A 96,395-nucleotide genomic window follows, 5' to 3' on the forward strand; every position below is an offset into this window, starting at 1 on the left:
TACCATCAGACAGGTAGACGACAATATCTTTTTTCAGCAGCTTCATGAGCTGCCCTGCCATAGCGGTGATTACCGCATTCTCATCCTGCTCTTTTTGCAGAAGCTGGTTGGTTTCAAAAAGAATCTTTGTACGGTAAGCTGTATGGGCAGATTGTTTCGCATTTTCTTTCAGCCGGGTAGCGAGAGATCCGGAAAGCAGTGTTACTATAAACATAATGGTAAAGGTAATAATATAGTTCGGATCGTCAAAATGGAATGTCAGTCTCGGAGTGGTAAAAAAGAAATTGAAAACCAGCACACTGACAACCGAGGTCAGAATCCCGCACAGTCGGTTGGTTGTGATTACAGCGGTCACAAGTACGCCTAATATATAAACTGCGATAATATTACTCTCCGTGAACCCAAGAGCGTCAAAGCCACAGCCAATTAGTGTAGCTACCAGCAATACAGCTATACTCTTCAGAACATCACGCAGGGGCATCGCATCTACCTGCGCCTTACTCTTTTTTTCCTGATAACTGGTTCCTGTGCTGGCATCCGGTATCACATGAATATCCAGATTAGGTACGCTGGAAATCAGGCGTTCCGTCAAGGTGGGCTTGCTGAAAATATTCTTTCGTGCAATGGTACTTCGTCCAATTACGATTTTTGAGATGCCGGAAAGACGGGCAAATTCCGCAATCTGATAAGGCACATCATCGCCATAACTTGTCTCAATCGCAGCGCCAAGTTGCTGGGCCAGACGCTTATTATCCTGCAAACGCTTTTTATCATCGTCACTCATCGCCGCTGTATTTGACGTTTCCACATAAAGAGCGGTAAATGTTCCCCGAAAGGCTCTTGCCATCCTTGCAGCAGTCCGAATAATTTTTGCGTTGGATGGCGACGAGGAAAGACATGCCAGAATGCGCTCGTCTGTATGGTAATCGCCTCGGCTCTGTACTCTGGCGCTTTCCGTCAGCAAGTTCACCCGGTCAGCGCACCGACGGAGGGCGATTTCCCGCAATGCGGTGAGATTTTCCAGCGTGAAAAAATTAACTGTTGCCCGCTGCGCCTGATCTTCCCGGTACACATTTCCACTTGCCAGTCGTTCCAGCAACTCCGCAGGCTCAATATCCACCAGTTCTACCTGATCTGCTTGATCAAAGGTGGAATCCGGAATGCGCTCCCGCACAAGAATTCCGGTGATAGAGGCTACTGTATCGTTGAGACTCTCAATATGTTGGACATTTACAGTCGTATAGACATCAATTCCAGTATTTAGCAGTTCCTGAACATCCTGATACCGCTTCGTGTGCCGACTGCTTTCGGCGTTGGTATGGGCCAACTCATCCACCAGTATGAGCTGGGGATTTCGCTTGAGCGCAGCATCAATATCAAATTCACGAAGGGTCATTCCTTCGTAAGCAACTTGTTTCACAGGAAGCTGCTCCAAGCCGTCCAGAAGTGCCATCGTCTGGGGTCGGGCATGGGGTTCTATGTATCCAGCAACCACATCGATGCCACGCTCCTTAGCCTGATGAGCCGCCTGAAGCATGGCATAGGTCTTTCCGACACCTGCGGCATAACCGAAAAAGATTTTGAGCTTTCCGCTTTTCTTAGTGGATGCATCGTTACGGATCGCACGAAGAAGCTGATCCGGATCTTGTCTTGGCAGTTCCATTCTAACCCTCCTATCTGTCACTCAAGTAAAAGCGATTTCCTTTTTCAATATTATAACACACAACGTCAAAACCTACATCTGCGACTGATCCACGGCAAATTTGTTCAGGCATCCAATGAAAAAATCGACGACAGATAATTTTTTGGAATCCCTCCATAGTGCTATTTGTGTGATTTGATTCTGGGTAATCGGCTCAAAATTGTTTTCCAGAAAAACATCCAGTTTATTCATCAGAAAATCCCCAAAAATAAATATGGCTGATGTACTTACAAGTAAAATAACATCCTGCATGGATTCACCCCCAATTCCTTTGATTTTTCTTAAAATCAAGTATGAAAGCACTTTTGCAAATTTCTGTTACTTCCCAACGCCAACATGGTATCTCCTGCTTTCAGCACTGTGTCTGAAGTAATAGATAACTCCAGCTTGCCGCTTTTCTTGATTCCCATAATGTTAATATTGAATTTTTTACGAATATCAAGCTCTCCAATCGAACGATCCGCCCAATCTTTGGGAATGGGAATCTCAAACATGGCATGATTTTCATCCAGTTCTATGTAATCGAGAATGTGATCCGCACTGTAACGGATTGCTGTCCACTTTGCGAGCTGTTTTTCCGGGTAGACTACTTCATTTGCACCGTTACGCAGCAAAAATTTTTCCTGAACATCAGTTGCAGCTCTGGAAACTACAAACCTCGCTCCTAATTCACTGAGCAGAGAAGTTGTTTCCAATGAGCTTTGAAAGTTGTTGCCGATGGCCACAATGCATACATCATAGTTGCGAACACCGAGAGATTCCAAGAAATCGGCATTCGTACTGTCTCCAATCTGTGCATTGGTAACAAGGGGCAGAACAGCCTCTACACGTTCCTCCGAAGTATCTACCGCCATCACTTGATGGCCCAAATGATTTAAGTGCAGGGCAATATGTTTTCCAAATCGCCCCAGACCAATTAGAAGAATTGATTTCATAATGTCTCCTTTATCCTACTGTTATTTTTTCCTTTGGTAGTTTTGAAACTTTCTTTTGTGCACTGGACAAGGCCGCAAAAATTAATGTAAGGCCACCGACTCGTCCAAAAAACATCAGCAGAATCAAAACACTCCGTGAGAGCAGATTCAGTTCCGGCGTAATTCCCAGGGACAGGCCGACTGTGCCAACAGCTGAGGCAGTTTCAAAAAGGCAGGTAAGCATGGGAAGTCCTTCGGAAACGCTGATGATAAGGCCACCGGTACAACATAGCGTGATATACATAAGCGAAATTGTCGCTGCATTTTTTACGACATCATCATCAATGCGACGTCCAAAGAGGTTGGCATTTTCTCTGCGCCGAAAGGTAGAAATCGCAGTAGTAAGCAAAACAGCAATGGTTGTTGTTTTCAAACCGCCTGCGGTAGACCCGGGACTACCGCCGATCAGCATCAGCGCAATGGTGATAAATTGTCCCGCCTCACTCAAATCAGTTAAATCCACCGTATTAAAACCCGCCGTTCGTGGTGTCACAGCTTGAAAAAGAGAAGATAAAAGCCGTTCCTTTCGGGTAAGATCAGCAAACTCAAAAAAATAAAAGTACATTGCCGGAACGATCAATAAAACCGCTGTGGTACAAAGAATCACCTTACTCTGCATCCGATATTTGTGCAAATGCAATCGATTTGTCCGAATATCATCCCAAGTCAGAAAGCCAATGCCTCCAAACACAATTAAGAACATAATAGTAAAGTTTATGACTGGATTTGCTGCATAGCTGGTCAGGGAGGAAAAGGGAGTGCGCACACCCAATAGATCAAAGCCTGCGTTACAAAAAGCGGACACGGAATGAAACAGTGCCATCCAAAGTCCCTTTTCCCCGAAATCACGGCAAAACACCGGCGCCATCACGGCTGCACACAGCAGTTCCATCACCAGTGTCACCCTGACGATAAAGCCAGTCAAGCGAACGATTCCCCCTACCTTTGGCGCTGAAATCGCCTCCTGCATGGTACAGCGCTGCATCAAAGAAATCTTCCGACCGGAAATCATTGCAAAAGATGCGGCTATGGTAATAACCCCCATGCCTCCAATCTGAATCAGCAGTAAAATGACAAACTGGCCGAAGGCCGACCAGTATGTTGCCGTATCATGTATAATGAGTCCAGTTACACAAACTGCTGAGGTAGAAGTAAACAATGCATCCGAGAAAGGCGTTGCCAGTCCGCTTCGGCTGGAAAACGGCAACATTAAAAGGAAGGTGCCGAAAAGGATCACACCGGAAAACCCGAGGATGATAATTTGAAACGAAGTCAACTTCCTTTTTAACAACACTACTCCCATAACTGCAATCCTCCTTTATACCCCTTTATGTGCCCTTAATTATAAATCAAAGGGAGTAAAGAAGGTAAAAGAGAATGCGTATCTGTATTAAGACCGTCTAAAGATGCAGGACTTATTCTTTTTTATCACGAGCTTGTGCCAGAAATTCAATCAGCCGTTTCCTTATCAGAATCCCGCATAGAGCATTCCGGCCATCAACGATGGGGACAAAATTCTGATTCAGCATTGAAGTTACAACCTGCTCGGAATCTGCATCTATTTGTAACGCAGGGCAAAAATCTCTGCGAACAATGCTGCCAAGTCGGTATCCCTCCTGTACTTTCAAGTCTGTACCTCCATTTCTATCGAATCACCATGCCACTTTTATAATGCAAAATCATTCTAAATACTGCTACCAAATTTGGTAATATATCTGTCCGCAAATTTGTTTAGGGCAGTTTTGCGAATGGCATTAACCCCCTTTCAATGACCACTTTTATTGAAACCGATATTTTCCTTTTCCATGTCCGGTTACGGATACGATCACCTTGCTATCAACCAACAGTTTTATCAGCTCGGATGCTCTTGTTGATTTTAACCCGGTAATATCTTCTACAATCGTTCTGCCGAAATATTCTTCTTTTCCACATTTTGAAAACAGTTCAAAAGTGTGATTTATTGTTTTTTCTGAAATCATATCCGAAAAAGCAAGTAATTTATTTCGAATGTTCGCTTTTTGACTTTCAATGTCCGCTTCCGTATTCCCAATGTCCGCTTTTGCACTTTCAAAATCCGTTTCTTTAAACCTTCCACTAATGTGCATCGAACGATTATGAAGTTCATTCTTTTCATCCAACAGTAAATTTCTTAAAAACAATTCCAAATACTCAGTTGTCTCATGAACACCATTTTTCAAATCGTTATAATTGGCCCTAACAAGTGCATTTCTAAAATACCAAGCATTTTCCGCAAAAATATCATTGGTTACGTCAAATCCCAGCGTTCTAAGATACTTAATAAAAAATACTGCTGTAGTTCGTGTGTTTCCCTCGCCGAATACATGTATCTGCCATAATCTTGATACAAAGAGTGCCAAGTGATGAATAATTTCTTCCATGCTCAAGTTTTTATAACTAAATTTCTTTTCCTCTGCAAAATCATAGTCCAGAGTTGCTCGAAGTTCTGATGCACTTCCATAAAGAACCGTTGCTCCATTCAGCACCCATTCCTTTTTTGTAATATTATAATCTCTCAGTTTTCCGGCATGTCCATAAATCCCAGCAAACAACTTTTTATGAATAGAGATATACTCATTCGGAGTAAAACTAAATGCTTTCTCCGATAAGATTTTTGCTATTCTAACAGCAACTTTGTCGGCCTCTTCCGTACGGTCTTCTGTATCTGCTTTTGGATTTTCTTCATAATACGTATTGAGAAGTTCCTGCGCTTCATCAATCGAAATATCACCTTCAATATTCTTTATTGCAGTATCAATCAAATACTTGGAAGGCTTTAATCCATCCACTGCCTGAAGCCCTATAGCTGTGTGCCAGGCATAACCCTTGTCTCTTTTGCCTGGTTCTGTTTGTTTTATATACTCTTTAAAAGGATCTTTATTCATCAAATTTCCTCCATTCATTTTTACCAATACCAGTTCTTTCTGATACTGTCTTGCAAAGATTTTTCCTTTTCTTCTGCACTTTTTTCATGCTGACGTTTTCCCAGATATTCATCCTCAGTCGCTATAGACGGATCATACCAATCTGCCTTCTTCTCAGCCCATTCAATCCATTCTGGAGTAATATCTTCACTTCCACTATCAATCATAGCTTGAATATATTCTCTTATTTCCTTTGCAATTCTATAGTCTTCAGCTTTGTTTACAAGCTCTTTAACAAGATGAATTTCTTGTTCTTTTCTTTGTCTATTTTCTTCTCTGCGTCTCGCTTCTTCAACTCTCTTACGTTCTGCCTCTTCACGTGCTTCTCGTACAATTCTATTCTCTTCTGCTTTCTCATACAGGGTAACCAAAATATCACCCAGTCTATCTTCTAATTTTTCAGAATCGTTATCTCTAATGTAGCTTCGCTCCCCAAACACAATACGAAGTTTACCATTATATACCTTGTCATATTTTCTAATTTGCGGTTTTGAAGCCCATCTATGATTTTTGATATCATCATTATACTTTACGAGCTCCTGTGCCTCTTGCTTAGTCATTTCATGCTTTACTTGGTCTTGACTCTCAACCATACGAAATCTAACAATATCATCTCTAATTCTCACAGACAAATCACTATTAATACTTCCACCTAAAGATTCAATTGATTTGAATACGGTATCTAATATAGCAATTGCACGTGACATACACTCATCAGACATTTCCTTAAAGAATGCAGGTTCGTTTTCTGGTTTATTATGTCTTGGATTATAGTATGGTCTACTCTGTGCTTCTTTCAGTTTTGACTTATAATCTGCAATATCCTTCTTGTATTGGACTAACATTTTATGCAATCGTGTACTTTGACTTATCTGCAGATTGCACGCATATTCTAATACTTTATTTCTTTCCGTCGCATCCAAATAATCAAGAATTCCATCTGGCCACTTAGGTATATTCTCCATTTTTTTCTGCGGTAAATCTTCCTCGACTGCTACGTCCAATTCTTCTGTTACGTCAGTATGCACTTTCTCTACTACTTCTGCCTTAGCTTTCCGAATACGCTTAACAACCGCGTCTTTCGTTATTAATGAAATTTCTGTATCTTCCAATCCAGAAAATTCTACAATCTCATTCGATACATCTTTTCCCATATTCTTCTTAGTCCAATAACCAGAAGAAGGAAAAGGTATATTTTCTACTTTACAAGTTGCTATCAGTTTACCATAATTCAAGTTATATTTTCTGGCTACCCCTGCAACTGAAACAGCCCATATTTCATCATAGAGCTGCTTACGAGTCAATTTAACTATTCCTTTTTCATTCTCCATCCTGGCAGCTCCTTTCCTACATATTTTTTTTCAACATCTTTGTATTTTCCAAGCGAAAACGCATATTCATAAAGCTCTAATTCTGCTGATCCTTGTTTTCGCTTAATAGAAAAACCAAATCTTTTTTCATTTCTTCAAACTGTTCTATTATAGTATTTAGACTCTTTTCTATATTTTGAACTTGTACTTCTGATGTTTTCCCATACTTATATGCAATCAATCTCTCACCAATTATGTGATAGGACCAACTCTCAGAATATCTTCTATCTCTTTCTTCATTGTGAATTGCAAAACCGATCGGTAAAAGATCATTTCTCATGCCGATACTAACCGCCATAGGGGATATGCCTAGGTAATCTGCCGCTATCTTACATGTTATTTTACTCATATTTCTAATATCTTCATCTGTGTATTTAGGCATAATTTACCTCCATTTCTAAAATATATTTACACGACTCCAGAACGTCTTCCGGTATCATTCTATTTTTTCAGTTCTCCATTTAATGACATTAATTGCGTGCTCAATATAGTTTTCATATTCGTCTTTGTCCATATTAATCAAATTTTTTACAGACATGTTATTGTATATTCCAGCAATTATTGCATCATCTCCACACATATATGAATTTGAGTATTTGTTATAAAATGCCAATGCGTGATCCCTGATTTTCTCATTATTAAAATAAATATCCGGACAATCGTAGCAACAAAATTGTCCTCTGTGAACATTTGCCCCCGGCCAAACTGGTATTACATTTCCAACAGTTTCATAAACATCAATAAATTGTTGCAATCTCTGATAATTATTGAGTTCTCTACACTTATCAACACAACTCAAAATAAAATCTTCACTATATGCCAATTCTCTTGGGGAATTTCTATTTTGTGGCCTAATGGTATGTCCGCATACCTCAACCAACTCTGGATACTTTGCTTTAATTCCTAACAAATACATACTTTTAAACGAGTATAGGACATCTGTATAACACCATTCTATTTTCTGACCTCCTACACCTACGATTATTTCGCCCCAAAGTTTCTTTGTCTTTTCCTCATTCAGTTTTTCAACACTCACTTTTCTGGTAAGCATTTCTTGAACACGCATATTATTCTTAATACATGAAATCAATGCAACGTCCGCCGGCAACCATTTGACACTATCCAATTTATCTATCGTAAGCCATTTTGCATCCTCAGCCTCTTTTAACACAATTTGGCCGCATATAATTTCTGCCCAAAAGCAGTCCATCGAAAGGTGAAATGCGGGATAATCATATTCAATAGTATCAATCAATTCACCAACGTTAATGTCTACTTCCAATTCTTCTTTTATTTCTCTCACAAGAGCCTGCTGAGGTGTTTCACCTTTTTCAATCTTTCCTCCTGGAAATTCCCACTGGTCCTTGAACTCTCCATATCCTCTTGCTGTAGCCAAAATCTGTTTCTTATCTTTGCTAGAATCACAGATAACTGCAGCTACTACTTTTATCGTCTTCATATTGCATCAAATAAATTCCAGCATTTTCTTTTCCATGCAGAATTCATATCCCATCCTTTTTAATCCAACTTTATCAAATTCAACAGCAATAGATGTTCCTTCAATAGCAGTAATCGTTCCTACACCAAATGCCTTATGCTTTACATGCTTTCCAACAATATCTACTGGAATAACTACAGGTGGCTTTGGTTCAGGCTTTGGAAGCACTGGTGGAACATACGTTGATTTACTTCCACTCTTTTTCTTCGCTGCAATCATTTTCATGTATTGCGCATCAACATCCTTACCACGATTCTTAAAATCTTCCATATCTTTAAATACAAACATAGCTGGCTTATTAACATCATTATCCGGCACCGGACGAATAGGAAACATCCATACTTTACGAGGAACTCCATCCTCACCCGGCTGTGATTCTGTATAAGGTTTATCAACCAATTCTATTCTTCCACAGTATATATACTCTCCGGCATCCATTACTTCAAAAAGATAAACATCAACACCATTATGTCCACATGCTGCAAGCGTTGCATTCTGGGCCCAATTAATGTCCTGATCTCCGTTCTTACCCATGCCTGTGTAGTGAAGAACTCCTCCAATCCACTTATCATGATAAATTCCTTTTGTATAATCGGACACTATCACTAAAGTGTTAGTAGTTCTTGAACGACGCATACCACCCATATTTCCACATTTAAAAGTATCAACAACTTCTGCATTTTTTAGTATTTGACCTATATTTAATCCCGGGTTAAATGCCACAATAACACCTCCTGCTTTCCACTATTTCTTCTTTCCAAATGAATGATACTGTATTGTTATCTTGACATCGTGCTCCAAAATAGTACCCTTTTTCATGGAATCCCTTCCCGCTACAACTACCTGTTGAACAGCCCTATTCTTTTTTATCCATCCTATTTTCAAGTCATCAAGCGGCAACGTATATACTTCTGTAAAACCAACATTTAGCAACTCATGCGCCAGTTCATCAAAATCTCTCTTTATCATCTGACGCGAAGAATATGGAAATATAAGTTCTTTTTTCATATGACCATTCCTGGTATCGGATATATCAATGGAGGAATGATACTTGGTGAAATCGGTGATATACATCGTTTCTCCAGCCCCAACAAGCTGCTTGCATATGCTGGCTTGGATCCGTCTGTCTATCAGTCTGGAAACTTTCAGGCTAAGAAGACCAGAATGTCCAAACGTAGATCCAAAGTCCTAAGATATGCACTTATTAATGCAGCTCACAATGTTGTTAAAAATAATGCCACCTTCAAGGCTTACTACGAAGCCAAGATGGCTGAAGGCCGGACTCACTATAATGCCCTCGGGCACTGTGCCGGCAAGTTCGTCAGAATCATTTGGAAAATGATGACTGACAACGTGGAATTTAACCTCGATTAAGAGGTCTGGATACCTACATCATAGATTTGTTTAAAAAAGACCACCAGGGAGCCTTTATTCTATATTTTTACTCGTATGTATATATTGGTTTACTCCTTTGCCCATTTCACGTTGCCAACATCCTCATATAAATTAATAATAGAATTAAAGATAATATAGGAAATGGCTGCCCCAAAAGCCTTATATTTTCTATGTTTGAGGTATTGCCATGCACTATTGCCGAGATATTATTTAGGCAACGATGGCAATACTCACTTCACAATATATTCTCTTAAATACTTAAACGGAAACGGAACAACCGTTAACATTCCATATCTTACAAACTCCACGCCCATAAGCGGAAGTAGCTCTTTGAAAATCAACTTACTCCCCTCTACTGCCTGTATTTCACGTACCACGCTAGCTCTCTCAATAGTATACTTCATACCATTGCCAATCTCTCCAACTGAAAATCGTGCCAACATTTCATCCTGCTCGATATAATTAATATCTATATTTCCGGATAGATATTCATTTCTCTCCTCTTCACCACGCAGGTAGGCATATAGCATAATTCCTGTATTTTCAAACACATAACGTACTACCTCTTTCTTTGTTGTAATTCCTTTGAATAATCCCATTACATTGGCTTTCGTGTATTCTGCATTCACGTCGATATGCGGGATAACTATATCCAATTCTGCCTGTACTTTTATTTTATCTGTTGTATCCATTACTAGCCGAAGCCAAGTTACTACATCTTTTCCTGGAAATCTACCTTCACTAGCTACATTCTTAAGCACATCACCCATCGCAGTATAATCAGGCATAGAATACATATTGGTATCCTTTATAAGATTAATATTACCCTCTGCATCTTTTACTAAACCTATAACACCTCTATAATCATTTTTATTCTCTTCATTCAAACCGAAATAATCCATGTATTTATCATACTCTGTCATGGTAAAAAGATTTCGTTTCAATGCTTCAATTTTAAATGAACCGTCCGGATGAATGGTCATGAAGTAATATGTACCGTCTACAACTACACCAAATAACCAGTCTGCTTTATATCCGTATTGACTCCAATCCACCAATGTAATTTTACCAGTAGCAATGTCCTTCTTAATTACAAGCTCTTTCAGAATATTATAAACTGCCGCTGATGATTGGTGTTTAAAATTCTCTACTGTAATATGCTGAACAACATAATCCTCCATGCTTTCTTGATGCGGGTCCACTTCCGAATCTGAATAGAAGGATTTATCATGTATATATCGTACGTTAAGCTTCTTCTTTGATAATCTTTTACCAACGCTGCATTTTGCCTCTGGAATAATTTTATTAATACCATCCGCTACATCCTGCAAATAATCTTCAGAAGTTTCAGAGTGTACAGCATCCAATATATTAATTCCAGAATTCAAAACTTCCTTTTTAACAATATCCTTATATAACTCCAATGACGCACGCTTATATTCCAAAACTTCGTCAATACTATATTGTTTAAATTTAACGCGAATATACTTACCAAATTCATCATGTAAGGCATTCAAAATATCATATAAAACACCCATCTTGGTACATGAAAACGTTTCATAATCCGTAAAGTTAAGGAATGTAATGCTACCCCTTTCACCATCTACGGGTTTTATAATAAAGTTTTCTCTACGGTCTATATTTTCATTAGATACTCGTTTTAAGGTATTATTGTTATAACTGAACTCATATTGCGGATAATCCTGTAGCTTTCTTTTTTCAAATTTCATTTGCTTCTTAAGTGCCAGTGATGTCATCCTATGTGCTACCAAATTTACACACATATCATCTCCGACTTTAACCTCAAGGCACTGCATACCCAAAATAAAATTCTCCTTATCCTTATTCAGCCATGAAGGTCGAAAACATAATAATTTCCCAGACAGATTATTAAAGGATATCATTTCATCAACCGGACTCGTTAACGCATTCAAAAATAATTGTGTCAACAAATACTCCGGTATATTGCTACTTGTCATAGATTTTATAGACAAGCTATCTCCATCCTCTTTTGCATTCAACAAACGTACAAACTCAGCTCTGGAAATAGCGTTTTTAGGAAGCATAGCCCAAAAACTCTTTCCACTTTCAAATTGCAGAGCTGATATCTTTATATCATCAATATCCAGAAAAGTAGCTCCACCTTTTATATATTTATCCGATGTTGTAACATAATAAAAATCATAATCTTTGTCAATGTTGGAATATTCAAACGAAGCCAGGAGTTCATTCGAATAAAGTTTCTTTATACTCATTGCAAATATCCCTCCCGATTTATTTTAGCTATAATTTCAGTTCCTATTTCTTTTCTATCCAACCGATATAAATATGGTATCTCAATAATTCTACCACTATCACTAGACGTAATTTGCATATTGTGATCAAGCATAATATTGATTATTACCGCTCTCTTTCCTCCACACTTATCTAGCTTTTCCAGGACGTTTTTCTTTTCTTCTTCCGCAGATATTAGCATGGTTTCTTTCCATAACTTGAAATCAACATACACGCCATTACCTAGGGTATAATCAAACAATTCAAAAAAATCCGGCGGCATTTCTTGCAACGTTACTCCTGCATATTGTTCTAAAATATATTTACCAACAACTTCGCCTAAGGCACCTTTATAAATATTATTAAACATAGGTGGCGTCAATACAAACTCATTAGGAACAAAGCTCGTTGCATATCCATGCTTTTCAAACAATGCTTTCACTCCTGGGATTTGCATAATCTCTTTCAAATGCACCTCATCCTCTGACATCTTTTGTGGAAGACTACCGTCAAACTTGATATTTATATTTTTATTATAATCTCCTTCTTGCTCATAAGAATAAGCTGTAATTTCTCCTGGCGCACACATATATACAAGCTGATATTGTGAATTATGCTCAACATTTTTTCTACTCAATGTCGGCCTCATAAGACAAAGTTCACGTAATGCTTTCCAATAGTCTATGCTATCATCCGTCCAATTACGTTTAAGCTCATTTATAATCTGCATTGCTTTTAATGATAATGTTCCGGCACGATTTTCCATTACGGCAATATCCAGATTTTCATTTGCCTGACAATTAAAATATTTTTTTCCCACCTTAACTAATTCCGCAAATTCAGGATTCAACATTCGTTGTTCCACAATAGATAAATCATAGTCACTTAAAATGGTGTTATCTACATAAATATATATATCCGGATTCTTAAGACCAGTTCTACATATTCTTCCTACTGCCTGTATTAATGTACGAATCGCAAAATTATTTACTGATTCTGTTTTATATGGTTCTCCCTTTTTTCCTGAAAATGTATATCCACCGCTAAAGCATATGAAAGCATCTTTGATTACTGCAATACCGTCCTTACGAGAAACTTCTCCTCTCTCCATCAAAAATTCCATTTGATATACAAAACGGATTAAATCCTCAGCTTCAATTCCCTTCTTGCTATCCACATTCACCAGAAGATTCGTCGGCTTCTCAAGATATATGCAGTCAAAATCCTTTTCCATATCTCCTCTATCATAATCATTAACTGCCACGATAGTAGCATTCCCCGGTGCTTTATATTGCAAATTTTGTCCCGCACCAACTGTGTTATAGGAAGATATTACAAAGAGTTTTTCTCCCTTTGACAATCTCTGTATAAACTCCGCACGCTTAGCATCATAATCTTCACTATTTATACTATATAAAAGGTCTTTACCTTTTAATCCCTTAATACCATAAAGCTTAATAATAGCGTCTGCAAATTCCTCTAATAATTTAATATCAAAAAGCCCCTTATTCTCCTGTGGCAATTTATTATTAAGACACAAGAAGGATTTAACCGAATCATTTAAGATAAATGCCTTCATTACCTTTACAACACGAATAAAGTTATTCTTTGCATATTCAACGCGCTCAAATGATATTGATAATTTTTCCGCATACTTCTTTATAAGTGCTTCGTTTCCGTTAAATATCTCTGCTAATTCAGCTGTATCATCCGTACTATAACAAACCGGTTCCACATGAATATTCACTTTATCATAATTGGCTACAAACGTCCGGAAAGACTCCTGCAATCTACACTTATCTACTTCTGGCATCACATAAAATTTGTCCTGCAACATCCTTTGAAGATATTCCAAATCATAATTACCAATAACCGTATCAAGTGTTGCTGTAGCTGAAATGCCTATAATCTGGGCCTTTTCAGATAAGTGAAGCAAAATACGCTCTGGTGAATTCTGAAAATCAAATAACTGAATCTCCGAACGCATACTATGATTAGGATCATCTATAAAATCATAATAGCGAAATCCTCTATCATAGACAGAGCGGTCAAAATACTTTAACGACATTTTTCCATTGCTGTCTTTTTTATCTTTCTTCGACTTTACCTGGCCTCCCATTACGATAGGCTTCAAATACCTTATCTGTTCTCTTGATAAATGAAACTCTGCCAACACTGACTCAATTGCATTTTCAAACGTATAATCATCGTCACCCGGCCTTTTATCCTCATCCTTATGCTGCTTATAATTAAACGAAAGATTTCTAGCTCCGTTCTGAAAATAAGTCAAGCAGCCTTTAACACTGGCAAGCAAACTTAATACGCCACCATCTTTCTCTGTTGGTCTTCTTTTTGTAAAACGCAACCAGTTCTGTTTTGCCTTCATATCGGTATCTATATCAATAAAAGCATTTTCTCCCTCAAATACCGAATGAAACTGTAAGTCGTTGAAAATAAAATTACGACTTCTATCGTCCTTACCATCTTCTTCTGTTTTGAAGCTATATCGCATCGCAAAACGGTCATATGTTTCATCAAACACACCACCAAATCTTTCTATAATTTCCATAGGATTTTTCGCGTTTTTGTGTTCATCAAGATATGTTTGTTGTAACTTCGATGCAGTAGTAAGCTCTGCCGGAAAATCTCTAGTCTTCAAAGATGCATATACACGATGAAACAGACCTAAATAATCAATATGATTTTCTAAGCCTCTTGTTATAATCTGATTAAGTAACCTGTCTCTTGTTGCATCAAACTCATCTATAAAAATAATTGCATTTTTTGTAATATCATTATTGTAAAAGCTATATGTTGGCTCAATAATCGTAGTATTCCCCAAGAAAAACTTGTCCATAGACATAAAAAATATCCGTTTTTCTCTCGTATATACTGCTGGATACAATTCTCCTATCCAATGATAATCAGGATTATTAGCAATATTCTTTAGCTTTTCCTTGGGTGTCCTGAACTGCTTCAGCTCGCTTTCTATCACCTTACGAAAAGCACCTTCCTGTTGCTTGCGAATAGCATCTTCTGCACTCTTGCACAAAACATTAATAATTTCTCTACTGGTTCCTTTTAATTCACGCTTTTTATCTCTGTATTCGTTTAATAATTTTACCGAACCATGTAAATCCTTAAATTCTTGTTTCATAGTGATTGCTGCTGGAATTTTTCTAGCACGATATAACTCGTCCAATTTTTCTATAACCATATCCGCATTAGCTTCTATTCGCAAACAATATTTATCATAATCATCTGCTTTACCGCGCTTTGCAAAATGTTCACGTAACTCTTTATCCGGCAAATTTTTCTTAAGGGTTGTAACAAAGAAAATCTTCTTATCCTTGAATTCCGGCGAATCATAATTGTCGACCATAAAATCAAGTACACTATATGTTTTTCCAAAGCCGGTCGGCATATCTAGCAAGAACAGTCCGGTATCCGTTGACTTGCAAAAATTAACAATCGCCTGTTTCATAGTATCCTCCAAGTTTATATTATGTATTTCTTTTGCAATAATTGCATTCTCCCTTTACACTCGATGCCTTATCAATTATCTTTTATCATTATATTTTTGTGAAATAATTCATTTAATGCTTTTTTAATTTTTATATCTTCAAGACCATAGTATTTTAGCTGCATCGCATATAATACAATTTCAAGAAAAATCAAATCTAACAGCGATAGGCCTACAAAGTCTTTATCTAAATTTCCATGTGCATAATTATTCCTCTGCTGCGACAGTCTCTCACCCATTTCTGAATAGTTTAAGTCTTCACCATTCAAGCTATATAGATATTTTCCAAACATATCTATTATTTCTATAAGGTTCTTTCCAACAAACGTAATCTTTCCACTCAATGGGCTGGAACCAATATTTTTTTGCATATATTTATATATGCTCTTCAGTTCCCCTTTACTGCTATCAATCAATTCCTGTAATACCTGCTTTGCCTGTTCTTCTGCTATAATTTTAGCCTCTTTCTTTTTTACTCCTTCTGGAAAAATACGCCGAAACTCCCATTCAAAAGCAGCTGTAATCATAACAAACCTTGATGCATCAATATGCTTTCCTGCCTTAAATGTATCTGGCAAATGTCTCGTATAAATCGTATCTGAAGCAATATCCGATAATATCTTACCTTCATATCCCTCAATATATTGTTGCTTAATATAGCGTCCATCCTTTATTGGTTTCGCTTCGCATTGCGAGAGGCTATCTAAAACATACATTTTAGCACATGTATGATACTTTCCATTATCCATCAATGCACTAAGCTCAACTGCATCAAATACAATATTTCTTCTATAACATAAATACTGAACAAACAATTTTGCTATGTTATATAATCGAAAAATAAATGCATAATTATCAGTAGTTTCAAATTCAAATACCATTGTAGAAGTCAATTTCAACGGAGTATCTTGCACTCCCATACTCACTCGCCTTCCAACGCCGAAATGAACAGCAACTTCATTATCGTCTACGATAAAACTCCTTTTTTCCGTTGTCGTTTTCTCATATTCAGCCGTTTGTATCGATATTATTCCTTTTTTCGATTGTTCTTCATCATATAATAATGTAAATGCATTTCCTACAGAATGAATAGCATTAATCTCAGGTCCAGCAAAGGCAATCCTATTAATTAAATATTTTTCAGTACTGAATAATATTACTGCCACTACTTCAATAATCAATACCGAATTGTAGCTACCAATAGACGATCCCTGCCTTGTTATAAATATTACTTTTTGAGCCGTTTCATTTATAGTCCCTTCAAGATAAGGACTATCCATAGTTAATGGATCGCCCATTGTGAAAACACCAGGAGATAATTCCTTCATTTTCCAATTCCTTATTTCTCTCTTCTTATCTGTGGGAGGAATCAATCTTAATTCTTGCTTATCATAAACAAAATCAAAATATATATCTTTATAATTCAATTTGCCAGAATATACATTTAAATCTTCCAAATTACCACCTCTTTACAAATGCTGATTCAATACCAACTTCTGTTTCAAACCATTCTTGTATATGTATAACAATCTACGCCTATCAAATACCGGATTTGTGTCATGTATTATGCTATGATGATTTGGACACACAATAAGTTGATTACTTGCATCGTTATTTAAGCTGGATACAAAATAATCGATATGATGTGCCTCCACAATATGTGAGCCAAACTCCTCACCAATCAATTGACCACAGATTTGGCATCTGTAACCATATAAAAGCTTTAAATTGTCTCCTATCTTCTTGTTAAGCTTCCTGATCTTTACAATCCTTTCTGTTTCAAGAATTGTAGAAGTTGAATCCTCTACATCATAGTTAAATTCTGCTTCCATTACTCGTTCCTTCTGACCTGAAACAGCCTGCCGCAGAGAAATAATATCATCTGCAACAATGGTCTCTAAAATATAAGAATCATCATATTCTGTTGTATAAATAGCTAGATACTCCTTGCACTCTTCAGGTAACCTTATCATTGTTCTGTCGCCTGGTTCACGCATTTCACGCGTGGTCTTTATAAACTGATAGCTCTTTGAGAAGCATACCTGCAATGCCTTTGCAAGTTCACCATTCTTGGAATATCGTATCTGCAGTGTATCCTTTTTCCTTTTAAATTTAGGATCAAAATTCACATTAGTTATCTTCGCCTTAAAAGATTTTCCATTTAGATATAGTGTGATATCTTTTGACTCACCTCTTTTCAAGAAGCGTCCCATAATCTGTCCAAATACAACCTGATTATCAAAAGGTAAGGTGAGCCCTTCTTGCAATAAAGACCAGTCTACCTCTTTTTTATAGACGTAATTTTCAGTTGTCATCATGGCTCACCTCCTCGCTAAAATCATAATAACGTAAGTATATTTTCTATTTTTTCAACAATTCTTTCCTGCTCTTCAAGTGGTGGTATCGGAAAGTACCAATTCTTCATAACATCAAATGGTGGTATATTTTTGATCGCACTGCCATTACTCTCATTTTGTGCAGATTTTTTTAGATTTGCATCAAAATAGTACTGAAAAAACTTCCTATTTACGCCTTCAGCTAGTGTAACCCTCATTAGTGCTTGATTTATTATTCCTTGTTCAATATCATCTGGCATAATGTATGTTTCTCCAATTGTTCCTGCACAACTTACAATAATATCTCCTGGTAAGACTTCAAATCCACTCATGCTATCATCAAAATACTCACGTGTTATGTAATAAGTTCCTAATGTATTATCTTTGTTAATAGCATGTTGTTGTTCATATACCTTAACAGTGTTTTTTCCTTTAGAAACAAACATCGACTTAGTTAATGCACTTCCAAACGGCCCTTTTTTAAACAATCCAATATTTCCAAACCTAATCCATTTCCAATGACTTGGAATCTCATACGGAAAGTCACCATCAATAGCTTTAATCTTTTTATCTACTCTTCCCTTTCTGTTTTTCAATATTGTATTTTTCTGAATCTCAATTTGCTCCAACAACTCCTCCGCAGTTCCATCCTCCGGAAGCTGTTCTGTAAGTTTTCCTTGAATTCCTGCATCAATAATCTTTGATTTCAAGACCTCAAGGTCTGATGAATACTGAGTTTGCAATGCATCAATTCGATCAAGAAGTTTGAATAATTCTTTTATTTTTTTTACTATTCTATTTTGTTCAGAGATAGGCGGTATAGGGAACGCAATATTTATTAAATTTGTCTTACTAATTCTAAATCTTGTAACACCATGACCAAGTGACTGTACCTTATTTCTAAAATCGTTTGAAGATAACGCATACATAACATACTCAATGTTGTAATGTTCAATATTAGGTGCAACCCAACACACATCAACTGCAGTCATCAGAATACCTTTAACATCAGGTATTATGCATGAATACATGTCCTTCACAACGAGTCGATTTATCAGCAAATATCCAGGGTATATCTGCCTACTATTCAATTCTAAAAAATGTTCTTCGGTTAAATACTTATATCCTTTTTCAATATATTTGCAGTCACCAATATTACCTAATTGTATTAACTTAACTGGTCCAAAATCAACCATATCTTCCTTTAATACCCAATTTCCATCGTTCAACTCATTATCAAAAGTTAAATCGGATAGTGTCCCCCATCTCCATGAATTTGGAATGCTAAAAGACATGTTTTCTTCTGAAATATCTGCAAATGTTTTTTTCCCTTTTTTTCTCAGAAGATCATATATATCTTCTGTATCTCCTTCATCAGATTTTTGAGAAACCAATTTCCCTTGAACTGCCAAGTTTATTATTTCTTTTCGTAAAGCACCTGTATCTATCAAATCTCAATCCCTCCCAACAAGTTCTTGAGCATAGAAACAGCTTCTGCTATTCCATCCGACTCTGCCTGCATATCATCAAGGATTTCAGCAACCGTTCTTTCATCCTTTTCCTCTAAATCAAGCCACTTAAAATCAAGATTATCTGCACTCTTAACTTCATCCTTTGTAAAGCATCTCCATCTACCATTAGGATTTGTATCTTTATCGTAGGTTGCCACTCTATCTTGAATTGCACCAGTCTTATAACAATCAACAAAGTCCTGAAGATGCGCTCTAGTCATAGGTTTTGTTGCCATTGTATGCTTGATTCCAGTTCTATAATCGTATACCCAGATATCCTTTGTCGGTTCACCCTTTTCAAAGAAAAGAACATTAGTCTTTACGCCATTTGCATAGAAAATACCTGTAGGAAGTCTAAGAATAGTATGTAGATTAAAGTCCTTCAAAAGTTTTTCTCTAACCTGCGCAGTTGCACCAGTGTCCGTAAGTACACTATCAGGAAGGACAACTCCTACACGCCCACCAGTCTTAACAATTGACATGATATGCTGTAAGAAATTCACCTGATTATCCGATGTTTTTACAAACTCTGGTCTATTAGCTGCAACCTCCACACTTCCCTGCGGTCTAGTTCCGAAGGGAGGATTCGCCAGAATTACCTGGTACATCTTATCTGATGTATCAATAAGAGAATCCTGATATGCAATAGGGCTCTTGTTTACACCGATATCATGTAAGTAAAGATTCATTGATGCAAGTGTTACTACAAGCGCTGTATTATCAGCACCAAATAAAGCATGATTCTTAAGGAACTTTTGCTTCTCAATATCCTTACTCTGTCCCTTCATATGCTCATACGCTGCAAGTAAGAAACCACCTGTTCCACACGCAGGATCTGCTACTGTTTCATCAATCTTAGGATCTACTACTTCAACGATTGCCTGTATAAGTGCTCTTGGTGTAAAGTACTGACCTGCTCCACTCTTCTTATCCTGACCATTCTTTTCAAGAATGCCTTCATAGATAGTTCCCTTAACGTCTCCTTCCATCATGTACCATTGCTCAGAAGATACCATTTCAATAACCTTTGCAAGCATAACAGGCTTATCAATTTTATTAGTTGCTCTTGTAAAGATTGTGCCAATGATACCTTCACTCTCAGAAAGTTCCTTTAAGATTTCCTCATATTTCTCTACAAGGTCTGTTCCACTAAGCCCTTCTAAATCTTCCCACTTATACCCTTCTGGAATAGAACTACCAAGTCCTAATTCTTCTTTTTCACTATCCATCTTAAGAAATAGGATATATGTAAGCTGTGTGATATAGTCAGTAAAACCAACACCTGCTGCCGCAAGTACATTTGCTATATCCCACACTTTTTTAAGTAACGCCGCTTCACTTTTTTGATTCGCCATAATGCTATGCCACCTTTAATATAAATTTTGATAATGTTTGAATTTCACTTGCAAGTGTTTTACCACCGAAGCTTTTTACTGCCTTCTTCCAAAGTTCAGTATCTGTTTCATTTAATTCCATAACTGTAATTGCGCCATCATTAATAATATATTCTGTAATCTGCTGCATAATATCCTTCTGTTCTTCTGAAAGTATTCGCTGATTTTGACCACAATACAAACTAAATCTACTCGCATATCCATTGATTAAGCTTGTAAGTTTCTGGCTCTTCTTATAAGCATATCTAACGATTTGAATCAGATTCGTTAATGCATTTACATTTGCCTTTCCATCTAGCGCTTCAACATCTCCCTGTTCATCAAGAAGTTTATAATTTTTCCAAATCTGATATACGCCATACTGACGACTTTCAGAGAGCAATCTATCTCTTAATTCCATAAGCATTTCATGTGTGATAACCTTATCCTCAGAATTATAGATAATTCGAAGTGACTCTATATCATCCTTATGGTCTTCCAGATATTTCTCGAAATTCTTAATATACGTCTTTGCAGATTCCTTTGAGAATCCTGCATATAATACCTTGTCATCGTCTCCGGTTTCTACAAGATAACCTCTCTGCATTTCAAGCAGTTTATTTCTTGCCTGAAGATTTCCAATCAAACAATATATCAGTCCCATTCTCATTGAATTGTCATGAGATGGACTAATGTATTCTACTAATGTTCCCTGTGCAAATGCTGTATTAATATCATTTGCAAGCTTTCTTGGTGCAAAACCAAAGTTAGTAATGAAGTAATCAAGGTGTCTTCCAAATAGCACACTTTCCTCATACCTTCTATTGATGGTTGAGCAGTAATCCCTAAGAAGCATAAGGTTTTCATCACTTACCTCGTTGTGCGCTAACCTCTCAAGAAGATGTTCCAATGATAGATTCTTTTTACCAGATCCATCAGGACCAGGCTTTGGAATATGCTTCTCTGACTCAGTTACACCAACCGCATCCACGATGTAGTAACATTCCTTTGTGTCAGCATTAGGTGTGACTTCCTTTAGCTTGTCATCACTGATAACACGACAACCTCTACCTTTCATCTGAGTATAAAGTACATCTGAATGAACATCCTTCATAAAGAGAACTACTTCCAAAGGCTTGACATCAGTTCCAGTTGCCACGAGAGTTACCGTCACTGCAATTCTAAAATCTTTCTCAGTTCTTAAATCTCTGATAAGAGCATTAGAATCTCCGGCCGAGTATGTAATCTTTTGTACAAATTTTTCCGGTATCGCATCATTTTCAAATTCAGACTTAAATACGTCTTTTGCAATATCTACGATTTCAGTTGCATGATTATCATCCTTTGCAAAGATCAATGTCTTAGGTATATATTCCCATTTCCGCTCACGACTTGGATACAAATCCTCATAAAGAGCTTTCTTATATGCCATCAGCACTTCCTTTATCTGCTTTTTATTTACAACTGATCTATCAAGTTCTGACGCACCATATTCAACAGAAGATCCGGCATCTATTGTTTCAGATTTTCCAGTTCTTTTAGATGTTTCTGTAATCTTAGCTCCTTTTTCGATCGTACCACCATGAGCTGTAACATCAGTAATAATTCGATATATACGAGGTGGAACATTAACTCCATCTACAACAGAATCATCATAGGTATATTCTTCAATAACATTCTTGTTAAAATATGCATATGCTTCTGGCGTAGGTGTAGCTGTAAGACCAAGCACCGTTGCCTCAGAGAAATAATCCAATACCTTTTTCCACTTGCCATAAATGGATCTATGACATTCATCCACAATAATTAACTGGAAATAGTCTGGTGGAAGCTTCAAATCATTCCCCAGGTCAACTACTGTCTTACTATCCTTTTCTTCATCTGCTTTAGCCTTTTCATCCTCAGCATCTTCGTCACTATCACATATTTCCTGACCAGTTAATACGCAGAATAATTTCTGAATTGTAGAAATTACAATATCACCCTTGATATCTTCTTCCTTCTTAAGTCTGTTGATTGTATAAAGGTTTCCCATCTTCTGCTGGCCTTCTGTACGATCAAACACGCTAAATTCAGACTCTGTTTGCCTTGCAAGGTTATTTCTATCTACAAGGAATAAAATTCTCTTTGTAGGCGTATAGTTAAGCAATCTATAAGCTGCCAAACATGCAAGATAAGTTTTACCAGAGCCGGTTGCAAGTACTGCCAGATTTTTCTTGTTTCCCATTTTTAATGATTCTTCAAACTTTACTTCTGCTCTATATTGACAATCGCGAAGGCCACGCTTCTCGATTAACGGAAGAGCACCATACTCGGACTTCTTTCCAATAATCTGAAGCATCTTCTTAGGAGAATGCATCTGTGACAGTTCTTCATAATCACTGTTTTCAACCAACATATTTTTGAAATATATCTTATTTCCATTAGCCATATACACTAACGGAATAAGTTCCTCAAACCATAAGCCATACCAGTCCTGTGGAGAAACAGCATAGTCCTCTGCCTGCTTCTTGACTTCATCACCAAGAGGATTCTCTTCTCTTTTTGCCTCAACAACTGCAATAGCTTTTCCATCAATAAAGAGCAGGTAATCACTTTCTGTGTTTCCTCCCATCAAAGCTTCCTTAACAGCAGATGTGCTATTCGGCAGATATTCATTTCGAGCCACTATATCCCAGCCGGCATTTCTTAATTGCTTATCAATTTTTACACGAGCTTTTTCTTCCGGTAACACGACACTAACCTTCCTTTCTACACATTATTAGAATTAATTTCTTATACAAGTTTTCACATAAAATTTAAATAGTTTTATACAATTTGTCATAGACTAACGTGCGTTTTTTTGCACATCCACTCTTAGCCGTTGTACATGTATTTGTACAATTACAACAATTATTTGAATTCGTACACAAATAGGTTGCAGTTAATGTCCCGTAATCTACACATATTTTATACGAAGTAGAATTTTTTGTATTCACTTTTCCATTAGATATTATGATATTTTGTGGATTATATTTTGAATAATCAAAATAGTGCTGCTTAGTACCGTGATGTGGAATCTTTATATATTTAAATTGCTTATGTAATTTTATATCTAATGCAGATTCGACTTTTTGCATATGCGATACCTCTATATCCCCAGTAAATAATACATTTTCATCTCCGCTAACTTTGTTTTGAAATACGACATTATATTCATGATTAAGTTTATTTAATTTTCTTATTTGGCCACTTATATTTTGTTCATTTTCCATCGTATTATCGATAATATCTTCCAATAAACTTCTATACACAACTCTCATATCTTCTATTCTTTGTTCGATATTAACCTCACCAGTATAAATCTTATCATTACCTTCATCATGATATTCAAAAACTCTTTGATTACCCATAAGTTCTCTCGTAACAAAGATACAAACAATTTCAGAAAGCGCTATTAATTTGCCTTCAAAATCCACCGGTAAGTGTAAACCATTTATTATCTCAGAAACATGATTTTCATGAACTTCATCCACTGGCCATAATGTAATATACTTTTCATTTTCAAATGTCTCCCCCCTACTCAACAACGTAATCTTTGAAATACTTTGAGACAAAAAAAGCAATAAATCAAATAAATTAGCAGAAGTCCTGGGTAATCCACTCATTCTCATCTCTATTTCAAGCAGTAATTCTTCGAGTATATTAGAAGCCACTGCAAACGGATTATTCCAGATATTTGCAATATAAATATTTTTAAAAATATCTTTATACTTGCATTGACCACTATTATACATATGTATTAATCCACTTATATGGTCCTCATGAAAGTGAGTAATCAATAAACTTATATTTTTCTTCGAATAACGTACACATATATCATCCGCAATTTCACGTGTTAAATCACTCCTATTTCCATATACAATTGAAACATCCGAAAAATAATGAATTCCAAAATCTACCAATAAATTACTATTGTCTTTCTTTTCTTTTAAAACAATACATTCTCCAAAATATGTATTATATACTTCAATTTCTTTGCTCATACCTTACTCCATCATTGCTATCTTTCTATATTTTCCAAACTTACTCAATATATTATCTGTCCTTTACAAACCTTCTTATTTTAATTACTTCTCTTTAATGTATTTCCCAGACTTAATTCTCTTATCCACCGGTTTCTCAGCATCTTTCGGTATCGCCCAAGAATGCCCAAATTTCATTACTCCCGGCACCATTCCCTCGTTACAAATTGTCTGCACTCTCCTCACTGAAAGATTCCATTTTTCTGCTGCTTCTTTGATTGTCATATACTCCATACTATTCACTCCATCGAATCATACAAAAGTAACTATTTTACCATACTAATATTATAAGCGTTAAAGCGCCGAATATCAACAAAATTCTACATAAATTTCGGCGTACAACCCACTACCTCCCCGCGCACTCCTTCTAATAAAAAATACCTTTCAGCGAACAGTCAACTAACCTCGCCAAAAGGTATTTATTTTTAACACCCTATTCTATTTTCTAACTTCATGCACATATTTTTTATCAAAATTTTATAGATATGTTTCCTCTAACCCGCATAAAATCAAGGTTTCTTCGACAGCAAGCAGACTGTCTCCACATGCGTACAAATTCAAATTATATCCCCACAAAACTATGGATATCTGGACAATATTTTTACAGTACTAATACCGTTCGTGCAGCCTTTTCCCACAAAATCATGGATGGTACTAATTTTGCACCATACTAATTGTGCAACAGCCTATGGCACAATTACTTTTTTCCATTACTTCAGTATCATTATCTTCTTCCATCTTTTCCGCTTCTAACGATTGATACTCCTGTTTCAACCCTCGTAATAATTCTTCCTCACTCGACAAGTACAGCTTATAATTTGACACAAAAATCTGCGTCTTATCAAGAGGCTAGTGCTACCGCTTATTGAGAATAATTTCTTGCTTATTAACAAATAACCGAGCATTTATATTCCAACTGTCTTGATAACCTCCAACAATAATTAATATAGGTTCTGGACATTTTAGTTTTTGGTCTTGAGATAAAACTATCATTTGATTTTTATCAATATTACTTGGTGCCGACGATGCATTTGGATGATAGTGCCACTCTCCTAAATAATACTGGCCTTGGTCCCATGCCAAGTCTAAAATTCTTTTCAATCCATCTATACCCCTATAAAAAGTACACTTTGAATGTCTAGAATTTTTGGGTGGTGGTGTTATTTGCAAAATGTTGGCTATTGCTTGGTCGGAAGAATAATTTCCAATTAAAATGCCCCCTGTTTCATAAGGATTAGAAATAGCACAATAATAAAGCATTTGTTCATAAGCCTTTGTGTCGAACTTTACACTATATGATTGATTCTTATCTTGAAAAAGCAAATTATCCATTCTCTCTTTTCTCCACCACCTCATAGCTTTCAAATATCCCATCGCTCTCTTTTTGCTCGTAAATGAGTGAAAGCGTCTTTTGAGATTTTGATATAATGTAATTTTCAATTACCTTCACGGAAGTTGCAGCAGCAATCCAAATATCATCACTTCTTCCAGGAAAAGTCGGATGCCAGCAACCAATTCCATTCCTTGGCAAGTCGTAATCATCATATAAGACTTTTTCTGCCTGTAGGTACGGGGAAATCAAATCATAAAAAGCATTAAAATTAAAAGTGTTACCATTCATCAGTGTAACATATAATCGTTTTGCACCCAATCCAACAGAGACTGAAGCTATAATATGGGTTCTCTTAAAATTAGTTCTTTGAAGAATATCAAGTACATTATTTTCCCCAGTACAATCAACAATAACATCATATCTATCCAAATCAATATTTGTTTTAAAAGAGTCATCATTTGAAAGAGTATCATTTATAACTTTAACATTTGCGTGTGGATTTAGGGAGTTAAGATAATTACATACCGATAATTCTTTAAATTCACCAATATTATTTAGATTTAAGATATGGCGGGATAAGTTCCCGACTTCAAATATATCTGAATCTGCAATAGTAATATTATATACTCCTGCTCTTACAAATATTTCTGCGATTGATGCTCCAATGCAACCTGCTCCAATGAGCAATATTCTTTTTCTTAGTAACAGGTCGCTCATTTTACCTCGTTGAGATATTTCGTGTTGGTTCCAATTTTCTGAAACAATCCAATCCAATTTTACATTTTTAGTGAATACCTCACATCTATCACGCATCCACCATCCCTGTTGATTATTTCTGAATCCTTTTGCTGTCCTTTTGCCATATGATACAGTCGGTAAATACAGAGCTTTCCAAGAAATTATCTCGGGGTCTCCACCAAAAATTCGGGGAACAGGGAAACCAATTAAAAGCAAATGCCGTTTTCCGTCCCGAATTTTTGAGACAATATTTTGAAGGATACACATTATATTAATATGTTGTTTTTCACAGGCAACTAACAATTCGCCAAATGTTTCTGGTGCTTGCCACTCATTAACAACTGGGATCTGATTCATAAGTATCCACGGGGCAATAATTGGAGGTGATATAGTTGTTTTTGAAAGATATTTTCCCCATTCTGTACAATGCTGGATGTTGTTACTTAGCGATTTAAACACCTTAACATAGTATACAAATGGTTTACTTTTATACACATCTAATTCTGCTATTCCATACCGACATTCGACACTCTCCCATTGCATGAAGGTAACCACATCTTCCGAGAAAGCAAACTGCATTTCTAAAATATTACTCATAGAAAATTCGGGCAGCTCAAATGGCTCGCTTTCTGTAACTAATTTTCCTTTTGCCGCTAGCTCTAGCCAACAAATTGCTCGTTTTGCATGATACAACAAGCGTTCATCTACACTATATGGTTCCGATTGATAATTAGGTATTGTATTCACCTCAAGGCATAATGCTCCTTTTCTCCACAATCCGTTTCTTTCAATTTTGGAATTGTTAGCTTGATGATACAATGTAACCGTTATACTGTTTTCGACGTCTGGATATACTTTAATTTTTCCCTTTGGGTATTCGGATCCAACAACGAAAAACCATTGAGATTTCTGAGGGAAATATGGTGTTTCACATTCAATCACAATACTTAAGTGTAAATACCAAACATTTAATTCATTATCAAATTGCCACTCATCCATTATCTCAACTTGAGATAATGAATCTAAAGCCCTTCGAGCCTGATTTAATTTATCAAGGATTTGTTTTGACTCCATCTATGCAAATCTTCCTTCTGGAATGGCTGCCGATTTTTCAGTACGGGTTGTAAATCCCGTTGAAGAATTAGATTTTGATGGCTTTGGAGCTGGTGGAAATTCATTACCAAATAGCTCTCTCCATTTGCAAACACTATCATATAATTCTTCACAATCAAAAGCTTCACGAGCTATTTTAGCAGCATCACAAACCGTATCGTAGAAATCAGAATATTCTTCATCTGTAATTCGTGCAAAAACATCATGTTCAGGAACGCCTCTATCAGCTAAAAAAGGTTTATTAGTGTATTGGGAAACGATATTTTCAAGAGTTAATACAACACCTTCGGCAACACTTTTAATATCATCTGGACAACAATCACCAATAAAATGTTCCAACGGATAACTCTTGGGATGTTTCATATCTGGATATTGTGTTTTGCGCCACCACTTTAATGCCTTAACAACATTTATATAGTGGGTATTGCAATTCTTGTTTTTTTCAACCGTCCATCGAATTTGCTCAAGTGGATGTGTTTTATCCCATTTTTCCGCTTCACGGTCAGGAATTAGCAACGGTTCGGATTTCCATTGAGGTTCGTTATCTGATTTATAGAATATGTTATATGCACTTTTAAGTAAGTCATTATTGAACGATTTTGTAAGTAACTTTTGTTGGAAATCTTCAATTGTATATTCCGAAATAATCGCCTCATCTTGAAGTACTCCTGTTTCGCTTTCACCAGGTGCAGAAGTAGGTACGATATCCAAATCAACATAACTTAAACTTATACCAATTGACCTGCCTTGAATTCTATATTTGTCTTTATAATGTTTTTCTAAAAATGGAACAAATAAATCCAAAGCCTCCTCTGGTGTAAACTCTTCAGAGTCTAATTTCGTTACAACAATTACATCGACATCTGATTTATTGCCGTTTTTGGGTTTTACTGCTGTGGAACGTCGGTAACTTCCCTGTAAGAAAGTACTAATAATAATCTTTGATAATGTTTCATCTTCCTCTAATCTCCTTCTTAATGTCGTATGCCCTGTTTTCAAATCCTTCACTTGATTGTCAGACAAACGAATATTAGATAGAAAATCTTTAAAATATGACGGTACAATAGACATAAATAATCCTCCCTTAATTAGTAAAACTTATTGATTGTGAATATGTACAAGAATTCCTTTGCTCAAAATCATATTCATATAGAATACATTTGCCAAATCCAACTGAATTTTGACCTAAGAAAAACATAAATGCATTTGGAGCAGCAGCAAAAATATGTAGTGTTGCACGCCGTTCCACAGTGCTTCTTCTGCCAATAGCGTTATAAACTGAATTAGCTAAAGCAGTTGCATGTGTTCCATCTTCTATCGAAAAATTTGTAGCACCAACATCGCTTGGCGTACAATTAATGATACATCCAATTGATAGATTGTTTTCTTTTATGAATTTTACCACGTCATTGTAAATGTTACGAGTGACATTTAATACTAATGCAGAATCATATTGATTCTCATTAAACTTTTCGTGGGAAATATCCCAATTAGTATAGTTCCTTTTAGATGACAGTTTCACATCCCATAATACAGTGCCATTGGTCGACGATTTTTGTATCGGAAATACGTTGATACCTGATTTACTATCAAGAATTCTTCCTGCTGCAAAGGCTATAGACGCATGTGTATCTAAAAATATTTGATATGCATACTTGTTGCTTGTATTTGTAAGCAAAAATTCCTCCAAATTTCTATAAATATCTTTGTTCCAATCGTATTCACCCTTTATATTGCGACCATCAAACTTATTAATGAATGATAAACAACTCTCTGTGTCTTTTTCCAAGTTTTCTGCTCCACGGGTAAAGCTTTTCACACCAATAGATATTCTTTTAGGGGAATATTTATCGGCAACAAGAAAAATGCGTTTTTCCATTTCTTCATCAAAGTCTTTTCTATCAATACCTTTACCATGTGTTGAAGAAATCATCTGATCATTTACAGTCGCTGAAGCAATAAACCTAATTTGGTCAAACGTCATCATTTGATTGCTATCTGAAATATACTGATGCAACGAATCTCTTACAATTTTTTCTAAAACTTCTATTTCAAACGGCAAAATAAAAAACCGTATTCTCTTATTATCAAGCAAATCTGTATCAAACCCATTTAGCGACGATTTTGCTTCTTTATCAAGCACTTTCCCATAATACTTTTCGATTGACTTTATAAATGTGTTGGCGGACTTATCACATTGCCCAATTAAAAATAATTCATATTCAGGACTTTCTATATCCTTTATAAGGTCATCTAGCCATATTTTGACGTCTGATTTGGTAAAAGTATTTATCGTCGATTTTACTTGTATGCATTTAACAATTTGATTTTGCTGCTCTAATGCTATATCAACCTTATCATTTGATGTTGGAAATTCGACATATATCTTATCCCAGTTACCTTTATCAGTTAAGGCCTCTAATACTGAAGCAAACCCCTGGTATAAAAATCCCCGTGATGCTTCTTTTCCACCCATAATCCTCACCCTTTCCATCATTTATTTGCTTTACTAATCCATGTGATATTCTATAAACAGGCTACCTATTAAATAACCCCAAAATATTTCAAAGCATCTTTGATTGCTTCTACCTTTTCTGGTGTCGGATGCTTCCTCGACTGTTTCAATTCTTCTACCGCATTAGGAGCATCATACATTGGCAAGCCTAAATCTCTCTTTACCTCTGCGATATATGCGGTATGTACCTTGAAGCCGTATTTTGCTTCTATGTACTCCTTTATCATTTTGTAGGTCACTCGTTCCTTGGGCTTGTATTCTTCGGCTCTTTTAGCGATATTATCAAGCGGAACTTTTCCCTCACCCTCACCAAACTCAACTTTTACGTTGATATGTCCGTCTGGCTTTTTGTGGGAAAGCAGTACTACCGTTTCCACATGCCCGGTATTCACAAACTGATCCACTGCACATGCCTTTTTCACATAATATCCATGCTCCTGCAAGGTCACAAGATCTCTTGCGAGGGAGGTTGGCTTGCAGCTGATATAGACAATCTCATCTACACCATAGTTGATGATCTTAAGGAGAGCTTTTGGATTAATGCCATCTCTCGGTGGATCGAGGATGATGAGATCCGGTTTTTCCTCGATGGTGTCGATGACCTTTAAGACATCGCCTGCGATGAATTCGCAGTTCTCAAGTCCGTTGCTCTTTGCATTTTCTCTTGCAGCTTCGACTGCTTCTTCCACGATCTCTACACCGATAACCTTGGAGGCAACCGGTGATAACATCTGGGCGATCGTTCCGGTTCCGCTGTATAAGTCGAAGATCAGCTTGTCCTTGGTATCTCCGGCATATTCACGGGCTTTGCTGTACAGTCGTTCCGCGCTCTTTGTATTTGTCTGGAAAAATGAGAATGGTGAGATCTGGAAATGCAGCCCCAGAACCTCTTCCTCGATATAATCTCTTCCGTATAACAGCGTTACCTTCTCCGGCACAACAGCATCCGCCAGAGAATCATTTGCCGTATGGAGAATACCAACGATCGTTCCGTCAAGTGGAAGTGCCAGAAGCCCTTCTACATATGCATTCAGATCCAGATTCTCTAATCCGTCCGTGCTGGTTACAAGATTTACCAGAAGTCCGCCATTTGTCTTGGACTGGCGAAGCACCAGATGACGAAGCAGTCCTACATGCTGCATTTTCTTATGATAGGACAGTCCATGTGCCCTTGCGAATTCCATCGTATAAGAAACGATCCTGTTATAATCTTCGCTTACGATCACGCAGTTGCAGACAGGAACGATGTCGTACATGCTGTTCTTCTTATGAAGTCCTAGTACCAGCGGACCATCCTTATATTCGTCGCCAAATGAATACTCCATCTTATTCCGGTATGCAGTTGTAACTGGCGAGCCGATGATGCCCTCCCAATCATATGGATGTGTCTCTGAATCGATCACACCGTCTAACAGCTTCTTCACCTGTCCTGCCTTTAACTCCAACTGATGCTCATAGCTCATGGTCTGGTATGCACAGCCGCCGCAAATGCCAAACTGTGGACATGGTGGTACTGCATCTTCGATCTCGGAGCGTTCCAGCACATCCAACAGACGTGCCTCTGCCTTATCCTTCCGCACCTTGGATACCATACAGGACACCTTTTGTCCGGGCAGTGCTCCCTTCACGATCACTTTTTTGCCATCCAGTTCAAAGCTTCCCTTATTTGGGAAATCATAGTCTTTTATAACACCTTCTATAATCTCTCGTTTCTTCACAGCCGACCTCTTTCTTGTCTCTAATAATCTCTACTCCTCCCGGTCGCCCCACATATCTTCAAATATGCTGCGAGTCCGGCGTTTCGGTTTCAGTTCATTTTCCGCAAAAAATGGTGTTCCATGCTGGTCAAATTCCAGCAGCATGTATTTGCCATTCATGCCATCACGCGGATATGCCAGACTGCCCGGATTTACGATATAAGCTCCGCCATATCGTTCCAGATTCTGGACATGCGTGTGTCCATACATCACAATATCGTAACCATCATATTTGATCAACTCCTGTAAGCGGTCCGTTCCATAATGGACACTGTACCGGTGTCCGTGCGTGATAAATACCTTATACCGGCCGATCATGAATTCCTCCTGCATCGGAAGATCAGAAGTCCAGTCGTTATTCCCGGCAACCATGTGTATCGGACAGGTTACGTTATCATAAATATATTCTTCATCTCCGCAGACATCCCCCAGATGGATAAACATATCGATGTCACCCACCGTATCTAAGACATCCCGGATCGTATTGGTTCTTCCATGTGTATCACTAATTATCAGTATTCTCATTTATAACTTCCTTTATCAAACGAAGTGCGTTTCCTCTATGGCTGATCGTATTCTTTTCTTCCGGTGACAGCTCTGCTGTGGACTTACCATACTCCGGCAGGAAGAAAATAGGATCATATCCAAATCCATTCTCGCCGCGTTCTTCATATCCAATGATTCCTTCGATCGTGCCACGTCTGGTAATAGTCTTTCCATCCGGGAATGCAGCTGCGATCGCACATACGAATCTTGCAGTACGCTTCTCATCCGGAACACCGGCAAGCTTGTCAATGATCGCTTTATTCTTGATCCGGTATGAGGTGTCTTCTCCCATAAATCTTGCAGAGTAGATTCCAGGTGCTTTATCGAGATAGTCTACCTCCAGACCGGAATCGTCCGCAAGCACCAGACAATTTGTCATCTTACGGATCGCCTCTGCCTTGATGATGGCATTTTCTTCAAATGTTTTTCCATCTTCTACGATGTCAGCCTGAATCCCGGCTTCCTTCATCGACAGGATCTCATATCCACAATCCGCAAGGATCATGCGGATCTCTTTCATCTTATTCTCATTACCCGTAGCAAAAATCAATTTCTTCATCTTGTCTTCTCCTTTTCTTTCTGTACTCCCCCTGCCATATCGAGTGTGGCATGGCAAAGATACATATTATTCCGCAAGACGCTTTCGCTCTATCCTCATGTAGCGGTACTAAGTTCGCTGCATATAGCCGCTCACTAAGGACCGACATGAGTAACTGAGACCTTAGCGAGGTTTGACCGAGGTTAGTTCGAAGTTACACAGCGTGGACAGGCTTGCTGCATAACAGTATCATTTGCCATGCCACGCCCGATATGGCAGCACTTTCTCAATCCCCCACATCCGTGAAGGCTTTCAAACAGACATTACAGTCATTCTCCTGCTCCGCACTCGACCACTTCGTGCCATACAGACTGATATAGCCCTCGCCATCCGTGATATCGAAGTTCGCCGTTTTCTCATCATTATTATATTCGATTGCGATCGGCATCGTGGAATCCTGTGTGTTCACATGCACAACTACCGCAAATTTCCGGTCATCCGGAAGCGGTACTGCCTCATTTAGATTGATCGTATAATAACCCTCGTACTGCATTTCACCGGATGCCACCTTTGTCCGCTGCTGCAAGTCGGATGCATCGGTAAAATCCGTCACAACATACACATCATATGTCGTTTTCGGACCTGTCGCATAGAAAGAAACCGCCTTCAATGTCTCGTTCTTTCCAGCCGTATAGACATTTGCAAAATAGGCCTCCGGCTTGTCGTCAAATCCCATCGTGCCGACCTCGCCCATCAGATCTGACTGATAGATCTTGTCGTAGTTGTCACTATTTCCAAGCTTCGTATATACTACGCTATTCATACCGATATTGGTATCATAATAAGAGATATAAAAGAATCCCTCGTCACCAAAATCCTGCCCCCAGCTATTCTTGCAGATAAATGCGCCGTCTCCCGCCGGTTCTGTATTAAAATATTCCTTCGGATAGTTGTCATCCCAGCCAACGATCACCACGTCATGATTCGGCGTCTGATCTCCATCATAATAATAGGAACTGCGGTTTCTGTTATAGTAATAAGAACTACTCGTTGCATTCTTCATATCACAGTAAATAACCGTTTCCACACCGCCATATTTGTATACGGATGATTTGATCGCCTCGTAATTCTTGTCCTTCAGGATGATGGCTTCTTCCAGATGCTTTACCGCCGACAATCCATTTACCGTCTGGTTATCACCATACGGATCGTCTTCCTCAAGCACCGGTCCCTGCCATGCCGCAAGATAGGCTATACTCATATAATATTCGCCACCGTCAAACGGGCTGACATTAAAGCTGTTATTCAGTGCCATATGGTCAACAGAAAATACCGGATTTTCCGCCGGACGGATCGTACTTTCCAGTGCCGCAAGTGATGCAAATGCCCAACAGGTTCCATAAATACCCTGATCTCTGACAGGAGAAACACGATCATGCTCTCTCATATCATATGCTACCGGAAGCTTTTCTTCCTCGGCAATCTTTTTTAACACCACGGCATTTGTCTCCAGATTGATATTACAACTGTAGTTTAATGCCTCGCAGATCTCATTCACCGGCACATAGATGATATCATCCTTTTTCTCCGGCTTGTCGATTGCCTGTATTGCATTTCCATTGATATTTACCACATCCGAATCACCATAGACCTTTACCAGACTGTCTCCCTTGGAAAATGTGATCGTCCCATTTTCATATGCATTCACAAGGCAATCCAGTTTATCGGTAAATGTCGCGATAGGAAGCATCAGCTGCAAATGGTCACTGAAATACGGCTGATATTCCGTTTCTGTGATCCTGCTGTCATTTATATATAATATAATGCCCTTTCCATTTGCATTCGTCACAATCTCTTTCAACATAGTTTCTGCGGCAGCACCCGCTTCTTCCGTCTTCTCAATGCTTATATCCGGATGTCTCAGAAAACCCAGATACAGAAATACCACCAGAATAACAACCGCTGCCACGATCAAATACTTTTTCAACTCTGTCTCACTTTCTCTTTGGCGGCTTCGGTCCCATGAACTGATAGAAATATGATTTGATCATACCATTGTAGATCTTACGATTCTTATCCGCCTTTCTTCCTATATATTTCTCCGCCTCACTGTATGACGTGATCAGGAACATCGACCAGTCATCCAGTCGTCTGAAGCTTTCCCCGATCGTCTTATATAATTCAGGAAGGTCCTCCCGATCCTCGAGGCGCTCGCCATATGGCGGATTCGTGATGATAAATCCATATTTTTTCGGATGCCTGAGATCCTTTACATCTCTCTGCTGAAAATGGATATGTTCATCCACTCCTGCTGCTCTGGCATTCTCCATCGCACACTTCACCATCTCATTATCCAGATCATATCCCTGAATATTCATCTTCACATCATGGTCGATCATATCATTTGCTTCATCGATTGCATTGTACCACATCTTCTTGTCGCCGACCTTCGCCCACTCAGAAGCCAGAAAGTCTCTGTCAATTCCCGGTGCAATCCTTGCTCCGATCATAGCTGCCTCGATCGGAAATGTTCCGCTTCCACAGAATGGGTCAACCAGTACACGATCCTTATTCCATGGTGTAAGCATGATCAGTGCCGACGCCAGAGTTTCCGATATCGGTGCTTTGCCAACCAGTTTCCTATAGCCACGCTTATGAAGGGATATTCCTGATGTATCAAGTCCTATCGTAACAATATCCTTAAATATAAATACACGAACCGGATATTCTGCTCCATCTTCCGTGAACCATGATACATGGTAGGTCTGTTTCAAACGTTCTACCATAGCTTTCTTCACGATGGACTGGATATCAGATGGGCTGAACAGTGCGCTCTTATTTGATGTAGCCTTGGATACCCAGAATTTTGCATCACGGGTCAGATACCGCTCCCATGGAATACTCTTGGTTCCTTCAAATAATTCATCAAATGTTACAGCCTTAAAGCTTCCGCACTTGATCATGATACGTTCAGCTGTACGAATAAACATATTTGCTCTTGCAACCGCATCTTCTTCTCCTGCAAATGTTATTCTTCCGTCTTCTACCTGAACGATCTCATATCCAAGATCCAGGATTTCTTTTTTCAATACTGACTCCAATCCAAAATGACATGGAGCGATCAATTCGATTCTGCTCATATGCTTCCTTTCAATCACAAGTGCCAGATTCAGACATTTCTGTCCAAATCCAGCACTATTATTTTCTGTCTGTTAATTTTCTTTCTTATTTTCTGCGCTTTCTTATAATAACCACGCATGCCATTCCAAACGAAATGAGCATACCTGCAACTGCTGCCTTCATTGCAAATGCATCACCGGTTTTTACACCGGTTTTCTTCTGATCATTTTTGCCTTTATCACCGGTTGCTTCTGTCTCATCCTCATGAAGAACCTCTGTTGTCTCATCCTCGGTATCCACATCTTCCGTTTCTTCCTCATCCGTCGCATCTTCTGTCGTGGTATCTTCACTGGAAGCTGTTTCTGTTGTAGTATTCTCCGTTGTAACACTTTCTGTAGTAGCACTCTCTGTTGTAGATGCTTCTGTTGTATTAGAAGCTGCCAGACCGACTGTTACCTTTGCGGACGGTGATGCATAATAGTTTGCGGACTCTTTATATCTTACAAAATAATCGCCTGCTGCAAGACCATTTACAACTGTTCCTGTTACAGCCGTCCATGTAGTCTGGTCTGTAGAATATTCCATTGTCGCTGCGGCATTCGCAACAGATCCGTCTTTCTTTCCTGTTGCACTTTCATTAACTGCTGTCAGCCCTGTCGGTGCTGCCTGTGGTGCTTTCTCGATCGTATAATTCTTTACGATCTCTCCGTGATAGGTCTTGCTCTTTGCTGTTATCTTAACACTTGCTGTTCCGACATTGATATTATCTGAAAATATACAGGTATAATCCGTTCCTGCTATCAGCTTCTTGCCGTCATATGTCACAGTCACTGTTGGTTCCTTTGCTGTTCCATCATATACATACGAAGTCGGATCGATGGATACGGATACTTTCGCATCTGTCAGTCTGCGGTAACGAAGCTCTACACTTCTCGCCTTTGTGCCTGTTTCATCTAATATCGTATTATAGGAATTCGGCTGTCCATCCAATGTGTATCCGGCCGGAAGAAATTCCTCAATACCGCCCACAGCTTCATCTAATGAAAGCAACCCATAATTGCTTAGTCCGCTTGGCGAATTTGTAATCTTATAAACAGATGTCTGATCCATCTGCAGCTTTTCAAGCCACCATTCTGTAAATGTTGCACCATCATGTTGCTGTTCTATATTACTGTTTACCAGTTTAAGGCCACCTTTTGCATACCATCCAAGCTGCGTAAGATCTGCTCTCACATTTTCAAATGTTAATGTATGTTCATTCCCTGTCGCTGCATTCTTGATATAGCCACTATATTCTCCATTTTCTATCACAAGAGAACCCATAATCTCGAAATGAACAGCCTTTAATTTCTTTTTATTCAGATCAATCGTAAGATTCTTATTTCCCGCATCAATATATGCTGATGTACTCTCACAATTATATAGAAGCTTCAGTATATCACCGTTTCTGGCAGCCGACGCTGCATCTTCCAGTTTAGAATAGGTTCCCTTTGCTGTTCCGCTTGCATCCTCTACCTCAATGCATTCTACCGGATCATTACAATCCACACAGGTTCCATCCTTCACCTGTGAATGTTCACATGCCGCCTGTGTCTCTGTCAGCCCATTTGCCCCTGCAAATGTTGCTACTGCGACAAGCCCTACCGCAACGATTGTTGCTAAAAATTTTTTTCTCATTTACCCTATATCCTTTCTTTTCTGAAATAAATACCCAGGGATATCTTATGCTATCCACCAAATTTCCCTGACCATATTATACATACTTACCCCTGCCACCACAAGTAAATTAAATAAAAAATCCCGGACATGTACTTTTCTTAATATACTCCGTCATGTCCGGGATCTATTTATTCTGTTATTCTCATATTCAAACCACGTTTTCCTGTTTGCCATAATGGTTTGCCTCACCTCTGTCAGCGGTTTTTAGTCAATGCACCCTTATATTGTACAATTCCACCAACTGTATTGATCACTCTGTAACCTGCCTGTGTCAGTATTCTTGCCGCCAGTGCGCTGCTGCCTCCGTACTGACAATATGTGAGTAATACTTTATGTTTTGGAAGATTATAATTGCCACACTGAATCTCGGATAATGGCACATTAACAGCCATCGGTATATGCCCTCTCAGGAATTCTTCTTCTGTTCGAACATCCACGATCACCCCGCCATAACGAACTGCCTCCTGCATGATATCGCGAACGGGTATATTGTGAAATCTCATGCTTTCACCCCCTGATAAGCAAGCGATTTAATTTCTCACGAGCAAATAATTTTTGTGCTCATTATAGCTTATGCGATTTCCGTTAAAACGTTCGGCATATTCGGTCTATCTCATATTATAGTTATCTTCCTGTCCATTATATGAATTCACACTGTATGGTGTTGTTGAATTTGGTGTCTGATCTGTTGCTGTGTCTGATCTACGATATGGATTTACTCCGGCATTTTGCGGATATGATGTGTTTCCGATATATCCGGTATTCTTTGGGTTCACTGTATTACCCGTATAATACTGATTCGACACATATGCATTATTTCCGGTATAACCCTGATTCTGTGGATTCATCGCATTACCCATATAACTCTGGTTTTGTGGATATGAGGTATTTCCTGCATATCCGTTATTCTGTGGATTCAATGTATTACCCGTATAATACTGATTCGACACATATGCATTATTTCCGGTATAACCCTGATTCTGCGGGTATGCGGTATTTCCCAGATAACCCTGATTCTGCGGGTATGCGGTATTTCCCGGATAACCCTGATTCTGCGGATAGCCCTGATTCTGCGGATAGCCCATCGGATTTGCCTGCTGAGTCTGATAATAATAGCTTCTGCCCGGCCTGCGGTATTCGGTTCGATAGAATCCATAATCAGCTGTCTCAGGTCTGCCGTCAATTCTGTGATCATGATTGGAACATACCAGAATCAACACAACAGATATAATATATGCCCCTATCAGAATGACATAAATCCATCCTTCTGCAATTAAACCATAAGAAGCCGCCATGATCGCGTAATCATATGCCCCATGAATACATACCGGCACAAGATACGCCCATGCCATGTAACCGATCATTCCGCCTCTGTCACCGGCATATGCTTCTTCTCTCGCCTTTGCATATAATGCTCCCATCACAACACCGACCGTACAATGAAGAGGAATCGCTGTAAACGCCCTCATAATTCCGGTCAGTAGTCCACCCTGATATACATATAACACATTTTCCAGAATTGCAAATCCCAATGAAGAGCATACGGCATAAATCACGCCATCATAGCTATGCTGCATCTCCTTACTTTTCCATGTGATACATATCGTAACCAGATATTTACCTAATTCCTCGGCTATAGCTATAACAAAGAAACAGAAGATAAGCAGGCGAAGTCCCAAATCATCTGAATCACCCATGACAAATGCCTGACCTATAAACTCTACGATAGCTGCCGGAACAGTAGTTGCTGCACCGGTCGCCAAAAGTAGAATCATCAACTTAACCGGCGGTTTCTCTTTGCGATCCCTGTAATATATAAATCCAAGCAACAATAATGCCGGAAGTGCCGCTACGATAAAAAGCACTCGTATATTATTCATCTTATTCTCCCCATTTATCTTACTTTGTCTCTATATCATCTATAACCTCTTTGATCGACTCCAGCTTATCCGTATCATAGCCTTCTGTTGCTGCCGAACTGTCATAGACTTGTGCAAAGTCAGCATTATACTCATCTTCGCTGACATCTTCTCCGTTCCAGTCATATGTGTAAATCGGCATCCCATTCTTATCAAATCTCAGCCCGGTTCCATCCTTCGCTCCATAATGCCCCTGTGCAACCAAGGTCAACTCTCCATCAACAATACTGTAAATATAGTCATAATAGGAATCCATCAGCCCATCCGAATTGCAAAGGAGATTCTTTCCTTCTATGTAAGTAAAGTACAAACGGTTCAATCCGTTTACATGAACGGAGCCATTTGAATAGTTTACAATACGGACACCGGATGCCTCCGACTTTCCTACTTCTACCAGCTCCGGTATATCATCATTGTCCAGGTAAATCAGCGTATACCCTTGCTGTCCCTCTGTATCTGACACATGTTCCAGATAATCAACATATGCAGTCTTCCAGTCATCACTTTTCTTTGATACCGAAGTTTCACCTTCTCCATCCAGCTCTGCCTCATCTGATTCTTCTTCAGATACAGTCTCGGTCTGTGTTTTATCGGAAGCAGGTCTGTCCGGTACTGCTTCTAATCTCTGTTTTCCAAATTCCGTCTTCTCTGTCGTTACTTCCTGTTCTTCTGTGGTCACATCTTCCGTGACATGCGCCGCTTCTGTCGTTCCATTGTTCATAGCTCCTGCTGACTCCTTCTCAGATGAGCAGCCGGTAAGCAATGTACCAAAAAGTACCCCGAAGAACAGTAAAAATTCAATTTTTTTCATCTATAATACAGCCTTTCCAACCGGCAGTTTTCTTCCACTATTCCAGTCTGTAAATTCTCGGTAATATATGTTTTACACTGATAAAAATTATACCATTCAAACAGCAAACACGCTATACGCTAATTCCTTTTTTCTTCTAAATCGAGATTTATTTTTTACCGGAATTTATCTGCTATTTTCAACATTTCGCCTAATAAAGAGTCACAAGTGACTCTTTCGCACCTGCGCGGAAACGCGAAGCAATTAACTACTTCTCCACAAAGTGCGATAAAAAATATAGGAGACGCAAAACTTACGTCTCCCATACCATTTATTCATATTTTTTTTGAGGAAAATATATGACAATAATTATTTTACATTGAAGGCTTTCATACCCGGATATACGGCTGAAGCACCAAGCTCTTCTTCGATTCTTAAGAGCTGGTTGTACTTAGCTACACGCTCAGATCTGGATGGTGCACCGGTCTTGATCTGGCAGGTATTTAAAGCAACTGCAAGATCTGCGATCGTTGTATCTGCTGTCTCGCCTGATCTGTGAGATGAGATAGCTGTGTATCCGGCCTTGTGAGCCATCTTGATCGCTTCCAATGTCTCTGATACAGAACCGATCTGGTTTAATTTGATCAGGATACTGTTACCACAGCCAAGCTCGATACCCTTTGCAAGTCTCTCTGTATTTGTAACGAAAAGGTCGTCACCAACTAACTGTACTTTGTCGCCAAGTTCTGCTGTAAGCTTCTTCCAGCCTTCCCAGTCTTCTTCATCCAGACCATCTTCGATGGAGATGATCGGGTACTTCTCAACCAGTCTCTTCCAGTGAGCGATCAGCTCTTCTGATGTATATACTGTACCGGCCTTTGGCAGCTTGTACTCGCCAACCTTGCCTGTCTTCCACTCGGATGAAGCTGCATCCATAGCAATCTTGAAGTCCTTACCCGGTTCATATCCGGCTTTCTTTACTGCCTCGAGAATTGTCTCGATTGCTTCTTCATCAGATGCAAGTGCAGGTGCAAATCCACCTTCATCACCAACTGATGTAGCAAGTCCTCTTTCCTTTAAGATAGCCTGAAGTGCATGGAATACCTCTGCACACCATCTGAGACACTCTTTGAATGAAGGAGCACCAACCGGCATGATCATGAACTCCTGAACATCCAGACCGGATGATAATGCATGACATCCACCATTGATAATGTTCATCATAGGAACCGGAAGTCTGTTTCCGCTTACACCGCCTAAGAAACGATATAAAGGTACATCCAGTGAAATAGCTGCTGCTCTTGCTGCTGCGATTGATACAGCAAGGATTGCATTTGCACCCAGATTTGACTTGTCCTTTGTTCCGTCTGCCTTGATCATTGCCTGATCTACAGCATATGTATCAGATGCATCCATTCCAACTAATACGTCATTAATTTTTGTGTTGATATTTTCAACAGCTTTCTGAACGCCCTTACCGCCAAAACGATCCTTATCGCCATCACGAAGCTCTAATGCTTCAAACTCACCTGTTGATGCACCACTTGGAGCAGCTCCACGTCCGACAGTACCATCTGCAAGAATAACTTCTGCTTCTACTGTAGGATTTCCTCTTGAGTCAATAATCTCTCGTCCAATTACTTTTTCGATTTCTAAATAATTCATCATGCTTTGATCCTTCTTTCTGGTGACAGCTTCTGTCCCGGATCCGTCATTGCATCCGGGTGCATACCCTGTTTTCAGCAGTCAGGGATGCATACAGAATGGAGTCACACGATTTATTCACAAGATTTTTAGTTAGTTCATACTAACTTTTTATAAAAATACCATGCAGAAGCCTTTTCCGTCAACAAAAAATGGTCGAATTTATTGAGAATTTCTATCACATTTTTCGCTTGATTTTTACAGAACCAGACCGTATAATGCACCCATGAGTTAGATGTGCCTAACCTGTAGATTGAATGATTTACAGAGTTACGGTGCATACTAAAATTTGATATGCAACGCTGCTTTGACGCGAGCGTACCAGCACTGCATATAGCTTTAGGATTTTTGAATATTGCAGAATATTTGTCGGAATCGATGCAAAAAGGAGTTTGTGATTATGTTTGAAGAATATTTGATCACACATTGTTCGCCTACATTGGCGTCCTTAAAACCTGCCAGCCTGTTTCTTTATCGTTTTTCTTCCGGAGAAGAATTATACGAAAGTGTGGCTGTCTGGGATGCACAATTTCAGAAAAAAGGGATCCGGATCACGATCCTGCGAGAAGATACCGAAACTGCTTTGATCTATGTCTACAGACCGGATGCTATGGTTCGTGAATTATCAAGACCGGAGATCATCTCTTTTCTTGTAAGCACAGGATATCAGGCAGGAACGATCGATCAAATGCTTGAACAGCTTCGTAGTCGTCTTCATGGTTCGGAAGAATTTCCGCATGAGATCGGTGTCTTCCTTGGTTATCCGTTAAATGATGTTCTCGGATTTATCAAAAACCACGGAAGTAACTGCAAAGGCATGGGCGACTGGAAGGTATACGGAGATCTGGGTGAGGCCCAGAAAACATTTGCCAAATTTAAAAAATGCCGTGAGATCTATGCAAATCTCTGGCATCAGGGACGAACAATCTGGCAGTTAACGGTTGCTGCATAAGTATTTAGAAAATTGCATCCGCATAACAAAATAAGTATTTATTTACGCAAATGACATTCACATAACAAAGTGAATATAAGAGATCCCCGTAAGCATTTTCACACGGAGATTTCTAAATATAAAATACATGAATTATAAGGAGGAACCTACTATGAGTAAGGTTGCAGTTGTATATTGGAGTGGCACAGGTAACACAGCATTAATGGCACAGGCTGTTGCAGAAGGTGCAAAGGCAAAAGGAGCAGAATGTGATCTTTTAACATCCGCAGAATTCACTGTAGATATGGTAGATAACTACGATGCGATTGCATTCGGATGCCCTGCTATGGGTGCCGAAGTCTTAGAAGAAAGCGAATTTGAGCCAATGTTCGCTGAATGTGAACCGGCATTAAACGGTAAGAAGATCGCCATCTTCGGTTCATATGGCTGGGGAAGCGGCGAATGGATGGATACATGGGAAGCTCAGTGTCAGGCTGACGGCGTTGTATTTGCAGCAGCTCCACTGATCTGTCATGAAACACCGGATGAAGCAGGTCTTGCTGATTGTACCGCACTTGGTGAAGCACTTGTTTAATAAATAATACACATCTCTAAACGCAACCAAAACACAGGAATCTGCCATGTGGCAGTCCTTCCGCTTGTACATTATCGTACAATCCCAAAAATGCTCTGGCAAACCACACCTCTGCCAGAGCATTTGTTATATTTATTATTCTATTTTTCTCTATATTGCTCCATGCTCCCGGAGAAGTTTCTCGACATCGGTTCCTTCTACCGCCTTTAAAAGCTCCTTCATTGCGATCTTCTCTTTCAGTCCAAGCTTCATATCCGTGATCTTTCTGCCATCGCGTATTGCCACGGTCGCATTTAACAGATCCCGTACATCATAGACACTGCCCCAGACCTCCGGCACACCACGGTCGATATTCAACAGGGTATATACTGCTTCCATACCGGTACGGATCGAATACTCGGTCGTAAATATCGTATCTCTTGCTGTCTCGGCAAACTGTCCAAGGAATGCAAAATTGACCGCTCCCTCCGGTACAACATCTGGACGGTCGCCCTTCTCACGCGGCATGAAAAATGCTGTAATATACGGCATCATAACCGGCACTGTATTTGCACTGTGCTCGGCAAGCTCCGGAATCTCCTCCTCCGGTACACCGATATGATAGAGCCATTCCTCGCAGATCTCCTTACCGGTACATTCCCGCATCGTCTTCTTTACATAATCACCCGGTTTATTTGAGAACAATCCATATACCCATACAAGCACCTGTCCCTTTGGCTGGTTACGGAACTGCGGCTGACGATTGATCGTCCAGGAGAGCAGCCATTCGGAATCTCTTGCAGTCACGATACCACCTGTAACTACCTTGCCGGAAAGTGGATCCCTCTTGCATATATTCTTAATATACGGAAGGATCTTTTCATCCAAAGTCGTTACCGTTGCACTCATCCAGTTTGACTGCTCCGGATCGTAGCAGAATTTGTCCGGATGTCCGAAGGATGGATCCTGTGCAGCGATCTTCCTCCACATATCCCATCCGCCACCCTCACGGATCTCGGTCTTGAATTCAGCCGGTTTGTTCTGACTTCCGTATGAAGAATTCTCCACACAGCCGCCATTTGTGATAAATACCAGATCATTCTCGGTCAGATCGATCGCATCTGCTTCACCGTCACGGATAATATCAATCTTCTTTGCCAGCTTTCTTCCTGCTTCGATCTCGAATTCCACATTTATAACCTTGGTATTATAATGGAACACCACACCGAATGATTCCAGATATTTTACCATCGGAAGAATCATGGACTCATACTGGTTATATTTGGTAAAACGAAGTGCCGTGAAATCCGGCAATCCTCCGACATGATGGATAAAACGCTTAATATAGAGCTTCATCTCAAGTGCAGAATGCCAGTTCTCAAATGCAAACATCGTCCGCCAGTACATCCAGAAATTAGAATTAAGCACTTCTTCATCAAAATACTCATCGATCCGTTTATTATATAATTCCTCATCCGGAGTAAAAAACAGCTTCATGATCTCCATTGCACCCTTATCAGACAATCCAAACTTCTTATCGGTATGTGCATCCTGCCCCCGATTCTCAGTTGCCCGGCACAGAGAATAGTTTGGATCTGCCTTATTCAGCCAGTAATACTCATCCAGTACACTGATGCCCTCTGTCTCGATGGACGGAATCGAACGGAACAGATCCCACATACACTCAAAATGGTTATCCATCTCACGTCCGCCACGCATAACATAGCCGATATCGCTGTACTGATAACCATCACATGCACCGCCCGGAATCGGGTCTTTCTCCAGAATGTGCACATGCGAGCCTTTCATCTGTCCATCTCTTACCAGAAAACAGGCTGCCGCCAATGCACCAAGTCCCGACCCTATAATATATGCCGATTTCTGATCCACACCCGCCGGCTTCTTCGGTCTGGCAAATGCTTCATAATTTCCACTTGCGTAATACATACGAATTACCTCCAATCTATACAGCCTGCCCGCAAACAGACCGGTTATCTCAAAAACTGTCTTTATTATAAGATTCCCAGTTTTTGCCCTCAATAAACAAAAAAAGTACCGTGATAAAAATATATTCACGGTACTTGTTCTGTCTAAAATTTTATCATTTCCCCTGTTTTGATGGGACAACCGGTCTGAAAAATAAGACACATTGTTTTTTCAATGTATCTGTCAGCTCTCTGTTTTTTTGTGAAAGGCATCCGTCCGAAATGCTTCCAGTGCTCTGGTAATATTATCATGCATCACCAGTCCCATCTTATCCACGATCACATGTGGATCCTGCTTCATGCCATTCTCAATCCATTCAAGCAACACACCGACAAAGGAGCATTTGTAAAAATCAGCAATGAACTTCTTATCTTCATCCCGCACCTGCATATTCTTCGCCTTATCTTCGATGACCTTGATCATCAGATCATACGTCAGACTGTACAGATATTTTTCTACCTGATCTCTGCTGATCGAATGATATGCATTCATCATAAATGTCTTATTCTCGCTCACCGCTTCAAAGATACGAAGGAAGCCTTCCTGCCAGGTATCATAGGTTTTATTCTCACCCAGTATCCTCGTTGCATCCTCCACACACACCCACTCTACCAGATCATAGATATCTTTAAAATGATAGTAAAATGTCATTCGGTTGATGCCGCAGTCTTCCGTGATATCCGTTATCGTTATCTTATCAAGCGGTTTCTTTGTAAGAAGCTTCTTCAGTGATGCTTCCAACGCACGTTTCGTTATCTGAGACATTTCCTTGTAACCTCCACGTCTATTGTTCATCAGAAAAAAAGTTATCCTTACTATACCACACCCACCAGAATTTTGTAAAATTAAAAATAAACTAATGGCATGAGAAAATTCTATACCTTTATTACGCAAGACGTTCTCACTCTACCCTCATGTAGCGGTTCTAAGCTCACTGCTTTCAGCAGTTCACTAAGTACCGACATGAGTAACTGAGACCTTAGCGAGGCTTGCCCGAGGTTAGTTCGAAGTTACACAGAGTGGGCAGGCTTGCTTCATAAAGTATAGAACATTTCTCATGCCATCATCTTATATTTTACACGCAAAATTCTGATCTGGATGCAGTAATAAAAAAAACGGCCGGCCAACTGTAACATACAGAGACCGGTCAAGCGAAAAAACAATCTATATAATTCAGGGTATGAGAAAAGCCCTGCAGAAGGAACTGTTTCATATTGAAGCTTCTCTGTAAACTTCTGTTGACTTTCTTCGGATCGATTACTCATAATTGTTGATTTAAGACTAAACAACATTTCTGTCGTAAAACCTGCCAGACGATTCAATTCTTTGGATACCATATACATAGCTGCAACCGGCTGTTCGATCACATTTTCATTCATTTTCTTTCTCTCTTTCGTTCATCATTACTTTTTATGACATAAGTTTATCAATTAGAAAAAACGCCCGCTATCATACGCAGGTAAAATCATCTGATGAATCTGTAAAGTTGTGTATAATTAATGTAAAATACTGTTCTTTTTATATGTCAGCGTCACTATTGTAAAATACTTTTACAAATATTTATCAATCTCCGATTTCCATATTTCTTCCAGTTGTTCCAACGAGAACGCTGCATTTGCCGGGCTTGTCGATGGCAGCTCGATCATCGGAAGAGCGATATGTTCTGCCTGATATTTTTTGTATAATCTGCCGGCAGTCTTACCATTTGTAAAAACTGCCCGGATCGGTGTATGTGCTACAATGCTTTTAATATCTGCAGGAATCACATTTCGAATACTGCTGTCACTGGAACCGATGATCTCACAAGCCCGGATCACATCATAGACCGCCACATGACCGGCAAGCAGCATCCGTTTTTTCTCTTCTATCGTCAAGGGTTCCGGTACACCAAGTACAGCTGCCACAACCTTCCAAAAACGGTTTCTCGGATGTCCGTAGTAGAAGCCCTGCTCTCTGGATTTCACCGATGGCAGACTGCCAAGAACCAGCACCTGTGATTCTTCATTATATACCGGAGCAAATTCATGCTCTACATACTGATATTCTGACATTTTTATTTCCTTTCAAATAAAGAATTGCCTACAAATCTTACACATTCAAACGGAATTACAAAATAATTAACTTCCACTCCGTAAAATATGCATCCCAAACAAAAAAACCAGAGACTATCGCCCCCGACAAGTCTCTGGTTATATATGTATCCCAAACCTCATTTAAATCCCCATGTTGGAATTACGGATATATTATATACTGCCTCCCCCTTGCCTGTACAGTAGTCTTGCAAAAATGACTTGTTTTCTGTTTCAAATAACCTTTGTATTTGAACGGTCATTTCCTGCATATAAATCATTTTTCACTTTATATGATTTCTCCATCTAAGATCTTTATTCCAAATCTCTCCATATCCACCCGTCCATCGACAACTGTAACTCCATCTGCCATCAATCGATCTGCCTGTACATTCTTTCCGCCGAATGCAAATGCTCCGGATAATTCACCCTTTGCATTTACCACACGAAAGCAGGGAATGTGCTCCGGATCCGGATTCTTATGAAGCGCGTTTCCCACTGCACGCGCCATCTTCTTATCCCCGGCAAGCTCCGCGATCTGACCATAGGTTGCAACCTTTCCGGAAGGAATCTTTTTCACCGCCTCATAGATTCTCTTTGATGGACTGGTTGTCACCAGATCATAACTCTCTGCGATCATCCGTTTCACATCCTGATCCGGAATACTTCCATCCAGAATGATCGTATTCCAGTGCTCCTTATTCTGATGCCAGCCCGGTATCACCGCGTCAAATGCGCTCCGCCAGAAATCCCGCCATTCCGGATCGACCTTTACGTTCAGATTAATATATCCGTCTCTCTCATATGTCCACAGGAATACCTTCTTGCTTCCTTTCACACGCACCAGTTGCCAGTTTGGATCATGAAATGGCGCCTGCTGATATGTATCAGGAAAAGACAGTCCATATGTCAGCGCTTCTTCTCTCGTTGTCATTTATCTTCCTCCGACATGCTTTACATAGTCTGCGATCAATTCCGCCGTCTTATCAACACCCAGTCGTACCGCGTCTATACACAGATCATAATTCTCTGCATAGCCCCATTCTTCTCCGGTATAATATCTGTGATAACCACGCCGTTTCTCATCTGTCTTTTCAACAAGCGCTATAGCCTTTCGCTCCGAGATCTTATGCTTTCCCGCGATATGATGCGCCCGCTGCTTCTTATCTCCGCACAGAAACACCCGGACAGCATCCTTATCATCCCGGTAGGCATAATTCGAAGCACGTCCTATAATAATAAAACTCTGTCCGCCAAACATTGCTGACAATGCCCGTTTCGGTGTATCATACTGATTCTTCGGACAGAAATCATCCGCAACCGAACTGATCATCGCATTTACCGGCTGCTCACCAAAATACATTGGGTACTTTTCATAAATTTTCTTTTCTTTTGCAAGCGCGATCAGCTCTGGCTTCGTATAAAAGGGAATCCCTAACAGCTCCGATAATTTTTTCCCAACTTCATCTCCGGCACATCCACATTGTCTTCCAAGTGTTACGATCATACTCTCTTACCTCCTTCTTATATATTACCTCTACTCACCTACAATGCAAGCATCTGGCTGATCAGATGATAATGCCCATCTACCGCCGCTTTCATGGCTGCTTCATCACGTTCTAATACACTATTATAGATCTGCTTGTGATAATTAAGCAAGTTTGCCTTTTCTTTTGTATTCACACGGCGCAGCACCAGATCGATCCATTCCCGATAAACGATCATAACCGCCTCCATGATCATCGAAAATAGTTCATTCTCTGTTGCCCGGATCAGCAATTCATGAAATTCCTTATCCACGCTAACCAGTTCGGAACCATCCACCTGCTCCATCCTTGCCAGATTATCCTCCAGAAGCACCTGACACTCAAATGGTATTCCTTTCTCGATCAGCATACTGCATACAGACTTTTCCATTGTACAACGGAACTCACAGACCTCGGATTTCGTGATACTGCCAAGTGCCAGCATCATCATAAGCATCCGACGGATCGACTCTCCGGCATTTTTTGATATATAATTTCCCGATCCCTGTACGCGTTCGATCATTCCCATGCCATGCAGGATACTGAGTGCCTCCCTGGTCGAATTTCTTCCGATTCCTAACGTCTCCGCTATCGTACGTTCGGTTGGAAGCTTGCTTCCGTTCTGCAAGGTTCCGTCCTGCATCAGGCTGTAAATATATTGAATTGCTTTTTCATATTCTGATGTAACATGTTGTTTTTCCATACTCGTCTCCCTGACTATCAATAAATTTCGTTATTTCTATATTTTGATATCTGCTACCAGCGGATACCCGCCTATGAGATTATCAACTAACTTCATTATTTCTATATCCGATCTGTAAATTCGAAATAAATCCTTGCATTTTATAAGCAGCATATATATTTACATAAAATGCGCAAATAACGACGAAAGCACAACCGTAAGAATACCGGAAACCGCAATCGCCAGACTGCTCATTGCACCTTCCACTTCACCGATCTCGATCGCCTTTGCCGTTCCGATCGCATGAGATGCAGATCCAAATGCCAGACCCTTTGATATCGGTTCGGTGATTCGAAAAATCTTGCACACTAATTCACCAAATATATTTCCAAGAACACCCGTTACGATAATAACCGCAACCGTAATCGTTACATATCCACCCAGTTCTTCTGAAACACCCATACCGATCGCAGTCGTGATAGACTTCGGAAGCATCGTTACATAATCCTCATGTGTAAGTCCCATGATCTTTGACAATACAAACACCGTACAAAGACTTGTCACCACACCGGCAACAAGACCTGCCATAACCGCCTTACAGTTATGCTTCAGCAGTTCCCACTGTTCATAGAGCGGGATCGCCAGACATACGGTTGCAGGGGTCAACAGCCAGCTTAAATATTGGGCGCCTTCATTATAAGTATCATAATCCACCTTGCTCACAACCAGTACCAGGATGGTAACTACAATCGAGATCAGCAACGGATTAAATATTCCCAGTTTGAATTTTTTCTTTAATATTGACCCGATCAAATATGAGATCAGGCTAAGTGTAACTCCTGCAAACAGGGAGTTTTCAAAAAAATCATGCATCCTCTTGTTCCTCTTTCTTCCTATCCTTTCTGATGATCCACTGTGACAGTCTGCCTGTCATCGCCATAACTGTAATGATCGTAACAACCGTGATCACACATACCGGAATCAGCACCGGCTTCAGCGTTCCCCAGCTAACCATCAGACCAACACCGGCAGGAATGAACATCAATGGCATGATCTCAATTAAAAATTTGCCTGTCTCCTTCACTGCTTCTAACTTGATCCATCCAGTCATCAGGCATACAAATAAAATCGCCATTCCATAAATACTGGCAGGAATCGGCAAAGGTAATACATATTTGAGCAGTTCCCCGATAAATGAAATTGCAAGAATGATTAAAAACTGTCTAATATACTTCATTCAAATATCCTCTCTACATTTTTTATCCTTTTTCGTTTGAACTATATTTTTTCATATAAAAGAAATTGGTAGCACCAATTCAGCGCTACCAACCATTATACTGCCATCTTATTATTTGTCAATTTATTATTTTACCAAATCGGCATCAATATATTCCCAGCATGTTTTCTTGCGGGCTGCTCCTTTCTGCGACTGATGCTATAACTTTCCAGATGAATACTATTTATTCCTGTCAGCGGTATCTCAACTGCCAGAAGACCACCCTTTCCTGTCGTCGACGCACAATCTTTACAAACGGATACTACTCCTGCCGCTGATGTCCCAGCTGCCAGAAAGCTACCGCTCCTGCCGCCGCTACGTTAAGTGAATCTACACCATGTGCCATCGGAATCATAACCGTATAATCGCAGTCAGCTATCGTATCTCCGGCCAGCCCATCGCCCTCTGTACCGAGCACAATTGCCAGCTTTTCCTCACTATTTAACTGCGGATCATCAATTCCTACACTATCTTCTCGAAGTGCCATTGCCGCCGTCTTAAAGCCCATTTCTTTCAATGTCTTCATTGCCTGCTCCGGCCAGACACCATCCTTCTTTGACAACATTGTCCACGGAATCTGGAATACTGTTCCCATACTCACACGACTTGCACGTCTGTAAAGAGGATCACTGCAGCCACCGGTCAATATCACTGCATCCATACCAAGTGCTGCGGCACAGCGGAACAATGCTCCCACATTTGTCGGATTGACCACTTCTTCCAAAATAGCGATCCGCTTCGCTCCCTGACATACCTCCTCTATCGTTGGCAATGTCCTGCGGCGCATCGTGCACCAGAGCCCCCTTGTCAGATGGTAACCGGTAAGCTTCGTCAATATCTCATCCGGTGCAACATAGATTGGGACATCCTCCATCCGATCCAGAATCTCCTCAGCCTCTGCAAGCTGTCCCTTTTCTGCCAGAAAAGACACCGGTTCATATCCACCATCTAATGCCCGCTCGATCACCTTCGGACTCTCGGTAATAAACAATCCTTCCTCCGGTTCATAAATTGTTGCAAGCTGCCGTTCCGAAAGCTCCGCATAAACCGCCAGTTCCGGACGATTCAGATCCGTTACTTCTATTATTTTCATCGTAATTTCCTTCCCGATACACACGCTTGTCATCTTATTATGTCAATTACCTTTATACCAAATTGGTATCAATATACTCCCAATATGGCTTCTTGTTTACCTCACCTTCATGCTCTATATACCAATTTGCAGCCTCCTGTAACCCGGCATCCATTGACATCGTCTCCGGATATATCTTCTTCTGCCGGGTCACATCAAGACAGTATTCATAATTATAAAAGCTGAAATAATTTCTCTGCTCTACTGTTTCCGGTACAGATACGAATTCCGGCACTTTATCAAAGCAAGCATAACATTTGATAACCCAGTCTCTTATCGATATTGACTTTTCATTTCCGACATTCAAAATATGATCCGTTGGGCACTTTGTAATTATTACTTCCATCAGCCTACACAAATCTTCCACATGGAAAAACTGTAATTTCATCTCACCGGCTTCCGGCAAATAAAATTTTCTGTCTGCCATTGCACAGTCAAATACAAACGCCTCCCGATAGACGTTGTCCATAGAACCATATAAATATGGCGGTCTTAAAATATAAGCATCCGGGACTCTCTCCAACAGTGCATTTTCTGCTTCGATCTTATCTGTTCCATATTTTCCCCAGAATTTATTTACTGCTCTTTCAGAATCCTCAGGAAATGGCTGTACACCATACTCCGGATATACCGCACTGGAACTAATCATTATATATTGATCAAAAGAGTCCAGCGAATTATGTAAATCAATTATGTCTTGTGCATCAATAAGCGGTTATGTCGGCAACAACATCAAAATGCAGATTCTTCAGCTTATCCCCTAAATTATGCCTGTCGCTTTCAATCAGCGTCACGCCCTTAACCTGCGGTTTTGAATTACGGTTCACTACATAGACCTCATATCCATGCTCTACAAAATACTTTGCTGCATACTTACTGACAAATGTGGTTCCACCGGTAATCAAGATTTTCTTCATTGATATCTCCTTTTCTGCTGCACAGGGCTTGCTTATAAGCCCACCCAATTGTTTGCATCTACAAAATAACATACCGGTAATTTCATTGTCAATATTGCTGCTAATCAATAAACAAAAAAATACCCGGAAGAGTGTAAACACTCTCCGGATATTTTTTATTTATCTAATCTTCTCGTTACTTACGCGTAGATTACTCGATGATAGAAGCAACTCTTCCTGAACCTACTGTTCTACCACCCTCACGAATAGCGAAAGTAAGACCCTGGCTCATAGCGATTGGGTGAATCAGTTCGATTGTCATTTCTACGTTATCACCAGGCATGCACATCTCTGTACCTGCTGGAAGGTTACAAACACCTGTTACGTCAGTTGTTCTGAAGTAGAACTGTGGACGGTAGTTGTTGAAGAATGGTGTATGACGACCACCCTCGTCCTTAGTAAGAACGTAAACCTGAGCTGTGAACTTTGTATGACATGTGATTGAACCTGGCTTACAAAGAACCTGACCTCTTACGATATCTTCTCTCTTGATACCACGAAGAAGAGCACCGATGTTATCACCAGCCTGTCCTTCATCAAGGAGCTTTCTGAACATCTCGATACCTGTTACAGTTGTCTTCTGGATTTCTGGCTTAATACCAACGATTTCAACTTCATCATTTAAGTGGATAACACCAGCTTCTACTCTACCGGTAGCAACTGTACCACGACCTGTGATTGTGAATACATCCTCTACAGGCATGATGAATGGCTTATCTGTATCTCTCTGAGGATCTGGAATGTATGAATCTATTGTATCCATAAGTTCCATAATTTTATCTCCCCAAGGTCCCATTGGATCTTCAAGAGCCTTAAGAGCTGAACCCTTAACGATTGGGCAATCATTGAATCCGTACTCTTCAAGCTGTTCTGTAACTTCCATCTCTACAAGTTCGATAAGCTCGTCATCATCAACCATATCGCACTTATTTAAGAATACAACGATGTAAGGTACACCAACCTGACGTGAAAGTAAGATGTGCTCCTTTGTCTGAGCCATAACACCATCAGTAGCAGCAACAACAAGGATAGCACCATCCATCTGAGCTGCACCAGTGATCATGTTCTTAACGTAGTCAGCATGTCCTGGACAGTCAACGTGAGCATAATGTCTCTTCTCTGTCTCGTACTCAACGTGAGCTGTAGAGATAGTGATACCTCTTTCTCTCTCTTCTGGAGCCTTATCAATGTTAGCGAAATCAACAGCTGCGTTACCAGCTACTCTCTCTGAAAGAACTTTTGTGATAGCTGCTGTTAATGTTGTTTTACCATGGTCAACGTGACCGATTGTACCAATGTTACAATGTGGCTTACTTCTATTAAACTTTTCCTTTGCCATTTTTTAATATCCTCCTTAAATTTCGTACCCCTAAGGGCTATGCTTGGCTAAAACTCATTATATAGAATATATAAAAGATTTTCAACCTTTTTTTATCTCTTTATACCAGCAGGCATAAGGATTTTCAACCTTTTTACCTGCTGATATGATTTATTTTACTCTTTTAAGTCGAAAGGCACGGCAAAATGCCTTTCTGAGTTGTCAAACTATTATTTTGACTTTTCAGCGATAACCTTCTCCTGAACGCTCTTTGGACACTGAGCGTATCTCTCAAAGAACATTGAGTAGTTACCACGTCCCTGTGTAGATGAACGAAGCTCTGTTGAGTAACCGAACATCTCTGCAAGTGGAACGAATGCTCTGACGATCTTACCACCGCCGATATCATCCATACCTTCGATCTGGCCTCTCTTAGCATTTAAGCTTCCGATTACATCACCTAAATATTCCTCAGGCATTGTAACTTCAACCTTCATGATAGGCTCCAGAAGAACTGGATTTGCCTTAGCCATAGCATCCTTGAAAGCCATAGAACCGGCGATGTGGAATGCCATTTCTGATGAATCGACTTCATGGTATGAACCATCGTATACATTTGCATGAACACCAAGTACCGGGTATCCACCAAGAATACCAGCCTTAGCAGCTTCTTCGATACCTTCACCGACTGCTGGGATATACTCCTTAGGAATAGCACCACCAACAACTGTGGATTCGAACTTGAATGTCTCTTCGCCGTTTGGATCCATTGGCTCGAACTTAACTTTACAGTGACCATACTGACCACGACCACCTGACTGCTTAGCATATTTGCTATCAACGTCAACAGCCTTGGTAAATGTCTCTTTGTAAGCAACCTGAGGTGCACCTACGTTAGCCTCAACCTTGAACTCACGAAGCAGACGGTCAACGATAACCTCAAGGTGAAGCTCACCCATACCAGCGATGATTGTCTGTCCTGTTTCTTTATCTGTATGTGCTCTGAATGTAGGATCTTCTTCAGCAAGCTTTGCAAGGGCCTCGCCCATCTTACCCTGATCATTCTTTGTCTTAGGCTCGATAGCAAGCTCGATAACTGGCTCTGGGAATTCCATTGACTCAAGGATAACCGGATGCTGCTCATCACAGATTGTATCACCAGTTGTTGTTACTTTGAAACCAACAGCAGCTGCGATATCACCAGCGTAAACCTTATCAATTTCCTTACGAGCATTTGCATGCATCTGTACGATACGTCCTACACGCTCTTTCTTGTCTTTTGTTGCATTTAATACATATGAACCTGAGTTCAATGTACCTGAATATACTCTGAAGAATGCTAACTTACCAACGAATGGGTCTGTCATGATCTTGAATGCCAATGCAGCAAATGGTTCTTCATCTGATGAATGACGAACTACATCATTTCCTTCAGGATCTACACCTGTGATATCAGGGATATCTGTAGGAGCTGGCATATATTCAATAACACCATCAAGCATCTTCTGAACACCCTTATTCTTGTATGCGGAACCAAGGAATACCGGAACTGCTTCACAAGCAATAGTTGCTCTACGAAGAACTTTCTTCATTTCGTCGATTGAAGGTTCTTCACCCTCAAGGTACATCATCATTAAGTCATCATCTAACTCGCAGATCTTCTCTACAAGGTTCTCATGCCATTTGTCAGCAAGCTCTTTTAAGTCATCAGGGATCGTTGTGATCTCGATGTCTTCACCCTTATCATCTTTATAATAGTATGCATCCATCTCAAATAAGTCGATCAGACCGATGAAATCGGATTCTTTACCGATAGGAATCTGAACTGGAATTGCATTCTTGCCCAGACGATCAATAATTGTCTGAACTGAGTAGAAAAAGTCAGCACCCATTTTATCCATCTTGTTGATGAATGCCATACGTGGAACGTTGTATGTGTCAGCCTGACGCCATACGTTTTCTGACTGAGGCTCTACACCAGCCTTTGCATCGAATACACCAACGGCGCCATCAAGTACACGAAGTGAACGCTCTACTTCTACAGTAAAGTCTACGTGACCTGGAGTATCAATGATGTTGATTCTGTGCTCTAAAGCACCAGCCTTTGGTTTGTGATGATCCTCTAATGTCCAGTGACAGGTTGTAGCAGCGGAAGTGATTGTAATACCTCTTTCCTGCTCCTGCTCCATCCAGTCCATAGTAGCTGTACCATCATGAGTATCACCGATTTTATAGTTAACACCAGTATAGTATAAGATTCTCTCTGTAAGAGTTGTCTTACCAGCATCGATATGAGCCATAATACCAATGTTTCTTGTTCTGTCCAATGGATATTCTCTTCCAGCCAACGGATTGTCCTCCTTTTATTATTCTGTAGACAGCACAGATTAGAATCTGTAGTGAGCAAACGCCTTGTTTGCTTCTGCCATCTTGTGCATATCTTCTTTTCTCTTTACAGATGCACCTGTGTTATTAGCTGCATCCATGATTTCTCTTGCAAGTCTTTCTTCCATGGTCTTTTCACTTCTGGCACGTGAAAATGTTGTTAACCAACGAAGTCCAAGAGCCTGTCTTCTATCTGGTCTTACATCGATAGGTACCTGATATGTTGCACCACCGATACGTCTTGCCTTAACCTCGAGTAATGGCATGATGTTGTTCATAGCCTCTTCAAATACCTCGATAGCGTCCTTACCAGTTTCAGTTGCGATACGGTCGAATGCACCGTAAACAATCTTCTGAGCAACACCCTTCTTACCATCTAACATTACGTTGTTGATAAGCTTGGTAACCACCTTGTTATTGTAAATTGGATCCGCTAATACGTCTCTCTTTGCGATATGTCCTTTACGTGGCACGGTTCTTCCCTCCTTAATATTTATTAATTCTTCGGTACTCACATTATAAAATGTGTTCGTGCTGTTATTTCCATCTCTTCTATCTATCTGATGTTTTCTGCATTTTATGCATCAACACCTTATCTCATAGCAAAAACATGGCCTAACCAGCACATTTTTTTGGAATGTTTCCAATAATACGGTTTTAATTACTTCTTAGCATCTTTTGGACGCTTAGCACCGTACTTAGAACGAGCCTGACGTCTCTTTGCAACACCTGCTGTATCAAGAGTACCTCTGATGATATGGTATCTTGTACCAGGTAAGTCCTTTACTCTACCACCACGGATAAGAACTACGCTATGCTCCTGAAGGTTGTGACCTTCACCTGGAATATAACTTGTAACTTCGATACCGTTTGATAAACGAACTCTGGCGATCTTTCTCAGAGCTGAGTTAGGCTTCTTAGGAGTAGCTGTCTTAACTGCTGTACAAACTCCTCTCTTCTGTGGAGAGCTTGTCTCAGTTGGCTTCTTCTTTAATGAGTTGAAACTTCTCTGAAGAGCTGGTGCAGTTGACTTCTTCTCTACTGTCTGTCTTCCCTTTCTAACTAACTGGTTAAATGTTGGCATGTTTTCACCTCCTACTTTCAAAATAAAAAATAATATAAGGCATACGTTCTCACGCATGCCTTACCATTATATATATTGAAATTATTCGTGTCAAGCACTTTTCAAATTTATTTATTCGTTATCAGATGTCTCTGCCTCTACAGATTCCAAGTCTGAAGCATTTTCTTCCGCCTCATCCTCTGCATCTGCATCGGTATCAACTGCATCTTCTAACTCTGTGCTTTCCAGATCATCTCCGAAGTCGATCTCTTCATCATCATCAAAGAAGTTGATCTCATCCATCTCTGTATCAAGCTTTACAGAACGATAGCGCTTCATACCTGTACCTGCTGGGATCAGCTTACCGATAATAACGTTCTCTTTCAGACCATTAAGCGGATCCACCTTACTCTTAATAGCTGCATCTGTAAGAACCTTTGTTGTCTCCTGGAAGGACGCTGCTGACATAAAGGAATCTGTAGCAAGCGATGCCTTTGTAATACCAAGCATTACCTGTGAGCCTTCTGCCGGCTGTTTGCCTTCTGCGATGAGCTGCTCATTTGTATCTTCAAAATCAAGAACGTCAACCAGTGTTCCCGGAAGGTAGGATGAATCTCCGTTATCCTCGATCCTGATCTTCTTTAACATCTGACGAACAATGATCTCGATATGCTTATCATTGATATCAACACCCTGAAGTCTGTATACTCGCTGTACTTCACGAAGCATGTAATCCTGAACTGCACGGATACCTTTGATCTTTAAGATATCATGTGGATTAACAGAACCTTCTGTTAATTCATCACCGGCTTCCAGAACCTGATCGTCCAGAACCTTGATACGGGAACCATAAGGAATTAAGTATGCCTTTGATTCGCCTGTCTCGTCATTTGTGATAACGACTTCTCTCTTCTTCTTATTATCACGAAGCTGAACCTTACCGCCAAACTCTGCGATGATCGCAAGTCCCTTTGGCTTTCTTGCTTCGAACAACTCTTCTACTCTAGGAAGACCCTGTGTAATATCATCACCGGCAACACCACCAGTATGGAATGTTCTCATGGTAAGCTGTGTACCAGGCTCACCGATTGACTGAGCTGCGATAATTCCGGCAGCTTCACCAACCTGTACCGGCTGTCCGGTTGCCATGTTGGCACCGTAACATTTTGCACATACACCAAGGTGTGACTTACATGTCAGGATCGTTCTGATCTTAAGCTTTGCATCCTGTCTTGTAACACCTGTATCCGGATCAAGGAACGGAACACCGTTTGAATCTACACCCTGATTTACGATCAGAGCAGCTCTCTTTGGTGATACCATGTGGTTTGCCTTAACTAAAAGGTTACCATCTTTATCGTATACAGATTCTGCAAGGTAACGACCTGTAATTCTCTCCTGGAAGGATTCGATTACTTCTTTACCTTCCATGAATGCTTCTACTTCCATACCAGGAATTGCTTTTCCTGCACAACAATCTGTCTCGCGAATGATCAGATCCTGTGATACGTCAACCAGACGTCTGGTCAGGTATCCTGAATCGGCTGTACGAAGCGCTGTATCGGACAGACCCTTACGAGCACCATGCGCTGAAATGAAATACTCCAGAACGTCAAGACCTTCACGGAAGTTTGACTTAATCGGAAGTTCGATCGTACGACCGGTTGTATCTGCCATCAGACCACGCATACCAGCCAGCTGTTTGATCTGCTGGTTAGATCCACGGGCACCGGAATCTGCCATCATGAAGATGTTGTTATATTTATCAAGTCCGTCCAGAAGGGCTTTTGTCAGAACCTTATCGGCTTCTTCCCAAACCTTAACAACAGCGAGGTATCTCTCCTCCTCTGTCATAAGACCACGTCTGAACATCTTTGTGATCTTGTCAACCTGAGTCTGAGCATCTGCAAGGATCTGCTTCTTCTCGTCCGGCACCTTCATATCTGAAATAGATACTGAAATAGCACCTCTGGTTGAATACTTGTAACCGATTGCCTTTACGTCATCCAGAACTTCAGCAGTCTTGGTCGCGCCATGTGTATTGATACATTTGTCAAGGATCGGCTTTAACTGTTTCTTACCAACATGAAAATCAATCTCAAGTTTCAGGATATTGTCAGGATTTGTTCTGTCAACATATCCAAGATCCTGAGGAATGATCTCGTTGAACAGCAAACGACCGAGTGTAGTATCGATGATACCTGTAACCTCTGTTCCGTCTTCTGTCGTAACAGTTCTTCTTACTTTTATCTTAGAGTGGAGAGTGATCTCCTTGTTCTCATATGCAAGCAGTGCTTCGTTCTTTGACTTGAAGAACTTGCCTTCTCCGATATCGCCATCCTTCTCCATTGTCAGATAGTAGATACCAAGGACCATATCCTGTGAAGGAACGGCAACCGGAGCACCATCTGAAGGCTTCAGAAGGTTATTCGGGGACAGGAGCAGGAATCTACATTCTGCCTGTGCCTCAACTGTAAGTGGAAGGTGAACAGCCATCTGGTCACCATCGAAATCGGCGTTGAACGCTGTACATACCAGTGGATGAAGCTTGATTGCCTTACCTTCTACAAGGATAGGCTCAAATGCCTGGATACCCAGTCTGTGAAGTGTAGGAGCACGGTTTAACATAACCGGATGCTCTTTGATTACATCCTCAAGTACATCCCAAACTTCCGGCTCAAGCTTTTCTACCATCTTCTTAGCAGCTTTAATGTTATTCGCTCTGCCGCTGGCTGTCAGTTCTTTCATAACAAACGGCTTGAATAATTCGATAGCCATTTCCTTTGGAAGACCACACTGATAGATCTTAAGTTCCGGTCCTACTACGATAACGGAACGTCCTGAATAGTCAACACGCTTACCAAGAAGGTTCTGACGGAAACGTCCCTGCTTACCCTTTAACATATCGGACAGAGACTTTAATGCTCTGTTACCCGGACCTGTTACAGGACGGCCTCTTCTACCATTATCAATTAACGCATCAACAGCTTCCTGAAGCATCCTCTTCTCGTTTCTGACAATGATGTCAGGAGCGTTCAGATCAAGAAGTCTTCTTAAGCGGTTATTTCTGTTGATAATTCTTCTATATAAGTCATTCAGGTCAGATGTAGCAAATCTGCCGCCATCCAACTGAACCATAGGTCTGATATCCGGTGGGATAACCGGAATAACATCCATGATCATCCACTCCGGCTTATTCTCAGAATTACGGAATGCTTCAACAACTTCCAGTCTCTTGATGATTCTGGCTCTCTTCTGTCCGCTTGAATTCTTAAGCTCAGCCTTTAATTCTTCGCTTTCTTTATCCAGATCGATTGCTCTTAAGAGCTCCTGAATGGACTCAGCACCCATTCCTGCACGGAAGGAGCCGTATCCGAAGTCCTCTTCAGCCTTTCTGTATTCCTGCTCTGTCAGAACCTGCTTATAAGTAAGCGGTGTGTCCTTTGGATCAAGAACGATATAAGATGCAAAGTATAATACCTTTTCAAGTACTCTTGGAGAAATATCAAGGATCAGTCCCATACGGCTAGGAATACCTTTGAAATACCAGATATGGGATACCGGTGCTGCAAGCTCGATATGACCCATACGCTCTCTACGAACGCTGGCCTTTGTAACCTCTACACCGCATCGATCACAGATAATACCTTTATATCTGATCTTCTTATATTTACCGCAATGACATTCCCAGTCCTTGCTAGGTCCAAATATTCTCTCGCAGAACAAACCGTCTTTTTCCGGTTTTAATGTTCTGTAGTTGATAGTCTCAGGTTTCTTAACCTCACCATGTGACCATTCTCTGATTTTTTCAGGAGATGCAAGTCCGATTCTAATTGCGTCAAAGCTTAAAGCCTGTTCCTGTTCTGGAGTTTCCATGTTAAATTCTGGCATCTTACAAAATCTCCTTTCTAAAATTCATCATCCGAGTTGCCATCATAGTCGTCATTGTAATCATCCAGATATTCTCCGTCTGATAATGATGTCAGCTCATCATTTTCATCTGTTCCGCTGAAGCCCGCTTCTTCAAATTCACGTCCATCAGCTTCCCGTTTATCATCATCGATCATGCTCTTAACATTCTCGTCATACGCTTCGATCGTCTCACCGAGATCAACCTCTGTCATATCGTCTTTTACAACTCTGACATCGAGACCAAGTGACTGGAATTCCTTCAGCAGTACCTTGAATGACTCAGGGATACCAGGTGTAGGAATATTCTCACCCTTAATGATCGCTTCATATGTCTTAACACGTCCGATTACATCATCCGACTTAACAGTCAGGATTTCCTGTAATGTATATGATGCACCGTATGCTTCCAGTGCCCAAACTTCCATCTCACCGAAACGCTGTCCACCGAACTGAGCTTTACCACCCAGAGGCTGCTGTGTAACTAATGAGTACGGACCGGTTGAACGTGCATGGATCTTATCATCAACCAGATGGTGGAGCTTAAGATAATGCATGTAACCGATTGTTACAGGGCTGTCAAATTCTTCACCGGTTCTACCGTCACGAAGCTGTACCTTACCGGTTCTGTCGATTGGAACGCCCTTCCATTCTTCTCTGTGGTCTCTGTTCTCATAGAGGTAATTCATTACTTCTTCCGAAACAGAGTCTTTATATTTCTCATAGAAATCTTCCCACTCGGTATTTGCATAATCATTCGCCATCTCAAGAGTATCCATGATATCAAACTCGTCTGCACCATCAAACACAGGAGTTGAAACCTTGAATCCGAGAACCTGTGAAGCAAGACCAAGATGGATTTCAAGAACCTGTCCGATATTCATACGTGAAGGAACGCCCAGTGGGTTCAACACGATATCGAGCGGACGACCATTTGGAAGGAATGGCATATCTTCTACCGGAAGTACACGGGAAATTACACCCTTGTTACCATGACGACCGGCCATCTTATCTCCTACCTGGATCTTTCTCTTCTGAGCAATGTATACTCTGACTGATTTATTAACACCCGGTGAAAGTTCATCACCGTTTTCTCTTGTGAAGATCTTGGTATCCATGATGACACCAAATGCTCCATGAGGAACCTTAAGGGAAGTATCTCTTACTTCTCTTGCCTTCTCACCAAAGATGGCACGAAGGAGTCTTTCCTCTGCTGTCAGCTCTGTCTCTCCCTTAGGAGTAACCTTACCGACAAGGATATCTCCGGCACGAACCTCAGCACCGATACGGATAATACCATTCTCATCCAGATCCTTTAATGCATCATTGGACAATCCCGCAAGATCTCTTGTGATCTCTTCCGGTCCGAGCTTGGTATCTCTTGCTTCGCATTCGTACTCCTCAATATGAATAGATGTATATACATCATCTTTTACAAGTCTTTCACTTAAAAGAACAGCATCCTCGTAGTTGTAACCTTCCCAGGTCATGAAACCGATCAGAGGGTTCTTTCCAAGTGCGATCTCTCCACCTGAAGTAGATGGTCCGTCTGCGATAACCTCTCCAGCCTTAACATGCTCGCCCTTGAATACGATAGGTCTCTGGTTCATACAGTTACCCTGATTGCTTCGTGCGAACTTGATAACGTGGTAGATATCCTTTGTTCCATCTTCATCTGCCTTAATACAGATTTCCTTACTTGTGGAATATTCAACTACACCATCTCTCTTTGCAACGATACATACACCTGAGTCAACGGCTGCCTTTGCTTCCATACCGGTACCTACAACGGCTGATTCGGTAAGCATAAGCGGAACTGCCTGACGCTGCATGTTTGATCCCATCAGAGCACGGTTTGCATCATCGTTCTCAAGGAAAGGAATCATGGATGTAGCAACTGAGAATACCATCTTAGGAGAAACGTCCATCAGATCAACTCTTGATTTCGGGAACTCTGTTGTATCCTCTCTGTATCTTCCTGATACGTTGTTATTTACGAAATGACCATCTGCATCCAGAGGTTCATTTGCCTGTGCAACTCTGTAATTATCTTCTTCATCTGCCGTCAGATAAATAACCTCATCTGTAACTACAGGGTTTGCAGGATCTGATTTATCCAGTTTTCTGTATGGTGCTTCTACAAAACCATACTCATTGATTCTTGCATAAGTAGCCAGAGAGTTGATCAGACCGATGTTAGGACCTTCAGGAGTCTCGATAGGACACATTCTACCATAATGAGTATAGTGTACATCTCGAACCTCGAATCCTGCTCTGTCTCGTGACAGACCACCGGGACCAAGGGCTGATAATCTTCTCTTATGAGTCAGCTCAGACAATGGGTTGTTCTGATCCATGAACTGTGACAACTGGGAACTTCCGAAGAATTCCTTAACTGCTGCTGTTACAGGCTTGATGTTGATCAGAGACTGTGGAGTGATCGTCTCTACGTCCTGAGTCGTCATTCTCTCTCTTACAACTCTTTCCAGTCTGGAAAGACCGATTCTATACTGATTCTGAAGAAGTTCTCCGACTGCACGGATACGTCTGTTACCAAGGTGATCGATATCATCCTTTGTTCCAATACCATATTCAAGGTGAATGTTGTAGTTAATTGAAGCGATAATGTCTTCTTTTGTTATATGCTTTGGAACAAGGTCAGATGCATCTCTTGCGATAGCTGCCTTTAATTCTTCTTCGTCTGAATATTCATTTAAAAGGGTTTCAAGGACAGGATAGTATACACCCTCATGGATACCTACTTCAGCAGGATCAAATCCAACATACTTGGACAGATCTACTACCATATTTGAAAGCACCTTTACGTTACGTTCTTCTGTCTGGATCATAACATATGGTACAGCAGCATCCTGGATATCCTTTGCCTGTGCTCTTGTAAGTGTCGTGCCTGCTTCTGCGATCACTTCACCGGTTGCCGGATCGATCGCATCCTCTGCAAGTATCTGACCTGTGATTCTGTTCTGGAATGCCAGCTTCTTATTGAACTTATAACGTCCAACCTTTGCAAGATCATAACGTCTTGGATCAAAGAACATTGCATTGATCAGGTTCTCTGCACTCTCTACTGCAAGAGGCTCACCCGGTCTTATTTTTTTGTACAACTCAAGAAGACCATCCTGATATGTCTCAGAAGGATCCTTTTCAATACTTGCTAAAATCTTTGGTTCTTCGCCAAACAGATCGATAATCTCTGCATTTGTTCCGATTCCCAGTGAACGGATAAGTACTGTGATAGGCACCTTTCTGGTTCTATCTACACGAACATAGAAAACATCATTCGAATCTGTTTCGTACTCTAACCATGCACCACGGTTTGGGATAACTGTACAGGAGTACAGCTTCTTACCAATCTTATCATGTGCAATATCATAGTAGATACCAGGTGAACGCACCAACTGGCTTACGATAACTCGCTCTGCACCGTTGATCACAAATGTACCTGTCTCGGTCATAAGAGGAAGATCACCCATGAAAATCTCATGTTCTGACATTTCCTTTGCGTCATTTGCATGGAGTCTTACTTTTACTTTAAGCGGTGCAGCATATGTTGCATCTCTTTCCTTGCACTCTTCGATTGAGTACTTCACATCATCTCTACATAACTGGAAATCTACAAACTCAAGACTAAGCTGTCCTGTATAGTCAGTAATAGGAGAGATATCTTTAAATGCCTCCTTCAGACCATCGGTAAGGAACCACTGGTATGAGTTTTTCTGAACTTCGATAAAGTTAGGCATCTCCAGGACATCTTTCTGTCTGGAATAACTCATTCGGATACCTTTACCAGATTGAACAGGACTAATTCTGTTTTTTTCCATCGACACATTCACCCCTTGGAATTTATTTTTAAGCGTATATTCTGTTGAAATGCTTACATTTAACCGAAATATATTAGCCGTGTCATTATATGTCTGGTTTGAACGCAAACCAACCCATAGTATAGACATCTTACACTGTATCACATTTTCAAGGTATATGTCAAGAAATATTTGGAATTTTTTATAAAAGAATTGTATATGAACTTTTATTCATATTTATGCGCCTGTTTGCATTTTCTAAAAACAATATGCAACGGCATTTTATTTTATAGAACAGATACATAAATTCGGCTATACCATGAGTGCATTCTCACTCTATGCATTCAAAAAATCACCCCTTATAAGCAAGTAATTTTTCATCATTGTATAGATATTTGTATCTGTGATCAGAATCTTAAAACCGTATCTTCGGACGAACCCGTTCTTATTGATAAAAAGTGATCAGTTCGCCGGAACTTTGACAAAAACGACCTGGCAGGTAATTCTCCCGCCAGGTCGAAAGATATTCATAAATACAAGGAATAAAATTACTTTAATGTAACCTTAGCGCCTTCAGCCTCTAACTTAGTCTTAGCTTCCTCAGCCTCGTCCTTTGAAGCTCCCTCTTTGATAACCTTTGGAGCGCCATCAACAGCATCCTTAGCTTCCTTTAAGCCAAGACCTGTGATCTCACGAACAACCTTGATAACCTTAACCTTGTTAGGACCAACTTCTGTAAGTTCGATATCGAATGAATCCTTCTCTTCTGCTGCTGGAGCGTCTCCGCCTGCTGCTGCTACAACAACACCTGCTGCTGCTGATACGCCGAATTCTTCCTCACATGCTTTAACTAAGTCATTTAATTCTAATACTGATAAACCTTTGATTACTTCAATAATTTCCTGAGTTGTCATTATTATTTCCTCCATTAATATAATATAGTTTAATAATTGCTGCTTCTATTAAATAGAAGCCGATGTGCCTGTATGCACAAATAATTAAGCTTCCTTCTGTTCTGCAATCTGCTTGATAACACGAGCGAAGTTTGCAATAGGTGACTGGATACTTCCAAGGAATTTGGAAATAAGTACTTCTCTTGAAGGAATGTTTGCAATAACTGCGATACCTGCTGCATCGTAGAATGTACCTTCTACAACGCCACCCTTAAGCTCAAGTGCCGGAGCAGTCTTTGCGAAGTTAGCCAAGATTCTGGCTGCTGCTGTAGCATCTGTCTTACAGATAGCTAATCCGGTAGGTCCTTCGAGACATGGCTTCAGTCCCTCGAACTCTGTGCCTTCAATAGCGAAGTTGATCATGGTGTTCTTGTATACCTTATAAACAACCCCAGCTTCTCTTAACTGCTTACGAAGCTGTGTGTCCTGCTCAACTGTAAGTCCACGGTAGTCAACTACAACTGCTGTCTGAGCACCATCTAAGTTAGCTTTGATTTCTTCAACTACTGGCTTCTTAATCTCTACCTTTGCCATAATGCGCCTCCTTGTTTTACTAATGACTGCACATAGTTAACAGAAAGCATCTTCTGCTAAAATAAGAAAAGCTCTCTGTCGATAAGACAGAGAGCATATAGTTAAAATAATATTAACGATATATTCCTCGGTAGGTGTTTTTCAACTTATGCCATCCGGCACCTACTGTCTTCGGCAGTTCATCGAAAGATACTTTACCATAACACAAGGAATATGTCAATACGTTTTTTCACTTTTTGATGTAAATTTTCACTTTTCCATGTAAATTTACACTTTTTCGTGCAAATACTTTTGCTCACATTATTTATGATGTGTAATTCTTTTATATCTGTTTTTGTCTGGATCTTATTCTTCCCATTTCTTTACAAGGATACTTGCATTGTGTCCGCCAAATCCAAGAGAATTGCTCAGCGCATATGTAATGTCCTTATGAACGCCCTCACCCTTTGTATAATTCAGGTCGATCTCGCCTTCTGTCTCACGAAGACCAACTGTTGGGTGAATATATCCATCTTCGATAGATTTTACGCATGTAATAAATTCAACTGCTCCGGCCGCGCCAAATAAATGACCGATCATGGATTTTGTAGAATTGATATTTACATTATATGCATCCTCACCAAATGCTTTCTTAATGGCTCTTGTCTCATAGAGATCATTGTGGTGGGTACTTGTTCCGTGTGCATTGATATAATCAACGTCTGCCGGTGTAATGCCAGCCTCATTGATCGCGAGTGTCATGGCTCTTGCTGCACCCTCTCCATCCTCGGCAGGGGATGTAATGTGAAATGCATCACAGGTGGAACCATATCCGACAACCTCGGCAAGGATCTTTGCTCCTCTTGCCTGCGCATGCTCCAGAGATTCCAGAACTACGACTCCAGCTCCTTCACCGATAACGAATCCACATCTGTCTTTGTCAAACGGAATCGACGCACGATCTGCTTCCGTTGCACTTGAAAGTGCTGTCATGGAGATAAATCCTGAAACATTTGTCTCACAGATCGGTGATTCAGCGCCTCCGGCTACCATCACATCTGCATCTCCGACCTGAATATAACGATATGCCTCGCCAATGCTGTTTGTTCCTGTCGCACATGCTGTTACAACATCTGTACATTTGCCCTTTAAGCCATATGCGATCGCTACATTTCCGGCTGCCATATTCGAGATCATCATAGGAACCATCATTACACTGACACGGTTTGCCTTACCATTCATAACCTTGGCATGTTCCTTTTCGATCGTAGCTACACCGCCAAGTCCGTTACCGATACAGGTTCCGAATCTTGTCAGATCTTCTTTCTCAAGATCAATACCCGCGTTCCTGATTGCTTCGCCTGTAGCTGCAACTGCATACTGGCAGAACGGCTCCATTCTTCTGGCTGCCTTTGGATCCATATATTGTTTCGGATCAAAATCTTTTACTTCAGCACCCATTTTGCATTTATATTCGGATACATCAAATTTTGTAATCTCGCCAATACCTACTTTATTCTTCTTAATGCCATCCCAGAATTCTTCTACGTTATTTCCAATCGGGGTTACAGCGCCCATTCCTGTTACAACTACTCTTTTCATCTCGTTTTCCTTTCAAAAGACAATCTATCCATTTAGTACATATCATATAAATATGTACCGCCGTAATGCTCATTGTACCATTTCACCTGTCGGTTCAATGTCGGTTTCGCATTATGCTGGTATGTACAAACACATCCCATCGCAATGCTCATTGTACCATCTCGTTTTTAAAACCGCAAGTGTTGGTCTGTTTCTCTTTCAAAAATCTATTTCTCTTTCAGAATATCCATCATCTCGGCGATCATTTCTTCATCCTGAAGCCGGAACAGGATCTCTACTCGTCTGGATGCTTCCAGATCGACAGATCCATCCTCCTTATAGATCGGATTGCTGTAGGACTTTCCATTTGCCGTCAGCACACTTCGAAGCAGTTCAACATCTGTGGAGCTTATGATCCCGTTACTCTCGGTCAGGCAATACTTTGCAACAGAAAAGGCTCTCTGCTGGGAAAGTTCAAGATTATAAATATAAGATCCATTCGTATCTGTATGACCTTCTATAATAATCTCCGATACATAATCACGATATTTTTCATCCAGCAGCACTTTACAGTATTTGGGAAGAAATTCCTTTAAGAAGGTCTTTCCTTCTTCCTTCAGATCACTGTCTGCTACATCAAACAAAACGCTTGCATCAAAGGTGATCGCACCCGTTTTCTCGTCTACCTTGACATTTAACGAACTGTCTGCGAACTCATCACGGAGTGCCGCCACCAGACCACTTCGGATGCCTGCGATACGGTCAAGCTCCTCCTGCTGGTCTTTTAAGAGCTGTTCCTGCTCTTTGATGATCTCCTGCTGTTTATCAAGCTCTGCCTGTTTACTCTCATACTGGCTCTTAGACTGCATCAGTGTAAAGGAAATGATCAGGATAAAGATCAGAAGGAGCGCAGCCATCATATCGGAATAAGACAGCCAGTAGGAGGTTTCTTCTTCCTCCGGTCTTCTTCGTTTCTTGCTCATGCCTTATCCCTCCCTGCTGCTCTGCTCGATCGCCCTCGGGCGGTTCAATCTGCCACGGAAGATATCATTCTGATCCTTTGTCAGGATACGGATATCTTCGATATCTTCATGCATGGACTTCAGATATGCAAGTGTTTCTTCGATTGCCTTCTGTGTTGCTATCGTTGCTTCCAACTGTTTCTTCTGGAAATCCAGTTCCAAATTACCGTTATCGTAAGTCGCATCCGGACGTACATACCGTTTGAACTCTGCTACAAATTCATCCAGCTTGTGATATGCCTGTTCCAGAACCGTCTTAAAGATCAGATTAAATGTCAGGGAAAAGATCATACCATAGATAGATGTATGGAACGCAACCTTGATACCATCCATCAGAGGTCCGATACTGTTCGTAATCTCCTCTGCTGAACCTGTATTAAATGCCTGAAGTCCGATTGACAGACCGATAAAGGTACCAAGAATACCAAGTCCGGTCATGGCACCCGGCACCAGATTCAGACGACCCTTTTCTACTGCATCATCGATCAACTGATAATTTATAAAATCTTCGATGTCACAGGCATATTTTCCTTCTTCATCCTGCTCCAGACGTTTCATTTCTTCCACATAATCTACATAGGAATTTCTCAGATGTTCCTCATTAAAGATACCATACCGGGTCTCGGTACGATACAGATCCCAAAGAAGCTTCTTTTCTTTTGCATAGTCGCCCTTGATATAGCTGATGGCTATACGAAAATCTTCCCCCATCTGGTCGATATGCTTCAAATGCTTATATGCATAGACAAATATCGCTCCCACAATTCCAAACATACAGACACTGATCAGCACATTTGCCGGATCCAGACTATCATTTGTCACATTCAGTAAAATACAGATACCGAGCATCACCACATAGACAACAGGCAGCCACTTTTTATTCAGCTCTACCTTCATGTTCTGCTTCTTACGGAATGCTCTTGCCGCACGTTCATTCTGCGGCCGAATGGTTTTTAACCGGTTTCGTTTGTTCATTTTTTCGTTTCCTCTCGTATGATCTCATTCAGCCTTTTCATTCGTATCTGCCAAAGCGTTTCCCCATTCGTTTTATTGTAGCATTAATCCGCATTTTTTACCATCACAATGCGTAAAAAAACGGCACCAGATACAAATAAATTCTATTATCTGTATCTGATGCCGTATGCTAAATACAACATCGTCCATCTGATGCCATAAGCTCTAACTGTCTATCTGACGCTATAAGTTCTGACCCTCACCTGACACCGACCGGCTGTAACGCCTGTATTTTCATTTTACCAGCCGCTTACAGAAGGTGCTGAATATATAACCTTTGCTCCTTTTCCGTTCTTTTTCACAAGAACCAGTTTGGAATATCCCTTTTTATCATATTTCTTATACACGATGTAGTCGCCCTGCAACGTATAATAAGAAACCGTTGAAGTACTGGTCGCATTCTTATCTTTCAGCACATTATAAATCTCGGTTTTCTTGCCTTTTGAGGTCTTGTAATCTATCGCCTGTGGGAAATATAAACTACCTATCGTCTTGCCCCGGGAGGTCAGAGAACCCTTGGAGGTCTTGATCGGAGTTCTTCCATCACGCTCTGTATTCAATACGACAGACTTTGCTTTCTTTTTATTCTTTCCGGTAAGTGACATGGAATATGTACCGATCGTCTTATCATATTCTACATCACCGGTCTTGATATGCTGAGTCTTTGTATAGTAGATCTTTTTGCCGGCAAATACAAAATTACGGCCTCTTGCAAGCTTTGTTTTTTTACCGGTCTTAATGGACACACGTACGATATACTCATCTGATCCATCAGAACCGCCATAATTGTCATAAACTGCATAGAGATAATTTCCCTTTTTCCTTAAGCTGCCAAATCCTTTTCCACTTGCCTTGGCAATGGTTTTTGTCTTCTTCGTTTTGATATCGTAGCAGAAGATCCTTCCGGTCTCTGTGATCGAATAGTATACCTTATTATTGCTGATCACAACGGAACATCCGCCACCGCCAATATAGTTATCCTGCGTCTGATATGTCTTTGCATCTGCCTGATTCGGATAAATTAAGCATCCGATCAGAACTGCAAGCATACTGAATAAAATTGCATGTGATTTGAAAAATTGTTTCATATTTCATCCATCTCCTTAATTATTTGATTAAATATTTGCCTCTATATTCTTCGCTTCTTCACGTCCGGCACGGATCTAGTCTCTGATGACCTTATCCAGACAGCCGTGTTCTTCGCATGAATTTCTTGCCTTTCTTCCCTGCGCATCGATATATACGATATTGCCATCGGCATCCTTGTATGCCAGAGACTCATGTGCTCCTGCGCTTGGATTGGTACTGGCATCTCCGATCGTAAGCCATACACCCTCACCTTCTGCAACAGTATCTGTCGCTTTATCATACAGATAATTCAGCCCCAGATCCTCCTCTGCCGCAGCACAGACAATATCTATAGCCACACAGGTTATGATACCGCCACGCAATGCCATCGCACGGTTTAAGACCGGCATATCGAACATATTATAATAAAGCGCCATACCATCGACTGAGAATCCATCCCACAGAGTCGGATTTACATCTTTTTGAGTACATTGATATCCCGGATAATGCGCTGTCGTTGAAATATAATCTGCAAGAGTTTTCAGCTTATCATAATTCGACATATCATCTGTCCACAGCTTTGCCTCTACATTTCTCCGAACCTTTGTATACAATTCTGCATCAAGAAGATTTCCATCTTCATCATATGGCTTCGGAGCAACATACATAGTGTCATATAAAACGCCATCCTTGTAAGCATCCAGTCTGCACACGCGCACACCTGCACCAGCTGTTACAGTAAGCTTACACTGTGACATTGCTTTGCCGGAAAATTGTACTTTTCCACTTGTGGTCGGAGTTGTAATAGATGTTGTCTCTCCATATACTCCTTTCAGATTATAGGTTTCTACTTTTATTTCCAGTTCTGAAGTATTCCAGCCTGCCCATTCCATAAGATTACTGTATTCTTTCGGCGTAGCATCCGATACCTTATAGGTTATATGCTCCTCTAACCACGCAGCATTACCTTCACATGCAAACCATTCGCAAAAAGAACCTGTACCATTCGTTACGGTTGTATTTCCAACCTCTTTCTTCATGGTTTCCCCGTACTTATAACCGGACAGATTAAATCCTCCAAGTGGATCTTCATTATTGTATATTCTCACTTTTCCCAAAGCAATCCATGTCTCTTTATAATGTTCTGTCTCAGGGAATATAATACACAGGCTGGTATGTCCGACACTCGTACATACCACATTTCCATCCTCATTCTTTTTGGTATATCTTTCTGTATAATCGATATATTCTCCCCGATTACCATAAGTATAATATTCCTTTATTTCTCCTGCACATTCCGGCTGTTTGGAATAATGAACCTTTATTTCATCTCCCAGTTCATATTCCATTTTTTCCAGCTCTACTGTACCATCCCACTCTTTTTTTTGATCCTCGGACTCTTGTCCACCGTTTCCTGCATCCTGCTGTCCGCCGGAATTCGTGTTCCCAGTGGTATCTGTATCCTTGGCAGCTCCTGTGTTCTCAGTGGTATCTGTTACATCCGTGGTGTTCTCTGACTTGTTGCTATCACCAGTATTCTTCTGACCGGAGTCCTTCTTTGTCGTCTTCTTTTTCACTTTAACAGACTTCACTTTACTCCATGCGCTGTGATATTTTTTCTTCTTTACAGTCCGGTACACACGCACTCTGACATAATATTTTTTGCCCTGCTTCAGCTTCTTAAATGTAACAGTCTTTTTCCCGGCACTGACTTTCTGGCTTTTTACGCCTTTCTTAAACTTCTTGTCTGTGCTGATCTGAATCTGATAGCTGCCCGCCTTTTTTGACTTCTTAAATCTTACTGTCACCTGTCCCGCTGATCTGGATCTTACTGACGTAATAGATGTCTTTGGAACTGTAACCTTACTGCCTGTTTTCGCTTCTGATGTAAATGAGCAATTCACGCATAGCAATGCTGCCACCATGCACCAGACAATGATCTGCTTCAATCTATTCTTCATGTATTATCTCACCTTTTTTACTTTTACACCCTTCTTCACATAGTAAACATGATTTCTATAGGTGACATTTCCGGTATAAGACTTCTTCCATACGCCATTCTTGACATAGTATTCCTGTCTGCCATTCTTGATGAATGCTGTCTGTGTAGTCTTCAGACCTTTCTTAACGTAATAAGTTGCCTTACCGACTTTTACAAATCCGGTCTTGGTGTTCTTTGCGCCTTTATTCAGATAATAGGTCTTCTTACCAACCTTTACGAATTCATTCTTTGTACTGCAGACACCTTTCTTTACATAGTAGTACTTCTTGCCGTTCTTCACGAATCCGGTCTTTTTATTCTGCACTACACCCTTCTTGATGTAATAGGTCTTCTTGCCAACTTTGATGAATCCGCTTCTGCCTGACTGGATCAGACCTTTCTTTACATAGTAATATTTTCCGTCAGATCCCTTTACAATGCCATTACTTGTAAGAGATACCTTTGGTTTTGAGATCTTATAAGAATCACCATTGATGCTTCTTGCCATCTTATCGAATACTTTATAAATATTCTGATTATTTTTCATAGCTGCAGGATTCTTACCCTTACTGATCACCTTCTGAGCTGCAATGGTATTATTTGGAAGGTCGCCCAGAGAACGCATTACAGAAGGATCGCAGCATAAGGCTTTTAGGAACTGCACTGCTGCTTCATCCTGCCTGCCACTCTTAATTGCGTAGTATGTACCACCCCAGTTATAGGCAAATGGTCCCTGACAGGCAGCCATCGGCTTGTCAAATGTAATGCTATACTGTCCCCAGGTGCCAGAGAACCAGCCAAATACCTTACCGGATGTCATATCAGCCACCCAAGCACTGCTCCACATCGAGCTTCCTGTATCATATCCATTTCTACGGGTCGCCTTCGCGATCTTTTCCACAGTCTTCTTATCTGCTTCAGATAACATAAATACCTTGCTATTATCCTCGTAAGAATACGATGTATCCCCTATCATGTCATTGAGAATACCCTCACAACCACTCATTGTATTTTTTGATGCTCCGGAGGTCATATAGTAACCGGCCTCTTTCATTTTTGCAGCAACAGACAGATAGCCATCAGCTGTTCCGATCATCTTCTGAACCTTTTCAGGATCTGAAGTTCCAAGAACCTTCTGTGCAATATCCGGATCAAACATAAATGCTCCCGGTGTTGCTTCCGGTGTCATCGCTACAAGCTTGCCCTTATAGGTTCCTGCTTTTCTGGTATATGGATAAGACTGGCTGTAAGCATCTGTAAGTCCAAGCTTGTCCAGATCTGTAAATACTCCTGTAGATAAAAGTACATCCAGCTTTGATGAATACATCAAAACGATAAACGTAGCTTCGGGATTGTTTGCAAGCTTCTGCTGTACTAATGCATAATATTCAGCTGATTCTCCGCCAACTTCATATTTGATCACTTCGATATTCTTTGTATAAGACGGATATTTCTTATTAACCGCCTTTATCACCTGTTCCACCTGACTATCCCCTGTCAGAATATAGACCTTATTTGTCTTTAATTTGCTCTCTTTGGCTGTACTGTTTACACATACAGTAAAGGAAACTGTGCTTGAATTACCCGTTTCATCAGAAATCACACAGTGATAATCCTCAGTCTTCAGCTTTTTTGTTTTGTTTACCGGCGCCGTACAGGTATAAGATGCTTTATGGCCTAACTGTCCTACATCTCCTCCGTATGACTGTCCTTTATACCATGTATATGTAAGTTTCCCCTGATCACTGCTTGCGGATACCTTTAGTGTTACTTTCTCTCCTGAGTTCGCTATCACCGTATTATTGCCAACTGCTTTAGCTGTTATATTTGAAGAATTTACATAAATATAAAATTCACAAAATTTTCCATCTCTACTATTCTTGTCGGATATAGATACATAAACAAACTGGGATTTTGTAACATTTCTCAATGTATATGACAATCCATCTGCACTGACAGTTCCACCATCTGCACTGACAGTTTCACCATCTGTAATCCAGTTACAACTACCCACCTCAAAACCTGCCGGTAGATTTAACTTACTGAGATTTATTGATAAGGTGACATCTCCTCCGGATTCTACCAACACCATCTCCTCGTAATCAATACTTCCCGCCTCTACCGGAAACTTTAGTCCCGGCAGCCATATGAGTGCAGCTATAGCGATGCACATAAGCGCCAGTAGTTTCTTCATTTTTTTCATAATCATCTCTCCTTTGCTTTTAAAATTGTGATATATTACTCATTATAATTTACATTGTAGCTATACAGATCTTTGATTTTCTTACCTTTATTATTAAGAAGCTGAAGGGTGATTTTACATTCACCCAGTTTCTTCTTTGCTTTATTCTTTCTTAACAGAATATAGTCTCCAAGCACAATATAGCTTCTTCTCTCGCTTGAGCTGGAATTAATGGCCTTTTCTTCTCCTGTCGCAATATTCTTTTTGTTTAACAGGCCAAAAGATCCCATTGAGTCATATTCATATCCCTTATACTGTGCTTTCTCACCGTCAATTACGCAGCCGGATGTGCTGACCTTAACCTTCATATATGTTTTCGGCAGATTCTTGATCTTTGTCTTTTTCCCTTTTTTATTTATTTTGTAGAAAACATCAAAGTTGTTATAGACATACACCGCATCTCTATAAACAATCATGCGGCTGTCCTTTACATTTCGACACACTTTCGTAAGCGCTTTTTGGCTGATTACTTTTTTATGAGAGCCATCCAGATTCATAGATGCAAAATAATAATTATAGTTTGAAGTGCCATTTGAATATGCATAATATATCTTATTCTTATAAATGGAAAACTCAAAACCCGGCTCCGGCGAAACGCTGATTGATGAACGCTCAAAAAATAATTTTTTCACCTTTCCATTTTTCACATTTACGCGAATAATGCCATAACACATAAGATCATCCTTTAAACCACAATAAAGATATCCTTTATAGTAAAACATGTTGCTGATATTGGCATAATTCTTATTGGAATAATATGTATTCTTATTTCTTACCTGTTTTGGCAGCTTTGCCAACTTCTTGTTTGTCTTTTTCTTGACATCATAGCAAAAGATATAACCCGTTCTGTCACTTGAATAATAAATCTTATTGCCTACCTGTACCGCAGCATAAGATGTATCATGCAATCTATGACATCCTATCACTGTCTGGGAATCATCCGCCGCTGATAATGATGCTGCCTCCGTCTTTAATACCGGTGCCGTAGGTATGATACCGCTGATACCCAGCATCACGGCTAATACAAGACACATGATGCGTTCTTTCATCTTATTCTTTTTCATCCATCTCTCTCCTTTTCTCTTATACACTATGCCTTCTATCGGTTACATTGCTTTTCTTATACTTATGTAAACCTCATTGATGTCTGTAAAAAAGCACAAATATTATAAAAAAAAAAAACGGATGTCAATAGTCTACAAAAATATTCTTGCTTTTTAGATATTTTGCACATTTTACTTTTTCTTTCTATAAATAGTCGCACCTTTTTTCATAACGAAAGCATCTACTATAGCAGACAGGTCAGCTTACAAAAAAGTTTTAAAAAAAAAAATAAAAAAATCCAGATACAGCATTTCTGCCATATCCGGATCTTTTAATCTTATTTCAAATCTGATTCGCTAAGTACTGCCCCACAATCACGACACTTATATCTTTTTTCTTCTTCTATATCAGTTGAATAATAATAGTCAAGTCCGTTTTTGTGTTTGCATCTGCTGAATTTGATCTTGAGTTTACCATAAGATGTTATAACATAAGGGGGTTCTTCCCTTACAGATTTTACAGGAAGCAGAAAGCATCTGCCATATTGCTTTGCTGCAAATTTTCTACATGTGCAATTAGGATTATAGTATTTTTTCTCAGATTCATTATCAATGGATACTTCCTTATGGGCATCATGGCCATAATTAACATGCCCGGTCTCTCCGCAATAAACACATTCATTATAGGAGGTTGTCTCATTATGAATACAATACCATTCCAACTTAGTCAGATCGATAATTCTGCTATTGTTGCCGGTAACAAGTGATACATTACCGACATTATCAAAACCATCATTTTTCAATGTATCTCTCCTAAAATGAGTCTTATCTATCAGCTTTCCCCGGCAATATATACCCTTATAAATGGTTCCTCCACCATTATCATAACTAAAATAGAAATCCGGTATATCCTGAACAGTAAGTACTTCCCCCAGACAATCACCTTCTTTGTATCCAAAATTTGCCCCAGCAGTATCAAATTCGTCCGATGTAACTATAGCCGGATCTAATATCAAAAATGTCGCATCAACTTTTATTATTTCCTTATATTTGTGTTTGTGCTTAAATGTACCTGTATATACTCTCACGGTACACTTATAGGTCTTTTTCCCTACCTTTGCCGATACAACAGTCTTTCCGGGCTTTATAGCTTTAACTAACCCCGACTGCGATACTTTTGCTACCTTTTTATTCGAACTTTTCCATACAACCTTTTTTGTTGTTCCGTTAACCTTTAGCTTGTATTTCACTTTCGTCTTTAATTTTAAAGATGATTTGCTGATTGAAACTTTTTTTGTCGTACTCGCATCTACAGTAGTCGTTTGAATATTTACACTGCAAATAATACAAGCCACCACCATGCCCCAAATCACAATTTGTTTTATTCTGTTTTTCATTTTCCTCCTATTTCTCCTTAATCGTTTTTATCAATGTAAAAATCATGACAGGCACAAATAAACAGATTATTATTTGCGCCTGCCACGAATAACTATCTTACTTTCTTCACTTTTACACCCTTCTTCACATAGTAAACGTGATTTCTATAGGTGACATTGCCGGTATAAGATTTCTTCCATACACCATTCTTGACATAACATTCTTTCTTACCATTCTTGATGAATGCGGTCTTGCTTGTCTTCAGACCGTTCTTTACATAATAAGTTGCCTTGCCTACTTTTACAAATCCGGTCTTGGTATTCTTCACGCCCTTATTCAGATAATAAGTCTTCTTGCCCACCTTTACGAATTCATTCTTTGTACTGCAAACGCCCTTCCTTACATAGTAGTTCTTCTTGCCATACTTTACAAATCCGGTCTTCTTATTCTGCATAACACCTTTCTTGATGTAGTAGGTCTTCTTGCCTACCTTGAAGAAGCCGGTCTCTGCTGACTGGATCAGACCTTTCTTGACATAGTAATACTTTCCGTCAGAACCTTTCACGATACCATTGCTGATAAGGGATACCTTTGGTTTTGAGATCTTATAAGAACCACCATTGATACTTCTTGCCATCTTATCATATGCTTCATACAGATTCTGCTTGCCCTTCATAGCGACCTGCTCTCCATTAAGATCTTTCGGATTCTTTCCCTTCTTGATCAGATTCTTCATGGCAACTGTATTGTTCGGAAAGCAAAAGGTATCAAAAGCATCAAAGGTGCTCATCACATCCGGATCACAGCATACTAATTTTAAGAACTGTGCTGCAGTCTCATCCTTCTTGCCACCCTTTACCGCGAAATAGGTTCCGCCCCAGCAATAGGAGATCGGTCCCTGACACACTGCCATCGGCTTGTCAAATACTATAGAATATTGTGCTGCCCATGAGCAGGAGAACCAGCCGAACACCTTGCCGGAATTCATATCGTTCACCCATTCCGTTGTCCACATACCTATTCCTGTATCATATCCGTTTTCATCTGTTCCGGCTGCTATCTTCTTTGCAATCTTCTTGTCTGCTGCAGATAACATATAGGTCTTATTATCATCCCAATCATCACTATTAAACCAAGCATACTGATCCCCTGCCATCTGATGCAGCATTCCATATTGGATTTTAACAGTTCCTTCCTCATCACATCGTGATGCACCCGAAGTCATATAATAACCGGCTTTCTTCATTTTCGCCGCAACCTTCAGATAACCGTCTGCAGTACCGACCATCTTCTGCACCTGATCCGGATCAGAAGTTCCAAGGACTTTCTTTGCAATGTCCGGATCATACATAAAGGTTCCCGGTGCTACATATGGAGCTACAGCTGTAAGCTTTCCTTTATAGGTTCCTGCTTTTCTGGTATAAGGATAAGACTGGCTGTATGCTTCGGTCAGTCCCAGCTTATCCATATCTGTAAATACCCCGGTAGACAGGAACTTATCTGTTACAGCAGTATCCATTGCAACCATGATCGTAACATTTGGATTTTTTTCGAGTATAGCCATCACCGTTGCATAATATTCCGGACTCGAGATACCCGTATTCAGATTGATATACTCCACCTTTTTCTTATATTCCGGATATTTCTTTTCCACAAGCTTCTTCATATCAAGATCGGCATTTCCGCCTATGATATAAATCTTATTTGAATCAAGCTTCTTAAACTGTTTTCCGATTACATAGACACTGAATGTTATTGACACTTCATTTCCACACTCATCGGTAACCATACAGGTATAGCTCACAGATGTAGTTTGTCCGGAGATGCGCTTTGGTGCTTTACAGGTTATGGAAGCTCCGGTTCCGACTTCTTTCGTACCATTCATATTATATGCCGATTTTGTCCATTTATAGGTTAACTTGCCTGCTTTACAGCTTGCCTTTACCTTCAAGGTCAGTTTTTCATTCGGAGACGCAATAATCGAGCTGTCTCCAACCGCCTTTGCAGATAACTTGTTATCAACATTGATTGTAAAATACTCCGAACTGACACTTCCAGCCTCATCCACTACCCTGCAGTAATAATATGCATTTTTTGTAATCTTATCGGTTGTGATCTTATTACCTGTTGATGATAATGCTGTAAACTTATTAGAATCGGCTTCCTGCTTAAACCACTTATATGTAAGCTTGCCCTGCCCGTTACCTGCTTTTACTTCTAAGGAAGCAGACTTACCATAAGTTACCTTTCGTCCACGATCACCGACTATTGACACAGTAGGACCTGATCCGGTCGAAATAGTAAAAACATAATCTAAAGTCTTTGTGTTATCCTTATTTTGAATAGATGCAACAACATAACTATAACTATCTGTCTTTGTCACATTCTTTAATGTACATGTATACCCATTTATATCGCTATCATATTCACCTGTCCACCATTTAACCTGACCAATTTCAAAATCAGATGGCAACCGGCTCAGATCCGGTATCAGCGTAACACTTCCGCCATATTCAACTTTTACAGAATCAAAATAATCCCCAAAACCAGCCCTCGACAGGAATTTCAGATTTGGAAGACACATAACAACTGCTATGGCAATGCACAGCACTGCCAGAATCTTTTTCATCTTATTCATAAGCATCTCTCCTTGTATTACATAATTATAGTTTTTAGAGAAACTCTCCAAGGTCTTCATAATTATTAAGTTCCAGTCTTTACTTTACTATAACTTTGATTCGGGATTCCTCACCATTCGGTGTGAAGATAGAAATGATTGCGGTACCTTTCTTCTTTGCTGTTACCTTACCCTTAGATGTAACAGTTGCAACCTTTTTCTTAGAAGACTGCCAAGCCAGTTTCTGCTTGGAACAGTTATTGAAGATCGCACCTAACTGAATTGATTTTTTCCTTTTTAATGTAATGCAGATATCAATACTTGGCTTCTTTGTCGGCTCAAATCTTGTAAAATATGCGGCTGTCTGTACAGGATTGGAATCATCCACAGATATTGCATAAAGACGGATATAATACGTACCGGCTTTCAACTCCTCAACTCCAAACTCATCATTTGAAATATCACCAAGGCTGAAAAAACGTTCATACTCTCCGAGCTTCGACATATTGGAATTATACAGTTCTGCATGTACATTCTCCAAACTATTTGTCGATGGTGCTGTAAGGTAGAATTTACCTTTTGACTTTAATACGACCTTTAATACAGTTTCCTGTGTGCCATTTATAGTTACATTGTTATATTCACCAAATGTAACCTTCTTTGCCACACTCTTTAATGATGCTGCCTCTGTTTTCATTGCCGGTGCTGCCGGTACGATACAGCAGATACCGATCACCAGAGCAAGTATCATGCTCATAATTCGTTTTTTCATTTGCTTTGTTTTCATTTTTCTGATCTCCTTTTCTCTTACACTATGATCTCCTATAAGTTACATTGCTTTTTCTTCATTTTTGTGCATAATTCCCCGATGTCTGTAAAAAAGCATAAACATTATAAAAAAAAAAAACGACTGTCAATAGTCCACAAAACATTTTTCATTTTTTAGATATTTTGCACCATTTTACAAATTTAAAAGTCCGGATACAGCATTTCTGCCATATCCGGACTTCTACTAAAATATACATGTTATCTGTTCTGCTTATGTTCTTATCCTATAATTGCCTTGATTTCAGTTTCACTCATTTCGGTTACATCCATGATCTGTTCTAAGGAGTAGCCTTTCTTATGCATTTTCAGGATAATATCAGCTCTTTCTTCCGATCTTCCTTCCAACTTTCCTTCTAATCTTCCTTCAGATCTTCCAATGGCCCTGCCAGCGGCTTCGCCCTTGGCATATCCCATTTCCTCTACGCCTTCACTCAGATTGCACATGATCTTCACCCCATCTCTTATACCGTGTCTGTCTACCGGTATGTCATACTCCTGTTTCATAAGCTTCAATTTTTGTTCTGCTGTCATTGTCTGCGATAGTAACGCTCCAAGCAATCGATGCAGTTCATATCTTTCTTCCTTAGGTGGAATCTCCTTTGCCAGCCCGATCATCACGATATTTAAAATATCCAGATTGCCTTTCCAGTCCTGATCACCAAGTAGATCATCTTTTACCATATGGATATGACTCAGACTATTTTCCTTCATATTCATACAGATCCAGATGGAATATACCTGTTTGATCTCGTTGTAATCGGAACCGGTAAATTCCCGCTCTTTCTGTGATGACACTAACCTTGCAGTATAGAAAATTGCCCGATTCAGAATATAATACTTTGTCGGTTCATTCTTCTGTGCTTCCAGATTGATGATCATTTTCGCCAGTCCATCCCTCATCCGTACATAGAGAATGATGTCAAAACACACCTTTCCGTCATCGATCTCGGGGCTTTCTGTATTCAGCCCGACAATCCGTTCACCGGTTCCGGCACCTACCATTTCTTTGTTTGTTAGTCCGGGTTCTACCGGAACCTGACTGATATACGGTTCTCCTTCAATCAATGAAGCGACCGTCTCTGCATCCATACCTTTAAATTCATCGACTACCCGCATCAGTATATGCGCCAGTATAATCTTCTGTCCTAGCAGCCGCTTGGCACAGGCATCATACTGTGCTTTCTGATATGTCGCATCAGCGGAATATATTAATTCATTATCCATGTTCCATCTCCTTTCCTGACAGAACAGAATAACATGCGTATTTTTTTACTTAGTATATTGCCGCCGTCTCTCCATGTTTGATTGTAACGGATATCAAAGGGGAAAACAAGTTTATAATTATTTACCTACACCTTTAGTGAAAAATCCAGATACAGCATTTCTGCCATATCTGGATCTTTTATTTATCAATATTGCGCAAAATCATTTAATAAACTTGTCGCAGCCTGTGGATTTCTCTTTTTTTCAATCAAATATTGAATAATCTTTTCTAGCTCCTCCGCTGCATCAATCGTCATAAAAATCTTATATGCCATATTTTGTCCTCATATCTGCCACAAATGCATCTGCGTCTATACATGCTCCCTGCTCTGCGTGTTTTCTCGCATCTTCCAGTCTTTTCAGTACATCTTCTTCGGACATACTTTGATATATGTTGTTACTTCTTTTAATCTCAAATGGAAATCCATTTGCAGCTACTGCCTGTGTCAAAAAGATTCTTATCGCCGTCGTAGTATCTGTTCCCAAATCCTTGAACAAACTATCTGATTTTCTTTTTAATTCATCGTCTACTCTAACCTGAATTGTACTTGCCATATAGTGCCTCCTTTATTCTTGTTGTATTGTATTTGCATTGATATATCAATATATTGTATTGTTTTTATATGTTTATATTACAATATCAAATATAAAAAAACAATATTAATGATAATTTCATTACAAAAGCAAGATAAATTTTGAAAAATAAAAATGTTATAACGAAGCAATGCCAGATACATATAAAATTGTATCCGGCATTGTCTACTTTTATCTATATTCTATTCCGTCTTACAGGCTCATGCCACCGTCTACACGGATAACCTGTCCTGTAATGTAAGATGCCTTGTCGGATGCAAGAAATGCTGCTGTCTCAGCGATATCTGACACCTCACCCAGTCTCTTAACTGTGATGTGGTCAAGCATTGCATCCTTCATCTTATCTGACATAGCGTCTGTCATATCTGTCTTGATGAATCCCGGTGCGATCGCATTTGCTGTTACACCACGGCTGCCAAGTTCCTTTGCTACAGACTTCGTCATGCCGATGATTCCGGCTTTGGAAGCAGCATAGTTGATCTGTCCTGCATTCCCTTCAATACCGACTACGGATGACATGTTGATGATCCTGCCGTACTTCTGCTTCATCATCGGTCTGTACACATGCTTGATACAGTTAAATGCACCCTTCAGGTTGATATTGATAACCTGATCGAAATCTTCTTCCTTCATACCGAGCATGATATTATCTTTTGTAATACCGGCATTGTTTACGAGGATATCAACTCTGCCATACTGCTCCAGTGCGAACTTGATAAGTCCCTCTGCTTCTGCAAAATCAGCTACATTTGCCTTATAAGCAACTGCTTCTCCGCCAGCTTCCTTGATCTCTGCTACGAGACTGTTTGCACGTTCCTCTGAGCCATTATAATTGACAACTACCTTTGCGCCATATCCTGCAAATGTCTTTGCGATGGCTCTGCCGATACCACGTCCGGCACCTGTTACGACTGCTACCTTATCCTTAAGCATTCAGTTCCTCCAATTTCTTCAGATCATCAACCGTTGCGATGTTGATGCATTTCATTTCCTTGTTGATCTTTCTCATAAAGCCGGACAGAGTCTTTCCAGGTCCAACCTCTACAAATGTATCTACGCCGTCTGCGATCATAGCTTCGATACTCTGCTGCCATCTGACAGATGAATATACCTGACGCATCAGTAAAGTCTTAACCTCTGAAGCATCTGTTACATAACATGCATCAGCATTACATACATATGGAAGGAAATCGTCTGCGATCTCTACATCTCTTAAGTATGCATATAACTTTTCACCGGCCGGTTCCAGCATCTTGGAATGGAATGGGCCGCTGACATTTAACTTGATCACTCTCTTGGCTCCTGCTGCCTGAAGGGCTTCACATGCTTTGTCAAGGGCTTCTGTCTCACCAGAAATAACGATCTGTCCGGGGCAGTTATAATTTGCGATCTGAACATTGCCCGGAGTCTCCTCACAGACCTTTGCGATCACTTCTGCATCTGTAGCGATAACGGCTGCCATAGCACCCTGACCAAGCGGAACTTCATTCTGCATCAGGATACCACGCTGTCTTACGGTACGGATCGCATCCGGAAGCTTCATAGCTCCACAAGCTGTAAGTGCGCTGTACTCACCAAGTGACAGACCTGCAAATACATCTGCCTTTAAGCCTGTATTCTTTACATGCTCATAAATTGCAAGTTCTGCTGCTACCATCGCAGGCTGTGTATATTCTGTCTTGTTGATGTCTTCATTTTCCTCAAAGCAGATCTTCTTCAGATCAATGTCAAGTACGCTGTCTGCTGTATCGATCACTGCCTTACTGTCTTCAAAATTGTCATAAAAATCCTTAGCCATGCCTACATACTGAGCACCCTGACCAGGAAAAATAACTGCTGTTTTACCCATTTTTCTCACCTGTCTATTCTATTTATCGGCAATTGTGATGTTCATGTACCATAATGTTCAACCATCTTGACTTTCCCAACCAGAGGACGCTTCCGCTCGTTTCGTCCTGCAGCGGTACTAAGATGCCGCCTTCAGCGCCATCTAAGGACCGGCGGACTCAAATGCCTCTGTGTTGGCAAATCAAATGGTTGAACAGTATCCACTCTCTAAACATCACAATTGCCCATCCCTGTATACTAAAAGAAGCAGCCAGTCTGTCATCCACCAACCTGCGCTGGGCAAATCTGGTATGTAGACATCTTCGCTGCCTCTTGTCTGCTTCTGATGTGAATTATTCTTCTACACCTTTGCTCTTAAGATAGTTAAGTACGTCTTCGAATGTAGCAACGTCTTCAAGCTCCTCAGCAGGGATCTCAACGTCGAATTCATCTTCCATCTTCATTACTATCTCATATAAATCTAATGAATCTACTCCTAAATCATCTTTGAAGTTAGTATCAAGCTGCATCTCATCCTGTGATACTCCTAACTGCTCTTCGAAAATAGCTTTTACCTTATCGAACATATTAATAATTCCTCCTAAATATAGTAAATGTTTATCTCACTGCCCCGCGGACGATTATAATATAACGCATGGATACAGTAAAGTCAACAAAATACTGTTCCGTTTTTTTCCTTTTTTTCTATCTGTTTCTGACAGCATCTAACGGCTGCAATTTCGATGCAAATCTCGCAGGAAAATATCCGGCACATATCGCAAGCAGAATCGCTCCGACAACGGCTCCGGCTGCAAGTTCCCATGGGATCATTGCAATCTGCGTTCCCTTTGCCAGATCGAACATTTTAATAGCAATCTTATCTACGATACCCTTAAACCCATAAGATAAAAGCACTCCTATGATGCCGCCTGCTGCTCCGATGATTCCTGCCTCTGTAAGGAACAGGATCTGCAGCTCATCCGGATCGCATCCGAGAACCTTTAATACGCCGATCTCATTGATCCGGTCAAATACCGATGTTGTCATGGTATTGCTGATTCCGATCACGGCTACGATCAGTGCGATCGCTCCGATACCGCCCAGTAAAAGCTGTACCATCTTCAGATATTTCTGTATCGTATCCAGATACTCTTTCTCATTTTCTGTCGTATAACCCATATCCTGAAGCTTCTTCACGATAGAATCGACATGATCGATATTATCAACAGTCACAACCGCTCCGGAATATACGAAATCCTTGTACGGATTTCCATTTGCATCAAGCGGCTGTCCCGGCAGCGTTCCCCCACTGGATACTCTGCCTAAAAAGCTCTTTAACACATCCAGATCGCAGTAAACACTCTGTGAGTCTCTGTTATATGTATCTTCTCCACTGTCAATAATCGCTCCGACTTCTATCTTCACCGGTGCCATCTCCTGTGAATCCCAGAAGGACAGATCCACTTTTTTTCCGATCCATGCCTCTGCTTTTTTCTTCTCTGTCACATCATAGGTCTGCTCCGTTTCCGGATTATAGAATAAGGATGTGACCTTATTTCCCATGATAAGCACCGGCTTCACGCTCGATGTTGTCTGCTTTGACGTCTTTGTATACTTAAGCTTCGCAAGCTCCGACTGTGGAATACCTGTAATCGCACCATCATAAGAATATTTTCCGTTTGTGATGGTCACATACATCTCATAGGTCGGATATACGGAACTGACATATTCAAGCTCCTGAAAAGTTTTCACGGTCTGATCCATGATCATCCGGTCTTTGTGCTTGCCGCCGGTTGCTCCAGTCACCCGAATCTGGCAAATACTTTCACTGTCCACCATGGTATTGATCATTTCCTGTCTTACGCCGATACCGACTGCAAGCAGGGTCACAACAGAGATCACACCGATCACAACTCCAAGTATGGTTAGAAAGGTTCTGGTTTTCCGTCTTTTCATATTCATCAAACATAAATGACTGATCCAACCCATTTAGAACTCCTCCAATATCTCTTTCTTCCTCTTTCTTCTGCGAATGATCCAGATAACAATGAACGCTGCAACAACCACAGCAACAACGATCTCTATGATCATCTTACTGTAATCCTTCTTCTGTACATCCTTTACTTTTTCGATGTCTGTATAGACAGGTGCATTTACGCTGATCGAGAAATTCTCTTCCAGCGTTGTTACATTTCCCGATTTATCTTCATATGTAACGACAAGCTTACCCATCTCGCCGCCGGTGCCTGTCGTCTTCATTGTGTTTGCAAGTATATCGATCGAGCCATTCTTACCCGGTTCGATATTGCCGATATAGACATCACCTTCAGATGTAAATCTTGTATCGATCTTTGCCTTTACGTTATAGAGGGTAGATGCTCCCAGATTGCTGACGCTTCCCATGATCTCGATGGAATCTCCGAGTGTCACATCTGACTCTGCATATACACCGGTGATCTCTCCACGTTGTTTGATCGTAACCGGCAGATAGATCGTATCTGTCACGGTATATGGATTGCCATAGCGGTCTTCATACTCATCTGTCACTGTCAGCTTATAAGCCTTTTCTTCCAGATTGGCTGCTGCCTGCATCGGGAACTCAAATGTATAAGTCTCTCCGCCCTCCAGACCTGCCAGATATCCGGTTCCGGCTCCGGATGCCGGAATCAGTTCGCCTCCTTCGGAAGCAACTGCCATTTTCAGATTACTGATCTTTTTATCTGCAGTATTCTTGATCGTAACCTCAAGTGTAAAGGTTCCACCTGCCACTACTTCATTCTCTTTGATCTTATAATCAGTTACCATAACCTTTGGCTCTGCTGCTGATACAGAAGCCATCGTATCCTTATATCCAAATACAGCAAGGAATCCAAGTACACATGCCATACAGATTGTAAGTATTCGTTTCATCTCTACATCTCCTCTCCTTCTGATATCTTTCCATCCGTGATCCTCACGATACGGTCTGCCTCTCTCGCCAGATCGATGTTATGTGTGATAAGTACCAGCGTCTGATCCAGCTTCTTAACAGAATCCTGAAGCAGGGTGATAACTTCATTTCCATTCTTGGAGTCAAGTGCTCCGGTAGGCTCATCGGCAAGGATCAATGCCGGGCGGTTTGCCAGTGCTCTTGCGATCGCTGCACGCTGCTGTTGTCCACCGGATAACTGGTTTGGAAGATGCTTCCGTCTGTCCTTCAGGCCTAACATCTCGATGATATGATCGATGTAATCACGATCCGGTTTTCTGTGATCGAGCAGGATCGGCATCTTGATATTTTCCTCTACTGTCAGTACCGGGATCAGGTGATATGCCTGAAATACAAATCCGATCTTTCTTCTACGGAAGACCGACATCTCCTCATCGGTCAGTCTTGTAATATCCTTTCCGTCTACAATGACATTTCCCTCATTTGGAGTATCCACACCACCCATAACATGAAGCAGGGTGGATTTACCGGAACCGGAAGCACCGACAACCGCCACGATCTCGCCCTTATTGACTGTCAGGTTCACATCATCAAGTGCCCATACTCTGGTATTTCCTTCTCCATATATCTTTGTTACATGTTCCATTTTTACGATTTCCATAGCTTACCCTCTTTCCTCTGCATTCCCCGCAGATCTTTCTATCTATAATTTTTATCTACATATTTATTGCATTTCTGTTTTTTAACCTTGTGATACAGCAACTCCGTTGCAACTTTCCATCTACTGTATCAGGCTTACATTTCATGCTTACTCCTCAAGCTTCAGATCTTCTACCATGGCTACCGGAAGGTCTCTGATCCCCAGCCAGATGCTTCCGCAGATAATCAGACCGGATGCCACAAGTCCGACTCCAAATGCCCACCAGGCAATGGACTTTCCTGCCTCGATCACCATATTAAGATAGCAAAAGACACCATACGATAACCCAACGCCTATAATAAAACCGAATACATTCGCTACAACCGTGGTCATAACGCCCTCTAACATAACGGTTTTTAGCAGGCGTTTCCTGGACATTCCGATCACACGGAGCTGTGCGAATTCTTTTCGTCTCAGATGCAGATTTCCGGCTGTCGTATTCACGATGTTTACCGAGCTTAATACGAAGATAAACAGTACTGCCGCAACTGCATACCGGACAAAGCTTTTCAGGTATACACAGATCTGCATAGACTCTCCATATAAGGAATCAGTGTTATAGGCAAGCAATTCTACTATAGAACCGGCAGATACACGATCCAGATTGATCTTGTATTTCATACCGGCAATATCATTTTCCCCGTATCCTGTCAGATCAAAATAATCATCCTGACGCATATAGATCTGACGATCACCGGTCTCACCGAATACCTGTGTGCCAAGATTCAGAATACCTTCTACCTTATAGGTCTTATAGTGTCCCTCTGCGATCAGCTTATCCTTGATCTTCTTATATTCTACATATTCCTGTCGTACGGAAGACCGGTCTTCCCCATTTCCTACCGTACTGCCTTCGCTGTCACCATCTTCTGTCGCTACCGCTGTCTCCTGAAGCTTTTCATATTCCTGATCGATCTTCTCCTTTGCCTTCAGACATTCTTTCTGATACAGAGCAAAATCAACTAGCTGAACCGTATCGCCCAGTTCAAAATGATACGTGTCAAAATGGTAGGTCTTATCATATAAGGTATCATTTGTATCCTCTGCCTCCTCCAGGTCCCAACCGTTAAAGCTTCCTCCTGCCACAACCAGAATACCGTTCTCTGACAGTTCCGTTGTTCCTGCTTTCAGATATTTCGTCAGATCGTTCAGATCAGAATCATCACATCCGATCACATCTGCACTGTTTACCATGCTTTCCGCTACACCTCCGGTAGCTTCCGGGTCCTTATCATCTGATGTTCCGTCCGTCTCATTTAACTTATCCATATAGACACCATAGTAATGTCCCATCGTTACCTTTGTTCGGAATTCATCCGTGATCTTTCCTGTATAAGAATCCGCATCTACCAGATCGGCCCTGCAGGCATACACTTTCTTTGCTGCCTCCACACTGTTATTTCGTGACAGATCCCGGAATGCCTCCGCAGACGGCAAAGTGCTCTGCGCTTCTTCCAGACTCGTTGTAGCAGACGAATACGAAGTCAGATTAAACTGATATTCCCCATATTTTTCATCTGTATCCTTCCAGTATTTTCTGAGCTGTCCCCAGCAGCTGCATATCAATACGATTGCTGATATGCTGAATACCATGGCTGTTACCGTCTTTATAAATCTTCCTTTATTTCGAAGGACACTCTTTCTGGCATATGATCCTTCGATTCCAAATATCTTTCCCAGCAGACCACCACCATGACGACGAAGCTTTTCTTTCTTGATCCTGTATTCACCACGAACCGCACTGACCGGTGTCATCTTCGTTACCAGCTTGGCATTCTCACGCATTACGAAATACATATCTCCCAGATAAGTGATCAGGATCGGTATCACCGGAATGATATGGAAGCCTGCGCTTATCTTAAATATAAATCCGAGGATCATGCTGACGATTCCGCCCATCACAATGCCGGCAAGCAGTCCGGCAATCTCAAGTATGGCTCCCATCCGATAGATGATGCCGCTTAACTGTCCCTTCGTCGCTCCGATGCATCGTAAGATTCCATAGTCTTTCACCTGCTCTAATGTAAACATCTGGATCGTATTTCTGATAACTCCGACTGCAAAGATTGCAAATATATATGCAACTAACAGAACCACGATCAATATAACAGCAAATCCTTCATCCATATCCTGCAGATACCAGGTGGACAGATTCCAGTTGAGTTCTGCATCCACCCCATAATCTTCTATCATCTCGTTCATGATCTTAACCATCCTGTAAGGATGTCCGGTATTTACATATAATGCATTGTCATATATCTTTTCTACATATTTGCCATCCGTTCCGTTAATTGTCTCCCACTCACTCACCGCATATTTTCCTGTATATGCCTGTGTGACACGGTCATCCGACGCGATCTGTGATATGGTTTCCTGATCATCCGTCAGGAACACGATCTCATAATCCGCTTCCTTTCTTACATCCTTTTGCTACTGCAGCATATATGAATAGAAAAAGTTCAGTCCCGCATATAGCACGACCACCGTGATCATTACCCCAAGGATCGTAATCACACATCGTTTTTTGCTTGCTTTCAGGTAATATACTGCAAGTTTCTTATAGTCTGTCATTTTCACCTCTCCTTTTTATTTCACCCCGATAATTTTGACCTCACTTCATCATTATCGATTTTTTATTCCTCAAGCTTCAGGTCATCCACAATACAAATCGGAAGATCCTTAAGTGATGCATAGATGCTTCCAAAGATTACCAATGTGGATGCGATCAACCCGACTCCAAATGCCCACCAGGCAATGGTTTGTTTTATATATAAAAACATACTGAGATATGTATAAATATATATCGTAAAAATCGAACCAAATAAGAATCCCAGAACATTTGACAGGACCGTCGCCATCACGCCCTCTAACATGACCGTATAGATCAATCTCTTTCTGGACATTCCGATCACCCGGAGCTGCGCCAGCTCTTTCCGCCTCATATGCAGATTTCCTGCTGTGGTATTAATAATGTTCACCGAGCTCAATACAAATATAAAAGCGGCAAACGCCAATGCATACCGGACTATATTTCTGGCATAAGCATATCCGTACAGTACATCTGTAATATCGCCTATTCCGGTTTCAAAATAGGATACCGGTACACTGTCAAGATCGATCGCATACTTTACTCCTGTCACATCCTGTTCGCCATATCCGGTCAGGTCAAAGTAGGAATCTCTTTTCATATAGATATCTCCCCAGTCCGGAAGCAGCTGATCTCCAAAATCCAGAACTCCCTGAACTGTATAGGTTCGATAATATCCTTCCTCAATAAGTTCCTGACGGATACGCTCAGCGATCACATACTGTTCACGCCAGGTTGATCTGCCCTCTTTGGTTGCCCGTTCTTCTGAGATATAGGTATCTCCCGTATCTACCTCAGGACTGACCAGAATACTGTCTGCCATCATCTTTTCATAAGCCGCCTGATATCGTTTCTCATATTCCCTGTAATCAACCAGCTGGATCGTGTCCCCTACCTGCAGATCATATGTATCAAAATGCTTTCCCAGATCATACAACGTCACTCCGTCATCATAGCTTCCGGAATAATCCATTACGCTTCCTCCGCCAACGACCAGAATACCATCGTCATCCAGCTCCGCAGTTCCACTCTCTATAAACTCGGACAGATAGTCCAGATCATTCTGATCACAACCTTCAATGCTTATAAATGAACTATTCAGACTATCAACAGCCTTTTCATATTCTACATCATCTTTCTCGCTGTATTCCTTTGTATTCCGTTCTCTCCATCTCTGCATCATTGCTTCGATGTAACTTCCCAAACTCGTCTGTTCTGCATAATCTTTGTTAAACTTGCCATAATAGGTTTCGGGATCTACCAGATTTCCTCTGGCACTGTATACCATTTTTGTTTCTGTTACATAGTAATGCAAAGAATTCTCTTTGATCTCCTCGACAGAAGGCAAATCCTCACTCTGTATCCATTCCACATCATTAAATATGCTGGCAGGGGATTGGTTTTCTTCCAGATATCTGCCATACATATCATTAATATTCTTTTTCGTATCATGAACCATACTCCCGGTGCTTAAGCATATAATGATCGCTGTTATGCTGAGCATCATGGCTGTTACTGTCTTTGCAAATCGTCCGCTGTTCCGCAGTACACTTTTTCTTGCATAGGCGCCTTCAACACCGAACAACCGCCCCATCAGACCATTTCCACGAACCTTGATCTTTTCCTTTTTGATCCGGTACTCCCCACGGACCGCACTGACCGGCGATGTCTTCGTCACAAGCTTTGAGCACTCCTGCATAACAAAATACAGATCTCCAAGATATGCGATCAGGATCGGAATAGCCGGTCCGATATGGAATCCGACATTTACATCCTTTAAAAAACCAAGGATCACACTGATGATGGTTCCGAGCAGTACACCGACTGCAATGCCTGTCACTTCCATGCCTGCCCCTATCCTGTATATGATCCGGTTCAACTGTCCTTTCGTTGCTCCGATGCACCGCAGGATTCCATAGTCCTTCACCTGCTGCAGGACAAACATCTGAACCGTATTCCTGATCATCCCGACAGCGAAGATCGCAAAGATATATGCTATCAGCAGAACAAGGATCAGCAGAACACCGATCAGTCCATCTTCATCCTGAAGATATAACACTGCCAGTTCATTATTTAATCTTGCATCCACCCCATAATCGGCTTTCATATCCTCCATGATCGACTCCATCTTATAAGGATGTCTGACATTCACATATAAAGCATTTTTATAATTTACTTCTACAAATTTTTCTTCATCACTGACATATTCTTCCCCTGTATACGCCCCGTTATATGCCTGAAGTATCTGATCATCTGCAGCGATCTGCGCTAATTTCTCTGTATCATCAGACAGAAAAACGATCTCATAGTCTGCTTCTTTCCTCACTTCCTGCCGTGTCTGAAGCACATATGAATATCCAAAATTCAATGCCGTATATAATACAGCTACCGTGATCATCACCCCTACGATCGTAACGATACACTGCCTTTTACCTGCTTTCAGATAATAAAGTGCGAGTTTTTTATAATCTGTCATTCATTACCTCCCTGTGATATATATGAAAAAAAGATAGATACATTTTCGTTGTATCTATCTTCTCACTTCTATCTTACATTCCCGTGAATATCTGTGTATTCTTTTCTTACAATATTGTAAGAAAGAGGTAACAAGCAAATAATTCATTTGCCAGCATATCTCAGGCGTTTTATTTTTTCAAAAAAGTATTCACATGCTTCTGTTTCTGTTTGAAATTTCTTTAAACCAGATTTTCTCCCTTTCTCACTATAATATACACACCATTCCTCTTCTTTTACTATACATAATCTTTCGTTAGGCAAACCTCCTTTTAAAATAGAATATGTATCTTTAGGAATACCTAGTTTATTCAATTTTTCTTCTAATTCAAATACTTTCACAAATATCTCCGTTTTCTAATATATCATTTCAATTCATCAGGCATCTTCCATATCATACTCTGAACACGTCTCGTAATCTTCCTGCAGTATTTTCACCCATCGCTTTATAGCTCCCCACATCCCATCAGAATGTCTCCATCCTTCCCAGTCAAAACATTTACTTAACTTTTCTTTATTATTGAAAACTGCCTGCATAACTACAGGTTTTATCTGCTCTGATATGTAAAATGGTACCGGTTTGAAACTCTGTCTTTCCTTCAGTACAATATCAAAAAAAACACTAAACGCACAGTATACCTCTTTAACATCTCCCTCACACATTTCTTTAATTGCTTCAATAATCATATCCGGAATATAGTCATACCCTCCCTCGTTATACAGTGCATAAATTCCTCTTGGTATAAGATTCTCCCAATCCGTAACATCCGCATCAGGTGGAAAGCCATAATAAAAAAATTTGCAATGATACTCACCCTTTCCCTCTAACAGCTTTACCATATCATCACATTCTACGGCTTTTCTTGCAATTCCTATGTAATCAATCATATTCGTACTGCCCTTTATTATCTTTTTAATTTTATCAGCTCGATAAAATATACTTTTTATGAGCTACATCCAGCCATGAGCTTCTAAAAATTTATCTGGTATACGCAATTTTAATTCATTATCAACGTTTCTAAAAAATTCATCTATATTTTTATCTGAATAACAATTTTTTCCTTTTGACAATAAAATATGCGTCGAATTACCCTGTTCAATCGAACATCCAATAATATCTTGTTCATAATTAAAAATAACAACAAAATAATCATATGCAATAAATTTTATTTTAAATGCTCTATGATTTATATCATCATTAACATCATATATTTGTGTAGCATCTATTTTATCCTTAAATATAGTCCTCATTTCTTTGCTTATTTCTTGTGCCAATTTAACTGTATCATTTAATTGCATACGAAAAATCTCCCTCCCAATCTCATCAGGCATCTTCCATATCATATTCTAAACATTTCCCATA

General features: G+C 40.3%; 80 protein-coding genes, 1 pseudogene and 1 other annotated feature (1 of these 82 cut by a window edge). Of the genes and pseudogenes, 3 read left to right on the top strand and 78 right to left on the bottom strand.

All coding sequences use genetic code 11. The annotated features are described in order from the left end of the window. The 10 genes and pseudogenes from DWW43_RS04495 to DWW43_RS04545 form a co-directional block, all read right to left on the bottom strand. Positions 1-1,663: the 5' portion of a sensor histidine kinase KdpD gene (locus DWW43_RS04495; RefSeq protein WP_119962843.1), read on the bottom strand. It extends 1,031 nt beyond the left edge of the window; the window shows 1,663 of its 2,694 coding nt (coding positions 1-1,663); it begins with the start codon at positions 1,661-1,663; its stop codon lies off the left edge, out of view. A 326-nt stretch (positions 1,664-1,989) separates the two neighbouring features. After that, a complete protein-coding gene (locus tag DWW43_RS04505; RefSeq protein ID WP_119962845.1) occupies positions 1,990-2,637 on the bottom strand; it encodes a TrkA family potassium uptake protein in 648 nt (215 codons plus the stop codon). Between the two features lie 10 nt (positions 2,638-2,647). Further along, entirely contained in the window at positions 2,648-3,979 is a 1,332-nt protein-coding gene (locus DWW43_RS04510) for a TrkH family potassium uptake protein (RefSeq protein WP_119962846.1), read from the bottom strand. 112 nt (positions 3,980-4,091) lie between these two features. Next, positions 4,092-4,304: a hypothetical protein gene (locus DWW43_RS04515; protein ID WP_119962847.1), complete on the bottom strand. Its 213-nt coding sequence runs from the start codon at positions 4,302-4,304 to the stop codon at positions 4,092-4,094. Between the two features lie 150 nt (positions 4,305-4,454). Further along, positions 4,455-5,579 carry a Fic family protein gene (locus DWW43_RS04520; protein WP_119962848.1) on the bottom strand — a complete coding sequence of 375 codons (1,125 nt, stop codon included), beginning with the start codon at positions 5,577-5,579 and terminating at the stop codon, positions 4,455-4,457. Positions 5,580-5,599: 20 nt separating this feature from the next. Beyond that, a complete protein-coding gene (locus tag DWW43_RS04525) occupies positions 5,600-6,949 on the bottom strand; it encodes a hypothetical protein (RefSeq protein WP_119962849.1) in 1,350 nt (449 codons plus the stop codon). A 76-nt stretch (positions 6,950-7,025) separates the two neighbouring features. Then, a complete protein-coding gene (locus DWW43_RS04530; protein ID WP_119962850.1) occupies positions 7,026-7,370 on the bottom strand; it encodes a hypothetical protein in 345 nt (114 codons plus the stop codon). Positions 7,371-8,057: 687 nt separating this feature from the next. Further along, positions 8,058-8,447: pseudogene (locus tag DWW43_RS12280) on the bottom strand ((deoxy)nucleoside triphosphate pyrophosphohydrolase); the annotation flags it as partial. A 6-nt stretch (positions 8,448-8,453) separates the two neighbouring features. Continuing rightward, the gene (locus tag DWW43_RS04540) at positions 8,454-9,209 is read right to left on the bottom strand and encodes an HNH endonuclease (protein WP_119962852.1); all 756 of its coding nucleotides are present in this window, start codon (positions 9,207-9,209) and stop codon (positions 8,454-8,456) included. Positions 9,210-9,230: 21 nt separating this feature from the next. Then, entirely contained in the window at positions 9,231-9,494 is a 264-nt protein-coding gene (locus DWW43_RS04545; RefSeq protein ID WP_119962853.1) for a hypothetical protein, read from the bottom strand. Positions 9,495-9,530: 36 nt separating this feature from the next. Here DWW43_RS04545 and DWW43_RS04550 point away from each other — a divergent pair, with 36 nt between their 5' ends. Continuing rightward, complete coding sequence (locus tag DWW43_RS04550; protein WP_243104393.1) at positions 9,531-9,860, top strand: transposase; 330 nt, start codon at positions 9,531-9,533, stop codon at positions 9,858-9,860. Positions 9,861-10,111: 251 nt separating this feature from the next. Here DWW43_RS04550 and DWW43_RS04555 read toward each other — a convergent pair whose 3' ends face one another. The 23 genes from DWW43_RS04555 to eno all read right to left on the bottom strand — a co-directional run bounded on the left by DWW43_RS04555 (position 10,112) and on the right by eno (position 42,715). Beyond that, complete coding sequence (locus DWW43_RS04555) at positions 10,112-12,136, bottom strand: hypothetical protein (protein ID WP_119962854.1); 2,025 nt, start codon at positions 12,134-12,136, stop codon at positions 10,112-10,114. Next, entirely contained in the window at positions 12,133-15,639 is a 3,507-nt protein-coding gene (locus tag DWW43_RS04560; RefSeq protein WP_119962855.1) for a hypothetical protein, read from the bottom strand. The genes DWW43_RS04555 and DWW43_RS04560 overlap by 4 nt, the downstream gene beginning before the upstream one ends. Before the next feature lie 71 nt (positions 15,640-15,710). Continuing rightward, complete coding sequence (locus DWW43_RS04565) at positions 15,711-17,135, bottom strand: hypothetical protein (RefSeq protein WP_119962856.1); 1,425 nt, start codon at positions 17,133-17,135, stop codon at positions 15,711-15,713. A gap of 12 nt (positions 17,136-17,147) precedes the next feature. Further along, positions 17,148-17,996: an HNH endonuclease signature motif containing protein gene (locus DWW43_RS04570; RefSeq protein ID WP_119962857.1), complete on the bottom strand. Its 849-nt coding sequence runs from the start codon at positions 17,994-17,996 to the stop codon at positions 17,148-17,150. A 20-nt stretch (positions 17,997-18,016) separates the two neighbouring features. Beyond that, positions 18,017-19,465: a restriction endonuclease subunit S gene (locus tag DWW43_RS04575; protein ID WP_119962858.1), complete on the bottom strand. Its 1,449-nt coding sequence runs from the start codon at positions 19,463-19,465 to the stop codon at positions 18,017-18,019. Continuing rightward, positions 19,462-20,880 carry a class I SAM-dependent DNA methyltransferase gene (locus DWW43_RS04580; RefSeq protein WP_021985135.1) on the bottom strand — a complete coding sequence of 473 codons (1,419 nt, stop codon included), beginning with the start codon at positions 20,878-20,880 and terminating at the stop codon, positions 19,462-19,464. Before DWW43_RS04580 ends, DWW43_RS04575 begins: the two co-directional genes overlap by 4 nt. Before the next feature lie 4 nt (positions 20,881-20,884). After that, complete coding sequence (locus DWW43_RS04585; RefSeq protein WP_119962859.1) at positions 20,885-23,632, bottom strand: type I restriction endonuclease subunit R; 2,748 nt, start codon at positions 23,630-23,632, stop codon at positions 20,885-20,887. Between the two features lie 64 nt (positions 23,633-23,696). Then, a complete protein-coding gene (locus DWW43_RS04590; RefSeq protein ID WP_119962860.1) occupies positions 23,697-24,923 on the bottom strand; it encodes a hypothetical protein in 1,227 nt (408 codons plus the stop codon). An 84-nt stretch (positions 24,924-25,007) separates the two neighbouring features. After that, a complete protein-coding gene (locus DWW43_RS04595) occupies positions 25,008-25,196 on the bottom strand; it encodes a helix-turn-helix domain-containing protein (RefSeq protein ID WP_117785749.1) in 189 nt (62 codons plus the stop codon). A 621-nt stretch (positions 25,197-25,817) separates the two neighbouring features. Next, positions 25,818-26,294: a Mov34/MPN/PAD-1 family protein gene (locus DWW43_RS04600; protein WP_207665995.1), complete on the bottom strand. Its 477-nt coding sequence runs from the start codon at positions 26,292-26,294 to the stop codon at positions 25,818-25,820. Further along, the gene (locus tag DWW43_RS04605; RefSeq protein ID WP_119962861.1) at positions 26,287-28,107 is read right to left on the bottom strand and encodes a ThiF family adenylyltransferase; all 1,821 of its coding nucleotides are present in this window, start codon (positions 28,105-28,107) and stop codon (positions 26,287-26,289) included. Before DWW43_RS04605 ends, DWW43_RS04600 begins: the two co-directional genes overlap by 8 nt. Further along, positions 28,108-29,217, bottom strand: coding sequence for a nucleotidyltransferase (locus DWW43_RS04610; protein ID WP_119962862.1), 1,110 nt, complete (start codon positions 29,215-29,217; stop codon positions 28,108-28,110). Positions 29,218-29,230: 13 nt separating this feature from the next. Continuing rightward, on the bottom strand, positions 29,231-30,622 hold the full coding sequence (locus tag DWW43_RS04615) for an SAVED domain-containing protein (protein WP_119962889.1): 1,392 nt from the start codon (positions 30,620-30,622) through the stop codon (positions 29,231-29,233). A gap of 68 nt (positions 30,623-30,690) precedes the next feature. Then, positions 30,691-32,379, bottom strand: coding sequence for a 23S rRNA (uracil(1939)-C(5))-methyltransferase RlmD (rlmD, locus tag DWW43_RS04620; protein ID WP_119962863.1), 1,689 nt, complete (start codon positions 32,377-32,379; stop codon positions 30,691-30,693). Between the two features lie 30 nt (positions 32,380-32,409). Then, complete coding sequence (locus DWW43_RS04625) at positions 32,410-32,943, bottom strand: metallophosphoesterase (RefSeq protein ID WP_021943665.1); 534 nt, start codon at positions 32,941-32,943, stop codon at positions 32,410-32,412. Beyond that, a complete protein-coding gene (locus DWW43_RS04630) occupies positions 32,924-33,523 on the bottom strand; it encodes an XTP/dITP diphosphatase (RefSeq protein ID WP_117785740.1) in 600 nt (199 codons plus the stop codon). Before DWW43_RS04630 ends, DWW43_RS04625 begins: the two co-directional genes overlap by 20 nt. A 265-nt stretch (positions 33,524-33,788) precedes the next feature. After that, on the bottom strand, positions 33,789-35,489 hold the full coding sequence (locus DWW43_RS04635) for a lectin like domain-containing protein (RefSeq protein ID WP_243104394.1): 1,701 nt from the start codon (positions 35,487-35,489) through the stop codon (positions 33,789-33,791). Positions 35,490-35,496: 7 nt separating this feature from the next. Next, entirely contained in the window at positions 35,497-36,642 is a 1,146-nt protein-coding gene (locus tag DWW43_RS04640; protein ID WP_008402079.1) for a class I SAM-dependent RNA methyltransferase, read from the bottom strand. Positions 36,643-36,727: 85 nt separating this feature from the next. Further along, on the bottom strand, positions 36,728-38,299 hold the full coding sequence (locus DWW43_RS04645; RefSeq protein WP_119962864.1) for a hypothetical protein: 1,572 nt from the start codon (positions 38,297-38,299) through the stop codon (positions 36,728-36,730). A 236-nt stretch (positions 38,300-38,535) separates the two neighbouring features. Continuing rightward, positions 38,536-38,844 (bottom strand): rhodanese-like domain-containing protein, encoded by a 309-nt coding sequence (locus DWW43_RS04650; protein WP_008402076.1) that lies wholly within the window; start codon positions 38,842-38,844, stop codon positions 38,536-38,538. A gap of 105 nt (positions 38,845-38,949) precedes the next feature. Then, entirely contained in the window at positions 38,950-40,221 is a 1,272-nt protein-coding gene (locus tag DWW43_RS04655) for a PrsW family glutamic-type intramembrane protease (RefSeq protein ID WP_119962865.1), read from the bottom strand. A gap of 19 nt (positions 40,222-40,240) precedes the next feature. Next, positions 40,241-41,071 (bottom strand): hypothetical protein, encoded by an 831-nt coding sequence (locus DWW43_RS04660; RefSeq protein ID WP_008402074.1) that lies wholly within the window; start codon positions 41,069-41,071, stop codon positions 40,241-40,243. A gap of 348 nt (positions 41,072-41,419) precedes the next feature. Continuing rightward, on the bottom strand, positions 41,420-42,715 hold the full coding sequence (gene eno, locus DWW43_RS04665; RefSeq protein WP_119962891.1) for a phosphopyruvate hydratase: 1,296 nt from the start codon (positions 42,713-42,715) through the stop codon (positions 41,420-41,422). 439 nt (positions 42,716-43,154) lie between these two features. Between eno and DWW43_RS04670 the strand changes: the two genes are divergently transcribed. Next, a complete protein-coding gene (locus DWW43_RS04670; RefSeq protein WP_008402072.1) occupies positions 43,155-43,706 on the top strand; it encodes a DUF3793 family protein in 552 nt (183 codons plus the stop codon). 151 nt (positions 43,707-43,857) lie between these two features. Then, entirely contained in the window at positions 43,858-44,280 is a 423-nt protein-coding gene (locus DWW43_RS04675; RefSeq protein ID WP_119962866.1) for a flavodoxin, read from the top strand. A gap of 150 nt (positions 44,281-44,430) precedes the next feature. Here DWW43_RS04675 and DWW43_RS04680 read toward each other — a convergent pair whose 3' ends face one another. The 45 genes from DWW43_RS04680 to DWW43_RS04885 all read right to left on the bottom strand — a co-directional run bounded on the left by DWW43_RS04680 (position 44,431) and on the right by DWW43_RS04885 (position 96,331). Further along, positions 44,431-46,206 (bottom strand): oleate hydratase, encoded by a 1,776-nt coding sequence (locus DWW43_RS04680; RefSeq protein WP_119962867.1) that lies wholly within the window; start codon positions 46,204-46,206, stop codon positions 44,431-44,433. Between the two features lie 222 nt (positions 46,207-46,428). After that, complete coding sequence (locus DWW43_RS04685; RefSeq protein WP_165853015.1) at positions 46,429-47,010, bottom strand: TetR-like C-terminal domain-containing protein; 582 nt, start codon at positions 47,008-47,010, stop codon at positions 46,429-46,431. A 290-nt stretch (positions 47,011-47,300) separates the two neighbouring features. Next, entirely contained in the window at positions 47,301-47,624 is a 324-nt protein-coding gene (locus DWW43_RS04690; protein WP_119962868.1) for a hypothetical protein, read from the bottom strand. 171 nt (positions 47,625-47,795) lie between these two features. Further along, complete coding sequence (locus DWW43_RS04695) at positions 47,796-48,296, bottom strand: DNA-deoxyinosine glycosylase (RefSeq protein WP_119962869.1); 501 nt, start codon at positions 48,294-48,296, stop codon at positions 47,796-47,798. Between the two features lie 307 nt (positions 48,297-48,603). Further along, positions 48,604-49,248: a methylated-DNA--[protein]-cysteine S-methyltransferase gene (locus DWW43_RS04700; RefSeq protein WP_119962870.1), complete on the bottom strand. Its 645-nt coding sequence runs from the start codon at positions 49,246-49,248 to the stop codon at positions 48,604-48,606. Beyond that, the gene (locus DWW43_RS04705; protein WP_117785731.1) at positions 49,249-49,821 is read right to left on the bottom strand and encodes a cytidylate kinase-like family protein; all 573 of its coding nucleotides are present in this window, start codon (positions 49,819-49,821) and stop codon (positions 49,249-49,251) included. It abuts the gene before it with no gap. 38 nt (positions 49,822-49,859) lie between these two features. After that, positions 49,860-50,543, bottom strand: coding sequence for a GntR family transcriptional regulator (locus tag DWW43_RS04710; RefSeq protein ID WP_119962871.1), 684 nt, complete (start codon positions 50,541-50,543; stop codon positions 49,860-49,862). Positions 50,544-50,702: 159 nt separating this feature from the next. Further along, positions 50,703-51,395 (bottom strand): LrgB family protein, encoded by a 693-nt coding sequence (locus DWW43_RS04715; protein ID WP_008402059.1) that lies wholly within the window; start codon positions 51,393-51,395, stop codon positions 50,703-50,705. Then, positions 51,388-51,759: a CidA/LrgA family protein gene (locus DWW43_RS04720; protein ID WP_008402058.1), complete on the bottom strand. Its 372-nt coding sequence runs from the start codon at positions 51,757-51,759 to the stop codon at positions 51,388-51,390. Before DWW43_RS04720 ends, DWW43_RS04715 begins: the two co-directional genes overlap by 8 nt. A 301-nt stretch (positions 51,760-52,060) precedes the next feature. Beyond that, on the bottom strand, positions 52,061-52,891 hold the full coding sequence (locus DWW43_RS04725; protein ID WP_044945770.1) for an RNA methyltransferase: 831 nt from the start codon (positions 52,889-52,891) through the stop codon (positions 52,061-52,063). A 52-nt stretch (positions 52,892-52,943) separates the two neighbouring features. Continuing rightward, complete coding sequence (locus DWW43_RS04730) at positions 52,944-53,579, bottom strand: NAD-dependent epimerase/dehydratase family protein (protein WP_347475248.1); 636 nt, start codon at positions 53,577-53,579, stop codon at positions 52,944-52,946. Between the two features lie 55 nt (positions 53,580-53,634). Continuing rightward, on the bottom strand, positions 53,635-53,847 hold the full coding sequence (locus tag DWW43_RS12425; protein ID WP_347475249.1) for an NAD-dependent epimerase/dehydratase family protein: 213 nt from the start codon (positions 53,845-53,847) through the stop codon (positions 53,635-53,637). A gap of 190 nt (positions 53,848-54,037) precedes the next feature. Continuing rightward, positions 54,038-55,225 carry an elongation factor Tu gene (tuf, locus tag DWW43_RS04735; protein WP_119962872.1) on the bottom strand — a complete coding sequence of 396 codons (1,188 nt, stop codon included), beginning with the start codon at positions 55,223-55,225 and terminating at the stop codon, positions 54,038-54,040. A 209-nt stretch (positions 55,226-55,434) separates the two neighbouring features. Continuing rightward, positions 55,435-57,552: an elongation factor G gene (gene fusA / locus DWW43_RS04740; RefSeq protein ID WP_084770701.1), complete on the bottom strand. Its 2,118-nt coding sequence runs from the start codon at positions 57,550-57,552 to the stop codon at positions 55,435-55,437. 39 nt (positions 57,553-57,591) lie between these two features. Continuing rightward, the gene (gene rpsG / locus DWW43_RS04745) at positions 57,592-58,062 is read right to left on the bottom strand and encodes a 30S ribosomal protein S7 (protein WP_044945754.1); all 471 of its coding nucleotides are present in this window, start codon (positions 58,060-58,062) and stop codon (positions 57,592-57,594) included. Positions 58,063-58,250: 188 nt separating this feature from the next. Next, positions 58,251-58,673 carry a 30S ribosomal protein S12 gene (rpsL, locus tag DWW43_RS04750; RefSeq protein WP_044945751.1) on the bottom strand — a complete coding sequence of 141 codons (423 nt, stop codon included), beginning with the start codon at positions 58,671-58,673 and terminating at the stop codon, positions 58,251-58,253. A 111-nt stretch (positions 58,674-58,784) separates the two neighbouring features. Next, complete coding sequence (rpoC, locus tag DWW43_RS04755; protein ID WP_117785715.1) at positions 58,785-62,543, bottom strand: DNA-directed RNA polymerase subunit beta'; 3,759 nt, start codon at positions 62,541-62,543, stop codon at positions 58,785-58,787. Between the two features lie 17 nt (positions 62,544-62,560). Continuing rightward, on the bottom strand, positions 62,561-66,400 hold the full coding sequence (locus tag DWW43_RS04760; RefSeq protein ID WP_044945749.1) for a DNA-directed RNA polymerase subunit beta: 3,840 nt from the start codon (positions 66,398-66,400) through the stop codon (positions 62,561-62,563). Positions 66,401-66,927: 527 nt separating this feature from the next. Next, complete coding sequence (rplL, locus tag DWW43_RS04765) at positions 66,928-67,293, bottom strand: 50S ribosomal protein L7/L12 (RefSeq protein ID WP_021944598.1); 366 nt, start codon at positions 67,291-67,293, stop codon at positions 66,928-66,930. Between the two features lie 84 nt (positions 67,294-67,377). Beyond that, positions 67,378-67,866: a 50S ribosomal protein L10 gene (rplJ, locus tag DWW43_RS04770; RefSeq protein ID WP_008402032.1), complete on the bottom strand. Its 489-nt coding sequence runs from the start codon at positions 67,864-67,866 to the stop codon at positions 67,378-67,380. Between the two features lie 55 nt (positions 67,867-67,921). Further along, positions 67,922-68,059, bottom strand: a sequence feature (ribosomal protein L10 leader region). A gap of 152 nt (positions 68,060-68,211) precedes the next feature. Continuing rightward, entirely contained in the window at positions 68,212-69,447 is a 1,236-nt protein-coding gene (gene fabF / locus DWW43_RS04775) for a beta-ketoacyl-ACP synthase II (RefSeq protein ID WP_117822287.1), read from the bottom strand. Positions 69,448-69,653: 206 nt separating this feature from the next. Next, a complete protein-coding gene (locus DWW43_RS04780; RefSeq protein WP_119962873.1) occupies positions 69,654-70,409 on the bottom strand; it encodes an OmpA family protein in 756 nt (251 codons plus the stop codon). Positions 70,410-70,412: 3 nt separating this feature from the next. After that, complete coding sequence (locus DWW43_RS04785) at positions 70,413-71,423, bottom strand: MotA/TolQ/ExbB proton channel family protein (protein ID WP_117822289.1); 1,011 nt, start codon at positions 71,421-71,423, stop codon at positions 70,413-70,415. A 278-nt stretch (positions 71,424-71,701) separates the two neighbouring features. Beyond that, positions 71,702-72,550: a hypothetical protein gene (locus DWW43_RS04790; protein WP_119962874.1), complete on the bottom strand. Its 849-nt coding sequence runs from the start codon at positions 72,548-72,550 to the stop codon at positions 71,702-71,704. A 75-nt stretch (positions 72,551-72,625) separates the two neighbouring features. Next, the gene (locus DWW43_RS04795) at positions 72,626-74,491 is read right to left on the bottom strand and encodes a hypothetical protein (RefSeq protein WP_119962875.1); all 1,866 of its coding nucleotides are present in this window, start codon (positions 74,489-74,491) and stop codon (positions 72,626-72,628) included. 3 nt (positions 74,492-74,494) lie between these two features. After that, positions 74,495-76,714, bottom strand: coding sequence for a hypothetical protein (locus DWW43_RS04800; protein ID WP_119962876.1), 2,220 nt, complete (start codon positions 76,712-76,714; stop codon positions 74,495-74,497). A gap of 35 nt (positions 76,715-76,749) precedes the next feature. Continuing rightward, positions 76,750-77,817, bottom strand: coding sequence for a hypothetical protein (locus DWW43_RS04805; RefSeq protein WP_119962877.1), 1,068 nt, complete (start codon positions 77,815-77,817; stop codon positions 76,750-76,752). A gap of 317 nt (positions 77,818-78,134) precedes the next feature. Further along, the gene (locus tag DWW43_RS04810; protein ID WP_119962878.1) at positions 78,135-79,193 is read right to left on the bottom strand and encodes an Ig-like domain-containing protein; all 1,059 of its coding nucleotides are present in this window, start codon (positions 79,191-79,193) and stop codon (positions 78,135-78,137) included. 92 nt (positions 79,194-79,285) lie between these two features. Further along, positions 79,286-81,811, bottom strand: coding sequence for a hypothetical protein (locus DWW43_RS04815; protein WP_119962879.1), 2,526 nt, complete (start codon positions 81,809-81,811; stop codon positions 79,286-79,288). Positions 81,812-81,890: 79 nt separating this feature from the next. Then, positions 81,891-82,577 carry an Ig-like domain-containing protein gene (locus DWW43_RS12285; protein ID WP_243104395.1) on the bottom strand — a complete coding sequence of 229 codons (687 nt, stop codon included), beginning with the start codon at positions 82,575-82,577 and terminating at the stop codon, positions 81,891-81,893. Between the two features lie 260 nt (positions 82,578-82,837). After that, positions 82,838-83,842, bottom strand: coding sequence for a PD-(D/E)XK nuclease family transposase (locus DWW43_RS04825; protein ID WP_119962880.1), 1,005 nt, complete (start codon positions 83,840-83,842; stop codon positions 82,838-82,840). Positions 83,843-84,027: 185 nt separating this feature from the next. Further along, a complete protein-coding gene (locus DWW43_RS12380; RefSeq protein ID WP_279221076.1) occupies positions 84,028-84,156 on the bottom strand; it encodes a hypothetical protein in 129 nt (42 codons plus the stop codon). Next, positions 84,146-84,436, bottom strand: coding sequence for a type II toxin-antitoxin system RelB/DinJ family antitoxin (locus DWW43_RS04830; protein WP_021944606.1), 291 nt, complete (start codon positions 84,434-84,436; stop codon positions 84,146-84,148). The genes DWW43_RS12380 and DWW43_RS04830 overlap by 11 nt, the downstream gene beginning before the upstream one ends. A gap of 231 nt (positions 84,437-84,667) precedes the next feature. Beyond that, positions 84,668-85,408 (bottom strand): 3-oxoacyl-[acyl-carrier-protein] reductase, encoded by a 741-nt coding sequence (gene fabG, locus DWW43_RS04835; RefSeq protein WP_118483178.1) that lies wholly within the window; start codon positions 85,406-85,408, stop codon positions 84,668-84,670. Next, positions 85,401-86,324, bottom strand: a complete 924-nt coding sequence (fabD, locus tag DWW43_RS04840) for an ACP S-malonyltransferase (RefSeq protein ID WP_119962881.1) — start codon at positions 86,322-86,324, stop codon at positions 85,401-85,403. Before fabD ends, fabG begins: the two co-directional genes overlap by 8 nt. Positions 86,325-86,655: 331 nt before the next feature. Then, positions 86,656-86,889 (bottom strand): acyl carrier protein, encoded by a 234-nt coding sequence (gene acpP / locus DWW43_RS04845; RefSeq protein WP_008402591.1) that lies wholly within the window; start codon positions 86,887-86,889, stop codon positions 86,656-86,658. A 118-nt stretch (positions 86,890-87,007) separates the two neighbouring features. Further along, positions 87,008-88,291 (bottom strand): FtsX-like permease family protein, encoded by a 1,284-nt coding sequence (locus tag DWW43_RS04850; protein WP_119962882.1) that lies wholly within the window; start codon positions 88,289-88,291, stop codon positions 87,008-87,010. Beyond that, entirely contained in the window at positions 88,292-89,212 is a 921-nt protein-coding gene (locus tag DWW43_RS04855; RefSeq protein ID WP_243104396.1) for a hypothetical protein, read from the bottom strand. Between the two features lie 2 nt (positions 89,213-89,214). Continuing rightward, on the bottom strand, positions 89,215-89,892 hold the full coding sequence (locus DWW43_RS04860; RefSeq protein WP_008402588.1) for an ABC transporter ATP-binding protein: 678 nt from the start codon (positions 89,890-89,892) through the stop codon (positions 89,215-89,217). A gap of 147 nt (positions 89,893-90,039) precedes the next feature. Then, the gene (locus DWW43_RS04865) at positions 90,040-92,325 is read right to left on the bottom strand and encodes an ABC transporter permease (protein ID WP_243104397.1); all 2,286 of its coding nucleotides are present in this window, start codon (positions 92,323-92,325) and stop codon (positions 90,040-90,042) included. 36 nt (positions 92,326-92,361) lie between these two features. After that, positions 92,362-92,502, bottom strand: coding sequence for a hypothetical protein (locus DWW43_RS12290; protein WP_243104398.1), 141 nt, complete (start codon positions 92,500-92,502; stop codon positions 92,362-92,364). Between the two features lie 62 nt (positions 92,503-92,564). After that, positions 92,565-94,994 (bottom strand): ABC transporter permease, encoded by a 2,430-nt coding sequence (locus DWW43_RS04870; RefSeq protein WP_119962883.1) that lies wholly within the window; start codon positions 94,992-94,994, stop codon positions 92,565-92,567. 143 nt (positions 94,995-95,137) lie between these two features. Continuing rightward, the gene (locus DWW43_RS04875; protein ID WP_008402584.1) at positions 95,138-95,374 is read right to left on the bottom strand and encodes a hypothetical protein; all 237 of its coding nucleotides are present in this window, start codon (positions 95,372-95,374) and stop codon (positions 95,138-95,140) included. Positions 95,375-95,410: 36 nt separating this feature from the next. Beyond that, positions 95,411-95,920 carry a hypothetical protein gene (locus tag DWW43_RS04880; RefSeq protein ID WP_119962884.1) on the bottom strand — a complete coding sequence of 170 codons (510 nt, stop codon included), beginning with the start codon at positions 95,918-95,920 and terminating at the stop codon, positions 95,411-95,413. Between the two features lie 63 nt (positions 95,921-95,983). Then, positions 95,984-96,331, bottom strand: coding sequence for a hypothetical protein (locus tag DWW43_RS04885; RefSeq protein WP_133302397.1), 348 nt, complete (start codon positions 96,329-96,331; stop codon positions 95,984-95,986). Between the last annotated feature and the right edge of the window lie 64 nt (positions 96,332-96,395).

The organism is Clostridium sp. AF15-41, assembly GCF_003604095.1.
Classification (GTDB): Bacteria; Bacillota; Clostridia; order Lachnospirales; family Lachnospiraceae; genus Coprococcus.

Excerpts from the sequence above, each read along its gene's own strand:
- DWW43_RS04505 (WP_119962845.1), bottom strand. The coding sequence starts at position 2,637 with ATGAAATCAATTCTTCTAATTGGTCTGGGGCGATTTGGAAAACATATT.
- DWW43_RS04510 (WP_119962846.1), bottom strand. The coding sequence starts at position 3,979 with ATGGGAGTAGTGTTGTTAAAAAGGAAGTTGACTTCGTTTCAAATTATC.
- DWW43_RS04520 (WP_119962848.1), bottom strand. The coding sequence starts at position 5,579 with ATGAATAAAGATCCTTTTAAAGAGTATATAAAACAAACAGAACCAGGC.
- DWW43_RS04525 (WP_119962849.1), bottom strand. The coding sequence starts at position 6,949 with ATGGAGAATGAAAAAGGAATAGTTAAATTGACTCGTAAGCAGCTCTAT.
- DWW43_RS04530 (WP_119962850.1), bottom strand. The coding sequence starts at position 7,370 with ATGCCTAAATACACAGATGAAGATATTAGAAATATGAGTAAAATAACA.
- DWW43_RS04545 (WP_119962853.1), bottom strand. The coding sequence starts at position 9,494 with ATGAAAAAAGAACTTATATTTCCATATTCTTCGCGTCAGATGATAAAG.
- DWW43_RS04550 (WP_243104393.1), top strand. The coding sequence starts at position 9,531 with ATGATACTTGGTGAAATCGGTGATATACATCGTTTCTCCAGCCCCAAC.
- DWW43_RS04555 (WP_119962854.1), bottom strand. The coding sequence starts at position 12,136 with ATGAGTATAAAGAAACTTTATTCGAATGAACTCCTGGCTTCGTTTGAA.
- DWW43_RS04560 (WP_119962855.1), bottom strand. The coding sequence starts at position 15,639 with ATGAAACAGGCGATTGTTAATTTTTGCAAGTCAACGGATACCGGACTG.
- DWW43_RS04570 (WP_119962857.1), bottom strand. The coding sequence starts at position 17,996 with ATGATGACAACTGAAAATTACGTCTATAAAAAAGAGGTAGACTGGTCT.
- DWW43_RS04580 (WP_021985135.1), bottom strand. The coding sequence starts at position 20,880 with ATGGCGAATCAAAAAAGTGAAGCGGCGTTACTTAAAAAAGTGTGGGAT.
- DWW43_RS04590 (WP_119962860.1), bottom strand. The coding sequence starts at position 24,923 with ATGAGCAAAGAAATTGAAGTATATAATACATATTTTGGAGAATGTATT.
- DWW43_RS04595 (WP_117785749.1), bottom strand. The coding sequence starts at position 25,196 with ATGGAGTATATGACAATCAAAGAAGCAGCAGAAAAATGGAATCTTTCA.
- DWW43_RS04600 (WP_207665995.1), bottom strand. The coding sequence starts at position 26,294 with ATGGATAATTTGCTTTTTCAAGATAAGAATCAATCATATAGTGTAAAG.
- DWW43_RS04605 (WP_119962861.1), bottom strand. The coding sequence starts at position 28,107 with ATGGAGTCAAAACAAATCCTTGATAAATTAAATCAGGCTCGAAGGGCT.
- DWW43_RS04610 (WP_119962862.1), bottom strand. The coding sequence starts at position 29,217 with ATGTCTATTGTACCGTCATATTTTAAAGATTTTCTATCTAATATTCGT.
- DWW43_RS04615 (WP_119962889.1), bottom strand. The coding sequence starts at position 30,622 with ATGGGTGGAAAAGAAGCATCACGGGGATTTTTATACCAGGGGTTTGCT.
- DWW43_RS04625 (WP_021943665.1), bottom strand. The coding sequence starts at position 32,943 with ATGAGAATACTGATAATTAGTGATACACATGGAAGAACCAATACGATC.
- DWW43_RS04630 (WP_117785740.1), bottom strand. The coding sequence starts at position 33,523 with ATGAAGAAATTGATTTTTGCTACGGGTAATGAGAATAAGATGAAAGAG.
- DWW43_RS04640 (WP_008402079.1), bottom strand. The coding sequence starts at position 36,642 with ATGAGCAGAATCGAATTGATCGCTCCATGTCATTTTGGATTGGAGTCA.
- DWW43_RS04645 (WP_119962864.1), bottom strand. The coding sequence starts at position 38,299 with ATGAGAAAAAAATTTTTAGCAACAATCGTTGCGGTAGGGCTTGTCGCA.
- DWW43_RS04650 (WP_008402076.1), bottom strand. The coding sequence starts at position 38,844 with ATGAGATTTCACAATATACCCGTTCGCGATATCATGCAGGAGGCAGTT.
- DWW43_RS04655 (WP_119962865.1), bottom strand. The coding sequence starts at position 40,221 with ATGAATAATATACGAGTGCTTTTTATCGTAGCGGCACTTCCGGCATTA.
- DWW43_RS04660 (WP_008402074.1), bottom strand. The coding sequence starts at position 41,071 with ATGAAAAAAATTGAATTTTTACTGTTCTTCGGGGTACTTTTTGGTACA.
- eno (WP_119962891.1), bottom strand. The coding sequence starts at position 42,715 with ATGAATTATTTAGAAATCGAAAAAGTAATTGGACGAGAGATTATTGAC.
- DWW43_RS04670 (WP_008402072.1), top strand. The coding sequence starts at position 43,155 with ATGTTTGAAGAATATTTGATCACACATTGTTCGCCTACATTGGCGTCC.
- DWW43_RS04675 (WP_119962866.1), top strand. The coding sequence starts at position 43,858 with ATGAGTAAGGTTGCAGTTGTATATTGGAGTGGCACAGGTAACACAGCA.
- DWW43_RS04680 (WP_119962867.1), bottom strand. The coding sequence starts at position 46,206 with ATGTATTACGCAAGTGGAAATTATGAAGCATTTGCCAGACCGAAGAAG.
- DWW43_RS04685 (WP_165853015.1), bottom strand. The coding sequence starts at position 47,010 with ATGTCTCAGATAACGAAACGTGCGTTGGAAGCATCACTGAAGAAGCTT.
- DWW43_RS04690 (WP_119962868.1), bottom strand. The coding sequence starts at position 47,624 with ATGAATGAAAATGTGATCGAACAGCCGGTTGCAGCTATGTATATGGTA.
- DWW43_RS04695 (WP_119962869.1), bottom strand. The coding sequence starts at position 48,296 with ATGTCAGAATATCAGTATGTAGAGCATGAATTTGCTCCGGTATATAAT.
- DWW43_RS04700 (WP_119962870.1), bottom strand. The coding sequence starts at position 49,248 with ATGACAACGAGAGAAGAAGCGCTGACATATGGACTGTCTTTTCCTGAT.
- DWW43_RS04705 (WP_117785731.1), bottom strand. The coding sequence starts at position 49,821 with ATGATCGTAACACTTGGAAGACAATGTGGATGTGCCGGAGATGAAGTT.
- DWW43_RS04710 (WP_119962871.1), bottom strand. The coding sequence starts at position 50,543 with ATGGAAAAACAACATGTTACATCAGAATATGAAAAAGCAATTCAATAT.
- DWW43_RS04715 (WP_008402059.1), bottom strand. The coding sequence starts at position 51,395 with ATGCATGATTTTTTTGAAAACTCCCTGTTTGCAGGAGTTACACTTAGC.
- DWW43_RS04720 (WP_008402058.1), bottom strand. The coding sequence starts at position 51,759 with ATGAAGTATATTAGACAGTTTTTAATCATTCTTGCAATTTCATTTATC.
- DWW43_RS04725 (WP_044945770.1), bottom strand. The coding sequence starts at position 52,891 with ATGAAAATAATAGAAGTAACGGATCTGAATCGTCCGGAACTGGCGGTT.
- DWW43_RS04730 (WP_347475248.1), bottom strand. The coding sequence starts at position 53,579 with ATGATTAGTTCCAGTGCGGTATATCCGGAGTATGGTGTACAGCCATTT.
- DWW43_RS12425 (WP_347475249.1), bottom strand. The coding sequence starts at position 53,847 with ATGAAGAAAATCTTGATTACCGGTGGAACCACATTTGTCAGTAAGTAT.
- tuf (WP_119962872.1), bottom strand. The coding sequence starts at position 55,225 with ATGGCAAAGGAAAAGTTTAATAGAAGTAAGCCACATTGTAACATTGGT.
- rpsL (WP_044945751.1), bottom strand. The coding sequence starts at position 58,673 with ATGCCAACATTTAACCAGTTAGTTAGAAAGGGAAGACAGACAGTAGAG.
- rpoC (WP_117785715.1), bottom strand. The coding sequence starts at position 62,543 with ATGCCAGAATTTAACATGGAAACTCCAGAACAGGAACAGGCTTTAAGC.
- DWW43_RS04760 (WP_044945749.1), bottom strand. The coding sequence starts at position 66,400 with ATGGAAAAAAACAGAATTAGTCCTGTTCAATCTGGTAAAGGTATCCGA.
- rplL (WP_021944598.1), bottom strand. The coding sequence starts at position 67,293 with ATGACAACTCAGGAAATTATTGAAGTAATCAAAGGTTTATCAGTATTA.
- rplJ (WP_008402032.1), bottom strand. The coding sequence starts at position 67,866 with ATGGCAAAGGTAGAGATTAAGAAGCCAGTAGTTGAAGAAATCAAAGCT.
- fabF (WP_117822287.1), bottom strand. The coding sequence starts at position 69,447 with ATGAAAAGAGTAGTTGTAACAGGAATGGGCGCTGTAACCCCGATTGGA.
- DWW43_RS04780 (WP_119962873.1), bottom strand. The coding sequence starts at position 70,409 with ATGAGCAAGAAACGAAGAAGACCGGAGGAAGAAGAAACCTCCTACTGG.
- DWW43_RS04785 (WP_117822289.1), bottom strand. The coding sequence starts at position 71,423 with ATGAACAAACGAAACCGGTTAAAAACCATTCGGCCGCAGAATGAACGT.
- DWW43_RS04790 (WP_119962874.1), bottom strand. The coding sequence starts at position 72,550 with ATGAAACAATTTTTCAAATCACATGCAATTTTATTCAGTATGCTTGCA.
- DWW43_RS04795 (WP_119962875.1), bottom strand. The coding sequence starts at position 74,491 with ATGAAGAATAGATTGAAGCAGATCATTGTCTGGTGCATGGTGGCAGCA.
- DWW43_RS04800 (WP_119962876.1), bottom strand. The coding sequence starts at position 76,714 with ATGAAAAAAATGAAGAAACTACTGGCGCTTATGTGCATCGCTATAGCT.
- DWW43_RS04805 (WP_119962877.1), bottom strand. The coding sequence starts at position 77,817 with ATGAAAAAGAATAAGATGAAAGAACGCATCATGTGTCTTGTATTAGCC.
- DWW43_RS04810 (WP_119962878.1), bottom strand. The coding sequence starts at position 79,193 with ATGAAAAACAGAATAAAACAAATTGTGATTTGGGGCATGGTGGTGGCT.
- DWW43_RS04815 (WP_119962879.1), bottom strand. The coding sequence starts at position 81,811 with ATGAATAAGATGAAAAAGATTCTGGCAGTGCTGTGCATTGCCATAGCA.
- DWW43_RS12285 (WP_243104395.1), bottom strand. The coding sequence starts at position 82,577 with ATGAAAACAAAGCAAATGAAAAAACGAATTATGAGCATGATACTTGCT.
- DWW43_RS04825 (WP_119962880.1), bottom strand. The coding sequence starts at position 83,842 with ATGGATAATGAATTAATATATTCCGCTGATGCGACATATCAGAAAGCA.
- DWW43_RS12380 (WP_279221076.1), bottom strand. The coding sequence starts at position 84,156 with ATGGCATATAAGATTTTTATGACGATTGATGCAGCGGAGGAGCTAGAA.
- DWW43_RS04830 (WP_021944606.1), bottom strand. The coding sequence starts at position 84,436 with ATGGCAAGTACAATTCAGGTTAGAGTAGACGATGAATTAAAAAGAAAA.
- fabG (WP_118483178.1), bottom strand. The coding sequence starts at position 85,408 with ATGCTTAAGGATAAGGTAGCAGTCGTAACAGGTGCCGGACGTGGTATC.
- fabD (WP_119962881.1), bottom strand. The coding sequence starts at position 86,324 with ATGGGTAAAACAGCAGTTATTTTTCCTGGTCAGGGTGCTCAGTATGTA.
- acpP (WP_008402591.1), bottom strand. The coding sequence starts at position 86,889 with ATGTTCGATAAGGTAAAAGCTATTTTCGAAGAGCAGTTAGGAGTATCA.
- DWW43_RS04850 (WP_119962882.1), bottom strand. The coding sequence starts at position 88,291 with ATGGGTTGGATCAGTCATTTATGTTTGATGAATATGAAAAGACGGAAA.
- DWW43_RS04855 (WP_243104396.1), bottom strand. The coding sequence starts at position 89,212 with ATGAAACGAATACTTACAATCTGTATGGCATGTGTACTTGGATTCCTT.
- DWW43_RS04860 (WP_008402588.1), bottom strand. The coding sequence starts at position 89,892 with ATGGAAATCGTAAAAATGGAACATGTAACAAAGATATATGGAGAAGGA.
- DWW43_RS12290 (WP_243104398.1), bottom strand. The coding sequence starts at position 92,502 with ATGACAGACTATAAGAAACTTGCAGTATATTACCTGAAAGCAAGCAAA.
- DWW43_RS04870 (WP_119962883.1), bottom strand. The coding sequence starts at position 94,994 with ATGACAGATTATAAAAAACTCGCACTTTATTATCTGAAAGCAGGTAAA.
- DWW43_RS04880 (WP_119962884.1), bottom strand. The coding sequence starts at position 95,920 with ATGATTGATTACATAGGAATTGCAAGAAAAGCCGTAGAATGTGATGAT.
- DWW43_RS04885 (WP_133302397.1), bottom strand. The coding sequence starts at position 96,331 with ATGCAATTAAATGATACAGTTAAATTGGCACAAGAAATAAGCAAAGAA.